This is a genomic window from Pseudomonas sp. R25(2017) (genome assembly GCF_002112565.1).
Classification (GTDB): domain Bacteria; phylum Pseudomonadota; class Gammaproteobacteria; order Pseudomonadales; family Pseudomonadaceae; genus Aquipseudomonas; species Aquipseudomonas ekonensis.
In genome coordinates, this window is the sequence record NZ_NEHZ01000001.1 from 286,176 (window position 1) to 397,195 (window position 111,020).

General features: G+C 64.6%; 113 protein-coding genes, 4 tRNA genes, 1 pseudogene and 1 riboswitch (2 of these 119 cut by a window edge). Of the genes and pseudogenes, 54 read left to right on the forward strand and 64 right to left on the reverse strand.

The genetic code is table 11. The features are described 5' to 3' along the window. From CAG31_RS01135 to CAG31_RS01175, 9 genes are all read right to left on the reverse strand, one after another. Positions 1-91, reverse strand: partial view of an alpha-E domain-containing protein gene (locus tag CAG31_RS01135; RefSeq protein ID WP_085577640.1) — the beginning only. It extends 860 nt beyond the left edge of the window; only the first 91 of its 951 coding nucleotides appear in the window; its start codon is at positions 89-91; its stop codon lies beyond the left edge, outside the window. A 12-nt stretch (positions 92-103) separates the two neighbouring features. After that, positions 104-1,513, reverse strand: a complete 1,410-nt coding sequence (locus CAG31_RS01140) for a circularly permuted type 2 ATP-grasp protein (RefSeq protein WP_085577641.1) — start codon at positions 1,511-1,513, stop codon at positions 104-106. Between the two features lie 476 nt (positions 1,514-1,989). Next, positions 1,990-2,337, reverse strand: coding sequence for a ribonuclease E inhibitor RraB (locus CAG31_RS01145; protein WP_085577642.1), 348 nt, complete (start codon positions 2,335-2,337; stop codon positions 1,990-1,992). 196 nt (positions 2,338-2,533) lie between these two features. After that, entirely contained in the window at positions 2,534-2,767 is a 234-nt protein-coding gene (locus CAG31_RS01150; RefSeq protein ID WP_085577643.1) for a hypothetical protein, read from the reverse strand. Between the two features lie 225 nt (positions 2,768-2,992). Beyond that, the gene (speE, locus tag CAG31_RS01155) at positions 2,993-3,868 is read right to left on the reverse strand and encodes a polyamine aminopropyltransferase (protein WP_085577644.1); all 876 of its coding nucleotides are present in this window, start codon (positions 3,866-3,868) and stop codon (positions 2,993-2,995) included. A gap of 317 nt (positions 3,869-4,185) precedes the next feature. Next, positions 4,186-4,377, reverse strand: a complete 192-nt coding sequence (locus CAG31_RS01160) for a PLDc N-terminal domain-containing protein (RefSeq protein WP_011062611.1) — start codon at positions 4,375-4,377, stop codon at positions 4,186-4,188. Positions 4,378-4,447: 70 nt separating this feature from the next. After that, the gene (locus CAG31_RS01165; RefSeq protein WP_085577645.1) at positions 4,448-4,978 is read right to left on the reverse strand and encodes a hypothetical protein; all 531 of its coding nucleotides are present in this window, start codon (positions 4,976-4,978) and stop codon (positions 4,448-4,450) included. 93 nt (positions 4,979-5,071) lie between these two features. Continuing rightward, a complete protein-coding gene (locus CAG31_RS01170; protein WP_085577646.1) occupies positions 5,072-5,590 on the reverse strand; it encodes an ankyrin repeat domain-containing protein in 519 nt (172 codons plus the stop codon). Between the two features lie 96 nt (positions 5,591-5,686). Continuing rightward, positions 5,687-7,525 carry a long-chain-acyl-CoA synthetase gene (locus tag CAG31_RS01175; protein ID WP_085577647.1) on the reverse strand — a complete coding sequence of 613 codons (1,839 nt, stop codon included), beginning with the start codon at positions 7,523-7,525 and terminating at the stop codon, positions 5,687-5,689. 391 nt (positions 7,526-7,916) lie between these two features. On the opposite strand from CAG31_RS01175, the gene CAG31_RS01180 reads away from it, so the two are divergent. Then, positions 7,917-8,195: a DUF3509 domain-containing protein gene (locus tag CAG31_RS01180; RefSeq protein ID WP_085577884.1), complete on the forward strand. Its 279-nt coding sequence runs from the start codon at positions 7,917-7,919 to the stop codon at positions 8,193-8,195. 70 nt (positions 8,196-8,265) lie between these two features. Here CAG31_RS01180 and mtnC read toward each other — a convergent pair whose 3' ends face one another. The 5 genes from mtnC to aroC all read right to left on the reverse strand — a co-directional run bounded on the left by mtnC (position 8,266) and on the right by aroC (position 12,481). Next, positions 8,266-8,949: an acireductone synthase gene (gene mtnC, locus CAG31_RS01185; protein ID WP_085577648.1), complete on the reverse strand. Its 684-nt coding sequence runs from the start codon at positions 8,947-8,949 to the stop codon at positions 8,266-8,268. A gap of 4 nt (positions 8,950-8,953) precedes the next feature. Then, the gene (locus CAG31_RS01190) at positions 8,954-9,499 is read right to left on the reverse strand and encodes an acireductone dioxygenase (protein ID WP_085577649.1); all 546 of its coding nucleotides are present in this window, start codon (positions 9,497-9,499) and stop codon (positions 8,954-8,956) included. 94 nt (positions 9,500-9,593) lie between these two features. Further along, positions 9,594-10,214 (reverse strand): methylthioribulose 1-phosphate dehydratase, encoded by a 621-nt coding sequence (locus tag CAG31_RS01195; RefSeq protein ID WP_085577650.1) that lies wholly within the window; start codon positions 10,212-10,214, stop codon positions 9,594-9,596. Then, complete coding sequence (locus CAG31_RS01200) at positions 10,211-11,356, reverse strand: MFS transporter (RefSeq protein WP_085577651.1); 1,146 nt, start codon at positions 11,354-11,356, stop codon at positions 10,211-10,213. Before CAG31_RS01200 ends, CAG31_RS01195 begins: the two co-directional genes overlap by 4 nt. Before the next feature lie 33 nt (positions 11,357-11,389). Next, on the reverse strand, positions 11,390-12,481 hold the full coding sequence (aroC, locus tag CAG31_RS01205; protein ID WP_085577652.1) for a chorismate synthase: 1,092 nt from the start codon (positions 12,479-12,481) through the stop codon (positions 11,390-11,392). Positions 12,482-12,611: 130 nt separating this feature from the next. On the opposite strand from aroC, the gene CAG31_RS01210 reads away from it, so the two are divergent. Together CAG31_RS01210 and CAG31_RS01215 are read left to right on the forward strand one after the other, a co-directional pair. Further along, entirely contained in the window at positions 12,612-13,562 is a 951-nt protein-coding gene (locus CAG31_RS01210) for an alpha/beta hydrolase (protein ID WP_085577653.1), read from the forward strand. A 103-nt stretch (positions 13,563-13,665) separates the two neighbouring features. After that, positions 13,666-14,457, forward strand: coding sequence for a hypothetical protein (locus tag CAG31_RS01215; protein WP_085577654.1), 792 nt, complete (start codon positions 13,666-13,668; stop codon positions 14,455-14,457). Between the two features lie 53 nt (positions 14,458-14,510). Here the strand turns inward: CAG31_RS01215 and prmB are convergent, their stop codons facing one another. Further along, entirely contained in the window at positions 14,511-15,419 is a 909-nt protein-coding gene (gene prmB, locus CAG31_RS01220) for a 50S ribosomal protein L3 N(5)-glutamine methyltransferase (RefSeq protein WP_085577655.1), read from the reverse strand. A 239-nt stretch (positions 15,420-15,658) separates the two neighbouring features. On the opposite strand from prmB, the gene CAG31_RS01225 reads away from it, so the two are divergent. The 6 genes from CAG31_RS01225 (at position 15,659) to CAG31_RS01255 (ending at position 19,897) form a co-directional block, all read left to right on the forward strand. After that, a complete protein-coding gene (locus CAG31_RS01225; protein WP_085577656.1) occupies positions 15,659-16,249 on the forward strand; it encodes a cysteine hydrolase family protein in 591 nt (196 codons plus the stop codon). A 131-nt stretch (positions 16,250-16,380) separates the two neighbouring features. Beyond that, on the forward strand, positions 16,381-16,701 hold the full coding sequence (locus CAG31_RS01230; RefSeq protein ID WP_085577657.1) for a hypothetical protein: 321 nt from the start codon (positions 16,381-16,383) through the stop codon (positions 16,699-16,701). A 74-nt stretch (positions 16,702-16,775) separates the two neighbouring features. Continuing rightward, on the forward strand, positions 16,776-17,333 hold the full coding sequence (locus CAG31_RS01235) for a Smr/MutS family protein (protein ID WP_085577658.1): 558 nt from the start codon (positions 16,776-16,778) through the stop codon (positions 17,331-17,333). Between the two features lie 599 nt (positions 17,334-17,932). Continuing rightward, positions 17,933-18,463 carry a hypothetical protein gene (locus CAG31_RS01240; RefSeq protein ID WP_085577659.1) on the forward strand — a complete coding sequence of 177 codons (531 nt, stop codon included), beginning with the start codon at positions 17,933-17,935 and terminating at the stop codon, positions 18,461-18,463. A 414-nt stretch (positions 18,464-18,877) separates the two neighbouring features. Next, on the forward strand, positions 18,878-19,423 hold the full coding sequence (gene folE / locus CAG31_RS01250) for a GTP cyclohydrolase I FolE (protein ID WP_218189694.1): 546 nt from the start codon (positions 18,878-18,880) through the stop codon (positions 19,421-19,423). A gap of 102 nt (positions 19,424-19,525) precedes the next feature. Further along, a complete protein-coding gene (locus tag CAG31_RS01255; protein WP_085577661.1) occupies positions 19,526-19,897 on the forward strand; it encodes a glutathione S-transferase N-terminal domain-containing protein in 372 nt (123 codons plus the stop codon). A gap of 99 nt (positions 19,898-19,996) precedes the next feature. Here the strand turns inward: CAG31_RS01255 and CAG31_RS01260 are convergent, their stop codons facing one another. Next, on the reverse strand, positions 19,997-21,163 hold the full coding sequence (locus CAG31_RS01260; protein WP_085577662.1) for a PLP-dependent aminotransferase family protein: 1,167 nt from the start codon (positions 21,161-21,163) through the stop codon (positions 19,997-19,999). 81 nt (positions 21,164-21,244) lie between these two features. Between CAG31_RS01260 and CAG31_RS01265 the strand changes: the two genes are divergently transcribed. The 3 genes from CAG31_RS01265 (at position 21,245) to CAG31_RS01275 (ending at position 24,109) form a co-directional block, all read left to right on the forward strand. Further along, a complete protein-coding gene (locus CAG31_RS01265; protein ID WP_085577663.1) occupies positions 21,245-21,691 on the forward strand; it encodes a MarR family winged helix-turn-helix transcriptional regulator in 447 nt (148 codons plus the stop codon). Between the two features lie 369 nt (positions 21,692-22,060). Next, positions 22,061-23,410, forward strand: coding sequence for an NCS2 family permease (locus tag CAG31_RS01270; RefSeq protein ID WP_085577664.1), 1,350 nt, complete (start codon positions 22,061-22,063; stop codon positions 23,408-23,410). A 72-nt stretch (positions 23,411-23,482) separates the two neighbouring features. Next, complete coding sequence (locus tag CAG31_RS01275) at positions 23,483-24,109, forward strand: LysE family translocator (RefSeq protein WP_085577665.1); 627 nt, start codon at positions 23,483-23,485, stop codon at positions 24,107-24,109. 209 nt (positions 24,110-24,318) lie between these two features. Here the strand turns inward: CAG31_RS01275 and uraH are convergent, their stop codons facing one another. Next, positions 24,319-24,672: a hydroxyisourate hydrolase gene (gene uraH / locus CAG31_RS01280; RefSeq protein WP_011333195.1), complete on the reverse strand. Its 354-nt coding sequence runs from the start codon at positions 24,670-24,672 to the stop codon at positions 24,319-24,321. A 429-nt stretch (positions 24,673-25,101) separates the two neighbouring features. On the opposite strand from uraH, the gene puuE reads away from it, so the two are divergent. The 8 genes from puuE (at position 25,102) to CAG31_RS01320 (ending at position 33,278) form a co-directional block, all read left to right on the forward strand. Beyond that, positions 25,102-26,028: an allantoinase PuuE gene (puuE, locus tag CAG31_RS01285; RefSeq protein ID WP_085577666.1), complete on the forward strand. Its 927-nt coding sequence runs from the start codon at positions 25,102-25,104 to the stop codon at positions 26,026-26,028. Next, the gene (uraD, locus tag CAG31_RS01290) at positions 26,025-26,540 is read left to right on the forward strand and encodes a 2-oxo-4-hydroxy-4-carboxy-5-ureidoimidazoline decarboxylase (protein ID WP_085577667.1); all 516 of its coding nucleotides are present in this window, start codon (positions 26,025-26,027) and stop codon (positions 26,538-26,540) included. Before puuE ends, uraD begins: the two co-directional genes overlap by 4 nt. Before the next feature lie 91 nt (positions 26,541-26,631). Further along, positions 26,632-27,633, forward strand: coding sequence for an allantoicase (gene alc / locus CAG31_RS01295; protein WP_085577668.1), 1,002 nt, complete (start codon positions 26,632-26,634; stop codon positions 27,631-27,633). 135 nt (positions 27,634-27,768) lie between these two features. Beyond that, positions 27,769-28,272, forward strand: coding sequence for an ureidoglycolate lyase (locus CAG31_RS01300; RefSeq protein ID WP_085577669.1), 504 nt, complete (start codon positions 27,769-27,771; stop codon positions 28,270-28,272). 51 nt (positions 28,273-28,323) lie between these two features. Beyond that, positions 28,324-29,637, forward strand: coding sequence for a urate hydroxylase PuuD (locus CAG31_RS01305; protein ID WP_085577670.1), 1,314 nt, complete (start codon positions 28,324-28,326; stop codon positions 29,635-29,637). A 166-nt stretch (positions 29,638-29,803) separates the two neighbouring features. Beyond that, positions 29,804-31,162 (forward strand): nucleobase:cation symporter-2 family protein, encoded by a 1,359-nt coding sequence (locus tag CAG31_RS01310; protein ID WP_085577671.1) that lies wholly within the window; start codon positions 29,804-29,806, stop codon positions 31,160-31,162. A gap of 159 nt (positions 31,163-31,321) precedes the next feature. Continuing rightward, the gene (locus CAG31_RS01315; protein ID WP_085577672.1) at positions 31,322-32,107 is read left to right on the forward strand and encodes an outer membrane protein OmpK; all 786 of its coding nucleotides are present in this window, start codon (positions 31,322-31,324) and stop codon (positions 32,105-32,107) included. A gap of 385 nt (positions 32,108-32,492) precedes the next feature. After that, positions 32,493-33,278 carry an outer membrane protein OmpK gene (locus CAG31_RS01320; RefSeq protein WP_085577673.1) on the forward strand — a complete coding sequence of 262 codons (786 nt, stop codon included), beginning with the start codon at positions 32,493-32,495 and terminating at the stop codon, positions 33,276-33,278. Positions 33,279-33,500: 222 nt separating this feature from the next. Here CAG31_RS01320 and CAG31_RS01325 read toward each other — a convergent pair whose 3' ends face one another. After that, positions 33,501-34,673 (reverse strand): patatin-like phospholipase family protein, encoded by a 1,173-nt coding sequence (locus CAG31_RS01325; RefSeq protein WP_085577674.1) that lies wholly within the window; start codon positions 34,671-34,673, stop codon positions 33,501-33,503. A 36-nt stretch (positions 34,674-34,709) separates the two neighbouring features. Further along, entirely contained in the window at positions 34,710-35,642 is a 933-nt protein-coding gene (locus tag CAG31_RS01330; protein WP_085577675.1) for a lipid A biosynthesis lauroyl acyltransferase, read from the reverse strand. 117 nt (positions 35,643-35,759) lie between these two features. Here CAG31_RS01330 and minC point away from each other — a divergent pair, with 117 nt between their 5' ends. From minC to CAG31_RS01365, 8 genes are all read left to right on the forward strand, one after another. Then, complete coding sequence (minC, locus tag CAG31_RS01335; RefSeq protein ID WP_085577885.1) at positions 35,760-36,497, forward strand: septum site-determining protein MinC; 738 nt, start codon at positions 35,760-35,762, stop codon at positions 36,495-36,497. Positions 36,498-36,666: 169 nt separating this feature from the next. Continuing rightward, positions 36,667-37,479: a septum site-determining protein MinD gene (gene minD, locus CAG31_RS01340; protein ID WP_085577676.1), complete on the forward strand. Its 813-nt coding sequence runs from the start codon at positions 36,667-36,669 to the stop codon at positions 37,477-37,479. After that, positions 37,479-37,733, forward strand: a complete 255-nt coding sequence (minE, locus tag CAG31_RS01345) for a cell division topological specificity factor MinE (RefSeq protein WP_007960071.1) — start codon at positions 37,479-37,481, stop codon at positions 37,731-37,733. The genes minD and minE overlap by 1 nt, the downstream gene beginning before the upstream one ends. A gap of 91 nt (positions 37,734-37,824) precedes the next feature. Continuing rightward, a complete protein-coding gene (locus tag CAG31_RS01350) occupies positions 37,825-38,460 on the forward strand; it encodes an RluA family pseudouridine synthase (protein WP_085577677.1) in 636 nt (211 codons plus the stop codon). A gap of 52 nt (positions 38,461-38,512) precedes the next feature. Then, positions 38,513-39,613 (forward strand): hypothetical protein, encoded by a 1,101-nt coding sequence (locus CAG31_RS01355; RefSeq protein WP_085577678.1) that lies wholly within the window; start codon positions 38,513-38,515, stop codon positions 39,611-39,613. A 282-nt stretch (positions 39,614-39,895) separates the two neighbouring features. Next, the gene (locus tag CAG31_RS01360) at positions 39,896-41,185 is read left to right on the forward strand and encodes a M18 family aminopeptidase (RefSeq protein ID WP_085577679.1); all 1,290 of its coding nucleotides are present in this window, start codon (positions 39,896-39,898) and stop codon (positions 41,183-41,185) included. Between the two features lie 191 nt (positions 41,186-41,376). Then, complete coding sequence (locus CAG31_RS28375; protein WP_007965354.1) at positions 41,377-41,553, forward strand: hypothetical protein; 177 nt, start codon at positions 41,377-41,379, stop codon at positions 41,551-41,553. A 75-nt stretch (positions 41,554-41,628) separates the two neighbouring features. Then, the gene (locus CAG31_RS01365) at positions 41,629-43,788 is read left to right on the forward strand and encodes a mechanosensitive ion channel family protein (RefSeq protein ID WP_085577680.1); all 2,160 of its coding nucleotides are present in this window, start codon (positions 41,629-41,631) and stop codon (positions 43,786-43,788) included. 112 nt (positions 43,789-43,900) lie between these two features. Here CAG31_RS01365 and CAG31_RS01370 read toward each other — a convergent pair whose 3' ends face one another. Next, positions 43,901-44,614: a UTRA domain-containing protein gene (locus CAG31_RS01370; protein WP_085577681.1), complete on the reverse strand. Its 714-nt coding sequence runs from the start codon at positions 44,612-44,614 to the stop codon at positions 43,901-43,903. 351 nt (positions 44,615-44,965) lie between these two features. On the opposite strand from CAG31_RS01370, the gene CAG31_RS01375 reads away from it, so the two are divergent. The 6 genes from CAG31_RS01375 (at position 44,966) to CAG31_RS01400 (ending at position 50,260) form a co-directional block, all read left to right on the forward strand. Beyond that, positions 44,966-46,030 carry an ABC transporter substrate-binding protein gene (locus tag CAG31_RS01375; RefSeq protein ID WP_085577682.1) on the forward strand — a complete coding sequence of 355 codons (1,065 nt, stop codon included), beginning with the start codon at positions 44,966-44,968 and terminating at the stop codon, positions 46,028-46,030. Between the two features lie 120 nt (positions 46,031-46,150). Then, complete coding sequence (locus tag CAG31_RS01380) at positions 46,151-46,957, forward strand: alkaline phosphatase family protein (protein ID WP_085577683.1); 807 nt, start codon at positions 46,151-46,153, stop codon at positions 46,955-46,957. Positions 46,958-46,962: 5 nt separating this feature from the next. Then, positions 46,963-47,799, forward strand: a complete 837-nt coding sequence (locus CAG31_RS01385) for an ABC transporter permease subunit (RefSeq protein ID WP_170929971.1) — start codon at positions 46,963-46,965, stop codon at positions 47,797-47,799. Continuing rightward, a complete protein-coding gene (locus CAG31_RS01390) occupies positions 47,786-48,586 on the forward strand; it encodes an ABC transporter permease (protein ID WP_085577685.1) in 801 nt (266 codons plus the stop codon). The genes CAG31_RS01385 and CAG31_RS01390 overlap by 14 nt, the downstream gene beginning before the upstream one ends. Further along, positions 48,583-49,572 carry an ABC transporter ATP-binding protein gene (locus tag CAG31_RS01395; protein WP_085577686.1) on the forward strand — a complete coding sequence of 330 codons (990 nt, stop codon included), beginning with the start codon at positions 48,583-48,585 and terminating at the stop codon, positions 49,570-49,572. The genes CAG31_RS01390 and CAG31_RS01395 overlap by 4 nt, the downstream gene beginning before the upstream one ends. A 34-nt stretch (positions 49,573-49,606) precedes the next feature. Further along, positions 49,607-50,260: an HAD family phosphatase gene (locus tag CAG31_RS01400; protein ID WP_085577687.1), complete on the forward strand. Its 654-nt coding sequence runs from the start codon at positions 49,607-49,609 to the stop codon at positions 50,258-50,260. Positions 50,261-50,316: 56 nt separating this feature from the next. Here CAG31_RS01400 and CAG31_RS01405 read toward each other — a convergent pair whose 3' ends face one another. Next, complete coding sequence (locus tag CAG31_RS01405; protein ID WP_085577688.1) at positions 50,317-51,279, reverse strand: zinc-binding dehydrogenase; 963 nt, start codon at positions 51,277-51,279, stop codon at positions 50,317-50,319. A gap of 180 nt (positions 51,280-51,459) precedes the next feature. On the opposite strand from CAG31_RS01405, the gene CAG31_RS01410 reads away from it, so the two are divergent. Both CAG31_RS01410 and CAG31_RS01415 read left to right on the forward strand, forming a co-directional pair. Further along, positions 51,460-53,544 (forward strand): carboxy terminal-processing peptidase, encoded by a 2,085-nt coding sequence (locus tag CAG31_RS01410; protein ID WP_170929972.1) that lies wholly within the window; start codon positions 51,460-51,462, stop codon positions 53,542-53,544. Positions 53,545-53,676: 132 nt separating this feature from the next. Next, positions 53,677-55,467: a bifunctional diguanylate cyclase/phosphodiesterase gene (locus tag CAG31_RS01415; RefSeq protein WP_085577690.1), complete on the forward strand. Its 1,791-nt coding sequence runs from the start codon at positions 53,677-53,679 to the stop codon at positions 55,465-55,467. A gap of 98 nt (positions 55,468-55,565) precedes the next feature. On the opposite strand, the gene CAG31_RS01420 is transcribed toward CAG31_RS01415, so the two are convergent. The 5 genes from CAG31_RS01420 to CAG31_RS01440 all read right to left on the reverse strand — a co-directional run bounded on the left by CAG31_RS01420 (position 55,566) and on the right by CAG31_RS01440 (position 58,264). Then, a complete protein-coding gene (locus CAG31_RS01420; protein ID WP_085577691.1) occupies positions 55,566-55,973 on the reverse strand; it encodes a sel1 repeat family protein in 408 nt (135 codons plus the stop codon). Continuing rightward, positions 55,974-56,345 carry a hypothetical protein gene (locus CAG31_RS01425; protein ID WP_003223109.1) on the reverse strand — a complete coding sequence of 124 codons (372 nt, stop codon included), beginning with the start codon at positions 56,343-56,345 and terminating at the stop codon, positions 55,974-55,976. It abuts the gene before it with no gap. Continuing rightward, the gene (locus CAG31_RS01430) at positions 56,342-56,683 is read right to left on the reverse strand and encodes a helix-turn-helix domain-containing protein (protein WP_085577692.1); all 342 of its coding nucleotides are present in this window, start codon (positions 56,681-56,683) and stop codon (positions 56,342-56,344) included. Before CAG31_RS01430 ends, CAG31_RS01425 begins: the two co-directional genes overlap by 4 nt. 114 nt (positions 56,684-56,797) lie before the next feature. Next, the gene (locus CAG31_RS01435) at positions 56,798-57,253 is read right to left on the reverse strand and encodes a YkvA family protein (protein WP_085577693.1); all 456 of its coding nucleotides are present in this window, start codon (positions 57,251-57,253) and stop codon (positions 56,798-56,800) included. Between the two features lie 294 nt (positions 57,254-57,547). Then, positions 57,548-58,264, reverse strand: a complete 717-nt coding sequence (locus CAG31_RS01440) for an FKBP-type peptidyl-prolyl cis-trans isomerase (RefSeq protein ID WP_085577694.1) — start codon at positions 58,262-58,264, stop codon at positions 57,548-57,550. A 270-nt stretch (positions 58,265-58,534) separates the two neighbouring features. On the opposite strand from CAG31_RS01440, the gene CAG31_RS01445 reads away from it, so the two are divergent. Then, complete coding sequence (locus CAG31_RS01445) at positions 58,535-60,343, forward strand: di-heme-cytochrome C peroxidase (RefSeq protein WP_085577695.1); 1,809 nt, start codon at positions 58,535-58,537, stop codon at positions 60,341-60,343. Then, on the forward strand, positions 60,340-61,506 hold the full coding sequence (locus tag CAG31_RS01450; protein ID WP_085577696.1) for a catalase family protein: 1,167 nt from the start codon (positions 60,340-60,342) through the stop codon (positions 61,504-61,506). Before CAG31_RS01445 ends, CAG31_RS01450 begins: the two co-directional genes overlap by 4 nt. Before the next feature lie 128 nt (positions 61,507-61,634). Here the strand turns inward: CAG31_RS01450 and CAG31_RS01455 are convergent. The 4 genes from CAG31_RS01455 to CAG31_RS01470 form a co-directional block, all read right to left on the reverse strand. Beyond that, positions 61,635-61,711, reverse strand: a tRNA-Asp gene (locus CAG31_RS01455). A gap of 19 nt (positions 61,712-61,730) precedes the next feature. Continuing rightward, a tRNA-Val gene (locus CAG31_RS01460) sits at positions 61,731-61,806 on the reverse strand. A gap of 195 nt (positions 61,807-62,001) precedes the next feature. Continuing rightward, positions 62,002-62,078, reverse strand: a tRNA-Asp gene (locus tag CAG31_RS01465). 19 nt (positions 62,079-62,097) lie between these two features. Next, positions 62,098-62,173 (reverse strand) — tRNA-Val (locus CAG31_RS01470). A 159-nt stretch (positions 62,174-62,332) separates the two neighbouring features. On the opposite strand from CAG31_RS01470, the gene rdgC reads away from it, so the two are divergent. The 3 genes from rdgC to sugE all read left to right on the forward strand — a co-directional run bounded on the left by rdgC (position 62,333) and on the right by sugE (position 64,796). After that, positions 62,333-63,253: a recombination-associated protein RdgC gene (gene rdgC, locus CAG31_RS01475; protein WP_085577697.1), complete on the forward strand. Its 921-nt coding sequence runs from the start codon at positions 62,333-62,335 to the stop codon at positions 63,251-63,253. 147 nt (positions 63,254-63,400) lie between these two features. Beyond that, positions 63,401-64,363: a bile acid:sodium symporter family protein gene (locus CAG31_RS01480; RefSeq protein ID WP_085577698.1), complete on the forward strand. Its 963-nt coding sequence runs from the start codon at positions 63,401-63,403 to the stop codon at positions 64,361-64,363. A gap of 118 nt (positions 64,364-64,481) precedes the next feature. After that, positions 64,482-64,796, forward strand: a complete 315-nt coding sequence (sugE, locus tag CAG31_RS01485) for a quaternary ammonium compound efflux SMR transporter SugE (RefSeq protein ID WP_085577699.1) — start codon at positions 64,482-64,484, stop codon at positions 64,794-64,796. 38 nt (positions 64,797-64,834) lie between these two features. Here sugE and CAG31_RS01490 read toward each other — a convergent pair whose 3' ends face one another. The 4 genes from CAG31_RS01490 to CAG31_RS01505 all read right to left on the reverse strand — a co-directional run bounded on the left by CAG31_RS01490 (position 64,835) and on the right by CAG31_RS01505 (position 69,629). Beyond that, positions 64,835-66,712 (reverse strand): MFS transporter, encoded by a 1,878-nt coding sequence (locus CAG31_RS01490; RefSeq protein ID WP_085577700.1) that lies wholly within the window; start codon positions 66,710-66,712, stop codon positions 64,835-64,837. Positions 66,713-66,820: 108 nt separating this feature from the next. Further along, positions 66,821-67,972 (reverse strand): TDT family transporter, encoded by a 1,152-nt coding sequence (locus CAG31_RS01495; RefSeq protein WP_085577701.1) that lies wholly within the window; start codon positions 67,970-67,972, stop codon positions 66,821-66,823. Between the two features lie 105 nt (positions 67,973-68,077). Beyond that, positions 68,078-68,389, reverse strand: a complete 312-nt coding sequence (locus CAG31_RS01500; protein ID WP_085577702.1) for a cupin domain-containing protein — start codon at positions 68,387-68,389, stop codon at positions 68,078-68,080. Positions 68,390-68,441: 52 nt separating this feature from the next. Beyond that, positions 68,442-69,629: an MFS transporter gene (locus CAG31_RS01505; RefSeq protein ID WP_085577703.1), complete on the reverse strand. Its 1,188-nt coding sequence runs from the start codon at positions 69,627-69,629 to the stop codon at positions 68,442-68,444. A gap of 91 nt (positions 69,630-69,720) precedes the next feature. On the opposite strand from CAG31_RS01505, the gene CAG31_RS01510 reads away from it, so the two are divergent. Both CAG31_RS01510 and CAG31_RS01515 read left to right on the forward strand, forming a co-directional pair. Beyond that, on the forward strand, positions 69,721-70,263 hold the full coding sequence (locus CAG31_RS01510) for a TetR/AcrR family transcriptional regulator (protein ID WP_085577704.1): 543 nt from the start codon (positions 69,721-69,723) through the stop codon (positions 70,261-70,263). A gap of 265 nt (positions 70,264-70,528) precedes the next feature. Continuing rightward, positions 70,529-73,999, forward strand: coding sequence for a hybrid sensor histidine kinase/response regulator (locus CAG31_RS01515; RefSeq protein ID WP_085577705.1), 3,471 nt, complete (start codon positions 70,529-70,531; stop codon positions 73,997-73,999). A gap of 148 nt (positions 74,000-74,147) precedes the next feature. Here CAG31_RS01515 and rmuC read toward each other — a convergent pair whose 3' ends face one another. Together rmuC and CAG31_RS01525 are read right to left on the reverse strand one after the other, a co-directional pair. Continuing rightward, positions 74,148-75,512, reverse strand: coding sequence for a DNA recombination protein RmuC (gene rmuC, locus CAG31_RS01520; RefSeq protein WP_170930046.1), 1,365 nt, complete (start codon positions 75,510-75,512; stop codon positions 74,148-74,150). A 175-nt stretch (positions 75,513-75,687) separates the two neighbouring features. Further along, positions 75,688-76,011, reverse strand: coding sequence for a hypothetical protein (locus CAG31_RS01525; RefSeq protein WP_085577707.1), 324 nt, complete (start codon positions 76,009-76,011; stop codon positions 75,688-75,690). Between the two features lie 959 nt (positions 76,012-76,970). On the opposite strand from CAG31_RS01525, the gene CAG31_RS01535 reads away from it, so the two are divergent. The 3 genes from CAG31_RS01535 to CAG31_RS01545 all read left to right on the forward strand — a co-directional run bounded on the left by CAG31_RS01535 (position 76,971) and on the right by CAG31_RS01545 (position 79,366). Next, positions 76,971-77,192 carry a hypothetical protein gene (locus CAG31_RS01535; RefSeq protein ID WP_085577708.1) on the forward strand — a complete coding sequence of 74 codons (222 nt, stop codon included), beginning with the start codon at positions 76,971-76,973 and terminating at the stop codon, positions 77,190-77,192. Between the two features lie 273 nt (positions 77,193-77,465). Continuing rightward, a complete protein-coding gene (locus CAG31_RS01540; protein WP_085577709.1) occupies positions 77,466-77,948 on the forward strand; it encodes a hypothetical protein in 483 nt (160 codons plus the stop codon). A gap of 146 nt (positions 77,949-78,094) precedes the next feature. After that, positions 78,095-79,366 carry an OmpP1/FadL family transporter gene (locus CAG31_RS01545; protein ID WP_085577710.1) on the forward strand — a complete coding sequence of 424 codons (1,272 nt, stop codon included), beginning with the start codon at positions 78,095-78,097 and terminating at the stop codon, positions 79,364-79,366. 248 nt (positions 79,367-79,614) lie between these two features. On the opposite strand, the gene CAG31_RS01550 is transcribed toward CAG31_RS01545, so the two are convergent. The 14 genes from CAG31_RS01550 to cobO form a co-directional block, all read right to left on the reverse strand. Next, the gene (locus CAG31_RS01550; protein WP_085577711.1) at positions 79,615-80,175 is read right to left on the reverse strand and encodes a glutathione peroxidase; all 561 of its coding nucleotides are present in this window, start codon (positions 80,173-80,175) and stop codon (positions 79,615-79,617) included. Between the two features lie 65 nt (positions 80,176-80,240). Beyond that, a complete protein-coding gene (locus CAG31_RS28630) occupies positions 80,241-80,363 on the reverse strand; it encodes a hypothetical protein (protein ID WP_256575453.1) in 123 nt (40 codons plus the stop codon). Further along, positions 80,360-81,559: an MFS transporter gene (locus CAG31_RS01555; RefSeq protein ID WP_176243855.1), complete on the reverse strand. Its 1,200-nt coding sequence runs from the start codon at positions 81,557-81,559 to the stop codon at positions 80,360-80,362. The genes CAG31_RS28630 and CAG31_RS01555 overlap by 4 nt, the downstream gene beginning before the upstream one ends. Before the next feature lie 61 nt (positions 81,560-81,620). After that, complete coding sequence (locus CAG31_RS01560; protein WP_085577713.1) at positions 81,621-82,025, reverse strand: MarR family winged helix-turn-helix transcriptional regulator; 405 nt, start codon at positions 82,023-82,025, stop codon at positions 81,621-81,623. A gap of 105 nt (positions 82,026-82,130) precedes the next feature. Beyond that, the gene (locus CAG31_RS01565; RefSeq protein ID WP_085577714.1) at positions 82,131-82,862 is read right to left on the reverse strand and encodes an adenosylcobinamide-GDP ribazoletransferase; all 732 of its coding nucleotides are present in this window, start codon (positions 82,860-82,862) and stop codon (positions 82,131-82,133) included. A gap of 1 nt (position 82,863) precedes the next feature. Beyond that, positions 82,864-83,439, reverse strand: coding sequence for an alpha-ribazole phosphatase family protein (cobC, locus tag CAG31_RS01570; RefSeq protein ID WP_085577715.1), 576 nt, complete (start codon positions 83,437-83,439; stop codon positions 82,864-82,866). Next, positions 83,436-84,491: a nicotinate-nucleotide--dimethylbenzimidazole phosphoribosyltransferase gene (gene cobT, locus CAG31_RS01575; RefSeq protein WP_085577716.1), complete on the reverse strand. Its 1,056-nt coding sequence runs from the start codon at positions 84,489-84,491 to the stop codon at positions 83,436-83,438. Before cobT ends, cobC begins: the two co-directional genes overlap by 4 nt. After that, on the reverse strand, positions 84,488-85,009 hold the full coding sequence (gene cobU / locus CAG31_RS01580; RefSeq protein WP_085577717.1) for a bifunctional adenosylcobinamide kinase/adenosylcobinamide-phosphate guanylyltransferase: 522 nt from the start codon (positions 85,007-85,009) through the stop codon (positions 84,488-84,490). The genes cobT and cobU overlap by 4 nt, the downstream gene beginning before the upstream one ends. A gap of 78 nt (positions 85,010-85,087) precedes the next feature. After that, the gene (locus CAG31_RS01585; RefSeq protein WP_085577718.1) at positions 85,088-86,539 is read right to left on the reverse strand and encodes a cobyric acid synthase; all 1,452 of its coding nucleotides are present in this window, start codon (positions 86,537-86,539) and stop codon (positions 85,088-85,090) included. Next, the gene (gene cobD / locus CAG31_RS01590) at positions 86,536-87,543 is read right to left on the reverse strand and encodes a threonine-phosphate decarboxylase CobD (RefSeq protein WP_085577719.1); all 1,008 of its coding nucleotides are present in this window, start codon (positions 87,541-87,543) and stop codon (positions 86,536-86,538) included. The genes CAG31_RS01585 and cobD overlap by 4 nt, the downstream gene beginning before the upstream one ends. Next, a complete protein-coding gene (gene cbiB / locus CAG31_RS01595; RefSeq protein ID WP_085577720.1) occupies positions 87,536-88,444 on the reverse strand; it encodes an adenosylcobinamide-phosphate synthase CbiB in 909 nt (302 codons plus the stop codon). Before cbiB ends, cobD begins: the two co-directional genes overlap by 8 nt. Beyond that, complete coding sequence (gene bluB, locus CAG31_RS01600; protein WP_085577721.1) at positions 88,441-89,091, reverse strand: 5,6-dimethylbenzimidazole synthase; 651 nt, start codon at positions 89,089-89,091, stop codon at positions 88,441-88,443. Before bluB ends, cbiB begins: the two co-directional genes overlap by 4 nt. Further along, a complete protein-coding gene (locus tag CAG31_RS01605; protein ID WP_085577722.1) occupies positions 89,088-90,455 on the reverse strand; it encodes a cobyrinate a,c-diamide synthase in 1,368 nt (455 codons plus the stop codon). The genes bluB and CAG31_RS01605 overlap by 4 nt, the downstream gene beginning before the upstream one ends. Beyond that, a complete protein-coding gene (gene cobO, locus CAG31_RS01610; protein ID WP_085577723.1) occupies positions 90,452-91,063 on the reverse strand; it encodes a cob(I)yrinic acid a,c-diamide adenosyltransferase in 612 nt (203 codons plus the stop codon). Before cobO ends, CAG31_RS01605 begins: the two co-directional genes overlap by 4 nt. 80 nt (positions 91,064-91,143) lie before the next feature. Next, positions 91,144-91,376, reverse strand: a riboswitch (cobalamin riboswitch). Positions 91,377-91,542: 166 nt separating this feature from the next. Here cobO and CAG31_RS01615 point away from each other — a divergent pair. After that, positions 91,543-92,127 carry a hypothetical protein gene (locus CAG31_RS01615; protein ID WP_085577724.1) on the forward strand — a complete coding sequence of 195 codons (585 nt, stop codon included), beginning with the start codon at positions 91,543-91,545 and terminating at the stop codon, positions 92,125-92,127. A gap of 66 nt (positions 92,128-92,193) precedes the next feature. Further along, entirely contained in the window at positions 92,194-93,507 is a 1,314-nt protein-coding gene (locus CAG31_RS01620) for a sorbosone dehydrogenase family protein (RefSeq protein WP_085577725.1), read from the forward strand. Positions 93,508-93,637: 130 nt separating this feature from the next. Here the strand turns inward: CAG31_RS01620 and CAG31_RS01625 are convergent, their stop codons facing one another. From CAG31_RS01625 to CAG31_RS01645, 5 genes are all read right to left on the reverse strand, one after another. Then, positions 93,638-94,174, reverse strand: a complete 537-nt coding sequence (locus CAG31_RS01625) for a C40 family peptidase (RefSeq protein WP_085577726.1) — start codon at positions 94,172-94,174, stop codon at positions 93,638-93,640. Between the two features lie 218 nt (positions 94,175-94,392). Then, positions 94,393-95,010, reverse strand: a complete 618-nt coding sequence (locus CAG31_RS01630; RefSeq protein WP_085577727.1) for a C40 family peptidase — start codon at positions 95,008-95,010, stop codon at positions 94,393-94,395. A gap of 223 nt (positions 95,011-95,233) precedes the next feature. Further along, positions 95,234-95,938 carry a DnaA regulatory inactivator Hda gene (gene hda / locus CAG31_RS01635; protein ID WP_085577728.1) on the reverse strand — a complete coding sequence of 235 codons (705 nt, stop codon included), beginning with the start codon at positions 95,936-95,938 and terminating at the stop codon, positions 95,234-95,236. A 209-nt stretch (positions 95,939-96,147) separates the two neighbouring features. After that, entirely contained in the window at positions 96,148-97,221 is a 1,074-nt protein-coding gene (locus CAG31_RS01640; RefSeq protein ID WP_085577729.1) for an AI-2E family transporter, read from the reverse strand. A gap of 36 nt (positions 97,222-97,257) precedes the next feature. Further along, a complete protein-coding gene (locus CAG31_RS01645; protein ID WP_085577730.1) occupies positions 97,258-98,310 on the reverse strand; it encodes a DUF2066 domain-containing protein in 1,053 nt (350 codons plus the stop codon). A gap of 375 nt (positions 98,311-98,685) precedes the next feature. Between CAG31_RS01645 and purM the strand changes: the two genes are divergently transcribed. Genes purM through CAG31_RS01660 form a run of 3 tightly spaced genes read left to right on the forward strand, consistent with a single transcriptional unit; the run spans position 98,686 to position 101,116 of the window. Next, complete coding sequence (gene purM / locus CAG31_RS01650; protein ID WP_085577731.1) at positions 98,686-99,744, forward strand: phosphoribosylformylglycinamidine cyclo-ligase; 1,059 nt, start codon at positions 98,686-98,688, stop codon at positions 99,742-99,744. Beyond that, positions 99,744-100,394, forward strand: coding sequence for a phosphoribosylglycinamide formyltransferase (purN, locus tag CAG31_RS01655; protein ID WP_085577732.1), 651 nt, complete (start codon positions 99,744-99,746; stop codon positions 100,392-100,394). The genes purM and purN overlap by 1 nt, the downstream gene beginning before the upstream one ends. Before the next feature lie 8 nt (positions 100,395-100,402). Next, positions 100,403-101,116, forward strand: coding sequence for a DUF3108 domain-containing protein (locus CAG31_RS01660; RefSeq protein ID WP_085577733.1), 714 nt, complete (start codon positions 100,403-100,405; stop codon positions 101,114-101,116). Between the two features lie 97 nt (positions 101,117-101,213). Here CAG31_RS01660 and CAG31_RS28885 read toward each other — a convergent pair whose 3' ends face one another. Further along, positions 101,214-102,077: a methyl-accepting chemotaxis protein gene (locus CAG31_RS28885; RefSeq protein ID WP_371856084.1), complete on the reverse strand. Its 864-nt coding sequence runs from the start codon at positions 102,075-102,077 to the stop codon at positions 101,214-101,216. A gap of 39 nt (positions 102,078-102,116) precedes the next feature. Further along, positions 102,117-102,839 (reverse strand): annotated as a pseudogene (locus CAG31_RS28890) (MCP four helix bundle domain-containing protein); the annotation flags it as partial. A 319-nt stretch (positions 102,840-103,158) separates the two neighbouring features. Between CAG31_RS28890 and CAG31_RS01670 the strand changes: the two are divergent. Together CAG31_RS01670 and CAG31_RS01675 are read left to right on the forward strand one after the other, a co-directional pair. Further along, positions 103,159-103,575 carry an OsmC family protein gene (locus tag CAG31_RS01670; RefSeq protein ID WP_085577735.1) on the forward strand — a complete coding sequence of 139 codons (417 nt, stop codon included), beginning with the start codon at positions 103,159-103,161 and terminating at the stop codon, positions 103,573-103,575. A 60-nt stretch (positions 103,576-103,635) separates the two neighbouring features. Then, entirely contained in the window at positions 103,636-104,499 is an 864-nt protein-coding gene (locus CAG31_RS01675; protein ID WP_085577736.1) for a pirin family protein, read from the forward strand. A 179-nt stretch (positions 104,500-104,678) separates the two neighbouring features. Here CAG31_RS01675 and CAG31_RS01680 read toward each other — a convergent pair whose 3' ends face one another. The 4 genes from CAG31_RS01680 to CAG31_RS01695 all read right to left on the reverse strand — a co-directional run bounded on the left by CAG31_RS01680 (position 104,679) and on the right by CAG31_RS01695 (position 108,380). After that, positions 104,679-105,407 (reverse strand): dienelactone hydrolase family protein, encoded by a 729-nt coding sequence (locus CAG31_RS01680; RefSeq protein WP_085577737.1) that lies wholly within the window; start codon positions 105,405-105,407, stop codon positions 104,679-104,681. 67 nt (positions 105,408-105,474) lie between these two features. After that, a complete protein-coding gene (gene htpG / locus CAG31_RS01685) occupies positions 105,475-107,376 on the reverse strand; it encodes a molecular chaperone HtpG (protein ID WP_085577886.1) in 1,902 nt (633 codons plus the stop codon). Between the two features lie 81 nt (positions 107,377-107,457). Further along, positions 107,458-107,907 (reverse strand): PaaI family thioesterase, encoded by a 450-nt coding sequence (locus CAG31_RS01690; protein WP_085577738.1) that lies wholly within the window; start codon positions 107,905-107,907, stop codon positions 107,458-107,460. Further along, positions 107,904-108,380 carry a PaaI family thioesterase gene (locus tag CAG31_RS01695; protein WP_085577739.1) on the reverse strand — a complete coding sequence of 159 codons (477 nt, stop codon included), beginning with the start codon at positions 108,378-108,380 and terminating at the stop codon, positions 107,904-107,906. The genes CAG31_RS01690 and CAG31_RS01695 overlap by 4 nt, the downstream gene beginning before the upstream one ends. Positions 108,381-108,537: 157 nt before the next feature. On the opposite strand from CAG31_RS01695, the gene CAG31_RS01700 reads away from it, so the two are divergent. Then, a complete protein-coding gene (locus CAG31_RS01700; RefSeq protein ID WP_065260459.1) occupies positions 108,538-108,774 on the forward strand; it encodes a hypothetical protein in 237 nt (78 codons plus the stop codon). An 86-nt stretch (positions 108,775-108,860) separates the two neighbouring features. On the opposite strand, the gene CAG31_RS01705 is transcribed toward CAG31_RS01700, so the two are convergent. The 3 genes from CAG31_RS01705 to brnQ all read right to left on the reverse strand — a co-directional run. Next, positions 108,861-109,262 (reverse strand): MAPEG family protein, encoded by a 402-nt coding sequence (locus CAG31_RS01705; RefSeq protein WP_085577740.1) that lies wholly within the window; start codon positions 109,260-109,262, stop codon positions 108,861-108,863. Further along, entirely contained in the window at positions 109,262-109,999 is a 738-nt protein-coding gene (locus tag CAG31_RS01710) for a DUF599 domain-containing protein (protein WP_085577741.1), read from the reverse strand. Before CAG31_RS01710 ends, CAG31_RS01705 begins: the two co-directional genes overlap by 1 nt. Before the next feature lie 207 nt (positions 110,000-110,206). Next, positions 110,207-111,020, reverse strand: partial view of a branched-chain amino acid transport system II carrier protein gene (gene brnQ / locus CAG31_RS01715; protein WP_085577742.1) — the 3' portion only. 500 nt of this gene lie beyond the right edge of the window; the window shows 814 of its 1,314 coding nt (coding positions 501-1,314); its start codon lies off the right edge, out of view; its stop codon occupies positions 110,207-110,209.

The window sequence follows — 111,020 nt, forward strand, 5'->3', positions numbered from 1 at the left end:
AATAGCTGACGTCGAGCATCCGCGCGAGGTTTTCCGCACGCTCCAGGTAACGCGACATCCAGTACAGATCCGAGGCAGTTCTACTTAACATGGCAGGTTTCCTTCAATCCTCGACCACCCAGGTGTCCTTGGTGCCGCCGCCCTGGGAGGAATTCACCACCAGGGAGCCTTCACGCAGGGCGACACGGGTCAGGCCACCGGGCACCACCCGGGTTTCCCGGCCGGACAGCACGAACGGGCGCAGGTCGATGTGGCGCGGCGCGATGCCGTTCTCGACAAAGGTCGGACAAGTCGACAGCGACAGCGTCGGCTGCGCGATGTATGCATGCGGCCTGGCCTTGATCCGCTCGCGGAACGCGTCGATCTCCGCGCCCGTCGCCGCCGGCCCCACCAGCATGCCGTAGCCGCCGGAGCCCTGGGTCTCCTTGACCACCAGATCCGGCAGATGGGCCAGCACGTGGGACAGTTCCGACGGATTGCGGCATTGCCACGTCGGCACGTTCTTGAGGATCGGCTCCTCGTCGAGGTAGAAGCGGATCATTTCAGTGACGTACGGATACACCGACTTGTCGTCGGCCACGCCGGTGCCGATCGCATTGGCGAGCACCACGTTGCCGGAGCGGTACGACGACAGCAGCCCCGGCACGCCCAGCATCGAGTCCGGGCGGAACGCCAGCGGGTCGAGGAAGGCGTCGTCGAGACGGCGGTAGATCACGTCCACGGCCTTCGGGCCGTCGGTGGTGCGCATGTAGACCTTGTCGTCGCGCACGAAAAGATCCGCGCCCTCCACCAGCTCGACGCCCATTTCCCGGGCGAGGAACGCATGCTCGAAAAACGCGCTGTTGAACCGCCCCGGCGTCAGTACCACTACGCTCGGGTCGTCCAGGGGGCTGGAGCTCTTGAGCGTGTCGAGCAGCAGGTTCGGGTAATGGTCGATGGGGGCGATGCGCTGGGCGGCGAACAGTTCGGGGAACAGGCGCATCATCATCTTGCGGTCTTCGAGCATGTAGCTCACGCCGCTGGGGGTGCGCAGGTTGTCCTCCAGCACGTAGTAGGTGCCGTCGCCGTCGCGCACCAGGTCGACGCCGGAGATGTGCGAATAGATGTCGCGGTGCAGATCCAGCCCCTGCATCGCCAACTGGTACTGTTCGTTGGCCAGCACCTGCTCGGCGGGAATGATCCCGGCCTTGATGATGCGCTGGCCGTGGTAGAGGTCGGCGAGGAACAGGTTCAGCGCCTTGACCCGCTGGATGCAGCCGCGCTCGACGGTCCGCCATTCGCTGGCGGGGATGCTGCGCGGAATGGTGTCGAAGGGGATCAGGCGCTCGGTGCCCTGCTCGTCCCCGTAGAGGGTGAAGGTGATGCCGGCACGGTGGAACAGCAGATCGGCCTCGCGTCGCCGCTGGGCCAGCAGTTCGTCGGGCGTCTCGGCCAGCCAGCGGGCGAATTCCCGGTAATGCGGGCGGACCTGGCCGCCGGCATCGTACATCTCGTCAAAACTGGTGCGGTTCATGCCGTACTCCTTGTCGCTCCGGACATCCGAACCTTCGCAAGGCCCGTGCCATCGGCAGAAACGCTTTGATTTCAATCGGTTGGATAATCGCGCCGCGAACACCGCACCATTGCTGTGCGACAAACGCCCCTACCCGATCGCCCCCGCTCCATGGCGACGCAACGCCGTCGCCTATCACCAGCATAGTCAGAGTTGATTTCACTGCCCGGCAGCGGCTGCGGATAATCCGCGCATCCGCTGCACGAGTTCCCCCGCCAAGTGTGCAGCCCAACCGATCGATGGCCGCGACCGCAGCCCGCCCAGCCGTAACCCTGACCGGTTCCCTCTCCTTCCGGTCTTCCCTTTGAGCCACCTTCGACGGTGGCTTTTTTTTGCCTCGGATTCTTGTTTCAGGGTTTTGCCACGGCGTTTCCGGGCCCCGGAAACGACAACGGCCGACCCGAAGGTCAGCCGTTGTCCGACGCTGTTGCGAAAGATCAGTGCAGGCGCCGCCGGTTGCGCAGCTCGTGTTTCACACCCCAGCCTTCGATGACGCCGCCCAACGGCTCCACCACGGCGGAGAAACGCTGCTCGAAATCGCCGATGCCACCGTAGGTCGCGTGCATGACCTTGCTCAGTTCCAGGTACCACGCGCCGTCGTCGCGCACGCTGACCTGGGCATTGAAGGATTCACCGCGAAAATGACCTGCCGCCCTGCGCGCCCGCTCCTCGTTCGGGAAAATGGCGTAGAACTCGATGGGATGGATCCTGGAGAAATCGAAACCGCCTTCTTTCATGCGGCGCAGCACGTTGCTGCTGATGTCTTCTTGATAGGCTGTGCTCATGAAACGTCCCCCTCTGACAGATGGATAGACTTTCCGTATTCCCTGCACTCAAGCGTTGCGGCAACCGGGTTGCCCACGGGAAACAAGCATGGAGCTGACAAGACCAGACCTTAGCGATCCGTTCGCTGATCTCGCCTGCAGATTAGCCCCATGACAGACCCGCTGCCAAGGCCTGGCGGTCAGCTGTCAGAAAGATTCAGACTAGGGTGATGCTGCGGATTTCGATGCTGTGCTGAGCCTTGAGGCTCTTGACGCCGGCATCGGCGGTGCGCCCCTCCAGATCGTTCAGATCCAGCTCGGCGGCCACGGGAAGGAATCGTTCCTTGATGAGACGGGCGGCGTGCTCGTGGCTCGGGCACTCCTCGCACTCGAAGACTTCGTCGACGGTTTCGCCATGATCATCCACGAAAGTGACTTTCCACTTTGACATCGGAGCCTCCTCGGTCAAGCCCGCAAATGGGCCTACACCTATCTCGACTTTTAGCCGATTTGATCGTTCCCGAGGATTGTCGCCGACGCAGATGAAAAACCTTTCATGCGGGGGCCGGTAGGCGGCGCCTTGGCGGGCGCCATCGCCAGCAGGCTGGCTCCTACAGGTTCGGAGGGCGGTCTGGCATGCGCAAGCGGCGGTGCGGCCCGCCGCTTGCGCACAGGCTCAGTCGTTGGCCGGCTTGTTCACCGCCTGCAGCACGTATTGCGGCAGGGCGAAGGCGCCGATGTGGATTTCCGGGTTGTAGTAGCGGGTGACGATGCCGCTGCCGATGAAGCGCTGCTGCAGGGTCTCGCGGCTCAGCTTGCGGTAGGCCGGGTCGGTCGAACCCCAGGCGAAGGTCATCGAGCCGCCGATGTAGGTCGGCACGGCCGCCTGATAGAAGTGCCAGTCCGGGAACAGGCTGCGCAGGCGGCCGGCGGTGGTCTTCACTTCGTCGATCTGCATGAACGGCGTGCCGTTCTGGGTCACGAGGATGCCGCCCTCGTTCAGGCAACGGTGGCAGGCCTGGTAGAAGTTTTCCGAGAACAGCACCTCGCCCGGGCCGATCGGGTCGGTGGAGTCGGAAATGATCACGTCGAACTTCTCGGTGGTGGTGGCGACGAAACGCATGCCGTCGTCGATCACCAGGTTCAGGCGCGGGTCATCGTAGGCGCCCTTGGAGTGGTTCGGCAAAAATTCCTTGCACATGTCAACCACGGTGCCGTCGATCTCGACCATGGTGATGTGCTCGACGCTGGCGTGCTTGGTCACTTCGCGCAGCATGCCGCCGTCGCCGCCGCCGATGATCAGCACGCGCTTGGCGGTGCCGTGGGCGAGGATCGGCACGTGGGTGAGCATCTCGTGGTAGATGAACTCATCCGCCTCGGTGGTCTGGATCACGCCGTCCAGCGCCATCACCCGGCCCATGCGCGGGTTCTGGAAGATCACCAGGTGCTGATGTTCGGTGCGCACTTCGTGCAGCATTTTTTCCATGCGAAAACGCTGGCCGTAGCCTTCGTAGAGGGTTTCCAGGTACTCGCTGGTCTTGGTGGTGCTCATGGGACGTGCTCCGGTGAATGCTGGGGCGACGGTCGCAGTGACGACTGCCCGGGAAAGGCGCGCATTCTACGTTGCGCAAGATGACAGGTCGAACCCCGGTTCATCGGCCGGGCGCGATCCTTGCGCGAGAGACGGCATCGATCCGGCCGGGAGGCGCCCCGGCTGACGCCATCGCCAGCAGGCTGGCTCCCACCGGGATCGCGGTCGAATGCCGAATCTGCGGTCACTGCAGTCCATTGTGGGAGCCAGCCTGCTGGCGATGGCGTCCGCCCAGGCACTTGAGGGCCGGATCAGTCAAACGCTCCCGCAGGTTCGGGTCAAAGCCGCACATTGCCCCTGGGGCCCGCGATCGCCCAGATGATCAGGCCCAGCACCGGCAGGAGGATGATCAGCAGCACCCAGAGGATCTTCATCCCGGTCTCGGCGCCGCTTTTCAGCACATTGATGATCGCCCAGATGTCCAGGGCAAGGATGATCAGCCCGACCAGGCCGTTGAACGTGGAACCCATGGCGTCGCTCCGAAGTGGTGGCATGCACCCTTAGGATAGACGGCGCCGGCCGGGGTTCCTTTTTATTGCCTCAGACGTGCACCGCGACCTTCAGGGCCTCCAGCGCCGGCGCGGCGGCGATGCCGGTTTCGGCGCACAGTTCCAGCACCCGCGGCACGTCGTTGCCGTACACCAGCACCACTTGCAGCTCGTCATCGAGCAGCTGGCTGAAGTTCATCAGCGTGTAGCCGCCGTTTTCCTTGTTCAGGCTGCTCATCTGGATCTGGATGCGGTTGAGCGCGGTCAGGGCTTCGGTCTTGGCCAGTTGCTTGGGCTTGAGGTTGAATTCCACGCCGGGGCCGAACGACGCGACGATCTGCGCGAACAGGTCCGCATAGGTGTCAGCCTGGAACAGCACGGTGTCCGGCAGGCTGCCGACCACCACCCACTCGCCCAGGGGGATCGGGAAGGTGTCGTCGTAGTTGATGTCGGTGTTGGCGGCCAGGAAGGCGTCAGCATCGGCGTAGGCCTGCGCCGCTTCATCGGCGACCTTCAGGATTTCGTCCTCGGCCATGCAGCCGGAGCTGATTTTGCTGATGAGTTCGGCGAGTGCGGCTTTCATGGGGGGCGGATCCTGTGGCGAAGGTTTTCGAGGGCGCGCAGGATAGCGCATTCTCGCCTGCGCCACAGGCCCGGTTCCGACCTGAGGCCGGTTTCAGCCCAGAAGCTTTTCCAGCAGCGCCGTGGTGTCGGCCGCGCCCATGGTGCGGGCCGCGTCGAGGGCGGTGACGCCGTTGGCGTCCTTGGCTTTCGGGTCGGCGCCCTTGCCGATCAGGTACTCGACGATTTCCACCCGGTTGAACATGGCCGCCATCATCAGCGCCGTACGGCCGTCGAACGAGGCGCCGTCGATGTCGGCGCCGCCGTCGACCAAGGCCTTGACCACCGCCAGGTCACCCTTGAACGCCGCGCCGGCGATCGGGCTCTGACCGTTGCCGTTGCGTTGCTCCGGGTCGGCCTTGTGCTTGAGCAGCACCTGCACCGCATCCAGGTGACCGTAATAGCTGGCCAGCATCAGCAGCGTGTCGCCCTTGCCGTTGCGCAGGTTCACCGGCAGCCCCGCGCCGATCAGCCGGTCGAGCATCACCGCGTCGCCCTCGCGGGCCTTGTTGAACACCTGCTCGGTGAAGGCGGCGGCCTCTTCCGGGGTCATCTGGCGGTTTTGGTCGGACATGGGAAACTCCACTTTCGGTCGATCGGAATGGCGACAGTTTCCCGAGCCGAACGATAGCTGTCACCCTCTTTTTTCCAAGCCAGCCAATAGCCAAACTCAATAACGGTATTTCCCGGCGCCGATGTCGGCCAATACCTGCCCGCTGACCTGCACATACGTCTGGCTGCCGGGCAGCCACGCGTACACCGGATCGTCCCCCGTCAGGCCCGGGTCGAAGCCCTCGCTCTTGAGGCGGGTCTTCTGGTACTTGAACGTGCCGGTGGTTTCCATCTTCACCTTCACCCGCAAGAACAGCGGCACCGCATAGGCCGGCATGCGCTGGCGGGCGAAGGCCAGCAGTTCGGCGAAATCCAGGGTGGCCAGCGATTCGGCCGGGGTGATCGCCGCCATGCCGGCACGGCCGTTGGTGTTGGGGATCTCCACGCCGTAGGCCACCGCCTCGGAAATGTTCGGGTGCTGCAGCAGCAGGTTCTCCACCTCGGTGGTCGAGACGTTCTCGCCCTTCCAGCGGTAGGTGTCGCCGAGCCGGTCGACGAACTGCGCATGGCCGAAACCGATGTTGCGCAGCAGGTCGCCGGTGTTGAAGAAGCGGTCGCCGCGGGCGAACACATCCTGCAGCACCACCTTGGCGGTCTTCTGCGGGTCGGTGTAGCCGTCCAGCGGCGCCTTGTCGTCGATCCGCGCCAGCAGCAGGCCCTGCTCGCCCTTGCCGACCTTGCGCATGAAGCCGTCGCCGCCGCGCACCGGCTGGCCGCTGTCGTGATCGTAGGCGACCAGCTCCCAGGCCATCAGCGAGAACCCGATGGTGTTGTCGAAATTGAGGATGTTGCTGAAGCCGATGTTGCCGTCGCTCGCCGCGTACAGTTCGCAGATGTGCTCCACCGCGAACCGAGTCTTGAACTCGGCCCAGGCACCGGGGCGCAAGCCGTTGCCGATCATCTTGCGCACCTCGTGGCGGCCGTCGTCGGCGCTGGCCGGCTGGTCCACCAGATAGCGGCACAGCTCGCCGACGTAGCCGATGGTGGTCGCCCGGTAGCGGCGCACGTCCCCCCAGAACTGGCTGGCGCTGAACTTGCGGCGGATGGCGAAGCCCGAGGCGCCGTTGACCGCCGACCCCCAGCACACGCACAGGCCGGTGGCGTGGTACAGCGGCAAGGTGCAGTAGACGACGTCGTCGGGGCCCATGTTCAGGGCGATCATGCCGAAGCTGGCCGAGCTGCGCATCCAGCGGCCGTGCTTGAACACCCCGGCCTTGGGCAGGCCGGTGGTGCCGGAGGTGTAGATATAGAAGCACGGGTCGTCGAAATGGATGTCGCGGCTGCTGGCCGGGTTGTCGCTGCAGGCATCGGCGCTGGCGCTGATGAGGTTGACGTAGCCGTCGGGCGCGATGCCCGGATGGCGGGAGGTGTCCTGGTCGGCCACGAACCAGGTGCGCGGCGCAGGGATCGACACCTGTTCGCGCACCGCCGCATAGGCCGGCAACAGTTCCGCGCCGACGACGATCGCCACCGGCGCCACCAGGTTCACGCTGTGGATCAGCGTGTCGCGGGTCTGGGAGGTGTTGAGCAGCGCGCTGACTGCGCCCACCTTGGCCAGCGCCAGAATGGTCACCAGCAGCTCCGGACGGTTCTCGATGAACACCGCCACCACGTCGCCCTTGCCGATGCCCTGCCCGATCAGGTAGTGGGCGATGCGGTTGGCCCAGCGGTTGGTCTGGGCATAACTGAGCACGACGTCGCCGCACAGCAGCGCGGGGCCGTCGGGGTTGCGCAGGGCCGCTTGCTCGAACGTCCAGCCCAAGCCACACGTCTGGGTCGGATCCTTGACGTTGGCCGCCTTCATGCCCTTCACCACCCGCGGGAGGGCTTTGGCGATGGCCGGCAGTTTGCGGAGCATCATGCTCCAGGTGATCGTGTCGCTTGGCGCGTGACTCATGGCAGCTCCCGTTCGGCCTTGGCGTGCAGGCCGGCTTTTTTATTGTCGGGCAATCCTGTGCGGCGACCGGCGCTTGGGCAGCGAGGGCCGAGACCGAAAATACGTCAGCGCTTCTCGGGCTGTACACGCGGTTTTTGCAATGTTTTGTATCCGTCGTCCGCCCCGGCCGGGACGCGATCACGGTGGCGGCGCAAAGGTTCCTTCCCATCGGTCGCGATCCCGCAAAATGCAGGATGCACGATGGCCATTCATGCAGATTGCACGACAACCGAATCACAGAGATTTTTTAAGTTGTTGATTTATAAGTAATTTTACAAAAAAGAAATGCTGGCACAATCGCTGCAACCCTCTGTGCATGCTTGCCATTCATGTGCATACGGAGCTGAACGACATGAGCCTGATCCAAGAAAAATTCTCCTCCCTGTTCTCCCAGTACAACGTCACCACCCAGGCACGCCCCGACGGCGGCATCCTGCTGACGCTGCGCGATGGTGAAGGCAAAGTGTTCAAACGGGCGCTCACGTATCAGCAACTGCACAACGGCGACCAACTGTCGTGGGCGATCAGCGCGATCCGCCGCGACCTGGCCGAACAGGCCAGCGAACTTCCGCAGATCTCCATGCTGCAGAGCCAGCAGCGCTTTGCCCTGCCGACGTATCACTCGCTGTAACCCGACCGCAAAAGCAAACAGGCCGTGAAGGTTCGCTTCACGGCCTGTTTGCTTATGCGCGGACTAAAGGTCAGAACGCTTCCGGTTCGATGCCGGTGAAGCTGTCGACGGTCACGTGCCCTTCCAGTTCGCCGCCGTCGCGGGCCAGGCCGCAGGTCTTGAGGCCGGCGGCCTGGGCGGCATCGAGTTCCTGGACGATGTCCGACAGGAACAGGATCTGCTCCGGCCGGGCGCCAATGGCCTGTTGAATGTTGCGGTAGGACTGTTCTTCACGCTTGGGCCCCGACGTGGTGTCGAAGTAGCCGTCGAACAGCGGCGTCAGATCCCCCGCCTCCGAGCAGCCGAAGATCAGTTTCTGCGCCTGGATCGAGCCGGAGGAATAAACGAACAGTTGATGGCCCGCCTGATGCCAGCGCTTGAGCGCCTCGACGGCATCCGGATAGACATGGCCCTTCAGTTGCCCGGCCTGATAGCCCTGCTCCCAGACCATGCCCTGCAACGCCTTGAGCGGCGTGGCCTTGCGGTCTTCGGCGATCCAGCCCAGCAGGATCGCGATGGCGCGCTCGACATCGGCCTGCGGCTCGCCGCTGTCACGGCGCACGGCGTCGAGCTGTTCGGCGACGTCCGCCCGTGCGGCGTTGCGCCGGACGAAATCCGGCAAATGTTCGGCCGCATACGGGAACAGCACGTCGAACACGAAGCTCACCGCGCTGGTGGTGCCTTCGATGTCGGTGAGGATGACCTTGATCGACATCGGCTCAGTCCTCCAGGCGCGGGAAGCGGGCGGCGATATCTTCGCCGGTGAAGTTGGCGACCCAGCCTTCGGGGTTGTTGAACAGGCGGATCGCGACGAAATGCGGGTGCTCGCCCATGTCGAACCAGTGTTTGGTGCCGGCGGGCACCGAGATCAGGTCGTTCTTTTCGCACAGCACCGCGTACACGTAGTCGTCGATGTGCAGGGTGAACAAGCCTCGGCCGGCGACGAAGAAACGCACTTCGTCCTCGCCGTGGCGGTGCTCGTCGAGGAACTTGGCGCGCAGTTCGGCCTTCTGCGGGTGGTCGCTGTTGAGGCTGACCACATCGACGGTGATGTAACCGCGTTCGGTCATCAGTTTGTCGATCTGCTCGCGGTAGGCGCCGATGACTTCGTCCTGGCTGGCGCCGGGCTCGATCTTCGTGGCGGCCTGCCAGCGGTCGAAGCGCACGCCCTGCTCGGCCAGGGTCGCGGCGATGTCTTCGAAATGGGTCAGCACCTTGTTCGGAATCTCAGGGCTGGAAACGTGGTAGACGGACAGGCTGCTCATGGGGCAATTCCTCGGTTTCGGCCACGCCGTCCGGCTTGTGGACACCGGTGGGCGCAGCGCTGCATCAGGCGGTCGGCGACGTCGGCGTCTGCCGTTAACGGTTCAATACGCTGCGGGTCTTGAGCTCGCATTCAAACAGGAATTCGAAGGCCTCGATCTGGCGCAGCGCGTCGCTCATCTGCGCGCCCCAGGTGTAGAGGCCGTGGCCGCGGATCAGATACCCGACGCAGTCGGGGTGGGCGTCCAGCCAAGGCTGCACCTTGGCGGCCAGGCGTGCAATGTCCTGGTCGTTATCGAAGATCGGCACCCGCACCCGGGACTCGTGGGTCGAAACGCCGCTGAAGGCCTTCTGCAGTTCGTAGTCTTCGAAATCGATGAAGTCGCCCGGCGTCAGGCGCGACAGCACCGTGGCGTTGACCGAATGGGTGTGCAGCACCGCGCCGACTTCGGGGCGCCAGGTGTAGAGCTGGGTGTGCAGCAAGGTTTCGGCGGACGGTTTCTTGCCCGGCTCCAGGCTATTGCCGGAAAGGTCGGTGGCGAGCACGTCGTCCTGGCCCAGTTGCCCCTTGTGCTTGCCGGACACGGTCAGCAACGCCTCGCTCGGCGACAGGCGCACCGAGTAGTTGCTGCTGGTGGCCGGCGACCAGCCGCGGCCATAAAGGAAGCGCCCGGCGTCGATGATCTGCTGGGCGAGCTGTTCACGGGTAAGGCTCATGGCCTGTCCTCTTGCATGCGAGTGGCAATGATAACGGCAGCGGCGAACGCTGCGAGGCTTGCGATACTAAAGGTCAATGTCGCGCCGAGGGCGTTCCAGCTGTACCCGGCGTACAGCGCGCCGAGCGCGCCGCCGGTGCCGGCCAGCGCCGCGTACAGCGCCTGGCCCTGGCCTTGCTGGCGGGCGCCGAAGCTACGTTGCACGAATTGGATGGCAGCGGCATGAAAGCTGCCGAACGTGGCCGCGTGCAGCACCTGGGCGAACAGCAGCGCCCCGAGGAATTCGGCGAACGAACCCAAGAGCAGCCAGCGCAGCGCCGCCAGCAGGAAACTGGCCATCAGCACCCGACGCAGGGAGAAGCGCGCCAGGATCCGGCTCATGGCCATGAACATCAGCACCTCGGCGACCACGCCCAGCGCCCACAGCATGCCGATCACGCCGCGGCTGTAGCCCAGGCGTTCCAGGTGCAGGGTCAGGAACGTGTAGTACGGCCCGTGGCTCATCTGCATCAGCGCCACGCACGCGTAGAACGCCAGCACGCCGGGGCGGCGCAATTGCTTGAGAAAGCCCTCCCCCGTCGGCCGGTCGCCCTGGGCGGGCTGCGCGTTCGGCACCCACAGGCTGCTGAGGACGATGCCCGCCATGATCAGCACCAGCGCCGCCGGATAGATGTCCAGGCTCAGCCATTCGAACAGCCGGCCCAGCGCGACCACGGTGATGATGAAGCCGATGGAGCCCCACAGGCGGATCTGGCTGTAGCGGGAGGTCTGGCCTTGCAGGTGCGCCAGGGTGATGACCTCGAACTGCGGCAGCACCGCGTGCCAGAAGAACGCATGCAGCGCCATGACCATCGCCAGCCACGCGTAGCTCTTGCTGACGAAGATCAGCGAGAACGTCAGCAGCGTGCACACCGCGCCGAAGCGCACGATGGCCAGGCGCCTGCCGGTGTGGTCGCCCAGCCAGCCCCAGAGGTTCGGCGCCACGCAGCGCATCAGCATCGGGATCGCCACCAGCTCGCCGATGCGTGCGGCGCTGAACCCCAGATGATCGAAGTACAGCGCCAGGAACGGCGCCGTCGAGCCGAGCAAGGCGAAATAGAACAGGTAGAAACTGGACAGCCGCCAGTACGGGAGCGCCGCCATGCCGTCAGGCCACGGCGGCTGTCAGGCGGCCCATCAGAGCTGGCCCAGCACCGGGGTGCTCACCTTCACGTCGGCGTTCTGCCCGCGGTGGCGCAGCAGGTGGTCCATCAGCACGATGGCCATCATCGCCTCGGCGATCGGCGTGGCGCGGATGCCGACGCACGGGTCGTGGCGGCCCTTGGTGATCACGTCCACCGGGTTGCCGTGGATGTCGATGGAGCGGCCCGGCGTGGTGATGCTCGACGTCGGCTTGAGCGCCAGGTGCGCCACGATCGGCTGGCCGGAGGAGATGCCGCCCAGGATGCCGCCGGCGTTGTTGCTCAGGAAGCCTTCCGGGGTCAGCTCGTCGCGGTGCTCGGTGCCGCGCTGGGCCACGCAGGCGAACCCGGCGCCGATCTCCACACCCTTCACCGCGTTGATGCTCATCAGCGCGTGGGCCAGTTCGGCGTCGAGGCGGTCGAAGATCGGCTCGCCCAGGCCCGGCATCACGCCTTCGGCCACGACGGTGATCTTGGCGCCGACCGAATCCTGGTCGCGACGCAGCTGGTCCATGTAGGCCTCCAGCTCAGGCACCTTGTCCGGATCCGGGCTGAAGAAGGCGTTCTGCTCCACCGAGTCCCAGGTCTTGAACGGGATTTCGATCGGGCCGAGCTGGCTCATGTAGCCGCGCACGACGATGCCCTGGCTGGCCAGGTACTTCTTGGCGATGGCGCCAGCGGCCACGCGCATCGCGGTTTCCCGCGCCGAGCTGCGGCCGCCGCCGCGGTAGTCGCGCTCGCCGTACTTGTGGTGGTAGGTGTAGTCGGCGTGGGCCGGGCGGAACAGGTCCTTGATCGCCGAGTAGTCCTTGGACTTCTGGTCGGTGTTGCGGATCAGCAGGCCGATGGCGCAACCGGTGGTGCGGCCCTCGAACACGCCGGACAGGATCTCGACCTCGTCGGCCTCCTGGCGCTGGGTGGTGTGGCGGCTGGTGCCCGGCTTGCGCCGGTCGAGGTCGCGCTGCAGGTCGTCCAGGGAGATCTCCAGGCCCGGCGGGCAGCCGTCGACAATGGCGACCAACGCCGGTCCATGGCTCTCGCCTGCGGTGGTGACAGTGAACAGCTTGCCGTAGGTATTGCCGGACATGCAGGACGCTCCGTGAAATCGAACCCAAATTCGTGATGCGCGCCAGTATACGCAGGCTAACCGACTAGTTCATCCTCGAACCTTACGGGTGATGCCGAGTCCAACCGGCACCTTTGCAAATGATGGCGTGATGATGCTGCGAGTTTTGATCTTGAGCCTGACCCTTCTGACCGGCTTTGCCCAGGCGACCGTCCTGCAACGCCCGGTCACTTTGACCACCGACAGCGGCGAACTTTTCGGCTCGCTGTTGCTGCCAAAGTCCGACAAGCCTGTGCCTGTCGTCTTGATCCTTTCTGGCTCGGGGCCTACGGACCGTGACGGAAACAACCCCGACGGCGGGCGCAACGACAGCCTCAAGCGGCTGGCGTGGGTGCTGGCCAAGCACAATGTCGCCAGCGTCCGGTTCGACAAGCGCGGCGTGGCCGCGAGCCTGGCGGCCACGCCGGACGAGCGCAACCTGACCGTGGAGGCCTACGTTTCAGATGCCGTGGCCTGGGGCCGCCAGCTCAAGGCTGACCCGCGCTTCGGCCCGTTGATCCTGCTCGGCCACAGCGAAGGCGCGCTGATCGCCAGCCTCGCTGCGCCGAAAGTCGATGCGGCGGCGGTGATTTCCCTGTCCGGCAGCGCCCGCCCCATCGATCAGGTGCTGCGCCAGCAACTGGCCCGCAGCCTGCCGCCGGCCTTGATGCTGCGCAGCAACGAACTGCTCGACAGCCTCAAGGCCGGTCACACCGACGACCGCGTGCCGGCGCCGTTGCAGGTGATTTTCCGGCCGAGCGTGCAGCCCTACCTGATTTCCCTGTTCCGCCAGGATCCGGCGGCGGCCTTCGCGGCGCTGAAGATGCCGGCGCTGATCGTCCAGGGCAGCCACGACATCCAGGTGCAGGTCGATGACGCCCGTCTGCTCAAGGCCGCCAAACCGGATGCGCAACTGGCGCTGATCGAAGGCATGAACCATGTGCTGCGCATCGTTCCCAACGACGTGAAGCGGCAATTGGCCTCCTACAAGGACCCGAATCTGCCGCTGGCGGCCGAGCTCGGCGCGCGGCTGCTCGAATTCATTGACGGGCTTCGCACCTGATTAAGCGGCGTTTGCCCTCCAGTCCTCGGAAAAACGGCCGATAAGCGTTTGTCGCCCGCGTATCGGCTGGCGGCAAGCAGCGCTTGGACAGGATCTCGCCGTTATGACTGAAACCCAGACTTCACCCGACACCACCGCTGAAAAAGACGCACCGCCAGCGGTCGAGCTGCCATGGGCGGATGTCCACGTCGAGCACCACAAGATGCTCCGCCTGGCCCCCCAGCAGACCGACCGGAACACCGGCGCAAGGCCGCTGCGCTTTGTCGAGTTCGGTTACGCCGAACGCCACGGCAAGGACAAGAGCCTGATGCGCATGGCCATCAAGCTGCCCGGCCAGCGCGTGCGCAAGGAACAGAACCATCTGGACGTGTGGGTCGACCACACGGCCAAACGCGTGCATTTCGGCCCGGACACCGGCCTGCAGATCGAGCCGGTGAACCGCGGCATCGGCCGCTTCATGGCCGCCCAGGGCATTACATGGGCGAAAAAGCGCTGGCCCGGCTACACCGTCGACGGCACCGACCTGAACAACAAGGACGCGCTGAACGAAGACACCCGCCTGCGCCGCGACCATTTCCTGCGCGGACACGGCTTTGAAGTGGCCTACGCCGACGCCCAGCACCTCAAGGGCAGCGTCAAGGACGTCGAGGTCGGCGACCTGCGCGGCGACTGGAACACGGAAAAGCTGCAGATCGTCGAGATTCTGGAGGCCGCGCAGATGCTGCAGCAGGCCGAGCAGAACCTGGCCGAGCAGGAAGTCAAACTGAAGAAACAGGAAGAAAAGGTCAGCAAGTTCAAGCGCGAAGACGCCGGGCTGCGCTTCACCATCACGTGCCTGGTGGCGTTCGCGGTGTTCCAGGCCGGCCTGCTGATCTGGATCGCCACCCACCGCTGACAGGTGTCGTGGCGAGGGCGCTCACTCCCCCCGCCACACGCTGCGCCGTCAGGTCAGACGCGCGAAGCGAACAGCGCCTGATGGGCGCGGCACTGTTCGGCGGTGAGCATGAACACACCGTGCCCGCCGCGCTCGAACTCCAGCCAGGCGAAATCGACTTCCGGGTACAGCGCCTCGACGTGCACCTGGCTGTTGCCCACCTCGACGATCAGCAAGCCTTTCTCGGTCAGATGGTCCGCCGCCTCGGCGAGCATCCGCCGCACCAGATTCAGGCCGTCGTCACCGCAGGCCAGGCCCAGTTCCGGTTCGTGCTGGTACTCGTCCGGCATGTCGGCGAAATCTTCCGCATCGACGTAGGGCGGGTTCGACACGATCAGGTCGAAGCGTTGCCCCGGCAGACCGTCGAAGCCGTCGCCCTGCACCGTGTACACGCGCTCTTCGACGCCATGGCGCTCGATGTTCTGGTTCGCCACCTCCAACGCCTCGAACGACAGATCCGCCAGCACCACTTCGGCGTCCTGGAACTCGTAGGCGCAGGCGATGCCGATGCAGCCGGAACCGGTGCACAGGTCGAGGATCCGCGCAGGCGCGTTGCCGATCCACGGCGCGAAGCGGTTTTCGATCAGCTCGCCGATCGGCGAACGCGGGATCAGCACGCGGGAATCGACGATGAACGACATCCCGCAGAACCAGGCCTCGCCCAGCAGGTAGGCGGTCGGGATGCGCTCGACGATGCGGCGCTTGAGCAGATGCTGAAGATGGACCAGCTCATCGTCTTCAAGTGCGCAGTCGAGGTAGCTGTCGGCGATTTCCCACGGCAGGTGCAGCGCACCCAACACCAGTTGCCGGGCTTCGTCCCAGGCGTTGTCGGTGCCATGGCCGAAAAACAGATCCTCCCCATGGAAGCGGCTGACGGCCCAACGGATATGGTCACGCAGGGTACGAAGTCGGGAAGTGATCACGGGGCAGAACTCCAGAAAAAACGACTGGCGATTCTACCAGCCAAAACGCGCCACGACGACGCAGGAAAAACTCTGGCTCATCGGTAGGACTTTTCTATTTTTCACGCCAGCTATTGAACAGAACGTGTCACTTGACAAGGCTGCAGCCCAGTAACGACGGTGCCTACGATGGTAGCGATTCACAGAACCGCTCAGCCAGAGGACAATGTCGCAAAAGCCCCCTCCCAAGGAGCCCCAGAATGTCCGTTCCAAAAACGATGTTTCAACTCAGCGGCCGCGGTTACGCAGCGGCCACGTTGAGCCATGCCACCGTGGTCATCATCGATGCCCAGAAGGAATACCTCAGCGGCCCGCTGGCCCTGAGCGGCATGGACGCGGCTGTCGCGAACATCAAGCAACTGGTCGCCGCCGCCCGTGCGGCCGGTCGTCCGATCGTGCATGTGCGCCACCTCGGCACCGTCGGCGGCCTGTTCGACCCGCAGGGCGAACGCGGCGAGTTCATCCCCGGCCTGGAACCCCAGGGCGATGAGACCATCATCGGCAAACTGCTGCCGAGCGCCTTCCACGGCACCGAACTCTACGATCGCCTGCAGACCCTCGGTTCGCTGGATCTGATCGTCTGCGGCTTCATGAGCCACTCCAGCGTCAGCACCACCGTGCGCGCGGCGAAGAACCTGGGCTTCCGCTGCACCCTGGTCGAAGACGCCTGCGCCACCCGCGACCTGCCGTTCAAGGGCCGCGTGCTCAGCGCCGAACAGGTGCAGGAGGCGGAAATGGCGATCATGGCCGACAACTTCGCCACCCTCGCGCTGACCCAGGACCTGATCTGAAAACCCCTTCGGTGAGCGGCCCGCCGCGCCGCTCATCCGCAAAAGCCTCGCATTCGCTTCAATTACCCTAGCCTCAGGAACAACCCGGTCAACTCCCGGTCGAAGGGCCGATACCATTGAGGAAGGTCGGAATGAAGTTATCCGATGGATTTGACGCACGCCGCTTGCGGCCCAAGGGCCAACGCAACTGGCGTTTTCGGTTCGGCGCTGCGTTCGCCGCCATCCTGGCGACGTTCGGGGTGCTGCTGGCGATGGCCGGGGCCGCCAGCCTGCTGGGGCGCCCGCCGGCGCTCGGCGACCTGAACGCCACGCCCGCCGCTTCGGCGATCGTCCTGGCGCTCGGTCTGCTGTTCCTGTACTTCGGCGTGGCCCTGTGGCGCCGCTGCCGACGCCGGGCCCGGCAATCGCGGGAACTGAACATGTCCCCGCACCTGATGAAAAAACACGACTGACCCGACGGCCCGGCTTTTTGCCGGGCCGTTTTGCGTCGACTTGGGTAAACTGGCCGCCCTTCGCGGAGGCTGACATGCAAGACGACGATTTTTCCCTGTTCAAAAGTGCGATCCAAGGCGTCAAGCCGATCAAGCACGACCGCGCCGACACCGGCAAACCCAAGGCCGACCGCGCACAGATCGCCAAGCTGCGCCAATCCGCGACCGTGCGCACCGATGCCACCACCGTCGACGGTCTGTCGGATCAGTTCGTGATCGACGTCGGCCCGGAAGACGAGCTGATGTGGGCCCGCGACGGCGTCCAGGAAAGCCAGGTGCGCAAGCTCAAGGCCGGCCAGATCCCGTTCGAGGGCAGCCTCGACCTCCATGGCATGACTGTCGAAAAGGCCCGGGAGACCCTGTGGGCGTTCCTGGCCGAAGCCACGAAGCTCGAGATCCGCTGCGTGCGCGTCACCCACGGCAAGGCCGTGCGGCTGGACGGCAAGCGGCCGATGATCAAGAGCCACGTCAACACCTGGCTGCGCCAGCATCCGCAGGTGCTCGGCTTCACCTCGTGCCAGCCCCGGCACGGCGGCGCAGGCTCGGTGTATGTGATGCTCAAACGCACCATGATGGAAGGCCGCGACGAATAGCGTCGTCCGGCCGATGCGGCGGGAGCGGTGCAAGCCGCCGCCCCGTCCATTTCGAAACAGACGATTGCCAAGGAAGTGCGGCGAACGGCTTTTCATCCATTGCTGCGCAACTCTTGGCTCTTCTGCACGCCAAACACGTCTGCGCAAACTTCATTATCTGTAGGACACTCAGTCTTTTACCTTTCCCGTCTGCGCACCAGTCAATACTTTGACCATCAATGTATTGATCTGTCGGTGGCATTAAACGCAAACACCTCTCTCGCCAAACCCACTTCTTATATATAGCCAATCGCGATATATGTTTCGCACCTACACATTGCCAAAGGCACATCCACGGGTGCCCTCTATCCACCTGGCCTGCGCGAAAGGCCCTTCCGCTCCATTCCACAAATAGCCAATAGTTAAAGAGACACACTTTTTTAGTTAACTTCGAAATATAAAACCGCAGCAACTAACCTTAAACAATAAAGACCATGGCAAACATTGACAGAGTGGAATTGTCCTACAAAAATTGCCGAGCGCGTTTCCAAGGCCGGATGCGCGCAACAGGGAGAAGTTCAACTACCGAACTTCAAGGCAAATAAAAAAAGGAAATTAAAATGTCACAAGCACTCAAGGAACAAGCGTCGGAAAAATATCAAGGACAGGTCAAGACCTTCACCATCTTCAAACAGAACGGCATTTCCCTCACGCTGGATCTGCCCGGCACCCTGCAGTTCAACCAGAACAGCCAGGAAATCTACCCTCCCCTCTCAGGCTCTGTTCTATCTGTCGCCCCGGTTCTGGTGAATGAAACGGGCTTCGACATTGTTTCGGCGACGTTCAGCGTCGTTCTCAACGACGTATTGGATGCAACCAACGTCATCGCAAACGTCCGGTGGTGGAACATGGACCTTCTGGAGGGTCAACAGACCATGGAGTTCGTGTGCGGACCGGTCAGTAACGGAAACAAGGTCACCAGTACGCCTTCCACGATCGGGTACTCGCGCATCCGTTGGGCGACCATGGCGAACAACGGCCACGGCACCGCTTCGTTCTCCAACAGCGTGAGCTTGGTGTCGCTCACCTTCGGCCCAATCAAATTGGATCCGAGCAAGACGTCTCCCGGGCCTATCGTCCAGATCGGCTGACCGACCTGCCGCCGCAGGGCCTGACGTTCCGGTTCCTGCGGCTGCACACGGCGTTCCAAACCTTTCACCCGCGCACCGCCAGCCGCCTTCACCCAGAAAGAGCACCTTCGGTCGGTCAAGGCTTCCGCCCCCTACGCAGGGTGGCCTGAACGTCGGGCACCGCCCGGCGCAGCCAATCGAATTGGGGATTCACGCCCGTCGGCCATACAAACGCCCACCCACTTACGCTACCATGTGCCGAATGGCGGGTATGAACCCTGCGTTTATCGCCACTCAGCCCGGTCACGTCCAGACGTAGCCTTTGACCTGAGCCCTGGTCGAGGAGACCCGGACGGCCCGACAGTGGCTTGAGCGGCACACAATCGGTACGGACAGATACAGTACCCCACTGAAACCCTTATGGAATCAGCCTCTGTGACACTGGAACAGAACTACACCGCGATCCTCGGCCAACTGGGCGAAGACGTGTCCCGCGAGGGCCTGCTCGACACCCCAAAACGTGCAGCCAAGGCCATGCAGTACCTCTGCCGCGGTTATCAACAGACGCTCGAAGAGGTCACCAACGGTGCCCTGTTCAGCTCCGACAACAGCGAAATGGTGCTGGTCAAGGACATCGAGCTGTACTCGTTGTGCGAACACCACCTGCTGCCGTTCATCGGCAAGGCCCACGTCGCCTACATCCCGAGCGGCAAGGTGCTGGGCCTGTCCAAGGTGGCGCGGATCGTCGACATGTACGCCCGTCGCCTGCAGATCCAGGAGAACCTCAGCCGCCAGATCGCCGACGCGGTGCAGCAAGTCACTGGCGCCCTGGGCGTGGCGGTGGTGATCGAGGCCAAGCACATGTGCATGATGATGCGCGGTGTGGAGAAGCAGAATTCGTCGATGATCACCTCGGTGATGCTGGGTGAGTTCCGCGAGAATGCGGCGACCCGCAGCGAGTTCCTCAGCCTGATCAAGTGATCCGCGATTCAGGAAAACCGGCGTTGATCGCCGGTTTTTTTTCGTGCGCGAAAAATCGGGTAAGCTGCGCGCCTTCTCCAATGTCCCTGTGAGGCTTGTAACGTGTTCGTCAAAGCGCTTCGTGTCGGCCTCGGCCAACTGATCATCTTCATCGACTTCCTGACCCGCCCAAGCAAGAAACAGCGCCCCGCCGCCGCCCAGGCCCAGGTGGATGCCGCCGCCAAAGAGCTGACCCTGTACCAGTTCCACGCCTGCCCGTTCTGCGTGAAGACCCGCCGCACCCTGCGCCGCCTGAACGTGCCTGTGGCCCTGCGCGATGCGAAGAACGACGAGCAGCACCGCCAGGCCCTGCTGGAACAGGGCGGCAAGATCAAGGTGCCGTGCCTGCGCATCGAAGAGAACGGCCAGACCACCTGGATGTATGAGTCCAAGGTGATCATCGAATATCTGGACAAGCGGTTTGCCGCAGCCTGACCGCGGTTTGGCCATCGCCAGCAGGCTGGCGATGAGGCCTGCCGGATCGCCACATGTTCCAGAAAAAACAAACCGGCCCCTGAGCCGGTTTGTTCGTTTTCAGGCCGCCTCGTCCGCCTGCGCCCGCCGAACCACCGCCGCCAATCGCTTGATCCCTTCATCCAGCCGCTGCGGATCGATGTGGCTGAAGTTCAGCCGCAAATGACCGAGGTTGCGCTCTGGCTCCGGAAAGAACGGTTCCCCCGGCATGAACGCCACGTCATCGGCCAGCGCAGCGTCGAGCAAGGTGCGGGTGTCCAGCGGTCGCTTGAGGGTCAGCCAGAAAAACAGCCCGCCCTGGGGCGCGTTCCAGTCCGCCAGGTCTGAGAAGTGCCTTTCCAGCGCCGACTGGAACGCGTCGCGGCGCTCACGGTAGAAATCGCGCAACCGGGCCAGGTGCGCCCGGTAGTGCTCGCTGCCGATCCATTGCAGGGCTTGCCACTGGCCGATGCGGTTGGTGTGCAGGTCCGCCGACTGCTTGAGCTTGAGCAGGTGGGGAAACAGGTCGGGACTCGCGATCAGGTAACCGACGCGCAAGCCCGGCAGCAGCGTCTTGGACACCGTGCCGGTGTAGATCCAGCTGGATTTCTTCAAGCGCCCGGCGATCGGCCGGGCGCTGCCGCCGTCGAAGGTCAGTTCGCGGTAGGGCTCGTCCTCGATCAGCGTGACGCCGAATTCGTCCAGCAGCGCAGCGACGGCTTCGCGCTTGGCTTCGCTGTAACGCACGGCCGACGGGTTCTGGAAGGTCGGGATCAAGTAGACGAACGCCGGACGATGCCGTTCAAGGCGCTGACGCAGTTGCCCAAGATCCGGGCCGTCCGCCTCCAGCGGAACGGTCAGGCAGTCAGCGCCGAACAGCTGGAAAATCTGCAGCGCCGCCAGGTAGGTCGGTGCTTCGAGCAGGATTGGCGTGCCCTTGTCGATGTACAGCTTGGCCGCCAGATCGAGGGTCTGCTGCGAGCCGCTGACCACCAGCACCTGGCTCGCCGCGCACGGCAGGCCCAGCGCCCTCGCCTCGGCCGCGAGCCTTTCGCGCAAGGCCGGTTCGCCTTCGCTCATGCCGTATTGGCCGAGGGTCACCGGCATGTCGCTCCATTCGACGTTCGGCAGCATGGCTTCGGCCGGCAGGCCGCCGGCGAACGACATCACTTCCGGCCGTTGGGCGGCGGCGAGGATTTCACGGATCAGAGAACTTTTGAGGCGCGAGACACGTTCGGAAAAAGCCATGGAATCACCGCTGGCGAGGGTTGAGGGAGTTGAGTCAAACTGCTTGACCGAAACTACGACAGTCCGAGCGAGTACGTCAACATGATTGACCTTAAAAGCCCCGTCAGCCAGCAACAGGCCATGGAAGCGTTTTTCTTCGGCTATCAGGCGTTCACCGCCAAGGCCGACGAAATGCTTGAACGGCGGGGTCTGTCCCGGGTGCATCAGCGCATCGTGTTTTTCATCGCCCGCTACCCCAACCTGAGCGTCAAGGAGCTGCTGGCCTTGCTCGGCGTCAGCAAGCAGGCGCTGAACATGCCGCTGCGGCAGTTGCAGGAAATGCACCTGGTGGACAGCGTGGCGTCGCAGACCGACAAGCGTAAGCGCCTGCTGGAGCTGACGGCCGAAGGCGCGAAGTTCGAACAGGCGCTGCGGCGCGAGCAAGTGAAACTGCTGGAGCGGGTGTTCGGCGAAGCCGGAGAGGCAGCGGTGAACGGCTGGCTGGCGGTGAACCTGGCATTGGGGAACAGTCAGGCTCATCCCGACTGATCCGACCGGCCCCATCGCTGGCCAGTCGAATCCTTGCACCGCAGCGCCCACAGTTTTTGTGGTGTACCTGCATCTTGCACACGGCTGGGATACCTGTGGGAGCCGGCCTGCCGGCGATGACGGTGGGCCAGACAACAAAGATGTCGGCAGCGCCCGCAGGCTCGGCAATGGCGATATAGCCCTATCGCCAGATCTTTCGTCGACAAAGCCAAAAACATTATTTGCTTTATTTGTATACAAAAGCATAATCCACTGCGTGCGAGTTCCTGACCTAACGGTCAACAAATTCGCGTAAGCCTCAAAGGGCCGCTGCCACCCCTCCTGGGTCCGGCCCTGGAAATAACAATAAAACTCTTGAGGAGTACCGCTGTGGAAAGCCGCAAATCCGAAGCATCGACGCTGGATCTCTCGCCGCCGTTACGCAACGGCCTGTTGGAGCGCATCTTCAAACTCAGCTTGCACGGCACCACGGTGAAGACCGAGCTGATTGCCGGTCTGACAACCTTCATCACCATGGCCTACATCATTTTCGTCAACCCGAACATCATGGCCGACGCCGGCATCGACCACGGTGCGGCGTTCGTCGCCACCTGCATCGCGGCGGCGCTGGGCTGCCTGCTGATGGGCCTGTACGCCAACTGGCCGGTGGGCCTGGCGCCGGGGATGGGCCTCAATGCGTTCTTCACCTACACCGTGGTCGGCACCATGGGCTACAACTGGGAGACCGCGCTCGGTGCGGTGTTCGTCTCCGGCGTGCTGTTCATGATCCTGACCTTCTCGCGCATCCGCGAATGGCTGCTCAACAGCATTCCGGTCAGCCTGCGCTTTGCGATGGGCGCCGGCGTCGGCCTGTTCCTGGGGCTGATCGGCCTGAAGACCGCCGGCATCGTGGTCGACAGCCCGGCCACCCTGATCAAGCTCGGCTCCCTGCGCGAGCCGGGCCCGCTGCTCGCCGCCCTGTGCTTCCTGATGATCGCGATCCTCAGCTACCACAAGGTGTTCGGCGCGATCCTCATCAGCATCATCACCGTGACCCTCGCCGGCTGGGGCCTGGGCCTGGTGCACTACGAAGGGATCCTGTCGGCCCCGCCGAGCCTGGCCCCGACCTGGATGGCCATGAACGTGGCCGGCGTGTTCAACGTCAGCATGATCAGCGTCGTGCTCGCTTTCCTGTTCGTGCACATGTTCGACACCGCCGGCACCCTGATGGGCGTTGCCCAGCGGGCCAACCTGGTGGGGGCTGACGGGCGCATCGAAAACCTGTCCCGCGCCATGAAAGCCGACAGCGCCTCCAGCGTGTTCGGTGCCGTGGTCGGCGTACCGCCGGTCACCAGTTACGTGGAAAGCGCCGCCGGCGTGGCCGCTGGCGGTCGGACCGGTCTTACCGCCGTCACCGTGGGTGTGCTATTTATTGCCGCCATGTTCTTCGCCCCGCTGGCCGGCATGATTCCCGCCTACGCCACCGCCGGCGCACTGATCTATGTCGCGATGCTGATGATGGGCGGCATGGCCCACATCGAATGGGACGAGGCGACCGACAGCATTCCGGCGATCGTCACCGCGATCATGATGCCGCTGACCTTCTCGGTGGCCGACGGCATCGCGCTGGGCTTCATCACCTACGTGGCGCTGAAGGCCGGCACCGGCAAGTACAAGGAAATTTCCGTCAGTCTGTGGGTGCTCTGTGCGATCTTCATCGCCAAGTTCATCTTCTTGTAAGCGTCACGCGGATCTGGCTACGAACCGGCCTCACCCCTTCGGGTGAGGCTTTTGCGCAAATGGAGGAAAGTGATGAGTCTGGAAACCTGGTTGCTGTTCAGCGGCGCTGCATTGGTGGTGATCCTCATTCCCGGGCCGCTGTCGCTGCTCATGATCAGCAACAGCCTGAACTATGGGCTGCGCCGCTCTTACCCGGCGTTTCTCGGTGGTGTGATCGCCTCGATCTGCCTGCTCAGCGCCTCGGCGCTGGGGCTCGGCGCGTTGCTGCTGGCCTCGGAGCAACTGTTCAGCGCCTTGAAGATCGTCGGTGCGCTGTACCTGTTCTACCTCGCCTGGCAGAGCTGGCAGCAATCGCGCCTGCCGTCGGTCGGCGCCGAAGTGCCCCAGGCCGCGCCGGTTCCGCGCTTTCGCACGCTGTTCGGGCGCGCTTTCGTGCTGGGCGCCAGCAACCCCAAGGACATCCTGTTCTTCGCCGCCTTCCTGCCGCAGTTCCTCAGCGCCCAGCAGCCGTTCCTGCCGCAGCTGCTGATCATGATCGCGACCTGGGTGGTGCTCGACCTGTGCTGCAAGCTGGCCTACGGCCTCGGGGCCCACGGCGCGGCGCGTTACCTGCGCAGCGGCAAGGGCCAGAGCTGGTTCAACCGGGTCAGCGCCGGGCTGTTCAGCGGCGCAGGGGCGGCGTCTCTGCTTAGCCGGTAAAAGCATCGCTGGCAAGCCAGCTCCCACAGGCTCGGGGTGTTCAGATTTATTGCGCACGACCTGGACACTGTGGGAGCTGGCTTGCCAGCGATGGCATCAGCACAGGCACAACTTTTCTGCAGGCAAAAAAAAGCCCGCAGTGTGAGCGGGCGAAAGACCAAAGAAGCTATATGCGCAGTCGCTTCCCGGCGGGGGCAGCTGCTTGGGGGTCAGCTGCCCCGATAGGTGGAATAGCTGTACGGCGAGATCAGCAGCGGCACGTGGTAATGGTCCTGCTCGGCAGAGATGCCGAAGCGCAGCACCACCACGTCCAGAAACGCCGGCTCCGGCAGCTGGACGCCACGGGCGCGGTAGTAGTCGCCGGCATGGAACTGCACCTGATAGACCCCGGTGCGGTAGTCATCGCCCTGCAGCAGCGGCGCATCGACCCGGCCGTCGCTGTTGGTGAGCGCACTGGCGACCAATTCCAGGTGCGAACCCTCAACGCGGTACAGCTCGACCTTGATCGAGCTGCCCGGGCAACCGTGTGCAGCGTCCAAAACGTGTGTCGTCAAACGTCCCATTGATTCTGCGCGCCTGCCTGCCGGAAGCAGTCAGGCCTCGCGCCTCCCGAAGTCAGTTGAAAAGGAGGCCGCACCGTTTCGGAGCCCGAAAAGCTGCGGCGAGCGACTGATTAAGACACTTTTAAGAAAAATTGTACACAATAAAAACGACATTTTTCCGTCCACCCCCGCCATCCGCCGATTTCCCGCCGATTCGCCGGCAATCCCTGCTTTCATTGAACCCCTGATCCATTAGCTGACCGGTCAGGCAGATTTCTTGCAGGCTCACGCCTTTATCAGGAAAAGATGACGGCCGGCGAAAAATGCGAAAATTCAGGCTTACAAACTGAGAATAAAGTTGTATACAATCAGCCCATCGCTGTGACGCCAGCCTGCCACCTCACGCCAGGGCGCCACACCACCTGTCAACGAATAAGAAGGAAGACTGCAGTGAGCGCTGACTATCCACGCGACCTGATCGGTTACGGCAGTAACCCTCCTCACCCACACTGGCCGGGCAATGCCCGGATCGCCCTGTCCTTCGTGCTCAACTACGAAGAAGGCGGCGAGCGCAACGTCCTGCACGGCGACAAGGAATCCGAAGCCTTCCTTTCCGAGATGGTCGCGGCGCAGCCCCTGCAGGGTGTGCGCAACATGAGCATGGAATCCCTTTACGAGTATGGCAGCCGCGCCGGCGTGTGGCGGATCCTGAAACTGTTCAAGGCATTCGACATTCCCCTGACCGTGTTCGCCGTCGCCATGGCCGCCCAGCGCCACCCGGACGTGATCCGCGCAATGGCCCAGGCCGGCCACGAGATCTGCAGCCACGGCTACCGCTGGATCGACTACCAGTACATGGACGAGGCCCAGGAGCGCGAGCACATGCTCGAAGCGATCCGCATCCTCACCGAAATTACCGGCGAACGCCCGCTGGGCTGGTACACCGGCCGCACCGGCCCGAACACCCGCCGGCTGGTGATGGAAGAAGGCGGTTTCCTCTACGACAGCGACACCTACGACGACGACCTGCCCTACTGGGAACCGAACAACCCGACCGGCAAGCCGCACCTGGTGATCCCATACACCCTCGACACCAACGACATGCGCTTCACCCAGGTGCAGGGCTTCAACAAGGGCGACGACTTCTTCGAATACCTCAAGGACGCGTTCGACGTGCTCTACGCCGAAGGCGCCGAGGCGCCGAAGATGCTCTCGATCGGCCTGCACTGCCGCCTGGTGGGCCGTCCGGCGCGCCTGGCCTCGCTCAAGCGCTTCCTCGAATACGCCAAGAGCCATGAGCAGGTGTGGTTCAGCCGCCGCGTCGACATCGCACGCCACTGGCACGCGACCCACCCGTACCAAGGGGCCGCCAAATGAGTACCTTCCAGACCGTCAAGCCGTCGGCCCTGGGCCGCGACGCCTTCGTCAAGGCCTTCGCCGACATCTACGAACATTCGCCATGGGTGGCCGAAAAGGCCTTCGACCTGGGCCAGGACGCTTCGCTCGACGAGATCGAGACCCTGCACCAGCGCATGAGCGATATCCTGTTGAGCGCCGATCACGCAAGCCAGCTTGCCCTGATCAACGCTCACCCGGACCTGGCCGGCAAAGCCGCCGTCCAGGGCCAACTGACCGAAGCCAGCACCAACGAACAAGCCGGCGCCGGTATCCACCAATGCACGGCCGAAGAGTTCCAGCGCTTCACCGAGCTGAACGACGCCTACAAGGCCAAGTTCAAGTTTCCCTTCATCATGGCGGTAAAGGGGAGCAACCGGCATCAGATCCTCGCGGCGTTCGAAACGCGCATCCACAACCCGGTGGACACCGAGTTCAAGTGCGCGCTGGCGGAGATCAACAAGATCGCCCTGTTCCGTTTACTGACTCTTTGAGCGAGCCTGGCCCGAGAAACCTCTAGAACGCTTGTGTTTCCCAGGGCCCCGCAAGCATCCCCAGCCACATATTTAAAGGCAGACAAGAAGAATGAAAGCTTACGCCGTACCTTTCGAGAAGTTCGTCAACCTGGCCGATGCCCGCCTGGGCACCAAGATCATCTCGGTCACCGATGACTGGTTCGCAGACGCCAACCGTCTGTTCCAACCGACCCCGGCCGTCTGGAAGGAGGGCGTGTTCGATGACAACGGCAAGTGGATGGACGGCTGGGAATCCCGCCGCAAGCGCTTCGAAGGCTACGACAGCGCGGTGATCCGCCTGGGCGTGCCGGGCTCGATCAAGGGCGTGGACATCGACACCTCATTCTTCACCGGCAACTTCCCGCCGTCGGCCTCCCTGGAAGCCTGCTTCCTGGCCTCCGGCGAGCCGGACGAGAACACCCAGTGGACCGAAGTGCTGTCGGCCGTCGAGCTGCAAGGCAACAGCCACCACTACCATGAAATCAGCAACGACCAGGCGTTCAGCCACCTGCGCTTCAACATCTACCCGGACGGCGGCGTGGCCCGTCTGCGCGTGTACGGCATTCCGTTCCGTGACTGGTCCGCCGTCGGCGACAACGAGCAAGTGGACCTGGCCGCCGCCCTCAACGGCGGTCGCGCCCTCGCCTGCTCCGACGAACACTTCGGCCGCATGAGCAACATCCTCAACCCGGGCCGCGGCATCAACATGGGCGACGGCTGGGAAACCGCACGCCGCCGCACGCCAGGCAACGACTGGGTCATCGTCGCCCTGGGCCATCCCGGCGAGATCGAGAAGATCGTCGTCGACACCCTGCACTTCAAGGGCAACTACCCCGACAGCTGCTCGATCCAGGGCGCCTTCGTGAAGGGCGGCACCGACAGCCAGATCGAGACCCAGTCGCTGTTCTGGCGTGAACTGTTGCCGAGCCAGAAGCTGGAGATGCACGCCGAACACACCTTCGTCGAGCAGATCAAGGCACTGGGCCCGATCACCCACATCCGCCTGAACGTGTTCCCGGACGGTGGCGTGAGCCGTCTGCGCCTGTTCGGCAAGGTCGCTAAACAAGGCTGAACCCCATCGCTGGCAAGCCAGCTCCCACAGGTCTTGTGAACGCCACAGCTCACTGTGGGAGCGGGCTTGCCCCGGGCGGCGTTCCGACGATGGCGACAGTTCTAACAACACAGAATCTTGGATAAGAAGAACAGCATGCGCACACTGACGATTGAACCGCTGACCAAAGAAGCCTTCGCCCCTTTCGGTGACGTCATCGAAACCGACGGCAGCGATCACTTCATGATCAACAACGGTTCGACCATGCGCTTTCACAAACTGGCCACGGTCGAGACCGCCACGCCAGAGGACAACGCGATCATCAGCATCTTCCGCGCCGACGCGCTGGACATGCCGCTGACCGTGAGCATGCTGGAACGCCATCCGCTGGGCAGCCAGGCTTTCATTCCGCTGCTCGGCAACCCCTTTCTGATCGTGGTCGCGCCACTTGGCGATGCACCTGTATCAGGCTTGGTCCGCGCCTTCGTCACCAACGGCAGGCAGGGCATCAATTACCATCGCGGCGTCTGGCACCACCCGGTGCTGACGATCGAAAAGCGGGATGACTTCCTGGTGGTTGATCGCAGTGGCTCAGGCAACAACTGCGATGAGCATTTCTTCAAAGAGGATGAGCGTCTGATCCTCGCCCCCCACCAATAAGAGAAGGTCCGATCACGCGACGACAAGCGTGACGGGCGAGAGGTAACGACTGTGGAAGCACATCTGTTGGAATGGCTGAACCTGAGCGTGCGCTGGGTTCACATGATCACCGGCGTGGCCTGGATCGGCGCGTCGTTCTACTTCGTCTGGCTGGAGAACAACCTCAACCGCGTCAACCCGAAAACCGGTCTTGCGGGCGATCTGTGGGCGATCCACGGCGGCGGCATCTATCACCTGGAAAAGTACAAGCTGGCCCCGCCGTCGATGCCGGAGAACCTGCACTGGTTCAAGTGGGAAGCCTACTTCACCTGGATGTCGGGGATCGCGCTGCTGTGCGTGGTGTTCTACTCCAACCCCGTGCTCTACCTCGTGGCGCCCGGCAGCGGCCTGAGCGGCCCTGAAGGCGTGGCCATCGGCGTCGGCGCGCTGATCGCAGGCTGGTTCATCTACGACTTCCTGTGCGATTCGCCGCTGGGCAAGAAACCCGCCCTGCTCGGCTTCATCCTGTTCGTGCTGATCATCGGCGCGGCCTACGGCTTCAGCAAAGTGTTCAGCGGCCGCGGCGCGTACCTGCACGTCGGCGCGATCATCGGCACCATCATGGTCGGCAACGTGTTCCGCATCATCATGCCGGCCCAGCGCGCCCTGGTGGCCGCGATCGCCGAGAACCGCACGCCGGATCCGGCCCTGCCGGCCAAAGGCCTGCTGCGCTCGCGCCACAACAACTACTTCACCCTGCCGGTGCTGTTCATCATGATCAGCAACCACTTCCCGAGCACCTACGGCAGCCAGTACAACTGGCTGATCCTGGCCGGGATCGCGGTGCTGGCGGTGCTGGTGCGCCACTACTTCAACACCCGCCACGACAGCCACAAGTTCGCCTGGACCTTGCCGGTGGCAGCGGTGGGCATGATCAGCCTGGCCTACGTGACCGGCCCCGCCACCGCCCCGACCGCCCCGGACGTGGCCAAGGCTCCGGCGAAGATCGAGTACCAGCCCCTGCCGGAAACGGCGTTGGGCGGCGGCGCCAAACCGGCCGAGGCCGCGCAGCCGGCCGCACCCGCAGCCCCTGCCGCCGCACCGGCCCAGGCGTCCAATGCCGGCCCTGCGTTCGACAAGGTGCACAGCGTGATCCAGGAACGTTGCGCGGTCTGCCACTCGGCCAAGCCGACCAGCCCGCTGTTCAGCGCAGCCCCTGCCGGCGTGATGTTCGACACCCCTGAACAGATCCGCCAGAACGCGGCGCGGATCCAGGCCCAGGCCATCACCACGCAGATCATGCCGCTGGGCAACATCACCCAGATGACCCAGCAGGAACGTGACCTGATCGGTGCATGGATCGCCCAGGGAGCCCAGACCAACTAAGCAGTAAAAGCATCGCGAGCAGGCTCGCTCCTACACAGGTCATACAAAACCTGTAGGAGCGAGCCTGCTCGCGATTGACCGCAACGCGGTCAGCCTGATGCAAATGACAGCGGTGCGCACCACCACCGCTGTTCAATCACAAGAATAAAAAGATCCGAGGTGTTGCATGTCCGAGCTGTCCAAAGCGCGCATCCCCGACGCACCCGCCATTCAGCGTTTGCCCCTTTTGCAACTGATCCTGGTCGGTCTGCAACATGTTCTGCTGATGTACGGCGGCGCCATCGCGGTTCCGCTGATCATCGGACAGGCCGCAGGCCTGAGTCGCGAGGAAATCGCCTTCCTGATCAACGCCGACCTGCTGGTCGCCGGCATCGCCACCATCGTCCAGTCCCTGGGCATCGGCCCGATGGGCATCCGCATGCCGGTGATGATGGGCGCCAGCTTCGCCGCCGTCGGCAGCATGGTCGCCATGGCCGGCATGCCCGGCATCGGCCTGCAGGGGATCTTCGGCGCGACCATCGCCGCCGGGTTCTTCGGCATGCTCATCGCGCCGTTCATGTCCAAGGTCGTGCGCTTCTTCCCGCCGCTGGTGACCGGCACGGTCATCACCTCGATCGGCCTTTCGCTGTTCCCCGTGGCCGTGAACTGGGCCGGCGGCGGTGCCGCCGCCGCGCAGTTCGGCTCACCCGTCTACCTGGCCATCGCCGCCCTGGTGCTGGCCACCATTTTGCTGATCCACCGCTTCATGCGCGGCTTCTGGGTCAACATCTCCGTGCTGATCGGCATGTGCCTGGGGTATGTGCTCTGCGGCGCCCTCGGCATGGTCGACCTGAGCGGCATGGCCAATGCGCCCTGGGTGCAGTTCGTCACCCCGCTGCATTTCGGTCTGCCGAAGTTCGAGCTGGCGCCGATCCTGTCCATGTGCCTGGTGGTGGTGATCATCTTCGTCGAGTCCACCGGCATGTTCCTGGCGCTGGGCAAGATCACCGGCGAAGACGTCTGCCCGCGCCGGCTGCGGCGCGGCCTGATGTGCGACGCCGCCGCCTCGTTCTTCGCCGGTTTCTTCAACACGTTCACCCATTCCTCGTTCGCCCAGAACATCGGCCTGGTGCAGATGACCGGCGTGCGCTGCCGCTCGGTGACCATCGTCGCCGGCGGCCTGCTGATCGTGCTGAGCCTGTTGCCCAAGGCAGCGTTCCTGGTGGCGTCGATTCCGCCGGCGGTGCTGGGCGGCGCGGCCATCGCGATGTTCGGCATGGTGGCGGCCACCGGGATCAAGATCCTGCAGGAGGCCGACATCGGCGACCGGCGCAACCAGCTGCTGGTGGCGGTGAGCATCGGCATGGGCCTGATCCCGGTGGTGCGTCCGGAGTTCTTCGCCCACCTGCCGGTGTGGATGAGCCCGATCACCCACAGCGGCATCGCCATGGCCACCCTCAGCGCCCTGGTGCTGAACCTGCTGTTCAACATCCTCGGCGGCGCCGAACGCGCAACGATCAACGACTGCCACGCTCACCCGCATTGACGGCAACACGAAGCTCCCTTGTGGGAGCGAGCCTGCTCGCGATAGCGGTGTGTCATTCAACAGTGACGGCGACTGACACGCCCTCTTCGCGAGCAGGCTCGCGCCTACAGGGGATGGGCAACCCTGCGCCTGAAAAACAATAACAAGAGGGAGCACCAGATGATTCGCACGCAATCCGGATTGCTGTTGAGCGGTGGCCTGATGGCCGCCACCCAGGCCATGGCCGGCGACCTGCTGCTGTGGCAGACCAACAGCCTGAGCTACCTGTACGGCAAGAACTTCGCGATCAACCCGTCGATCCAGCAGACGGTGACGTTCGAGCACGCCGACAAATGGAAGTACGGCGACAACTTCCTGTTCGTCGACAAGATCTTCTACAACGGCCAGGAAGACCGCAACAAAGGCCCTCACGCGTTCTACGGCGAATTCAGCCCGCGCCTGTCGCTCGGCAAGATCTTCGACAAGCGGATCGAATTCGGCCCGGTCAAGGACGTGCTGCTGGCGATGACCTACGAATACGGCGAAGGCGACAGCGAGGCCTACCTGATCGGCCCCGGCTTCGACCTCAAGGTGCCGGGCTTCAACTATTTCACCCTCAACTTCTACCGCCGCCAGACCGAAGGCCCGCGCCCCGGCGACGGCGTCTGGCAGATCACGCCGGGCTGGTCGTACAGCATTCCCGTGGGCAACTCCGACGTGCTGATCGACGGCTACCTCGACTGGGTGGTGGACAACGACGAGAACGCGCGCGGCACCTACCACGCCAACCTGCACATCAACCCGCAGATCAAGTACGACCTGGGCAAGGCCCTCGGCTGGCGCGAAAAGCAATTGTACGTGGGCACCGAGTACAGCTACTGGAAGAACAAGTACGGCGTCGAAAGCAGCCACAGTTTCGACACCAACCAGAACACCGCCAGCCTGCTGGTGAAGGTGCACTTCTGAGATGGCCCGCAACCGCGCCCCTTACCTGTCGTCGGTGCTCTGTTGCGGGGCACTTGAGGCCTGGCCGTCGAGTCAGTATTCTCCGCGGCCTCCTGAATTCGGTCTAAAAAAAAGCCCGAATTTAATTCCTGACCGAAAAGCCAACTTATCCAGGCCGCGGTCAGTGCCGAGGCATTCCGAAAACACGTTCATCCGACTGTTTTTCAGCAGCCGGACGGGCGTTTTTTTGCTTTCCGAAAGCCTTGGCGCAGCTCTTGCTGAACGCACCTGCCACAAGCGGCGGAGCTGACCGGACGGACGATTTTCGCAGTAACGAGAAAAGGCGCCACACCAGAGCGCCGACCTTAGAAAAATAACGTGGAACACCTACTTTGGGAGCAACCGAATGAAACGCACCTGCACCAGCCTGATGCTCGCGGGATCCTTGCTGGCCGGCGGCCAGGCCATGGCCGGCGACCTGCTGCAATGGCAGAACAACAGCCTGACCTACCTGTACGGCAAAGACTTCAAGGTCAACCCGGCCATTCAGCAGACCGTCACCTTCGAGCACGCCGATGCGTGGAAGTACGGGGACAACTTCCTGTTCATCGACAAGATCTTCTACAACGGCAAGCCGGATGGCGGCGTCGGCAACAACACCTACTACGGCGAGTTCAGCCCGCGCCTGTCGCTGGGCAAGATCCTCGACCAGAAGATCGAGTTCGGCCCGGTCAAGGACGTGCTGCTGGCGATGACCTACGAGTTCGGTGAAGGCGACGTCGAGTCCTACCTGATCGGCCCGGGCTTCGACCTGGCGATCCCAGGCTTCGACTACTTCCAGCTGAACTTCTACCAGCGCCACACCGAAGGCCCGCGCGCCGGTGACAACGTCTGGCAGATCACCCCGGTCTGGTCCTACACCATTCCGGTCGGCAAGTCGGACGTGCTGATCGACGGCTTCATGGACTGGGTGGTCGACAACGACTCCAATTCCAAGGGCGACTACCACGCCAACCTGCACTTCAACCCGCAGATCAAGTACGACCTGGGCAAGGCGCTGAGCTTCGGCGAGAAGCAGCTGTACGTGGGCGTCGAGTACGACTACTGGAAAGACAAGTACGGGATCGACGACACCCGTGCGTTCACCACCAATCAGAACGTGACCAGCTTCCTGGTGAAGTTCCACTTCTGATTCAGGCCTAAGCGGCGTCCTTGCGGACGCCATCGCGAGCAAGCTCGCTCCCACAGGGCATTGCAGAGACAACAGAATCTGCATTCAACCCGGATCCCCTGTGGGAGCCAGCCTGCTGGCGATGAGGCTGGCACAGCTGACAGCTTCACCGCCTGACACACTGTCATCGCTGGCAAGCCAGCTCCCACAGGGTTTGGGTTCAACCCTGCATCCGAGAACGCCTCAGGCCGGCACCACCGCCTCGCCGATCCCCAGGAACCGGCACAGCTCATCGCGCTTGGCCAACGCATCGCGCCGCCCCAGGTCGATCAGCTCGCTGCAGTACCCCGCCTCGAACAACAGATAGCTCAGCACCCCCGCCCCGCTGGTCTTGGTCGCGCCCGGCCCGCGCAGGAACACCCGCAACGCCGCCGGCAGCTCCTGACGGTGCCGCGCCGCGATTTCGTCGATCGGCTGGCTGGGCGAAATCACCAGCACCTCCACCGGCGCCGCGCCCAACGCCCGGGTCGGCGTGCCGTCGGGCAGCAGATGGCTGAACTGGTTCAGGCGCTGGAGCAGTTCGATGTCGCTTTCCAGGCTGTCGATGAACGTGCTGTTGAGCATGTGCCCGCCGATCTGCGCCAGCGTCGGCTGCTGGCCGGTGTAGGTGCGTTCCAGCGGCTGCTGCGGATCGACGCCGCGCGGGTTGCCGCTCACGCCCACCACCAGCACCCGGCTCGCCCCCAGGTGCAGCGCCGGGCTGATCGGCGCCGACTGCCGCACCGCGCCGTCGCCGAAGAACTCGGCGCCGATCTTCACTGGGGCGAACAGCAGCGGGATCGCCGAACTGGCCAGCAGATGATCCACCGACAGTTGGGTCGGCACGCCGATGCGCCGGTGACGCAGCCACGCATCGATGGCGCCGCCGCCCTGATAGAACGTGACGGCCTGGCCGGACTCGTAGCCGAACGCCGTCACCGCTACCGCATGCAGCTGTTTGCGGGCGATGGACTCGGCGATGCCGGGCATGTGCAGCTTGTCGTGCAGCAGCGAGCGCAGCGGCGAACTGTTGAGCAACGCCACCGGCACCCGCCGGCCCAGGCCCAGCAGGCTGTGGAACACGAACCGGGCGGCCTGGCGGATCACCCCCGGCCAGTCGCTGCGCAGCACCCGGTGGCTGCGGAACCCTTGCCAGAACTGGGTGAGACGCTCGACGGCGGCGCGAAAATCCGTGGCGCCGCTGGCCAGGCTGACCGCGTTGATCGCCCCGGCGGACGTGCCGACGATCACCGGGAACGGGTTGTCCGCCCCCGGCGGCAGCAATTCGGCGATGGCTGCCAGCACCCCGACCTGATAGGCCGCCCGAGCCCCGCCGCCGGAAAGAATCAAACCTGTGACCGGTTCAGCTGGGCTCATCGCAACGCTCCGTGGTGCCTTAAGGGAAAGGGAACATCAACCGCGCTTGGCGTACAGCTTCGGCTCGCCCGGCGGACGGCTCTTGAAGCGCCGGTGGGCCCACAGGTATTGCTCGGGGCAATCGCGCAGCACGCCTTCGACCCACTGGTTGATGCGGATGCAGTCGGCCTCTTCGGTCTCGCCGGGGAAATCCTCCAGCGGCGCGTGGATCACCAGCCGGTAGCCGCTGCCGTCGGCCAGGCGTTCCTGGGTGAACGGCACCACCAGCGCCTTGCCCAGCCGGGCGAATTTGGTGGTGGCGGTGACGGTCGCCGCCTGAATGCCGAACAGCGGCACGAAAATGCTTTGCTTGGCGCCGTAGTCCTGGTCCGGCGCATACCAGATCGCCCGGCCCGAACGCAGCAGTTTGAGCATGCCGCGTACGTCGTCGCGTTCCACCGCCAGCGAATCGAGGTTGTGCCGTTCGCGGCCGCGGCGCTGGACGAAATCGAACAGCGCGTTCTTGTGCTCGCGGTACATGCCGTCGATGGTGTGCTGCTGGCCGAGCAGCGCCGCGCCGATCTCAAGCGTGGTGAAGTGCGCGGCCATCAGGATCACGCCCTTGCCCTCGCGCTGGGCCTTCTGCAGATGCTCAAGCCCTTCGACATGGGCCAGCTTGGCCAGGCGCTGGCGCGACCACCACCAGCTCATCGCCATTTCAAAGAAGGCGATGCCGGTGGAGGCGAAGTTCTCCTTGAGCAGGCGCTTGCGCTCGGCGGCGGACTTCTCCGGGAAGCACAGTTCCAGGTTGCGCTTGGCGATGCGCCGCCGGTCGCCGGCCAGGCGATACATCACGGCACCGAGAAACCGACCGATGGCCAGCAAGGCGGGGTACGGCAGCTGCACGATCAGCCACAAGAGCCCCAAGCCGCACCAGAGCGGCCAGAAGCGCGGGGAAAGAAAGGCGGTTCGAAAACGCGGGCGTTCCATTAAAGCTTCCGTCAATGCAGTGGCCGCGCATTCTACATCGTTCGACCCGGCTTGCGGCTGGCCGGCGTTCTCGTTATAAGTCTCGGCACTTTTAGTGACAAGCCGTTGTATCCCGACATGAGCCAAACCGAACCGCTAGACCAGGATCCCGTGTTCCAGTTGAAGGGCAGCATGCTGGCCATCACCGTGCTGGAGCTGTCCCGCAACGACCTCGACAGCCTCGACCGGCAACTGGCGGCCAAAGTGGCCCAGGCCCCGAACTTCTTCAGCAACGCGCCGCTGGTCCTGGCCCTGGACAAACTGCCGCCGGGCGAAGGCGCGGTCGACCTGCCGGGACTGATGCGCGTGTGCCGCCAGCACGGCCTGCGCACCCTGGCGATCCGCGCCAGCCGCATCGAGGACATCGCCGCCGCCATCGCCATCGACATCCCGGTGCTGCCGCCGTCCGGCGCCCGCGAGCGGCCGCTGGAGGCACCTGAGCCCGAGGTGAAGAAACAACCGGAAAAGGCGCCGGAACCGACCGTCAAGCCGACCCGCGTCATCACCTCGCCAGTACGTGGTGGCCAGCAGATCTACGCCCAGGGCGGCGATCTGGTGGTGGTCTCCTCGGTCAGCCCCGGGGCGGAACTTCTGGCCGACGGCAACATCCATGTATACGGCCCGATGCGCGGACGTGCGCTGGCCGGCGTCAAGGGCGACACCAAGGCGAGGATTTTCTGTCAGCAATTGAGCGCTGAACTGATCTCCATCGCAGGCCATTACAAGGTTTCCGAAGATTTGCGCCGCGACCCGCTGTGGGGCGCCGGCGTGCAGGTCAGCCTGTCGGGCGACGTGTTGAACATCATTCGGCTTTAACGGATACTGCCGCATTTTCCAAGCATCTCTGAAACATAGCGAAAACGGCTCAAACGAAGTAGGAAAAAGGCCAAAAGCCGAATTCCAGCCAAGGCTGTCCGACTGCATTAGTTTTCAAGAGATGTTTTTCAGGGGCTGAACAGTCCTTCTTCCTTAGGGGTGAAACACCTTGGCCAAGATTCTCGTGGTTACATCCGGCAAGGGTGGTGTGGGTAAGACCACCACCAGCGCCGCTATCGGTACCGGCCTCGCACTGCGCGGGCACAAAACAGTCATCGTCGACTTCGACGTGGGCCTGCGTAACCTCGACCTGATCATGGGTTGCGAGCGTCGCGTGGTGTACGACTTCGTCAACGTGGTCAACGGCGAAGCCAACCTGCAGCAAGCCCTGATCAAGGACAAGCGCCTGGAGAACCTGTACGTGCTGGCCGCCAGCCAGACCCGTGACAAGGACGCGCTGACCCAGGAAGGCGTGGAAAAGGTCCTGATGGAACTCAAGGACCAATTCGACTTCGTGGTCTGCGACTCCCCGGCGGGCATCGAGAAAGGCGCGCACCTGGCCATGTACTTCGCTGACGAAGCGATCGTCGTGACCAACCCTGAGGTTTCCTCGGTGCGCGACTCCGACCGCATGCTGGGCCTGCTGGCCAGCAAGTCGCGCCGCGCCGAAAAAGGCGAAGAGCCGATCCAGGAACACCTGCTGATCACCCGCTACCACCCGGAGCGTGTCGAGAAGGGCGAAATGCTCGGCGTCGAAGACGTCAAGGAAATCCTCGCCGTCCGCCTGCTGGGCGTCATTCCGGAATCCCAGGCCGTGCTCAAGGCCTCCAACCAGGGCGTCCCGGTCATCCTCGACGACCAGAGCGATGCCGGCCAGGCCTACAGCGACACCGTCGACCGTCTGCTGGGCAAGGAAAAAGAACACCGGTTCCTCAATGTCGAGAAGAAGGGATTCTTCGAGCGTCTGTTTGGAGGTAGGTAATGAACCTTTTTGACTTCTTTCGTGCCAACAAGAAGCCCAGCACCGCCTCGGTAGCGAAAGAGCGTCTACAGATCATCGTGGCGCATGAACGCGGCCAGCGCAGCACCCCCGACTACCTGCCGTCCCTGCAGAAGGAACTGGTGGAAGTGATCCGCAAGTACGTCAACATCGGCAACGACGACGTGCACGTGGCGCTGGAAAGCCAGGGCAGCTGCTCGATCCTGGAACTCAACATCACCCTGCCAGACCGCTGATCCGGCCTGGCGGGAACGACGGCGGCTTCAGGCCCTTCCAGCGATGGAACGGCCTGAAGCCGCCGTCGGCATTTGTCACGAGACTGTTTTAATGCCGCTGTCCAACATCCGCATCATCCATCAGGACGCCGCCATTCTGGTGGTCGACAAGCCCACCCTGCTGCTCTCGGTGCCCGGCCGGGCCGAGGACAACAAGGATTGCCTGATCACCCGCCTGCAGGAAAACGGCTACCCGGAAGCGCGAATCGTCCATCGGCTGGATTGGGAAACGTCCGGCATCATCCTGCTGGCCCGCGACCCCGACACCCACCGCGAACTGTCGCGCCAGTTCCACGACCGGGAAACCGAAAAGGCCTACACCGCCTTGTGCTGGGGCCAACCGGAACTGGACAGCGGCAGCATCGACCTGCCCCTGCGCTACGACCCGCCGACCAAGCCGCGCCACGTCGTGGACCACGAGTTCGGCAAGCACGCCCTGACCTTCTGGCGCGTGCTGGAGCGTTGCGGCGACTGGTGCCGCGTCGAGCTGACGCCGATCACCGGCCGTTCGCACCAGTTGCGCGTGCACATGCTGTCCATCGGGCATCCGCTGCTGGGCGACGGGCTCTATGCCCATCCGCAGGCCCTGGCGGCCTGGCCGCGCCTGTGCCTTCACGCCAGCATGCTCAGCTTCACCCACCCCCAGTCCGGCGAACGCTTGCGCTTCGAGTGCCCGGCGCCGTTCTGAGCACTGCCCAGAGGGGCAGTCGCCTGTATTGAGACAAGGATTTTTGTTCCGGATGAGCGGTATCGATTCCCTGGCAACACCCGTCAAGAAAACCCGTCACCAGCTGCTTTACCTGATCTACGGCAACCAGGATGTGTACCGGCGCGAAGCCAAGTTCAGCATCCTCACCGCCCTGTCCCAGGCCAAGAACGGCAAGCGCCCGGCGATCCGGATCCTCACCGACCGGCCGCAGGACTATGCCGGCTGGCCGGTGGACACCATTCTGCTGGACGAACAGACCCTGACCCGCTGGCAAGGCAGCCACGGCTACCACCACCGGCGCAAGGCCTGTGCGATCGCCGCCGGCCTGCAACTGGCGCAGAAGACCCTGTTCGTCGACACCGACACGCTGTTCACCAGCGACCCCAACCGGCTGTTCCAGCACATCACCCCCGGCCAATCGGTGATGGACCGCTTCGAGTACGACTGGAAAGACGTGCACCAGCGCCAGGACTACCTCAAGCTCGCCCGCGACCTCGTTGCCCACGGCGTGACGCCCGACAACGGCTTCAAGCTCTACAACAGCGGCCTGTGCGGGGTCACCGACAGCGACTCGGCGCTGTTCGAGGAGTCGATCCGCCTGATCGACGAATGGACCGCCGGCGGCTTCGAGATCCACACCATCGAGCAGATCGCCTTGTCGTACGCCATGCGCAAGCGTCCGGTGGTGGAGGCGCGCAAGCACATCTACCACTACTTCGCGGAGAAGCGTTTCTTCCATGCGATGCAGGCGTACTTCTTCTCCCAGCACGGCGAAGCGTTCAGCCAGCGCCTGGTGGACCTGTGCACCGACGTGCCGCGGGCCAAGCCGTTCCCGTCGGCCTGGCAGCGCCTGAAGATCAAATGGAAACTGCGCAACCAGAGCGGCACCCTGCGCAAGGTCGGCCGCGACCTTTTGTACGGCAGCGCCGCGCCGGACCATCCGTACTACACCGCTTGCCGCCATGAGTGGTGGGAATGCGCCTCGCGGGAGATCCTGCGCTGGGACGAAAGCCGCCGGAAAAAGCTGCTGGACCATCCCCGCTGGCCGCAGCAACTGCCGCGTCCGGACAAGCCCGAAGACGAAAAGATCATCATGAGCTACCTGAAGAAACGGGTGTCGGCGGCCCGCTGAGGCACCTCTCCGGCTCCGCGACGCCTTGGCTGACGCCATCGCTGGCAAGCCAGCTCCCCACAGTTATCGCAGATCACCGAAGACCACTGTGGGAGCGGGCTTGCCCGCGAAAGGGCTGGCCCCGGCAACACCCTCCTGCCGGCCGCCCTTCTGTGGGAGCCAGCCTGCTGGCGATGGCGCCGGCCCAGGCACCGCAAGACCGGACCAAGACAGTAGCGCCCGCATGTCCCCAGCCTCGGACCGATGGGTTAAACTCCCGCCCATCGCTGTCTGGAGCCTCCTATGCGCGAAGAGTTGAACCAAGGCCTGATCGACTTCCTCAAGGCCTCACCTACCCCGTTCCACGCCACCGCCAGCCTTGCCCAACGCCTGGAGGCCGCCGGTTATGTGCGCCTCGACGAGCGCGAGCCGTGGCACACCGAAGCCAACGGCCGTTACTACGTCACCCGTAACGACTCCTCGATCATCGCCATCAAGATGGGCCGCCACTCGCCGCTCCACGACGGTATCCGCCTGGTCGGCGCCCACACCGACAGCCCGTGCCTGCGGGTCAAGCCGCAGCCGGAACTGCAGCGCCAGGGCTTCTGGCAACTGGGCGTCGAAGTCTACGGCGGCGCGCTGCTGGCGCCATGGTTCGACCGCGACCTGTCGCTGGCCGGCCGCGTCACCTTCCGCCGCGACGGCAAGGTCGAAAGCCAACTGATCGACTTCAAGGCACCGATCGCGATCATCCCCAACCTTGCGATCCACCTCAACCGCGAAGCCAACCAGGGCTGGGCGATCAACGCACAGACCGAGCTGCCGCCGGTGCTGGCGCAGTTCGCCGGCGACGAGCGCGTGGACTTCCGCGCCGTGCTCACCGACCAGCTGGCCCGCGAGCACGGCCTCAACGCCGATGTGGTGCTCGACTACGAGCTGAGCTTCTACGACACCCAGAGCGCCGCCGTCATCGGCCTGCACGGCGACTTCATCGCCGGCGCCCGCCTGGACAACCTGCTGTCGTGCTACGCCGGCCTGCAGGCCCTGCTCAACGCCGACACCGAAGAGACCTGCGTGCTGGTGTGCAACGACCATGAAGAGGTCGGCTCCTGCTCGGCCTGCGGCGCCGACGGCCCGATGCTGGAGCAGACCCTGCGCCGCCTGCTGCCCGAAGGCGACGAGTTCGTGCGCACCATCCAGAAATCCCTGCTGGTCTCGGCCGACAACGCCCACGGCGTGCACCCCAACTACGCCGAGAAGCACGACGGCAACCACGGCCCGAAACTCAACGCCGGCCCGGTGATCAAGGTCAACAACAACCAGCGCTACGCCACCAACAGCGAAACCGCCGGGTTCTTCCGCCACCTGTGCATGGCCGAAGAAGTGCCGGTGCAAAGCTTCGTGGTGCGCAGCGACATGGGCTGCGGCTCGACCATCGGCCCGATCACCGCCAGCCACCTGGGCGTGCGCACCGTCGACATCGGCCTGCCGACGTTCGCCATGCACTCGATCCGCGAACTGTGCGGTAGCCATGACCTGGCGCACCTGGTCAAGGTGCTGAGCGCGTTCTACGCCAGCCGCGAACTGCCGTAACCCTGCGAGAACATCGCCGGCAGACGGGCTCCCACATGGGCAATGCGTTCCAGTGTGGGAGCCAGCCTGCTGGCGATGGCTATCGAACAGACGCCGCCCCCGTCCGGAGCGGCCCGGTTCTGACCCGCATCACCCCCACCGGGCAAAATCCCACCTAGACTTGAACCATCCCCTTCGACAAGGCAGTCGCCATGATCTCGATGTCATCGTTCCACGCCATGCTCATTCCGATCCTGTCGGGCATGATCCTGCTCGCCATCGGCTTCAACTTCCGCGACAAGAACGCCGGCGTGTTCGCCATGTGGGTCGGCATGCTGATGATCCTGGCCACCGTGGTCTACAAGATCCTGGCCAAACTCAACGAATGAGCCGTGCTGCGCTCGCATTGGCTCCGGCGGGCTCGTACACTCGCCCGATCCGCCCCTTGCGAGGTTGACTGCCCCGTGTTCGCCCGTCTCTTCACCCTGCCCTGCCTGTTTCTCGTCTGCCTGATTTCCCTGATGCCGCTGGCGCCGGCCGAGGCGGTCGGCCTGCCGGGCATCCTCAACGGCGCGAACAAGGCCCAGCCCGAAGCCCAGGAACCGCTGGGCCAGTCGCTGGACGAGGTCATCAAGTCGCTGGAGAACGATCAGCAGCGCGCCCGCCTGCTGGCGGATCTGAAGAAACTGCGCGACGCCACCCAAAAGGCCCAGGCCACCCCGGAAGAAGGCGTGCTGGGCCTGATCGGCGGCACCCTGGCCAACTTCGAAAAGCAGTTTTCCGGCGCCGACAGCCCGCTCAGCCGCTGGCTCGCCGAATTCGACCAGGCCCAGGACGAACTGGCCGCCCTGATGGTGCCCGCCAGCGAGTGGGTGCCGATCGTCTTCGCCTTCGCCGTGATCCTCGCGGTCTGGAGCCTGCTCGCCGCCGCGCTGATCTGGCTCGGGCACCGGGTGCGCCTGCGCTTCGGCCTCACCGAGGAACTGCCGCAACACCCCAAGGCCCTCGACATGCTGCGCTTCGCCCTGCGCAAGCTCGGGCCATGGATGATCGCGCTGGTGATGACCGTCTACATGAGTTACGCCCTGCCGTCGTCGCTGGGCAAGAGCCTGGCGATGGTGCTGGCCTATGCCTTGGTGGTGGGCACCTGTTTCTCGGCGATCTGCGTGATCGCCTTTTCCCTGCTCGACGGGCCGCACCGCCACCGCGCGCTGTACATCCTGCGGCACCAGGCGTTCCGCCCGCTGTGGCTGATCGGCAGCTTCGCCGCGTTCGGCGAGGCCCTGAACGATCCGCGCCTGATCGCCAGCCTCGGCGTGCACCTGGCGCACACCGCCGCCACGGTCGCCAACGTACTCGCCGCCCTGTTCACCGCGCTGTTCATCCTGCGCTTCCGGCGGCCCATCGCCCATCTGATCCGCAACCAGCCGCTGTCCCGCCGCCTGACCCGCCGCGCCCTCAGCGACACCATCGAGATCCTGGGCACGTTCTGGTACGTCCCGGCGCTGGTGCTGGTCGGCATTTCGCTGTTCGCCACGTTCATTTCCGCCGGCGACACCAGCACCGCGTTGCGCCAGTCGCTGATCTGCACCGTGCTGCTGGTGCTGTGCATGGTCATCAACGGTCTGGTGCGTCGCCATGCGCTCAAGCCGCAGCGCGGGCCGAAGCGCCACGCGTTCTATTCCGAACGCCTCAAAGCCTTTTTCTACACCCTCGCCCACCTGGCGGTATGGCTGGCGTTCATCGAGCTGGGCCTGCGGGTGTGGGGCAAGTCGCTGATCGGCTTCACCGAAGGCGAAGGCCACGACGTCAGCGTCAAGCTGTTCAGCCTGATCGGCACCCTGATCTTCGCCTGGCTGATCTGGATCCTCAGCGACACCGCCGTGCACCACGCCCTCACCCGCTCGCGCAAGGGCCTGGCCAACACCCGGGCGCAGACGATGATGCCGCTGATCCGCAACGTGCTGTTCGTGGCGATCTTCATCGTGGCCCTGATCGTCGCCCTGGCCAACATGGGCATGAACGTCACGCCGCTGCTGGCCGGTGCGGGCGTGATCGGCCTGGCCATCGGCTTCGGTGCGCAGTCGCTGGTGGCGGACCTGATCACCGGGCTGTTCATCATCATCGAAGATTCGCTGGCCATCGACGACTACGTGGACGTCGGCGGCCACCTGGGCACCGTCGAAGGGCTGACCATCCGCACCGTGCGCCTGCGGGACATCGACGGCATCGTGCACACCATCCCGTTCAGCGAAATCAAGAGCATCAAGAACTACTCCCGTGAGTTCGGCTACGCGATCTTCCGGGTCGCGGTGCCGTACAACATGGACATCGACGAGGCGATGAAGCTGATGCGCGAGGTCGGCCAGAAGATGCGCACCGATCCCCTGCAGCGCCGCAACATCTGGTCGCCGCTGGAGTTTCAGGGAGTGGAGAGTTTCGAGTCCGGCAACGCGATCCTGCGGGCGCGCTTCAAGACCGCGCCGATCAAGCAGTGGGAGGTTTCGCGGGCGTTCAACCTGTCGCTCAAGCGCCACCTGGACGAAGCCGGGCTGGACCTGGCGACGCCGCGCATGAGCGTGCAGGTGGTGACGGCCGGCGGTGGAGAGCCGAAACCGGAGTGACCGTCATCGCAAGCAGGCTCACTCCCCGCACTCCCCCCGAATCCCTGTGGGAGCCAGCCTGCTGTCGATGACGTCGGCAGGCGCACCGATCCAGTCACGGCCAGCCAACAGCTCAGAACACGTCGACGCCGACATGGATCGCGTCATGCCGCCAGAACTCCAGGTCGCAGTCGATCAGCCGCTCGTGCTGATCGTAGTTGACCCGGGCGATCCGCAAGCCCGGACTGCCCACCGACACCCGCAGCGCCGCCGCGGCATCCACCGACAGCGAGGTCGGCACGATCTCGAACCGCACCCGGCCGTAGTGCAGGTCGTAGTTGCGCGCGTACAGCTCGGTGATCGACTGGTTCAGGTCGCAGTCCAGGATGCCCGGGAAATACTGCGGGTTCAGGTAGTGCTCCACATACAGCACCAGCCGCCCGTCGATGCGCCGCGACCGGCAGATCTGGATCACGCTCGACAGCGCCGGCAACTGCAGCCAGGCGCACACCGCCGCCGACGCCGGCTGCAGCCGCGCCGAAATCACCTCGGTCGACGGCACCCGCCCCTGGGCGCTGACCATCGCGTGAAAGTGGCTGCGCTGCATCAGGTTGTACGCCAGGCGCGGCGGTGACACGAACCAGCCACGGCGCTCCTCGCGGTAGATCTGCCCTTGGGCCTCCAGCTGCAGCAACGCCTCGCGCACCGTGATCCGGGTGGTGCCGAACAGCTCGCTGAGCTTGCGCTCGGCCGGCAGCTTGCTGCCGGGCGCCAGCAGGCCGTGGTTCATCTGCTCCTGAAGGATCAGGCAAATGGCTGTCACCGCTTTTGTTGCCTCATCGCGCATCAACGTTACCTATCTGGACTAGACCAGCACTGTTTCGGGGCAGAACCGCGCTGCAAAACCGGCTCATCACTGAACACAAAGCCTAGGCAGCGCAGATGACCGGGAGATGACAAAACCGCCCGACGGTCACGCTCACAGCCTGCAATACATCGGCCAAGTCCTTTACGGACCGGGCTCCGGCCATGGTCTACGCTTACCGGGCAGCCTGCGACGGCCCGCAGAAAAAAGCGCCGCCGGACAGTCGCCGACATCAAAGTGTCATCCAGCCCCCTTAGATTGGCTCAGGTATTGCTGACCTAGACCAACACACACCGCAATCGCAGCGTTGAACACGACCCAAGGAGCTTCGGAATGAAACAGTTTTTCCTGGCATCACTGTTAGGCTCGACCATTGCAATGTGCACCGCCGCCATGGCGGCCGACGACCTGAAAACCCTGGAAGCCGCTGCGAAAGCGGAAGGCGCCGTCAACAGCGTGGGCATGCCCGACGACTGGGCCAACTGGAAAGGCACCTGGGAAGACCTGGCCAAGAACTACGGCCTCAAGCACGTCGACACCGACATGAGCTCGGCCCAGGAAATCGCCAAGTTCGCCGCCGAGAAAGACAACGCCACCGCCGACATCGGCGACGTCGGCGCGGCCTTCGGCCCGATCGCGGTCAAGCAAGGCGTGGTGCAGCCGTACAAGCCGAGCACCTGGGAGCAGGTGCCTGCCTGGGCCAAGGACAAGGACGGCAACTGGGCGCTGGCCTACACCGGCACCATCGCCTTCATCGTCAACAAGAAGCTGCTGCACGGCTCCGAAGTGCCGACCAAATGGGCCGACCTCAAGGGCGGCAAGTACAAGGTCTCCATCGGTGACGTGAGCACCGCCGCGCAAGCCGCCAACGGCGTGCTGGCCGCCGCGCTGGCCAACGGCGGCGACGAGAAGAACCTGCAGCCGGCGCTGCTGCTGTTCGCCGACATCGCCAAGCAGGGTCGCCTGTCGATGTCCAACCCGACCATCTCCACCATCGAGAAGGGTGAAGTGGAAGTCGGCGTGGTCTGGGACTTCAACGGCCTGAGCTACAAGGCCAAGATGGCCAACCCGGATGACTTCGTGGTGCTGATCCCGTCCGACGGCTCGGTGATCTCCGGCTACACCACCATCATCAACAAGTACGCGAAGAACCCGAACGCGGCCAAGCTGACCCGCGAATACATCTTCAGCGACGCCGGCCAGATCAACCTGGCCCGCGGCAACGCCCGTCCGATCCGCGCCGAGCACCTGACCCTGCCGGAAGACGTGAAGGCCAAGCTGCTGCCGAACGAGCAGTACAAGAAGGTCACCCCGATCAAGGACGCCGATGCGTGGGAGAAGACCTCCAAGGCCCTGCCGCAGAAGTGGAACGAAGAAGTCATCGTCGAGATGAAGTAAGCCGATAGATCCCTACTGGGTCTGGCACAAAACCCTGTGGGAGCGGGCTTGCTCGCTCCCACAGGATCCGTGTCGATTTCGAGTTTCCCGTTCTTATTGTTTCGCGGAGTTTCTGCCCCTATGAAGCACAACGTCATCCTTGTCGTGCTCGACGGCCTCAGCCACGAGGTCGCCCGTCACGCCATGGGGCATCTGCAAGCTTATGTCGGCGCAGGACGCGCCGCGCTCCATCAACTGGAGTGCGAGCTTCCGGCCCTGTCCCGACCGCTGTACGAATGCATCCTCACCGGCGTGCCGCCGATCGACAGCGGCATCGTCCACAACAACGTCTCGCGCCTGTCCAACCAGCGCAGCATCTACCACTACGCCAGGGACGCCGGCCTGACCACCGCTGCGGCGGCCTACCACTGGGTCAGCGAGCTGTACAACCGCTCACCGTTCGTGGCGGCGCGCGACCGTCACACCGACGACCCGGCCCTGCCGATCCAGCACGGCCACTTCTACTGGAACGACCACTACCCGGACTCGCACCTGTTCGCCGACGCCGAGCACCTGCGCCTGCGCCACCGCCCGAACTTTCTGCTGATCCATCCGATGAACATCGACGACGCCGGCCACAAGCACGGCCTCGACTCGCCCCAGTACCGCAACAGCGCCCGCAGCGCCGACATCATCCTCGCCGACTACCTGCAAGGCTGGCTCGACGCCGGCTACCAGGTGCTGGTGACCGCCGACCACGGCATGAACAACGACCGCTCGCACAACGGCCTGCTGCCGGAGGAGCGCCGGGTGCCGCTGTTCGTGCTGGGCGACGCCTTCAGCCTGGATCCGGGCGCCCGGCCGAAGCAGACCGACCTGTGCGGCACCGTCTGCGAACTGCTCGGCGTGCCCCACGACAAACCCGTCTGCCGGGAGCTGCTCAAGTGAATCCGATGACCCGCAGCAAATGGCTGGCCGCCCTGTGCCTGGTGCCTTTCGCCCTGTTCTTCATGGTGTTCGAGATCGCACCGCTGGCCTGGGTGATGATCAACAGCCTGCAATCGGAGGAGTCCGGCTGGGGCCTGGCCAACTTCACCAGGATCTTCAGCTCCAAGTTCTACCTGCAGGCGATCCAGTACAGCCTGGAGATCAGTTTCTGGTCGAGCGTGTTCGGCATCCTCATTGCGGTGCTGGGCGCGTACTCGCTGCGCCGGGTCGACAGCAAACTGCGCAACTTCGTCAACGCCTTCGCCAACATGACCAGCAACTTCGCCGGCGTGCCCCTGGCCTTCGCGTTCATCATCCTGCTGGGCTTCAACGGCAGCTTCACGATCATGCTGAAGCAGGCCGGGCTCATCCAGGACTTCAACCTGTACTCCAAGACCGGGCTGATCATCCTCTACACCTACTTCCAGATCCCCCTCGGCGTGCTGCTGCTCTATCCGGCCTTCGATGCGCTGCGCGAAGACTGGCGCGAGTCCGCCGCGCTGCTCGGCGCCAGCGGCTGGCAGTTCTGGCGCCACATCGGCCTGCCGGTGCTGACCCCGGCGCTGCTGGGCACCTTCGTGATCCTGCTGGCCAACGCCCTGGGCGCCTACGCCACGGTCTACGCGCTGACCACCGGCAACTTCAACGTGCTGCCGATCCGCATCGCGGCGATGGTCTCCGGCGACATCTCGCTCGACCCGAACCTGGCCAGCGCCCTGGCCGTGGTGCTGGTCGTCCTGATGACCCTGGTGACCGTCGTGCATCAACTGCTGCTCAAGAGGAGCTACCATGTCTCGCGCTGAATCCGGCCCGGCCGGCCTCTACCACCGCGTCGTGGTCTGCCTGCTGTTCGCCATTCTGCTGCTGCCGCTGGCGGGCACGCTGGTCTACTCGATCGCCAGCAGTTGGTCGGCCACCGTGCTGCCCAGCGGCTTCACCTTCAAGTGGTACATCCAGCTGTGGAGCGATCCGCGCTTCCTGCACGCCTTCGGCCAGTCGCTGCTGGTGTGCGTGGGCGCGCTGGCGCTGTCGGTGGTGCTGATCCTGCCGCTGCTGTTCGTGGTGCACTACCACTTCCCCAAGCTCGACGCGCTGATGAACATCCTGATCCTGCTGCCCTTCGCGGTGCCGCCGGTGGTGTCGTCGGTGGGGCTGCTGCAGCTCTACGGCTCCGGGCCGCTGGCGATGGTCGGCACGCCGTGGATCCTGATCGGCTGCTACTTCACCGTGGCGCTGCCGTTCATGTACCGGGCGATCACCAACAACCTGCAGGCGATCAACCTGCGCGACCTGATGGACGCCGCCCAACTGCTCGGCGCCAGCACCTGGCAGGCGGCGTTCCTGGTGGTGCTGCCGAACCTGCGCAAGGGCTTGATGGTGGCGTTGCTGCTGTCGTTCTCGTTCCTGTTCGGCGAGTTCGTGTTCGCCAACATCCTGGTCGGCACCCGCTACGAAACCCTGCAGGTGTACCTGAACAACATGCGCAACAGCAGCGGCCACTTCACCAGTGCGCTGGTGATCTCCTACTTCTTTTTCGTGCTGGTCCTGACCTGGGTCGCCAACATCTTGAACAAGGACAAAAGCCAATGAGCTATGTCAGCGTCCAACATCTGCAGAAGCACTACGCGGGCACCACGGTGTTCAGCGACATCAACTGCGGAATCAACAAGGGCGAGTTCGTCACCTTGCTCGGCCCGTCCGGCTGCGGCAAGTCCACCCTGCTGCGCTGCATCGCCGGCCTGACGCCGGTGGACGGCGGCAAGATCCTGCTCGACGGCGTCGACATCGTGCCGCTGAGCCCGCAGAAGCGCGGGATCGGCATGGTGTTCCAGAGCTACGCGCTGTTCCCCAACATGACCGTGGAGCAGAACGTGGCGTTCGGCCTGCGCATGCAGAAGGTCAACGCCGACGACAGCCACAAGCGCGTGGCCGAAGCGCTGAAGCTGGTGGAGCTCAATGACTTCGCCGGCCGCTATCCCCATCAGTTGTCCGGCGGCCAGTGCCAGCGCGTGGCCCTCGCCCGCTCCCTGGTCACCCGGCCCCGCCTGCTGTTGCTGGACGAACCGCTGTCAGCCCTCGATGCGCGGATCCGCAAGCACCTGCGCGAGCAGATCCGGCAGATCCAGCGCGAACTCGGCCTGACCACGATCTTCGTCACCCACGACCAGGAAGAAGCGCTGACCATGTCCGACCGGATTTTCCTGATGAACCAGGGAAAGATCGTACAGAGCGGCGATGCCGAAACCCTGTACACCGCCCCGGTGGACGTGTTCGCCGCCGGCTTCATCGGCAACTACAACCTGCTGGACGCCGACAGCGCCTCGAAGCTGCTGCAGCGCCCGGTCCACCACCGCATCGCCATCCGCCCGGAAGCCATCGAACTGCGCGTGGACGGCGAGCCCGACGCGCAGATCCGCAGCCACAGCCTGCTGGGCAACGTGATCCGCTACCGGGTCGAGGCCCGGGGCGTGGAACTGGTGGTGGACGTGCTCAACCGTTCGGCGGCGGATCTGCACCCCGACGGCCGCCGCCTCAAGCTTTCCATCGATCCGGCGGCCCTGCGTGAGGTAGCCTGATGACTTTGCTGACGTTGAAGAGAGAACCGCACTGATGGCCCTGGCAATTTTTGATCTGGACGAAACCCTGATCCACGGCGACTGCGCCTCCCTCTGGAGCGAGCAGATGGGACGGCTGGGCTGGGTCGATCCCGAGTCGTTCATGCGCAGGAACAACGAACTGATGGACGCCTACAGCCATGGCAAGCTGCGCATGGAGGACTACATGGCGTTCAGCCTTGAGCCGCTGATCGGCCGCACCCCGGCGGAGGTGGAACACCTGGTCGAACCGTGGGTGGAAGACTTCATCGAACCGATCATCTTCAGCGACGCGACCAAGGCCATCGCCGCCCACCGCAAGGCCGGCGACCGGATCCTGGTGATCTCGGCCTCGGGCACGCACCTGGTAAAGCCGATCGCCGAACGCCTGGGCATCGACGAAATCCTCGGCATCGAGCTGGAGGTCGCCCATGGCGTGTACAGCGGCCAGACCACCGGCATCCTGACCTACCGCGAAGGCAAGATCACCCGTCTGCTGGAGTGGCTGGACGCCGAAGAAGAGAACCTGGAGGGCGCAAGCTTCTATTCCGACTCGCGCAACGACCTGCCGCTGCTGCTGAAGGTGGACTACCCGCACATCGTGAACCCGGATCCGGTGCTGCGCGAACACGCCGAACAGGCCGGCTGGCCGATCCACCTCTGGACCTGACCGCCTCCTGCGGGAGCGTCGGTCCGCACCGCCGCTCCCGCAGAATGTGCGGGCCGTCAGGCCAGGCTTTCGTCGATCAGCAGCACCACCTTCCCCGCCACCGTGTTGCTCGCCAGCTCCGCAAACGCCGCTTCGGCGTCCTTGGCCGCGAACGTCTTCGCCAACTGCGGGCTCAACCGTCCTTCGGCGAAGAGCGGCCAGACATGCTGGTTCAGGTCGGCGAACAGATCGGCCTTGAACCCGTCGTCGCGGCTGCGCAGGGTCGAGCCCAGCAACTGCACGCGCTTGCTCAGCACCTGGGCCAGATCCAGCTTCGCCTCGCGCCCGCCCATCAGGCCGATCAGCACCCAGCGGCCATCCTGCGCCAGCAGCTTGAGGTTCAGCGCCGAGTAATGGCCGCCCACCGGATCCAGGATCACATCGAACGGGCCGAAGTCCCGCAGGCTCTCCAGGTCATCGGTGCGCACCGCGCCGCCCTGGGCCCCCAGCGCTTCACAGTAGGCCAGGCGCTCGGCCGAGCCGACGCTGACCCAGCACGGGTTGCCGAACGCCTTGCACAGCTGGATGGCGGCCGAACCGATGCCGCTGGCGCCGGCATGCAGCAAGACCTTCTCGCCCGGCTTGAGCGCCGCCAGCCGGAACACGTTCAGCCAGACAGTGGCGTAGACCTCGGGCAGCGCGGCGGCTTCGGCCAGCGACAGGCCCTCCGGCACCGCCAGCACGTGCCGCCCGTCGACGACCACTTCTTCGGCCATCCCGCCGCCGGCCAGCAGCGCGCACACCCGGTCGCCGACCTGCCAGGACGACCCCGCGCCGACTTCGCTGATCACCCCCGAACACTCAAGGCCGAGCGCCTGGCTCACCCCCGGCGGCGGCGGATAGAGCCCGGCTTTCTGCAACAGATCGGCGCGGTTGAGCCCCGCCGCCGCCACCCGGATGCGCACTTGCCCCGCATCGCACGCAGGACTCGGCTCATCTACCCATGCCACTTGACCGTCAACGCCTTGCAATGCCTTCACACTGCCTCCATAGTGAGTCTGGACTGAGCCCGAAGCTGTAGCGCCGGGCTTTTTGCATTATGCGACCGGCCCTGGGTCTGAACGAACACTGAACGATTGTGTTCGGGCAGAGCGCAGAGGTACCGGCGACTTCAAAGACGGCCTAATATGCGTTATCAATTGTCCCCGCGTCGAATCAGCATGAAGCATCTGCTCCCCAGCTCCGCCCTCGCCCTCATCATCGGTATCGGTCTGTTGCCGGTCTCGGGCAGCTCATTCGCAGCCAACAGCTGGGACAAGCTGCAGCCCGACCGTGACGAAGTGATCGCCAGCCTGAACGTCGTCGAACTGCTCAAGCGCCACCACTACAGCAAGCCGCCGCTGGACGACGCCCGTTCGGTGATCATCTACGACAGCTACATCAAGCTGCTGGATCCGTCGCGCAGCTACTTCATGGCCAGCGACATCGCCGAATTCGACAAGTGGAAGACCCAGTTCGACGACTTCCTCAAGAGCGGCGACCTCAACGCCGGGTTCACCATCTACAAGCGCTACCTGGACCGCGTGAAGGCGCGCCTGGACTTCGCCCTCGGCGAACTGGGCAAGGGCGTCGACAAGATGGACTTCACCACCAAGGAAACCTTGCTGATCGACCGCAAGGACGCGCCTTGGCTCAAATCCACCGCCGAGCTCGACGACCTGTGGCGCAAGCGCGTCAAGGACGAAGTGCTGCGGATGAAGATCGCCGGCAAAGAGCCCAAGCAGATCCAGGAAACCCTGACCAAGCGCTACAAGAACCAGCTGGCGCGCCTGGACCAGACCCGCCCGGAAGACATCTTCCAGGCGTACATCAACACCTTCGCGATGTCTTACGATCCGCACACCAACTACCTGTCGCCGGACAACGCGGAAAACTTCGACATCAACATGAGCCTGTCCCTGGAGGGCATCGGCGCCGTGCTGCAGAGCGACAACGACCAGGTGAAAGTCGTGCGCCTGGTGCCGGCCGGCCCTGCCGACAAGACCAAGCAGGTCGCCCCGGCGGACAAGATCATCGGCGTCGCCCAGGGCAACAAGGAAATGGTCGACGTGGTCGGCTGGCGCCTGGACGAAGTGGTCAAGCTGATCCGCGGCCCGAAAGGCACCGTGGTGCGCCTGGAAGTGATTCCGGCCAGCAATGCGCCTAACGACCAGACCAGCAAGATCGTGCCGATCACCCGCGAAGCGGTGAAGCTCGAAGACCAGGCCGTGAAGAAGTCCGTGCTCAGCCTGAAACAGGACGGCAAGGACTACAAGCTCGGCGTGATCGAGATCCCGGCCTTCTACCTCGACTTCAAGGCATTCCGCGCCGGCGACCCGGACTACAAGAGCACCACCCGCGACGTCAAGAAACTGCTGACCGAACTGCAGAAAGAGAAAGTCGACGGCGTGGTCATCGACCTGCGCAACAACGGCGGCGGCTCCCTGCAGGAAGCCACCGAGCTGACCAGCCTGTTCATCGACAAGGGCCCGACCGTGCTTGTGCGCAACGCCGACGGCCGTGTCGACGTGCTCGAAGACGAAAACCCGGGCGCCTTCTACAAAGGGCCGATGGCGCTGCTGGTCAACCGCCTGTCCGCGTCGGCCTCGGAGATCTTCGCCGGCGCCATGCAGGACTACCACCGTGCGCTGATCATCGGCGGCCAGACCTTCGGCAAAGGCACCGTGCAGACCATCCAGCCGCTGAACCACGGCGAGCTGAAACTGACCCTGGCCAAGTTCTACCGCGTCTCCGGCCAGAGCACCCAGCACCAGGGCGTACTGCCGGACATCGACTACCCGTCGCTGATCGACACCAAGGAAATCGGCGAAAGCGCCCTGCCGGAAGCCATGCCGTGGGACACCATCCGCGCGGCGATCAAGCCGGCGGTGGATCCGTTCAAGCCGTTCCTGGCGCAGCTCAAGTCCGAGCATGACACCCGCACCGCCAAGGATGCGGAGTTCGTGTTCATCCGCGACAAGCTGGCCCTGGCGCAGAAGCTGCTGGAAGAGAAGACCGTCAGCCTCAACGAAGCCGACCGCCGCGCCCAGCACGCCGACATCGACGCCAAGCAGTTGGCGATGGAAAACATCCGCCGCAAGGCCAAGGGCGAAGAACCGCTCAAGGAACTGAAGAAAGAAGACGACGACGCCCTGGCCGCCGCCGAGCCGGACAAGGTCAAGCCGGAAGACGACGCCTACCTGAGCGAGACCGGGCGGGTGCTGCTGGATTACCTGAAGCTGAGCAACCAGGTCGCCAAGAAGTAAGGTGATGGCAATTTAATGGTGACGATCCCCGGATCGTCATCAAACAGTCATCATTCTGTCGTGCAATAAAGGACTGGGAGCGACTCTTGAACAAGAGCGCTCCCAGTCCTTTTTTTATCGCCCGAGAATGCCATGACCACGACCGAACAGCTGAGTGCCTTGAGCTCGATCCTGACTCAAAGCGGTTTGCACAGCCTGTTCCAGCCGATCATCTGCCTCTCGCAACGGCGCATCCTCGGCTACGAGGCCCTCACCCGGGGCCCGTCCAACAGCCCGCTGCACTCCCCCATCGCCCTGTTCGCCGTGGCCCGCCAGGCCGGCCGCCTGAGCGAACTGGAGATCGCCTGCCGGCAAAGCGCTTGCCGGCGCTTCAACGAACAGCGGCTGCCGGGCAAGCTGTTCCTCAACGTCTCGCCGGAGTCGCTGCTTGAGGCCGCACACCAACCGGGGCGCACGCTGCAACTGCTTCAGGACTTCGGCATCCCGCCCAGCCAAGTGGTGATCGAACTGACCGAGCAGACGCCGACCGACGACTTCCAGTTGCTGCAAACGGCGCTGCACCACTACCGGGCCATGGGCTTCTCGATTGCGCTGGACGACCTCGGCGCCGGCTATTCGAGCCTGCGGCTCTGGTCCGAGCTGCGTCCGGACTACGTGAAGATCGACCGCCACTTCATCGACGGCATCCATCAGGATGCGCTCAAGCGCGAGTTCGTCGGCTCGATCCTGCAGATCGCCAAGGCCTCCAGGGCCCAGGTGATCGCCGAGGGCATCGAACTGCCGGAAGAGCTCGCCGTGCTCACGGAGATGGGCATCGACCTGGTGCAGGGCTACCTGCTGGGCCGTCCCCAGGAACATCCGCCCCGGGACGCCCGGGCCCTGATGCCCAAGCACGACAGCAGCGCCGTCGCCCTGAACGACGAAGGCAGCGACCTCAGCGCCCTGCTCAACGACCAGCCGGCGGTCAACCGCGACACCCCGACCGCCAACGTGCTGGAAGCCTTCCGCCGCCAGGCCAACCTCAATTCGCTGGCGGTGCTCGACGCCCAGGACCAGCCCTGCGGCATCGTCCACCGGCATTCCTTGTCCGATGCGCTGCTCAAGCCGTTCGCCACCGACCTGTTCGCCCGCAAGCCGATCAGCCGCCTGATGAGCGAAGATTTCCTGGCCGTGGAAATGAACCAGTCGCTGCAGCAGGTCAGCCGCCTGATCACCAGCCGCGCCCGGCAACGCATCGAAGAGGATTTCATCATCACCCTCAACGGCAGCTACCTGGGCCTGGGCCGGGTGATCGACGTGCTCAAGCTGATCACCGAGCTGAAGATCCAGCAGGCCCGCTACGCCAACCCCCTGACCCTGCTGCCCGGCAACGTGCCGATCCAGCAGTGCCTGACCCGCCTGCTGCTGCAGGGCCGCGAGTCGATCATCTGTTACGTCGACATCGACAGCTTCAAGCCCTTCAATGACATCTACGGCTACGGCCGGGGCGACGAAGTGCTGCTGTGCCTGGCCCAATGCCTGAACGAGCGCGTCGACCCCACCCGCGACTTCGTCGGCCACATCGGCGGCGACGACTTCCTGCTGGTGCTGGGACCTGAAGACTGGCGCAAGCGCCTCAACCAGTTGCTCGACGACTTCCAGAGCCAGTGCCGGCGCTTCTACCGCCCCGAACACCTCGACGCCGGCTGCTTCACCGCACCGAACCGTCAGGGGGTGCGCCAGGAATTCCCGCTGCTGTCGCTGTCCATCGGCGTGGTGCACCTGCACCCCGAGGCGTGCGGGCAACTGGACGCCAGCCAGCTCGCGGAAATGGCGTCGCAGGCCAAGCACCACGCCAAGAATGTGCCGGGCTACAGCGTGCACGTCATCGACTGCGGGGCCGTGCCTGACGCAGGGCCGGCGTTGCTGATGGGGCAACGCTGAGACCGTCTCCTGTGGGTGCGGGCAGGCTCGAACGACAGGCGCAAAAAACGGGGCGGGAGGTTGCCCTCACGCCCCGCTCATTCGTTGAGACAGGCCTGTCACTCGGATCGTCCGCGCGCCGCCAGTTCCTTGAGCTTGACCTCCGCCAACGGATGCCCGGCCTTGGCGGCGATCCCCCACCAGCGCTCGGCCTCCGCCGGATCCGGCGCCTTGGACGGCGTGCCGGCCAGGCTGATGGCCCCGACCTGGTAGGCCGCCTTGCCGTCACCGGCCAATGCGGCCAGGCGCAGCAACCGCACGCCCTCTTCACGCGCCCCCAGCCCCACGCCGCGAAACGTCAGGATGTGCCCGTAGAAGCTCTGCGCGCCGACATCGCCCAGGTTCGCCATCCGGGCGAACTGCCCTTCGAGCCAATGCCAGCCTCGGGGCTGGCGGACGAACCATGACCAGTGGAACAACCTGCGCGCCAGCCAGTAACCGGCGTGCGCCTTGAACTTGAGAAACACTCAGGCCTCCGCCGATTCGGGGTATTCGTACTCGAACACCCGCACCACTTCGGAGGCGTGCCAGGAAGCGGCGGCAACGCCGTCGGACGGCCCGGAGAAACGCCCCAGCCGCTCGACGCATTCAAAGAAACCGGTGCGCGGCAGGCGGCTGGCGCCCTGGCTGATCACCAGCGAACTGCGCAACGGTTGTTCGGCCTTGGCGTCCAGGGCGGCGAGGTGCTCCAGTGCCGCAGTCAGCGTCTGCATGGCCGGCGTGGGCAGTTGCAGTCGTTCGAGCAAGGCCCGATAGGTCAAAAGGTGGCGCTGCCTGCGCGCCTGATCCAACTCCCCCAGCAATCCGTCCCAATGTTGACGGCTGATGCGTACGCTCACGATTGTTCCCTCCACCCTGGCACCGTCAGTTCCCAGGCCAGGCTGCGGCGAATCGCGGCGTCGGGCTGACGCTCGCCGTTTTCGATCATGGCCAGGTAAGACGGGCTGATGCCTACCGTGCGGGCGAGCGCCTCGATGGCGATGCCCTTCCCTTCGCGCAAACTGCGTAATTGGTCCAGACCTGGAAGAATCGGGTCCGGGGTGGCCGCGACCGGCGCCGGTGCCGGCCGCGACGGTGTTTCGTTGATGCCTGCTGCTTTCAGTAGAGCCTGATACTGAGCCCATGGCAGAACCGCATACTCGGGCTCGCCTTCGCGTGTAATGATCTGAATATCCATGACTACCCCGTAGGACTACACCACTTAGCGAGTCAGCACTTTTCCCTTGAAGTGTAATCCTAACAGCGGCCAAGGTCGTGGGGGGCATCTATCTGAATGAGCGACCGTCGCCGATCAATTTTTTTTCGGGCCTTGAAGCTGAAGCTGCTCGGGGGTATCGGGCAGGCGCTCGACCACACGAAGCTTCTCCGGAGCCTGTTGGTTGCGCCACCGGCGGAACGCATCGAGTTCGTCACCGAGGGTCTTCATCAGCCAGGCGAGCACGGCGATGTCATCCAGCATGCCGAACACCGGAATGAAGTCAGGGATGGCGTCGACAGGACTGAGGAAGTACATCAGCCCGGCCACCACCGATACGATCGCCTTGGGACTGATCGCCCGGTATTCGCCGCGCCACCACGCCAGGCACAACGCCTGAAGCAGGCGCAGGTCATCCTTGAGCTTGCCCAGCCGGTCGCCTTGGGCGGCACCCTTGCTGGCCACGGCGAACAGCAACGTCGGCAAACGCCCGCGGGCGAGCAGGCGTCCGGCCAGGGGCAGGAATCGGGCGAAGTTCCACGGCGTTTTCATCTGATTTTTCCCGTTGAAATGTTATCCACACAAATTGTGGATAACCTTGTGAACAGAGCTGCATTTCGACGCTGAGAGCCCCGTTTCACAAGGGCTGCGCTCAGATCGGGCGTTTTTTACTCACCTAAAAAACCCCAATATTTCATTGACTTGGCGAGCCAGGACAGTTACTGCCGGTGGCTCAATGTCTGGGACTGCCGGCACCGGCAGGGGTTCGTTCTGTTTACGCTTGCCGCCGTCCAGATGCAACAACGCCCCGCATGAGCGAGGCGTTGTGGGCGAAACCGACGCTGCTTACTTGGCAGCGGCGTCTTCTTTGGCCGGATCCTTGATGGCCAGCAGTTCCAGGTCGAACACCAGCACCGAGTTGGCCGGGATCGCCGGGCTCGGGCTCTGCGCGCCGTAGGCCAGGTCGCTCGGGATGTACAGCTTGTACTTCTCGCCGACGTGCATCAGTTGCAGGCCTTCGACCCAACCCGGGATCACGCCGCTGACCGGCAGGTCGATCGGGCTGCCGCGCTCCACGGAGCTGTCGAACACGGTACCGTTGGTCAGCTTGCCGGTGTAGTGAACGGTCACCACGTCGGTCGGCTTAGGCTGCGGGCCGTCGGCCTTCTTGACCACTTCGTACTGCAGACCGGATGCGGTGGTGACCACGCCGGCCTTCTTGCCGTTCTCTTCGAGGAATTTCTTGCCGGCGGCCGCCGACTCTTCGCTCATCTTGGCCATGCGCTCTTCGGCACGCTTCTGCAGCGCCGCGAAGGCTTCGACCAGTTCTTCGTCTTTCAGCTTCTGTTCTTTCTTGCCGACGGCGTCTTCGATGCCTTGGGCCACCGCTTTGGAGTCCAGGTCATCCATGCCTTCCTGGGCAAGGCTCTTGCCCATGTTCAGGCCGATGCCGTAGGAAGCTTTTTGCGCCGGGGTTTTCAGCTCCACGCTGGTCTGCGAATCGCAACCTGCGAGTACCAGGCTAACCAGGGCAACCGCCGCCGCCAACCGATGCTGTTTCATGCTATTTCCTTGTTCATGCGCCGAATGGGCAATCGAGTAAAGCCGCGAGCTTATCAGGCCGCCACGACCAATGGCTACCGGCATGAGAGCAGGAAACCTGCGATAAGTTCAGGGATTAAAACGCATTTGATCCAGAGCGGGATGAAGCTTCTGTCATCTTGGCCTGACGATCACTGCCGACGCTTCTCACAATGCTTGTCGTAATGGCCACTTGCCCCACCCTGCCCGGCTCAGGCATAACAGCGCAACAATTCGACAAGGATGTACATCTTGCGCCTCTTTTACCGACTGTTGATCCTGATCGCCGTGCTGGCAGCTCTTGCCCTCGCGTTAGTGCTGTACTACGTCGCCAACCCGAAACTGCCCTTCTACACCCCCGTGCAGCAAGTGCATTACCTGAAGCAGTGGACGGAGGAAGAACGCCAGGCCTATTACTTCACGCCCCAAGGCACGCAAGTCAAAGGCCTGCGCTACACGTGGTTCCAGGCGCTGGAACTGCCGTTCTCCCAGCAGCGCTTCGCGTCACCGGAATACCTGGCGCGTTTCGGTTTCCTGGTGGATCCCCAGCAGAAGGCCACGCCGCAGAACCCCGGCAACCTGCCCGTGGGCTTTGCCCGGCACCAGAACCCCGGCAGTTCCGAGCAATACCTCGACATCACCTGCTCCGCCTGCCACACCGGCGAGCTGCGCTTCAACGGCCAGGCCGTGCGCATCGACGGCGGATCCGCCCAACACGTGCTGCCTTCCAGCGTTCCTACATTGCGTGGCGGCAGTTTCGGACAGGCGCTGGTGGCAAGTCTGGCGTCCACCTATTACAACCCGTGGAAATTCGAACGCTTCGCCCGCACCGTGCTGGGCGACGACTACGACAGCCGCCACGGGCAGCTGAGAAAGGATTTCAAGCAATCGCTGGACACCTTCCTCAGCGTCGCCTGGAACGACACCCACCGCGGCCTCTACCCCACCGAAGAAGGCCCGGGCCGTACCGATGCGTTCGGCCGGATCGCCAACGCCACCTTCGGCGATGCCATCACGCCCGACAACTACCGCGTGGCCGACGCCCCCGTCGATTACCCGCAACTGTGGGACATGTGGACGTTCGACTGGGTGCAGTGGAACGGCTCGGCGCAGCAGCCGATGGCACGCAACGTCGGTGAGGCGCTGGGCGTCGGCGCCACGCTGAACTTCTTCGATGCCGACGGCCAGCCGCTGCAAGGCGACGCGCGCTACCCCTCCAGCGTCCGCGTGCGCGACCTGCACACGATCGAACAGACGCTGCAGAAGCTGCAGCCGCCGACCTGGCCCGAAGATCTGCTGGGTGCCGTCGACAAGCCGCTGGCCGCCAAGGGCCGGGCCCTGTTCGCCGAAAACTGCGCAGGCTGCCACGTGCCGCGCCAGACCCAGGAAGGCGGACGCTGGGTGCAGCACCTGCCCATGCTGCCGGTGGAGGTCATCGGCACCGATCCCGGCGCCGCCACCAACATCGCCAACCACCGCTTCGATCTGACCGCCCTGCAATGGGATCCGGCGGAACTGGCCAAGATGGACGTCAAACTGCACCCCGATCCCACCGAGCCGCTGGACTTGAGCCGGCTGTCGGTGGCCAAGGGGTTGGCCTACGTGACGGCCTTCGTGGAAAACCGCGCCTATCGCGAGGCCGGCGTCACCCCGGCCGAAAAACCGCAACTCGACGGTTTCGGCCTGCCTATCGGCGTACGCGAGAAAGTCGCCTACAAGGCCCGCCCGCTGGCCGGCGTCTGGGCCACACCGCCGTTCCTGCACAACGGCTCGGTGCCCAGCCTCTTTCAGCTGCTGTCGCCGCAGGACGAACGCGCCACCACCTTCTACAAAGGCACGTTCGAGTACGACCCGCGGCATCTGGGCTACCGCACCGAGGCCTTCACCAACGGCTTCCTGTTCGACACCCGAATCACCGGCAACCACAACAGCGGCCACGAATTCCGCGCCGGCGAACGGGGCAACGGCGTGATCGGCCGGCTGCTCCAGCCCGAGGAACGCTGGGCCCTGCTGGAATACCTGAAAGTGCTGGGCGGCCCGCTGGAGGCGCAACTGCCATGATCTTCAAGACCGACAAAAAACCGTCCGCGCTGGCGCGCCTCTGGCTGTGGCTGGGGCGGATCCTGGGCAAGACCCTGCTGCTCTTGCTGGCGCTCGGCCTGATTGGCTGGGCCTTGGCCACCGCCTGGTTCGCCTGGCAGCACCGTGGCCCGGTCTCGGCGCTGGAACAGATTCCGCCGGGTGAAGCGGCCATGACCCAGGACGTCATCCAGACCGCCGTGCGCATCGTCGATCAGCACCGGGAAAGCACCCGGTATCTGCGTGATGCCCACGCCAAGGCCCACGGCTGCGTGAAGGCGCAGGTGCAGGTGTTGCCGGATCTGGCCGAGAACCTGCGCCGCGGCGTATTCAGCGAGCCGGGCAAGGTCTGGCAGGCGACGGTGCGCCTGTCCAACGGCAACGCCTACCCGCAGTTCGACAGCATCCGCGACGCCCGGGGCATGGCGATCAAGCTGCACGATGTGCCGGGCAAGCAGTTGCTGGACGACCGCCGGGATCTGCATGAACAGGATTTCGTGATGTTCAGCCACCCGAACTTCTTTGTCAGCGATGTCGCCGAATACCGTCAGAACGTGGCGGCGCAGGCGGACGGCAAGCGGGTCATGGCGTTCTTTCCGGGCTGGGATCCGCGTAACTGGCAGGTCCGTCATTTGTTCATCGCCCTGGCGACGCTGTCTGCGCCGCCGGAAAGCCCGACGCGCACGACGTACTTTTCGGTGTCGCCGTACCGGTTCGGGGACGCCAACGCCAAGTTCCGGGTAACGCCGGATCCGGACAACTGCCCCGCCTACACCTTGCCCAAGCAGAACCGGGACTTGCCGAACTTCCTGCGCAGCGCGTTGAACCAGCAGTTGTCGACGGATCGCGTGCCCGCCTGCTTCGCGCTGCAGATCCAGCGCCAGGACGCCCGGGCGTTCATGCCCATCGAGGACACCAGCATCGAATGGCGCGAGCAGGATGCACCGTTCGAGACCGTGGCGCGCATTACCCTGCCGCCCCAGGATTTCGACACCCCGGCGCAGAACCTGCAATGCGACAACCTGTCCTTCAACCCGTGGTTCGGCATCGAGGCCCATCGGCCGATCGGCGGGATCAACCGTTTGCGCAAGGCGGTGTATGAGGCGGTGAGCGACTACCGGCACAGCCGCAACGCCAACCAATGAAACGCACTGTGGCGAGTTCCCTCGCCACAGGGGATGTGCAAAAAAGTAAATCGCAGACAGCAAAAAGCCCGCACTAGGCGGGCTTTCCGTGTGGTGACCTGGCGTTCAGTGTTCCAGGCTACCGAATATGGCGCAGCGGACGGGACTCGAACCCGCGACCCCCGGCGTGACAGGCCGGTATTCTAACCGACTGAACTACCGCTGCGCGAAACGCTTGAAACGAATGGTGGGTGATGACGGGATCGAACCGCCGACATTCTGCTTGTAAGGCAGACGCTCTCCCAGCTGAGCTAATCACCCTTGCTTCGTTACGGGGCGCATTATGCCACAAGTTTTCGTAAAGTGTTGATTTAATTGAAGTTTTTTTCAAAAAAACCTGAAAACCCGTGAAACGATGCAACCCGAGGAACAACGTACAAACTTGAGACAGAAAAAAACCCGCCTCAGCGGGTTTTCCGTGGTGACCTGGCGTTCAGTGTTCCAGGTTACCGAATATGGCGCAGCGGACGGGACTCGAACCCGCGACCCCCGGCGTGACAGGCCGGTATTCTAACCGACTGAACTACCGCTGCGCTAAACACTTGAAACGAATGGTGGGTGATGACGGGATCGAACCGCCGACATTCTGCTTGTAAGGCAGACGCTCTCCCAGCTGAGCTAATCACCCTTCGCTTCGGTGTGGCGCGCATTCTACGGAGCGACCCAACCTCTGGCAAGCACTTTTTCAATTAATTTTTTCAGGCCTTCCAAAGGCTTAGAGAAGGGTTGGCCTATGGCACGGCGAAGACAATAATGCCCTCCTTTGTATAAAGGAGAGATTCACCCCATGTGGTTCAAGAACCTGCTTATCTATCGCCTGACCCAAGACCTGCCTGTCGATGCCGAGGCGCTGGAAACCGCACTGGCCACCAAACTGGCGCGTCCATGTGCAAGCCAGGAGTTGACCACCTACGGTTTCGTCGCACCGTTCGGCAAGGGCGAGGATGCGCCGCTGGTGCACGTCAGCGGTGATTTCATGCTGGTCGCCGCCCGCAAGGAAGAACGCATCCTGCCGGGCAGCGTCGTGCGCGACGCAGTGAAGGAGAAGGTCGAAGAGATCGAAGCGGCGCAGATGCGCAAGGTCTATAAGAAGGAACGCGACCAGATCAAGGACGAGATCATCCAGGCGTTCCTGCCGCGCGCCTTCATCCGCCGCTCGTCGACCTTCGCCGCCATCGCGCCGAAGCAAGGCCTGATCCTGGTCAATTCCGCCAGCCCGAAACGCGCCGAAGACCTGCTGTCCACCCTGCGTGAAGTGCTGGGCACCCTGCCGGTCCGCCCGCTGACCGTGAAAACCGCACCGACCGCCGTGATGACCCAATGGGTCACCACCCAAGAGGCCGCCCCGGACTTCTTCGTCCTCGACGAATGCGAACTGCGCGACACCCACGAAGACGGCGGCATCGTGCGCTGCAAGCGTCAGGACCTGACCAGCGAAGAGATCCAGCTGCACCTGAGCACCGGCAAGGTGGTCACCCAACTGTCGCTGGCCTGGCAGGACAAGCTGTCGTTCATGCTCGACGACAAGATGACCGTCAAGCGCCTGAAGTTCGAAGACCTGCTGCAGGATCAGGCGGAAAAGGACGGCGGCGACGAGGCCCTGGGCCAACTGGACGCCAGCTTCACCCTGATGATGCTGACCTTCGGCGACTTCCTGCCGGCGCTGGTCGAGGCGTTGGGCGGTGAAGAGACGCCGCAGGGCATCTGAGGCCGGACGATGTACAACCTGTAGGAGCGAGCCTGCTCGCGATCGGCGATCGACATTCAACGAAAGGGTTGACTGAACGTCCGCCATCGCGGGCAGGCTCGCTCCTGCAGTCGTTTTGTGGTGCACATAAACAATAAGGATCAGGCCATGCGCGCACTGGCAGCACTGAGTCGTTTCGTCGGCAACACCTTCGCCTACTGGGTACTGGCTTTCGCGGTGCTCGCCTTCCTGCAGCCGGCCTGGTTCCTGGGCCTCAAGGGCGCGATCGTGCCGCTGCTGGGCCTGGTGATGTTCGGCATGGGCCTGACCCTCAAGCTCGACGACTTCGCCGCCGTGGCCCGCCATCCGTGGCGGGTGGCGCTGGGCGTGGTGGCGCATTTCGTGATCATGCCAGGCATGGCGTGGCTGCTGTGCCAGGTGTTCCGCCTGCCGCCGGAAATCGCCGTCGGCGTGATCCTGGTGGGCTGCTGCCCGAGCGGCACGGCCTCCAACGTGATGACCTGGCTGGCCCGCGGCGACCTGGCGCTGTCGGTGGCCATCGCCGCCGTGACCACCCTCCTCGCCCCGCTGCTGACCCCGGCCCTGATCTGGCTGCTGGCGTCGGCCTGGCTGCCGGTGTCGTTCATGGAGCTGTTCTGGTCGATCCTGCAGGTGGTGCTGCTGCCGATTGTGCTGGGCGTGGTTGCCCAACGCCTGCTGGGCAACAAGGTCCGTCATGCGGTGGAGGTGCTGCCGCTGGTGTCGGTGGTGAGCATCGTGGTCATCGTGGCCGCGGTGGTGGCCGCCAGCCAGGCGAAGATCGCCGAATCCGGCCTGCTGATCATGGCGGTGGTGATGCTGCACAACAGCTTCGGTTACCTGCTGGGCTATTTCACCGGGCGCCTGTTCAACCTGCCGCTGGCCCAGCGCAAATCGCTGGCGCTGGAGGTCGGCATGCAGAACTCCGGCCTCGGCGCCGCCCTGGCCAGCGCGCACTTCTCGCCGCTGGCGGCGGTGCCGAGCGCGTTGTTCAGTGTGTGGCACAACATTTCCGGGGCGCTGCTGGCCACCTGGTTCCGGCGGATGGACGAGAAGGACGGGCGCGAGACACTCGTTCAGCAGCCCGACTGAGCGCGAACTTGATCCCCCCGTCGATGCTGGGCACTATAGCGCCCAACGCAGGGACGACCCTGCGGCTCGCACGAGTCATCATTCTGGGGACGACCCCGTCAATCGATGGAGGTCCCGCATGTCCTGGATCATTCTGTTTTTCGCCGGCCTGTTCGAGGTCGGCTGGGCCGTCGGCCTGAAGTACACCGACGGCTTCAGCCGCCCGCTCCCCACCGCCCTCACCGTCGCCGCCATGGCCATCAGCCTGGGCCTGCTCGGCCTTGCGATGAAGGAACTGCCGCTGGGCACGGCCTATGCGATCTGGACCGGGGTCGGCGCCGTGGGCACGGTGATCGCGGGCATCATCCTGTTCGGCGAGTCGATGGCCTTGGTGCGCCTGATCAGCGTTGCGCTGATCGTGGCCGGGCTGATCGGGCTCAAGGCCAGCGCTTAAAGCACTGGCCCCTTCCCGGCGCATGACGGGCGCGGGCGTCACTTCCTGACCGTCCCGCGCAACTCCCCGACCAACGCCTGCAACTGCGCCGGCTGCGCCGCCTCCACGGCCACCGGCGCCCCCGCCACCAGCGTCACCCGCGACCACAAACGGTGGAAGAACCCTTTGTCCGGATCCCGGCTGAAGAAACTCCCCCACAGCCCCTGCAACGCCATCGGGATCACCGGCACCGGCGTCTCTTCGAGAATCCGCGTCAGCCCGCCCTTGAACTCGTTGATTTCGCCGTCCGCCGTCAGCTTGCCTTCCGGGAAGATGCACACCAGTTCACCGTCCTTCAGATACCGGGCGATGCGGGTGAAGGCCTTTTCGTAGATCTGGATGTCTTCCTGGCGGCCGGCGATGGGAATCGCCCCCGCCGTGCGGAAGATGAAGTTCAGCACCGGCAGGTTGTAGATCTTGTAGTACATGACGAAGCGAATCGGCCGACGCACCGCGCCTCCGATCAGCAAGGCATCGACGAACGACACGTGGTTGCACACCAGCAGCGCCGCGCCTTCATCGGGGATCGCTTCAAGGTTGCGGTGCTCGACGCGGTACATGGAGTGGCTGAGCAGCCAGATCATGAAACGCATGCTGAACTCGGGCACGATCTTGAAGATGTAGGCGTTGACGCCGATGTTCAGCAGCGACACCGCCAGAAACAGCTGCGGGATCGACAGTTTCACCAGGCTCAGCAGGACGATGGACACGATGGCCGAAATCACCATGAACAGCGCATTGAGGATGTTGTTGGCGGCGATCACTCGCGCCCGCTCGTTCTCGGCGGTGCGCGACTGTATCAGTGCGTACAGCGGCACGATGTAGAAACCGCCGAAGATGCCGAGGCCGAGGATGTCGATCAGCACGGCCCAGGCGTGGCCGAAGCCGAGCACTTGCGTCCAGCTGTGCCCGCTCGCGCTGTCCGGGATCCCGCCGGAGTGCCACCACAGCAGCAGGCCGAACACGGTCAGCCCGAACGAGCCGAACGGCACCAGGCCGATCTCGACCTTGCGCCCGGAAAGCCGCTCGCACAGCATCGAACCGACGGCGATGCCGACCGAGAACACCGTGAGGATCAGGGTCACCACGGTTTCGTCGCCGTGCATCCACTCCTTGGCGTAGGCCGGGATCTGCGTCAGGTAGATCGCCCCGACGAACCAGAACCACGAGTTGCCGACGATGGAGCGCGACACCGCCGGCGTCTGGCCCAGCCCCAGCTTGAGGGTGGCCCAGGACTGGCTGAAGATGTTCCAGTTCAGGCGCAGCTGCGGGTCGGCGGCCGCCGCCCTGGGGATGCTGCGGCTGGCCAGATAGCCCAGCACGGCGATGCCGACGATCGCGGCCGACACCACCGGCGCATAGTGCGCCGACGACATCATGATCCCGGCGCCGATGGTGCCGGCCAGGATCGCCAGGAACGTGCCCATCTCCACCAGGCCGTTGCCGCCCACCAGCTCGTCCTCGTGCAGGGCCTGGGGCAGGATCGAGTACTTCACCGGCCCGAACAGCGCCGAGTGGGTGCCCATGGCAAACAGCGCCACCAGCATCAGCGACAGGTGATCGAACAGGAAGCCGACCGATCCCACAGCCATGATGGCGATTTCCGCGAGTTTGATCAGACGGATCAGCGAATCCTTAGCGAACTTCTCCCCGAACTGCCCGGCCAGCGCCGAAAACAGGAAAAACGGCAGGATGAACAGCAGCGCGCACAGGTTGACCCAGATCGAGCGGTCGCCTTCGATGGTGAGCCGATAGAGGATCGCCAGGATCAGCGATTGCTTGAACACGTTGTCGTTGAAGGCCCCCAACGACTGGGTGATGAAGAACGGCAGGAAGCGCCGGGTTCGCAGCAGGTTGAACTGTGAGGGGTGACTCATCTTCCGTGTGACCTGTTTTTTTGTAGGGAGTAGGTAGAGAACGGCCTGGATACGGTTATTGGAGTCTCGAACCGCGATCCAGGCCACACCTTACCTAAACTTTGCCGGTCATTTCTTCAAACCTGCAATGCAGGGCGACACGAACAGCTCGCCGCGCCAGGCGCCCTGCAGGGTGCGTTTGCCGACGATCAGCCACATCACCGCCAGCAGCGCCACCAGCAGGCAGCCCGCCACGCTGAAAAAGCCCAGGTGCAGCGTGCCGGCCAGTTTCAGGGTCGCCAGCGAGTACACACCTAGCGGGAAGGTGAAACCCCACCAGCCGAGGTTGAACGGGATGCCGTCGCGCAGGTAACGCACGGTGATCAGCAGCGCCATCAGCATCCACCACAGGCCGAAGCCCCATAGGGTGATGCCGGCCACCAAGCCCAGCCCCGAGGCGACCTCGCCGACGCCCGGCAGGCCGTTGGCGGCGAAGATCGCCGGCGCATCGCCGCCCAACAGCAGCATGCCCAAGGCGCCGGTGCCGATCGGACCGAGGGCGAGCCAGCTCGACGCGGCCATGCTTTCGTGGGGCAGTTTGTGCAAAGCCATGCGCAGCAGCAGGATGGTGAGGATGCTGAACGCCACCGGCAGGGAAAACGCCCACAGCACGTAGCTCGTCGCCAGCACCACCAGTTGCGCGTGGGCGTCGGCCAGATGCGGCGCGAGCAGGCCGCCGCTGGCCGCCGCCACTTCCGCCGCCACCACCGGCAGCAGCCAGACGGCGGTCATCTGATCGATACTGTGTTCCTGGCGGGTGAACATCATGTACGGGATCAGCACACCGCAGGCCAGCGACATCGCCACGTCCAGCCACCACAGCGCCTCGGCCAGGTGGATCACCCCCTCGCCCCAGCGCGGCAGGCCGAACGCCAGGAAACCGTTGATGATCGTCGCCAGCCCCATGGGAATCGTGCCGAAGAACATCGAAACCGTGGAGTGCCCGAAGATCCGCCGTGCCTCGTCGAAGAACAGCACCCAGCGCGCGGCGTAGGCAACGGTAAACAAGGTGAACAACAGGATGTTGAACAGCCACAGCCCTTCGGCCACGGCGTGCAGGCCGGGAACGGACACCGGCAGTTGCGCCAGCGCCAGGGCGAGCACGCCGGTGCCCATGGTGGCGGCGAACCAGTTCGGGGTGAACTGGCGGATCGCCTCACGCGGGTGCTGCAGGTGGCTGAAGGGTTTGATGCCGGGTTTGGCGGTGTTGGGGCAAGTCATCATGAACTCCTGTCCTCTGGTGAGGTTGGAACCATGATAGATCCGGATCGAATATCTATATAACGGGTAATTTCTCTATCTGTTATCTGTTCTACAGATAAGCAATCAGACGCTGCCTTCCGTTTCGATCACCAGAATCCGCGCTTCGCCCTGAGGATGGGCGACATGCTCGGTGCCGACCGAGGCGTAGAAAATGTCGCCCGCCTCCAGCAGCACCTGCTGCTCCTGGCCCTGTTCGCGGTAGCGCATCTGCACGCGGCCATCGAGCACCACGAACACTTCCTCGCCATCGTTGACGTGCCATTTGTAGGGCTGATCCGTCCAGTGCAGGCGCGTGGTGATGCCGTTCATGCTGGCGATGTCCAGGGCGCCCCAGGCGCGTTCGGCGGTGAACGCCTTGCTGCGGATGATCTTCATGGGTCGTTCCGTGAGAGAAGTGGCCGGCCAAGGCTAACCGAATCCGCCGCGCTTATGGAACGCCGCACGCCTTCACCGCCTGGGGACGGAAGCTGACCAGCAGCGCGCCCACCGCCAGCACGATCAGCACCGCGCCGTAACCGTCGGTGGTGGCCAGCAGGCCCAGGCTGCGGGTGAAGTGCCCCGCCAACAGCGCCGGCAGGCAGAACGCCAAATAGCTGAGCACATAAAAGGACGACATCAGCCCGGCCCGCTCGTGGGGCAACGCCAGCGGCACCAGGCTGCGCACTGCGCCGAGGAAACCTGCGCCGAATCCGCAGCCGGCCACCAGCGTGCCGAAGAAGAACAGCGACAGGCTGGCGCTGTGCACCCCCAGCAGCATCAGCACCACACCGCTCGGCAACAGGCTGGCGCCCAGCTGCAGCGCCCGGCCTGCGGGCCGGTTGCGCAGGGTGAAGATCATCAGGGCGCCGGTCACGGTCAACGCGGCCACGGTTGCCCCGCCGATCAGGTTGGAGGTGGAACCGGTCGCCGTGCGCACCAGCGACGGGGCCAAGGAAGCGTAGAAGCCGCCCAGCGCCCAGGTGGCGGTGTTCAGCGGCAGCACCCGCCACAAGGTCGACCGGGCCTGGACCGGCACATGCAGGGTCGGCCGCAACGAAGCCCAGGCCCCGGCCTGCGGGGTGACGCTCTCAGGCAGGCGCCAGACGTACGCGGCCTGCAACACAAACAGCGCCAGCAGCAGCCAGTAGGTCAGCTGCAACGGCGCCGGGGCGAACTCCACCAGCACGCCGCAGCCCATGGCGCCTGCCGCCATGCCCAGCAACGGCGCCACGCTGTTGATCAGCGGCCCCTGCACGCGGTCGGTGTCCAGCAACGTGGCGCTCAACACCGCCGTGGCCATGCCCGTGGCGAAGCCTTGCAAGACCCGCGCACCGATCAGCCAGGCCACACTGTCGGCATAGATGAACGCCAGCATCGCCAGGGCGTTGAGCACGGCGGCGGCGAAGATCACCGGCTTGCGTCCCAAGTGGTCCGACAGCGAGCCGACGGTCAGCAGCGCCGCCAGCAGGCTCAAGGCGTACACGCCGAAGATCAGGGTCAGCACCGCCGCCGAGAAGTGCAGGTGATCCTGGTACAGGTGGTACAGCGGCGTCGGCGCCGTGGAAGCGGCGAGAAAACTGAGCAGGGTGATCGCCAGAAACCACAGGCTGGAACGGTTCGAAACAGGGCTGGTCATGGGCACGCTCCTTAAAAGCTAATTTTTTGCTTTTGCGGAGTGTGCGCCCGGTTTTCGCTTAAAGCAAATTCTTTGTGTTAAGGTCGCCGCCATGCCTATCAAAGAAAGCAGCCGCCCCGGCGGCCGAAGCGCCCGGGTGCAGGAATCGATCCACTGCGCCGTGCGCGCGCTCCTCCAGGAACAGGAGCGCTCCACCGTGACCGTCCCGCAGATCGCTGCGCGGGCCGGGGTCACGCCCTCCACCATCTACCGGCGCTGGGGCGACCTGGCGGCCCTGCTGGCCGACGTCGCCCTCGCCCGCCTGCGCCCCGAAAGCGATCCGCTGGACACCGGCAGCCTGCGCGGCGACCTCCGCGCGTGGGCCGAGCAGTATCTGGACGAGATGAGCTCCGAGCCGGGGCGCAACGTCATGCGCGACGTGCAGGCCAGCGCCACGCCGGGGTTCTGCATCGCAATCATCGCCGACCAGTTGCAGACCATCGTCGACCGCTATCCGGACGACTCGCCGCCCTCGGTGGATCACCTGATCAACCTGGTGGTGTCGCCGACGGTGTTCCGCATCCTGTTCGCGGCCCAGCCGCTGGAAGTGGAAGCGCTGCACCGGCTGATCGACATCGCGCTGCGCCAGGACTGACACCGCAGAATCTGTGGGAGCCAGCCTGCTGGCGATGACGGCCTGCCTGACACATCGATGCCGGATGGGCCGCCGCCATCGCGAGCAGGCTCGCTCCCACATTGAAATGCGGCGCACGTGTCGATGCGCTCACCGCAGAACCGCCCGGTTCCCCGCCTGCGACACCCCGCCGCGCCACGACCTTGGTCGACACTGACTAACCGCGGCACTCGTGCCAGACTGTCTGACCGGGCACAGGTCCGGGCGTGTTCTGTCGGGAGTGCTCATGTCGTTGTCCACCGGGCTGATTGCCATCGTCGCCCTGGCCTATATGGCCATCATGTTCGCCATCGCGTTCTACGGCGACCGCCGCAGCGCGCCGCTGCCGCCGCGGATGCGGGCCTGGGTGTACAGCCTGTCGCTGGCGGTCTATTGCACCAGCTGGACGTTCTTCGGCGCGGTCGGCCAGGCCGCCGAACAGCTGTGGTCGTTCCTGCCGATCTACCTGGGGCCGATCCTGCTGTTGCTGGGCGCCCCGTGGGTGCTGCAAAAAATGGTGATGATCAGCAAACAGGAGAACATCACCTCCATCGCCGACTTCATCGCCGCCCGCTACGGCAAATCCCAATCCCTGGCGGTGGTCGTGGCGCTGATCTGTCTGGTCGGCGTCCTCCCCTACATCGCCCTGCAACTCAAAGGCATCGTGCTGGGCGTCAACCTGCTGATCGGCGCCGGTGCCGACGCCATGGGCACCCGCGCCCAGGACACCGCGCTGATCGTGTCGCTGGTGCTGGCGCTGTTCACCATCGTGTTCGGCACGCGCAACCTCGATGCCACCGAGCACCACCGCGGCATGGTGCTGGCGATCGCGTTCGAGTCGCTGGTCAAGCTGTTCGCGTTCCTGGCGGTGGGCGCGTTCGTCACGTTCGGCCTGTACGACGGCTTCGACGACCTGTTCAACCAGGCCATGCTCGCCCCGCGCCTGGAGGAATACTGGAAGGAAACCATCAACTGGCCGTCGATGGTGGTGCAGACCGGCGTGGCGATGATGGCGATCATCTGCCTGCCCCGGCAGTTCCACGTCACGGTGGTGGAGAACATCGACCCGCAGGACCTGCGCCTGGCCAAATGGGTGTTTCCCGCCTACCTCGCCCTGGCGGCGCTGTTTGTGGTGCCGATCGCCCTGGCCGGTCAGATGATGCTGCCGAACTCGGTCATTCCCGACTCGTTCGTCATCAGCCTGCCGCTGGCCGAGGCGCACCCGGCGCTGGCGCTGCTGGCGTTCATCGGCGGCGCGTCGGCGGCCACCGGCATGGTGATCGTCGCCAGCGTCGCGCTGTCGACCATGGTCTCCAACGACATGCTGCTGCCCTGGCTGCTGCGCCGCAATAACGCCGAGCGGCCGTTCGAAGTGTTCCGCCAATGGATGCTGTCGGTGCGGCGGGTCAGCATCGTGGCGATCCTGCTGCTGGCCTACGTCAGCTACCGCTTGCTCGGCTCCACCGCGAGCCTGGCCACCATCGGCCAGATCGCCTTCGCCGCCGTCACCCAACTGGCCCCGGCCATGCTCGGCGCGCTGTACTGGAAGCAGGCCAACCGCCGCGGCGTGTTCGCCGGCCTCGCCGCCGGCACATTCCTGTGGTTCTACACCTTGATCCTGCCCATCGCCGCCCGCAGCCTGGGCTGGTCGCTGGACAGCTTTCCGGGCCTTGCATGGCTGGCCAGCAACCCGCTGAACCTGCCGATCACCCCGCTCACCCAAGGCGTGGTGCTGTCGCTGGCGGGCAACTTCACCCTATTCGCCTGGGTCTCGGTGCTGTCCCGCACGCGGGTGTCGGAACACTGGCAGGCCGGACGCTTCATCGGCCAGGAAATCAGCGCACGGCAGAGCGCCCGCTCGATGCTGGCGGTGCAGATCGACGACCTCTTGAAACTGGCGGCGCGGTTCGTCGGCGAAGAGCGGGCGCGGCAGAGCTTCATCCGTTTCGCCTATCGCCAGGGCAAGGGCTTCAACCCGAACCAGAACGCCGACGGCGAATGGATCGCCCACACCGAGCGCCTGCTGGCCGGTGTGCTGGGCGCCTCATCGACCCGGGCGGTGGTGAAGGCGGCCATCGAAGGCCGGGAGATGCAGTTGGAGGACGTCGTGCGTATCGCCGACGAAGCCTCTGAAGTCCTGCAGTTCAACCGTGCGCTGCTGCAAGGCGCCATCGAGAACATCACCCAGGGCATCAGCGTGGTCGACCAGTCCCTGAAACTGGTGGCCTGGAACCGTCGCTACCTTGAACTGTTCAACTACCCGGACGGGCTGATCAGCGTCGGCCGGCCGATCGCCGACATCATCCGCTACAACGCCGAGCGCGGCCTGTGCGGCCCAGGCGAGGCGGAAGTCCACGTCGCCCGGCGCCTGCACTGGATGCGCCAGGGCCGCGCCCACACCTCCGAGCGCCTGTTCCCCAACGGCCGGGTGATCGAACTGATCGGCAACCCGATGCCCGGTGGCGGGTTCGTGATGAGTTTCACCGACATCACCGCGTTCCGCGAAGCCGAACAGTCCCTGACCAAATCCAACGAATGGCTGGAGCAGCGGGTCAGCGAGCGCACCCAGGAGCTGTCGCAGCTCAACGTGGCGCTGACCGAAGCCAAGGGCACCGCCGAGGCGGCCAACCAGTCGAAAACCCGTTTCCTGGCCGCCGTCAGCCACGACCTGATGCAGCCGCTGAACGCCGCACGGCTGTTCTCCGCCGCTCTCTCCCACCAGGACGACGGCCTGAGCCCGGAGGCGCAGAAACTGGTGCAGCACCTGGACAGCTCCTTGCGCTCGGCCGAGGACCTGATCAGCGACCTGCTGGACATTTCCCGCCTGGAGAACGGCAAGATCAATCCGGACCGCAAGCCGTTTGCGGTCAACGAACTGTTCGACACCCTCGGCGCCGAGTTCAAGGCGCTGGCCCAGGAACAAGGCCTGAATTTCCGCGTGCGCGGCAGCCGCCTGCGCATCGACAGCGACAGCAAGCTGCTGCGGCGGATCCTGCAGAACTTCCTCACCAACGCCTTCCGCTACGCCAAGGGCCCGGTGCTGCTGGGCGTGCGCCGCCAGGCGGACGAAGTATGCCTGGAGGTGTGGGATCGCGGGCCGGGCATTCCGCTGGACAAGCAGCAAGTGATCTTCGAGGAATTCAAGCGCCTCGACAGCCACCAGACCCGCGCCGAAAAGGGCCTGGGCCTGGGCCTGGCGATCGCCGACGGCCTGTGCCGGGTGCTCGGCCACACGCTGCGCGTGCGCTCCTGGCCTGGACGCGGCAGCGTGTTCAGCGTCAGCGTGCCGCTGGCCCGCACGCAAGCGGCGCAACCGGGCGTCGTGCCCGAGCTCAACGGCAAGCCGCTCGGCGGCGCGCAGGTGCTGTGCATCGACAACGAGGACAGCATCCTGATCGGCATGAACAGCCTGCTGACCCGCTGGGGCTGCCAGGTGTGGACGGCGCGCAACCGCGATGAGTGCGCAGCGCTGCTGCGCGAGGGCATCCGCCCGCAATTGGCGTTGGTGGATTACCACTTGGATCACGGCGACACCGGCACCGACCTGATGGCGTGGCTGCGCACGAACCTGGGCGAACCGGTGCCCGGCGTGGTGATCAGCGCCGACGGCCATCCGGAGACGGTGGCGCAGGTGCATGCGGCGGGACTGGATTACCTGGCCAAACCGGTGAAGCCGGCGGCGCTGCGGGCGTTGTTGAGTCGGTACCTGCCGCTGTAGCGGTCAGCCGGGTTAGGTGGCGGCAGTACGGACGCCATCGCCAGCAGGCTGGCTCCCACAAGGGACCGCGGGTGGCCGCAGGGTTCCTGCACACCCCTAATCCCTGTGGGAACTGGCTTGCCAGCGATGGCGGCGAAGGCCTGTGGGCCTATTCCGGCAATTCGACCAGGCCGTCCGCGTCGGTCATGGCGCGTTCCAGCAGGTCCGCCGGCAGGCTCTTGCTGGCCCGGGCGCCGAGCAGCTTGAGCTGTTCGCTGCGGCTGACCAGGTTGCCCCGGCCCTCGGTCAGTTTGTTGCGCGCGGCGCTGTAGGCCTTGTCCAGTTGCTGCAGGCGGTTGCCGACCTCGTCCAGGTCCTGGATGAACAGCACGAACTTGTCGTACAACCACCCGGCGCGCTCGGCGATTTCCCGGGCGTTCTGGCTCTGGCGCTCCTGCTTCCACAGGCTGTCGATCACCCGCAGGGTGGCCAGCAGCGTGGTCGGGCTGACGATCACGATGTTGCGGTCGAAGGCCTCCTGGAACAGCGTAGGCTCGGCCTGCAACGCAGCGGAGAACGCCGCTTCGATCGGCACGAACAGCAAAACGAAATCGAGGCTGTGCAGGCCCTCCAGACGCTTGTAGTCCTTGCCGGCCAGGCCTTTGACATGGCTGCGCAGGGACAGGACGTGCTGTTTCATGGCGGCCTGGCGCAGGCCCTCATCGTCGGCGGCGACGGACTGCTGATAGGCGGTCAGGCTGACTTTGGAGTCGACCACCACCTGCTTGTCGCCCGGCAGGTAGATGATCACGTCCGGCTGGAACCGTTCACCGTCGGGGCCCTTGAGGTTGACCTGGGTCTGGTACTCGCGGCCCTTCTCCAGCCCAGCGTGCTCCAGCACCCGCTCCAGGATCAGCTCGCCCCAGTTGCCCTGGGTCTTCTGGCCCTTGAGGGCGCGGGTCAGGTTGGTGGCTTCGTCGCTCAGGCGCAGGTTCAGCTGCTGCAGCCGCTCCAGTTCCTTGGCCAGCGAGAAACGCTCGCGGGCCTCGGCCTGATAGCTTTCCTCGACGCGCTTCTCAAAGGACTGGATGCGCTCCTTCAAAGGATCGAGCAGTTGGCCCAGGCGCTGCTGGCTGGTTTCGGCGAAGCGCTGCTCGCGCTCATCGAAGATCTTGCCCGCCAGTTCGGCGAACTGCGCCCGCAGCTCGTCGCGGGAACCCTGCAGGTCATTGAGGCGTTGCTGGTGGCTGTCCTGCTGTTCGCGCAGCTCGGCGCCCAGCGAGGCGGCCTGGGCGTCCAGGCGGCGCAGCTCGGCGTCCTTGCCGGCGCGTTCGAGGTTCCAGGCATGGGCGGCGTCACGAGCGTCGTCGCGGTCGATCTGCAACAGTTCGACTTCCCGGCGCAGCGCGGCCAGTTCCACCTGCTTGGCGGTGTTGGCCTGGCCGAGGTCGACGATTTCGTCACGGCAGGCATCGAGCTGCGCGTTGAGGCCGTCCTGGGCCATCTGCGCCATCGCCAACCGTTCCTCGAGCAGCGCGATATCCGCCTGACCGACACTGGCCCGGCGCTGCAGCCGCCAGGCCAGCGCCAGCAGCGGCAGGCCTGCGCCCGCAAGGCCCAGCAGCAGGCTGGTCACGTCCATCGCCATCGTCATTCCCGCCGATCAGATAAAGCCTGAAGGTTAACCAAGGCGTCCGGTCTTGGACAGCTCAGTCTTCGAGCAAGCCAAGCTCGCGCTGCGCGCGGCGATCCCCGGCGCGGGCAGCCTGGCGCAACAGGTCCTGGCCGATGCGACGGTCCCGGGCATTGCCGCACTCGCGGCACATCAACTGGCCGAGCCGGCTCTGCGCGGCCACCACCCCTTCGCGCGCCGGCTGCTTGAGCAAGCGGCCGGCCAGGTGCTTGGCGTTGCGGCTGTCGCTCAGGCGCGGGCTGTCCAGCAGCCATTCGGCCACACGGACGGAAAATCGCTTGGGAGCGGTGACACGGGGTGATGGGGAAGGAACGGCGTCTGATACTGAGCGAAACTTCATAAAGCACTGTGGGACGAATCGGAAGGCGCGCCACTCTACTCTTTTTTTCGCACAGGTAAAGCCGAAAAAATCCCGGCACGCCCGTGCTAGAGCAAGCGCTAGGGACAATCCACAGAAGCTGTGGATAACTCAGTGGACAACCGCCCTCCAACCCCCGCAAAGCCTTGTGGAACGGGGCTCGCAGTCAAACTGACGATTTTTTCACCAGCAAAAAAAAGCGATGTTTTTCATTGACTTAAACTTTCGACGCAGGCAGCCACCGGGGTCAGGATCGTTGTGACAGCGCGGTGACAGTCTGCGCAACTAATGTGCACAAGTACCGGTTGGGCGGTTATATGGATGCGCCGTTTCGGGTCGTTTCGGCAGCCGGGCCTTCGCGACCGCTCTGGCCCGCTCGTTCGCGCGACGCCTTTGCGCGACCGCCGGTCGGAAGGCGGGCGATTTCGGGGCGAGCCTTTCCGGAATGGGCGCTGGCTGACCTGCGCAAGGACTTTTTTGTGTCTTTCGGTTTGCATTGCGCGACCGGTTCGGTTAGCATCCGCGCCGTTAGTACCAAGCTGAAAGTCAATTCCGGTCGAACACATCCTCGCGGTCAGCCTTCTCCCAAAGAAGCCTCCACCGAAAAAACAGGATCGACCCCTCGATGGTTTCCAGGTAAATCCTGCGCCGGCACAGCCTCGAACGAAGGCCAAGCGTGTCGCGACACAGCGTTACTCTGACCGAACCAACCTGCAGATTGATCAGGATCTTCACCCTGGGCCATGGACCTCTGCCCTTGCTGTGTTGCCTGTCCTCCTAAGTACCTACCTGCCAGCCCGAGCGCGCCAAACCTTATAGCGCTTCAAACTGGCTGCCTTGTTCCAGCCGGGTTCTTCGTTCGACCGATGGCGGTCGTCGTTACTGGAACGTTTTAACGTTGCACGGATCTGATCCGTGTCATATGCAGGAACACCCATAACATGTCTCATATCCAGACTCAGGATGCCATTCGCACCCTCACCAACGCTTTTGCACCGATGAACTGCCTGATCCTGGCCGCCCGCAAAGGCTGCTTCAGTTTCACCCTGGTCAACGAACACGGGATCGCCCGCCACAGCGAGCGTCTGTACCCCGATCAATACTCCAGCGCCGAACCGCTGCAGGCCGTGATCGACCGCACCCGCCAGGCGCTGACCGCCTGAACGGCCGCAACGCCGCAAAAGCCAAGGCCCCGCCGATAACGCGGGGCTTTTTATTGCCCGATGTTTCCCGATGGGGCCGAACCGGTTAAGTCCGATCCGGCATAACGGTTATAACGGCCGTTCGGAAATATTGTAAAAACAGGCCTTTACGCCCTGAATATGACACTACACTTCAACTCAAGCGGCATGAACCGCTTCCGGCGGGCCTGATTCGTTCCACAGCTGCCAAGCACCCGGTCAGGCCCGCCGCCACTCCAACGATCCGAGGGCTTTATGGGTATCGCCGCAAGCGAACTGTGCCGTTTCGTGATCCGTCCCACGCTGATCTACCTGGGACGCCACTGCGCCACCGCCGAATCCCTGCTGCTGGGCATCGCCGCCAGCCAGTCCGCCCTCGGCTCCGCCCTGCATGACCGCCGGGGCCACGGGCTCTACCGGATCGCCGAGCACCGTCACCAGGCCCTCTGGGATCATTACCTGGCGCTGGATCCGGAACGCGCCAGCCTGGTGCGCGGCCTGGCCAGCCAGCATGCCTTCCTCAGCGGGCCGCACCTGGAACTGACCGTCAACCTGCGCTATGCCACCGCCATCGCCTGGCTGCTGGTGGAAGAACAGAACCCTACCCTCCCCGACCCGGACGACCTGCTGGGCATGGCGCGCATCTGGCGCCAGACCTTCCAGCCCCAGGGTCGCCTGCGGGATTTCACCTGCGCCTGGCAGGCCTGTGTTTCACCGCTGAATCAAGTCGCTTGCTGACCCGCCGGTTCCGGAAGATCGTCCATCACGACGCCAATCTGGTCGGATTGTCCTACAAAACCGCTCTAACTCAAGGTATACGGGCTCTGGCGCCCGGACGAAAATGTTGGTAATTTTCGCCCCGGTGATCACCAGGAGTTCTAATAATGAAAAAAGTCATGCTCAAAACCACCCTTAGCCTTGCCGTTTCCTTGGCATCCACCCAGCTTTTCGCAAGTGGCTTCGCCATCAACGAACACAGCATCAGCGGGATGGGGACTGGGTACGCCGGGCGATCTTCTTCTGCCGACGACGCAAGCACCGTTTACGGCAACCCTGCCGGCATGTCGCGCATCAAGCGCGAACAGGTCACCGGCGGCGTTGCGTTCCTCGACGCCTCGACCGACATCAGCCACGGCAGCTCCAGCCCGAACAGCGGGAGCAACAAAGGCGACATGGTGCCCTTCACCTCCGTACCTATGGGCTACTACGTCAAGCCGATCGACGAGCATTGGGCCTTCGGCCTTGGCATGTACGTGCCGTTCGGCCTGATCACCGACTACGAAAACGGCTTCGCCGGCCGCTACTTCGGCAGCAAGTCGGAAGTGAAGGTCATCACCCTGCAGCCGACCGTCAGCTACGCCTTCAACGACAAGGTGTCGATCGGTTTCGGCCCGACCATCAACCGCATCGACGGCTCGCTGGAATCCAACCTGTCGATCACCCAGGCTGCGCCGGACGGCAAGGTCAAGATCAAGGGCGACGACACCGCGCTGGGCTACAACATCGGCGTGCTGGTGCAGGCCACCGACAGCACCCGCGTCGGCCTGACCTACCACTCCAAGGTCGACTACAAGCTCGAAGGCGACACCAAGGTCAACTACGGCGTGCTGGGCGCAATCGGCCTGGGCGCCAGCCAGAAGTACGACGCTTCGCTGAAGATCACCACCCCTGAGTCCGCCGACCTCTCGGTCACCCAGGCGATCAACGATCAGTGGAACGTCTACGCCGGCACCACCTGGACCCGCTGGAGCCAGCTGGAGAAGATCACCGTCAAGAACTCCGGCGTGCAGCCGCTGCTGGCCGGCCAGTTCGGCGAAATCACCGAAGAGCAGAACTGGCACGACACCTGGGCCTACGCCATCGGTACTTCGTACCAACTGAACAAGGAATGGGTGCTGCGCACCGGCTTGACCTTCGACCAGTCGCCGACCAACAACGTCGACCGTTCGCCACGCATCCCGACCGGCGACCGGACCATCTTCAGCATCGGCGCCGGCTGGAGCCCGACCGACGACCTGACCATCGACGTCGCGTACTCCTACCTGAAGGAAGAGACCGTCAAGATCAACAACAGCAACGACCGTGGCCAGTCCTACAGCTCCAAGTACGACAACTCGGCCAACGGCTTCGGCATCGGCGCGACCTACCGCTTCTGATGGCCTGCGGCGAGGCTCACCCCTCGCCCACAAAAAAGCCCCGCTGTCCTGTGGACGCGGGGCTTTTTCATGCCTGCGATGTTTGGCCTGCTCGCGCTGGAGGCGGTGGATCCGGCCTCGATCCGCGACCGACCGCCATCGCCAGCAGGCTGGCTCCCACAGGGTTCTGCGGTGACCACAGCCCCCGCATTCACCCGAAATTCCAGGAGCCAGCCTGCTGGCGATGGCGTCAGTCAGGGCGTCGCCGCTCACTGCCCAAGCGGCTTGGACGCAATCGCCTTCTCGATCGCCGCCAGGAACTCAGGATCATCCGGTTTGGTCAGGCTGGAGAAATTGGCGATCACCTTGCCCTGGCGGTCGACGACGTACTTGTAGAAATTCCACTTCGGCGCACTGCTCTGCTTGGCCAGCACCTGGAATAGGTGGGTGGCGCCGTCGCCGCGGACCTTCTGCGGTTCGGTCATGGTGAAGGTCACGCCGTAGTTGGCGTAGCAGACCTTGGCGGTCTCGGCGCTGTCCTTGGACTCCTGCTTGAAGTCGTTGGACGGCACGCCGAGCATCTCCAGGCCCTGCGCCTTGTAGCGTTGATTGAGGGCCTCAAGGCCTTCGAACTGCGGGGCAAACCCGCAGAAGCTGGCGGTGTTGATCACCACCAGCGGTTTGTCGGCATAGCGTTGGCACAGGTCGACGGACTCCTTGGCCCGCAGCTTGGGCAAGGAGCCTTGCAGCAGATCCGGGCAATCCGCCGCCCGGACCACTCCGGTCAACGCCATCAGCAACGCAGGAACAGCACACCAGCGCATCAGCATGTCGGGCTTCCTCGGGCAGTCGTCAGACCCCGACGTTACTCGCCCACCAAGCCTCCCCGCAAGCGCTAGCAGACGCTCATGCCCAGCTGCATCAGCGCCAGGCCGCCCCGCAGCCAGCCCCACCACACCAGCGCCAGCAGCGCGGCGCCGAGCGCGATGATGGCGACCTGCGGCCACAGGCGCCTCATGCGGCGCTCATGCCCGCTTGCAGGCGCGCCACAGGGCGCTCGCGCACAGGCCAGTTCAGGGCCGCCGCCAGCAGACTCAAGAGGATCGCCACCTGCCAGATCAAGTCATAGCTCCCGGTACGGTCATACACCACCCCGCCCAGCCAGCCGCCGAGGAACGAGCCGAGCTGGTGGAACAGGAACACGATGCCGCCCAGCATGGACAGGTTGCGCACGCCGAACAAGGTCGCCACCGTACCGTTGGTCAACGGCACCGTCGACAGCCACAGGAAGCCCATCGCCATGCCGAACAGGTAGGCCGACGTGGTGGTGACCGGCAGCCACAGGAACAGCACGATCACCACCGCGCGCAACAGATAGAGCACGGTGAGCAGGCGCGGCTTGGACATGCGCCCGCCGAGCCAACCGGCGGTGTAAGTGCCGAAGATGTTGAACAAGCCGATCAGCGCCAGCACCGTGGTGCCGACGGTGGCCGGCAAATGCTGATCCACCAGGTAGGCCGGCAGGTGCACACCGATGAACACCACCTGGAAACCGCAGACGAAGAAGCCGAACGCCAGCAACCAGAACCCAGAGTGCGAACAGGCTTCGCGCAGGGCTTCGGACAGCGTCTGCTCATGGCCGTGAACCGGCAGCGGCTTGTCCTTGAGCATGGCCACCAGCGGCACGATCATCGCCACCAGCAGGCCCAGCGCCAGCAAGGCCATCGACCAGCCCAGCCAGCCGATCAGCCCGAGGGTGCCGGGCAGCATGGCGAACTGGCCGAAAGAGCCTGCGGCACTGGCGATGCCCATGCCCATGCTGCGTTTTTCCGGCGGCACGGCCCGGCCGACCACGCCGAGGATCACCGAGAACGAGGTGCCGGACAGGCCGATGCCGATCAGCAGCCCCGCGCTCAGCGACAGGCTCAGCGCCGAGTCGGACAGCCCCATGCACACCAGACCGACCGCGTAGAGCACGCCGCCGACCAGCACCACCTTCGCCGCACCGAAGCGGTCGGCCAGCGCACCGGTGAACGGTTGCGTCAGGCCCCAGATCAGGTTCTGCAAGGCGATGGCGAAGGCGAACACCTCACGCCCCCAGCCGAACTGGGCGCTCATCGGCGACAGGAACAGGCCGAAGCCATGCCGCACGCCCAACGACAACGCCAGAATCAGCGCACTCCCCAGCAACACCCAACCGCACGCACGCCACATCGAACTCATTGTTGTTCTCCAGTCACGGGTATATACCCGCTTAAAGTCGGAAAAACCGGCGTCACGCCAGTTCGTCCAGCAGTCTCAGCAAGGTTTCACGCTTCTCGGCGCCCAGTCGGTCGATCAACCGCTGCTGCGCCGCTTCCCAGGCCGGCAGCGCCGCCGCCAGCCGCTGCGCACCGGTGTCGGTGAGCTTGACGATACGGTTGCGCATGTCTTCGCCCTCGGTGAGCGCCACCAGGCCCTCGCCCTCCAGCACCCGCAGGTTGCGGCCCAGGGTGCTGCGGTCCAGGCCCATGGCCTCGGCCAGTTCGGAGATGCTCGGTTGATCCAGCCGCTGCAGGTTGCAGAGCAGAGAATACTGGGCAACGTTGATCCCGAAGCCGTCGAGGGCGCCGTCGTAATGCCTGCTGACGCCACGGGCGGCGCGACGCAGGTTGGTGCACAAACATTGGGAAGGAAGCATGATGCGTGTATATACCCGCGACTCTGTTAAATCAAGTTACATGTGGTTTTGTTCAACAACATTTCCGATGGCCGCGAAGGGGCCGATCGATCCGGTGCGGGGCCTTCAGACCAGCGCCAACCCCACCAGCACCGCCATCTCCGTCAATTCCAGCAACGCCCCGGCCGTATCGCCCGTGGTGCCGCCCAGCCGCCGCACCATCAAGCGCCGCACCCAGACGAACACCCCGACCGCCACCAGCAGCGCCACAGCGCCCTCAAGCCCGGCCACTGCCACGCACGCCAGCGCGCAGGCCGCCAACACCCACCACCCGGCCCTGCGCGGCAGGTAATCGGCCAACGCCTGACCCAGGCCGCCGGCACGCACATAAGGCGTGGTCAGAAACAGCCCCAGCAACGCAGCACGCCCGATCAGCGGGACGATGATCAGCACCAAGCCCTGCTCCTGCCCGATCACCGCCAGCAGCGCAGCGAACTTGAGCAGCAACACCAGCACCAGCGTCACCACGGCGATGGGCCCGCTGCGCGGATCCTTCATGATCGTCAGCGTGCGCTCCCGGTCGCCGAAACCGCCCAGCCAGGCATCGGCGCTGTCCGCCAGCCCGTCGAGGTGCAAGGCGCCGCTGAGCAGCACCCACGCCGTCAGCAGCAGCGCACCGTGCAACAGCGGCGGCGCACCGGCCAGCGCCAGGTCCAGCGCCCACAGGATCACGCCGAACAGCAAGCCCACCAACGGATAGAACAGCAGCGAACGGCCCAGCGCCTGAGGCGCCGGCATGCCCGGCAAGCGCACCGGCAGGCTGCTGAGGAATTGCAGGGCGATCCAGAACGGCAGCATGTCAGTCCACTTCCCGAAGCGATCCGTCGGCCTCGACGATCAACGAAAACAAGCCGCCATGACCGACCTCGACGGTAAGCAGTTGTTCACGCGGCAAGCCACGGGCCCTGGCCAGCAGCAAGCGCATGACGCCGCCATGGGTGACCAGCAGCAGCCGCTCGCCGGCGTGGGCCGCCTGCAACCGCGCCACCGCCGCCAGCACCCGCGCCGAAAAATCGCTCACCGGCTCGCCCTGCGGCGGCGTGAATGCGTACGGATCGGCCCAGAACCGCTCCAGCGCCTGGGCATCGGTTTCCATCAGGGCTGCGGCGCTCTGCCCTTCCCAGGCGCCGAAGTGCAGTTCCTGCACAGCCCCGTCCAACGTCAGCGGCAGATCCAGTTGCCCACGCAGCTCTTGCGCGAACCGCGCGCAGCGCTGCAACGGCGAGCTCACCAGGCGATCCCACGGCCCGCGCCCGACCACCGCCGCGCGCATCTGCGCCCAGCCCTTGTCGGTCAGCGCGTCATCCAGGCTGCCGCGCAAGCCGCCGCCCAGCTCGGTTTCACCGTGGCGCAGCAGATCCAGACGCAAGGTCATGCGGGGCGATCCGCCACAGCCGCTTCGGCGAACGTCGCCATCTGCCCGTGCAGGTCGCAAGCCAGGCGCAGCAACGGCACCGCCAGCGCGGCACCGCTGCCCTCGCCCAGACGAAGGCCGAGTTCCAGCAGCGGTTCGGCCTGAAGGGCTTCCAGCACGTGCCGGTGGCCCGGCTCGGCGCCGCGATGACCGAACAGCAGCCACTCGCGGCAGGCCGGGTTCACACGGACGGCGACCAGCGCGGCGACGGTGCAGATGAAACCGTCCACCAGCACCGCGACGCCTTCCTGGGCACACGCCAGGTACGCACCGACGAGCGCGGCGATCTCAAAGCCGCCCAGGTTGAACAAGGTCTGCAGCGCATCGCCGCGCTGGGCCTTGTGCAAGGCCAACGCCCGCTCGATCACCTGCGCCTTGTGGCTGACGCCCTCGGCGTTCAACCCGGTGCCGGGCCCGGTCAGGTGCGCCACCGGGCAATCGAGCAAGGCGCAGGCCAGCGCACTGGCCGCCGTGGTGTTGCCGATGCCCATTTCGCCGCCGATGAACAGTTGCGTCCCTGCGGCTTTGGCCCGCAGCACGCTGTCGCGGCCGGCCTGCAAGGCCTGCTCGCCCTGGGCACGGGTGATCGCCGAAGTTTCGACAAAGTTCGCGGTGCCTAGGCCCAGGTTCAAATGACGCACGCCCGGCAGCTCCAGGGCCGGCGTCACCGTCCCCAGGTCCACCACTTCCAACTGCGCATCGAGCCTTCGTGCCAGCACGCTGATCGCCGCACCGCCGCTGACGAAGTTCAGCAGCATCTGCCCGGTGACCTCCTGCGGATAGGCGGAAACCCCTTCGGCCACCACCCCGTGGTCACCGGCGAAGATCGCGATCCACAACCGGTCGAGGCACGGCTTGACCTGCCCCTGCAGCCCGGCCAGCTGCACCGCCACCGCTTCGAGACGGCCGAGGGAACCGGCGGGCTTGGTCAGTTGCTGTTGTCGCGCCGCCGCCTCGGCAACGGTGTCGGCATTCACGGGTCGGCACGGGGCGCACCACCAGGCTTGGGTCATAGGGCAGGTCCTTTCAGAGTCAGGGGCAGGCCGGCGACCGTCAGCACCACACGCTGACAACGTTCGGCCAGGGCTTGATGCAGCCAACCGGCTTCATCGACATAGCGGCGAGTCAATTCGCCCAGCGGCACGACACCCATTCCGGTCTCGTTGCTGACAAAAACGATGTCGCCCGGCAACGTCGCCAGGCAGTCCAGCAGGGCTTCGCGCTCGGCGGCCAGGCGTTCGGCGTCGTCGAGCATCAAAAGGTTGGTGAGCCACAGCGTGAGGCAGTCCACCAGCAGGCAGCGCCCGACGCCGGCGTTCTCGCGCAGCACGCGGGCCAGCGCCAGCGGCTCTTCGATCAGGCCCCATTCGGCGGGACGGCGGGCGCGGTGATGGGCCACCCGCTCGCTCATTTCACCGTCCAGCGGTTGGCTGGTGGCGATGTAGGTGACGGCCAGGCCGCTGTCGGTGGCGAGTTTTTCCGCCAGGCGGCTTTTGCCGGAGCGGGCGCCGCCGAGGATCAGTTGGAGCATGAGGACATCCTGAACAATGTACGGTGAGGCAACCGGGCCTTTCGCAGGCTCACCCGCGAAAGGCCCGGCACGGGCGAATCAGATCCCACAGAGCTGGCGCACCAACGCGGTATCCAGATGCTTGTCCACCAGGTCCGCCAGCCGTTCGATGTCCCGCTCGCGCAAGCCGTGGTAATCCACCGCCTGCACCTCGCACAGGCCCGCCCAGCGCAGCAGCGCCGCACTGGCCGCCGGCGACTCGAACAGGCCGTGCAGGTAGGTGCCGAACACCTGCCCGTCGGCACTTTGCGCGCCGTCGCAACGGCCATCGTCCAGGTGCACGGCGGCCTGTTCCAGGGCCGGCCCCGTCGTCACGCCCGCATGGATCTCGTAGCCGCTGACCTCGGCGTCTTCCAGCGCCAGGCGTCCACGGACATTGCGCAACTGCTTCTGGGCTTCGAGTTGCGTCTCGAACGCCAGCAACCCCAGCCCGGCGCTGGAGCCCGGCGCGCCTTCCAGGCCCAGCGGATCATGCACCTGCTCGCCGAGCATCTGCAGGCCGCCGCAGATGCCCAGGAGTTTGCCGCCGTAACGCAGGTGCCGACAGATAGCCGCTTCCCAGCCGTTGGCACGCAGATAAGCCAGGTCGCTGCGCACGCTCTTCGAGCCCGGCAGGATGATCAGATCCGCCGGCGGGATCGCCTGGCCGGGGCCGATGAATTGCAGATCCACCTGCGGATGCAGGCGCAGCGGATCGAAATCGGTGTGGTTGCTGATCCGCGGCAACACCGGCACCACCACTTTCAGCACCTGTTCGGCCTTGTCGGCCTGGCGCCGGTCGATGCCGTCTTCGGCTTCCAGGTGCAGGTCCATCACGTAGGGCAACACGCCGACCACCGGTTTGCCGGTGCGCTGCTCCAGCCAGTCAAGGCCCGGCTGCAGCAAGGCCAGGTCGCCCCTGAAGCGGTTGATGATGAAGCCCTTGACCCGCGCCTGCTCGCTGGGCGAGAGCAGCTCCAGCGTGCCGACCAGGTGGGCGAACACGCCGCCGCGGTTGATGTCGGCGATCAGCAGCACCGGGCAGTCCACCGCCTCGGCGAAGCCCATGTTGGCGATGTCGCCGGCCCGCAGGTTGATCTCCGCCGGAGAGCCGGCGCCTTCGACCATCACCAGCGGATACGCAGCGCTGAGCCGTTCGTGGGAGGCCAGCACCGCTTGCATCGCGATGGCTTTGTAGTCGTGGTAGGCCACGGCATTCATGGTGGTGACGGCGCGCCCGTGGATGATCACCTGGGCGCCGGTGTCGCTGTTGGGCTTGAGCAGCACCGGGTTCATGTCAGTGTGCGGCTCAAGGTTCGAAGCCTGCGCCTGCACCGCCTGGGCGCGGCCGATCTCGCCGCCGTCGGCGGTCACTGCGCTGTTGAGCGCCATGTTCTGCGGCTTGAACGGCACCACCGCCACGCCCTGGCGGGTCGCCCAGCGGCACAGCGCGGTCACCAGCGTGCTTTTGCCGGCATCGGAAGTGGTGCCTTGCACCATGAGCGTGGTCATGCCGGTGTATCCATGGGGCGATCCTTGGCGAACGCCTGCAACGCCTGTTCGAGCCGCGCCTCGTCGGCGGCGTCGGCGGGCAGTCCGAATCGCAGGCTGCTGTTGTGGGTGAAGAGGCGCAGCAGGATGCCGCGCCGGGCCATGAACTCATGCAGCGCGGCCGCGTGTTCGGTGATCAGCCACTGGAACAGGGCACAACCGCCCTGCGGCCTGAAGCCGTAGCGCTCCAGCAGCGCGGCCAGCCGTTCGCTGGCCTCGTCGCTGCGGATGCGCTGGCGGGTGTGGCCTTCGGTGTCCAGCAGGCAGGCCTGGCCCAGCACCCGGGTCGGGCCGCTGACCGCCCACGGGCCGACCTGTTCGGCCAACAGCCTGAGCAGCTTGCGCTCAGCCAAGACAAACCCCAGTCGTACCCCGGCGAGGCCGAAGAACTTGCCGAACGAGCGCAGCACGATCAGGCCGACCTGGTGGGCATGGGGCGCCAGGCTCAGCTGGGGGGTGTTGTCCATGAACGCTTCATCGACCACCAGCCAGCCGCCCCGCTGGGCCAGCCTGGCGTGCCAGTCGAGCAAGCGCGCCGGGGTCAGGCTCAACCCGGTGGGGTTGTTCGGGTTGACCACCACCAGCACATCGAGGCTGTCGAGAAAGAAATCGACTTCCTGCTCCAGCACCTCCCGCACGATGTAGCCGCTGCGGCGCCAGGCTTCGGCGTGCTCGGCGTAGCAAGGCGACAGCACGCCGACCTTGCCGGCCCGGCGCAGGCGCGGCAGCAACTGGATGGCCATCTGCGAGCCGGCCACCGGCAGCACGTGCGCGGCGCCGTAGTAATCGCAGGCGGCCTGCTCCAGGCCGTCGTCGGTTTCCGGCAACCGGGCCCAGGCCCGCAGCGGAATGTCCGGCACCGCAAACGGCCACGGCGCAAGGCCGGTGGACAGGTCGAGCCACTCCGGCTCGGCGATGCCGTACTCGATCGCCGCCCTGCGCAACCGGCCGCCGTGCTCAAGCATAGAATTCAGCCCCCACGCAAAGGATCAGCAGCCACAACCATACCCCGCGCTGCACCAATTGCCAGCCACGGTCGATGGAATCGGCATCCGCCGGCACGCCCTCGCCCAACTGCGGGCGCTCGTGCAGTTCGCCGTGATAGACCGCAGGGCCGCCCAGCTCCACGCCCAGCGCACCGGCGCCGGCGGCCATGACGGGGCCGGCGTTGGGGCTGTCCCACTTCGGCCCCTGGGTGCGCCAGCACTTGAGGGCCAACCGGGTCTTGCCCAGCAGCGCGTAAGTCAGCGCCACCAACCGCGCGGGAATGTAGTTGAGCACATCGTCGATTTTCGCCGCCGCCCAGCCGAAGCGCTCGAAGCGTTCGTTGCGGTAGCCCCACATCGCGTCGAGGGTGTTGCTCAAGCGATAGAGCACCACCCCCGGCGCGCCAGCCACGGCAAACCAGAACAGCGCGGCGAACACGGCATCGCTGCCGTTCTCCAGCACCGATTCGGTGGCGGCGCGGGCGACGGCGGTGCTGTCCAGCTCGCTGGTCTGGCGGCTGACCAGATACCCCACGCGCTTGCGCGCCTCCTCCAGGTCATCGCTGCGCAAGGCCTTGGCCACCGGCTCGACGTGCTCGCCGAGGCTGCGCATGCCGAGGGCGCAATACAGCGCGAGGATCTCCACGATCCAGCCCACGTAAGGCGCCCACGACAGTGCCGTGGCCAGCAGGGTCAACGGCAGCACCACGATCACCCACGCGGTCACGCCATGGCTGCGCCAGCCGCGGCCTGCGGCATTGAAGCGTTGTTCGACGCGCCCGGCGAAACGGCCGAACGCCACCAGCGGATGCCAGCGCTTCGGTTCACCCAGCAGCGCATCCAGCGCCACGGCGGCGACACTCAACAACGCCACACTCATTGATTCACTCCCCATTGGTTTTCGTACAGCAGCTCATCGAGCGGACGCGCCTGCGCCCACCCTTCGAGCACCAGCATCGGCGCCGGATAGAATGTCTTGACCGGCCCCAGGCACAGCACCGCCAACGGCTTGGCCCCCGCCGGCAGGTTGAGCAGGTCGGCCAGGGCCTGGGGCTCGAACAGCGACACCCAGCCCATGCCCAGGCCTTCGGCGCGGGCGGCCAGCCACAGGTTCTGGATCGCACAGGACAGCGACGCCAGGTCCATTTCCGGCAGCGTGCGGCGGCCGAAGATGTGCCGCTCGCGGTCATCCCCCAACGCGGCCACCAGCACTTCGGCGCAGTCGCCGATGCCTTCGACCTTGAGCTTCATGAACTCGTCGCTGCGCTCGCCCAGGGCTTCGGCGGTGCGCACCCGCTCCTCTTCCACCAGCGCCTGGATCCGGCCACGCAACGTGCGGTCGCTGATGCGGATGAAGCGCCACGGCTGCATCAGGCCGACGCTGGGCGCCTGATGGGCGGCCTCCAGCAGGCGGCGCAGCAGTTCGGGCTCGATCGTGCCGCCCGTGAAGTGGCGCATGTCGCGGCGTTCGGCGATGGCGCGGTAGACGGCGTCGCGTTCGGCCGGGGTGTAGGCGTTGTCGCTCATGGCCGCTGCACGAGCAGGCTCGCTCCCACTGCGGATCGCGGCTCGCCGGGGACGGCCGCGGCCTGGCGGTCGGGCGCCAGCAACGCGGCGATCGCCGACGGATTGGACGGGAAATAAAAGTGCACGTAGGACGCGGTCATCCGCCCTTCCCGGTACACCGCCTCGGCACCGCGCCCGCCGTTGGGGCTTTGGCCGCGAGCGATGGGCGCAAGCCCGGTGGTGGTCAGGGAATGGTGGTAGGTGTGGCCGCGCAGCGTGCCTTCCGGCAGGTCGACGGCCTGCAGGGCCAACGCCGCCAGACGCTTCTGCATCACCGCATCGCCGCTGAGCAGGCCGGCCAGTTCGGCACGGGTGCCGCTGACGTCGGTCAGCGAATCGAGCAGATAAAGCATGCCGCCGCATTCGGCGAGCAACGGTTTGCCGGCGGCATGATGGGCGCGGATCGCCGCCAGCATCGGCGTGTTCTGCGCCAGCGCCTCATGGTGCAGTTCGGGGTAGCCGCCCGGCAGATAGAGGCTGTCGGCATCCGGCAGCGCCGCATCGCGGATCGGCGAGAAGAAGCGCAGCTCGGCCCCCATCGCCCGCAGCAGATCGAGGCTGGCGCCGTAGGTGAAGGCAAACGCCTCGTCCCGGGCGACGGCGATCCGCACGCCTTGCAGCAGGGGTTCGACCTCCAGCGGCTCGGGGGCGGCAAATTCGACCGGCGGCGGCAGCGCGACCTCGCAGCTGTCCGCCAGGGCCTGCGCAGCGGCGTCGAGGCGCAAGTCCAGGTCATTGAGCTCGCTGGCCTGCACCAGGCCGAGGTGACGGCTCGGCAGCTCGATCCCGGTTTCCCGGGACAGCGCGCCGTACCAGCGCAGGCCTTCGGTGAGGCTGCCTTCCAGCAGTTGCGCATGGCGCACGGTGCCGACGCGGTTGGCCAGCACCCCGGCGAACGGCAGGTCCGGCTGATAGCGCGCCAGGCCCAGGGCCAGCGCACCGAAGGTCTGGGCCATGGCGGTGCCGTCGATCACGCCGAGCACCGGCACGCCGAAATGCCGCGCCAGGTCGGCGCTGGACGGCGTGCCGTCGAACAGGCCCATCACGCCTTCGATCAGGATCAGGTCGGCTTCGGCGGCGGCTTCCCACAACAGGCGGCGGCTCTCCTGCTCGCCGACCATCCACATGTCCAACTGATAGACCGGCGCACCGCTGGCGCGCTCGAGGATCATCGGGTCGAGAAAGTCCGGGCCGCACTTGAACACCCGCACCTTGCGCCCGTGATTGCGGTGCAGGCGGGCCAGCGCGGCGGTGACGGTGGTCTTGCCCTGGCCCGAGGCCGGCGCGGCGATCAGCACCGCCGGGCAGTGACGAGGCTGATTCAAAGTTCGACGCCTTTCTGGGCTTTGATGCCGGCCTGGAAGGCGTGCTTGACCATGCCCATTTCGGTGACGGTGTCGGCCATCTCGATCATTTCCGGCTTGGCCGCGCGCCCCGTGACCACCACGTGCTGCATCGGCGGACGGGCCTGCAAGTCGCTGAGCACCTGATCGAGGTCGAGATAGCCGTGCTTGAGGGCGATGTTCAGTTCGTCGAGCACCACCAGCCCGATGGACGGATCGCGCAGCAACTGACGGGAGACTTCCCACGCGGCTTCGGCGGCGGCGATGTCGCGCTGACGGTCCTGGGTCTCCCAGGTGAAGCCTTCGCCCATCACGTGAAAACGCACCTGCTCGGGGAAGCGGCGCAAGAACAGTTCCTCACCGGTGCTGTTGCGGCCCTTGATGAACTGCACCACGCCGCACTGCATGCCGTGGCCCATGGCGCGGGCGAGCATGCCGAACGCCGAGCTGCTCTTGCCTTTGCCGTTGCCGGTGAGCACCAGCAGCAGGCCGCACTCGTTCGGCGAATTGGCGATGCGTTCGTCGATCACGGCTTTTTTGCGCTGCATGCGCGCCAGGTGGCGCTCGTCACGCTCGGTGGTATCAGTCATGGGGGAGCTCTCCGTTGAGGCTGGGTAACGGCGGGCGGGCACAAGAATAGACGGCGACAAGCCTGGCATCGCCCACCGTGATGCCGTTGGATGGATCAGGCCGGTCTCCGGGCTCATGAGCGGCGCAAGGCCAGGCTGCGCGCCTTCCCGCGTCGTCGGACGCAGTGGCATCAGGCACAGCTTTCACTCATCTACCGTTGCGGGGGCAGCGCCGGGATCGCGGTCGCTCCACTGTGGACATGCGACCCTCACCGGCTTCCCTGTTTCACTCTGTCGACAGCCGCCACAGAGCACCTGAAACAAGCCGCGAAGGTTAGAGGGTTGGGGGTGGAGCGTCAAATGAAGCGGGGCTGCGGCGACGAAAAAATGCCGCCGATCAATTAACTGACGCCAATCTTGTGCCACACTGCCATGAGTGATATCAAAGAGCCATGCTTTTTGACTGCAGAGAGCACATCACAATAACAAGGGAGAGCACCATGCAAGGCATGATCATCAGCAATCCGCGGCTGGAATTCCTGCGCCCGGTGCTGGAACGCTGGTTTGACTGTATCGACCGCTACAACGCCGTGCGCGGCGACAACGACACCCCCTATTGGCACGACGAAAAGGCCAATCTGGGCCTGCTCTCCGCCGCCGCGTGGATGGCCGAGCTGGTGACGCTGCGCGACACCGCCACCCGCAAGCAGAACGAGGACGGCGAACGCAACGCCCGCGCCGACCTGTTCCTGGCCGGCACCGACGACCGCGCCTTCATCCAGGCCACCCAGCGCTGGCCTCGGGTCAACAGCCTCAACCTGACCCAGGCACTGCACGACATCACCAGCGACGCCAAGCGCATCAGCTACGCCAGCGACCTCAAGCTCGGCTGCCTGTTCGTCTCGCCGCAAAAGGCCCAGCACAGCGCCAGCCCCGAAGAACTGCAGGACATGGTCGACGACCTGCAGAAGGAACACACCTGCGCCGTGGCCTGGTACTTCCCTTACGCCTACCGCAAATTGCGCAGCGAAGCGGGCAACTACCATCCGGGCATCGCCGTGCTGTTCAAGGAGGCGCGCGGCTGAGCGCTTGAACCATCGGGGTCGCCCATGCCTCTATGATTGGGAATGCATTCATAGGGAAGACAAGCAATGCGCAAGCCCCCGTTCGTTTTCGTCATCGCGGTTGCCGCAGGCCTCGCTGCCTGCGGCGAAACCTCAAGCCTGCAAGTCTCCGACGGCACCGGCCCGTCGCCCAAACTGCCCGAACCGAACAAGACCCTGATCCCGACGGTGCACATCGCCCCGGCGGTGGGCTGGCCGAGCGGTGCCAAACCGACGCCGGCGGCGGGCACCCAAGTGGCGGCGTTCGCCGAAAACCTCGACCATCCGCGCTGGCTTTACGTGCTGCCCAACGGCGACGTGCTGGTGGCGGAGACCAACGCTCCGCCCAAACCCGATGACGGCAGCGGCCTGAAGGGCTGGGTCACCAAAAAGGTCATGGGCCGCGCCGGCGCCGGCGTGCCGAGCGCGAACCGCATCACCCTGCTGCGTGACGCCGATCATGACGGCGTGGCGGAAACCCGCACGGTCTTCCTGCAAAACCTCAACTCACCGTTCGGCATGACCCTGGTCGGCAACGACCTGTATGTCGCCGACACCGATCGCCTGCTGCGCTTTCACTACGAGCCGGGCGCGACCGAAATCAAGTCGCAACCGATCAAGGTCGCGGACCTGCCCGGCGGCACGCTGAACCACCACTGGACGAAGAACGTCATCGCCAGCCAGGACGGCAGCAGGCTCTACGTCACCGTGGGTTCGAACAGCAACGTCGGCGAAAACGGTCTGGACCAGGAACAAGGCCGGGCCGCCATCTGGGAGGTGGACCGCGCCACCGGCAACCACCGTATCTTTGCCTCCGGCATCCGCAACCCCAACGGCCTGGCCTGGGAACCACGGACCGGCGCCCTGTGGACGGCCGTCAACGAGCGCGACGAGATCGGCAGCGACCTGGTGCCGGACTACATCACCTCGGTCAAGGACGGCGGCTTCTATGGCTGGCCGTTCAGCTACTACGGCCAACACGTCGATGTGCGCGTGCAGCCGCAGAACCCGGATCTGGTGGCCAAGGCCATCGCCCCGGACTACGCCGTCGGCCCGCACACCGCCTCGCTGGGCCTGGCCTTCGCCGAAGGCAACCGCCTGCCGGCGGCGTTCAAGGAAGGCGCGTTCATCGGCCAGCACGGCTCGTGGAACCGCAAGCCGCTCAGCGGCTACAAGGTGATCTTCGTACCGTTCGCGAACGGCAAGCCGAACGGCACGCCGGTGGATGTACTGACCGGGTTCCTCGACAAGGACGAGAACGCCATGGGCCGCCCGGTGGGCGTGGCGGTCGACCGACAAGGCGGGCTACTGGTGGCCGACGACGTGGGGAACAAGGTGTGGCGGGTGTCTGCGGCCCAGTGACCCTCTGAGGCCACCCCAAAAACCACTGTAGGAGCGAGCCTGCTCGCGATGGCCTCCGTCCAGCCGACTTCAAGGTCAGCTGACAGACCGCCATCGCGAGCAGGCTCGCTCCTACAGGTCGTCTTGACGACTAAGGGTTGTGCGCCAGGTGCTCCGGCTGCAGGACGCGCTTGGCGCTCAGGTAAGCCTTCTGCCAATAGGCCTTGGACAGGCTGTCCAGCTTCACGGTGCCGCCGGTGGCCGGCGCATGGACGAAGCGCCCTTCCCCGACATAGATCCCGGCATGGCTGACCTGGGAGCCGCCGTTGGTGGCGAAGAAAATCAGGTCGCCGGTCTGCAGCCCTTCCTTCCCGACGTTCGGCGCCTGCATCACGATCATCTCCCGCGTGGAGCGCGGCAAGGTGATGCCGGCGGCGTCGCGGTAGACGAAGCCGATCAGGCCGCTGCAATCGAAGCCCGAGTCCGGTGTGTTGCCGCCCCAGCGATAGGGCGTGCCGACCAGGCCGAGCGCGCGGAACAGCACGTCTTCGGCAGCCGGAGAAAAGCTTTGGGAGGAGCCGAACACGATCGGCGCGCGCACCGCCGGCGCGGGTGGCGGTGTGCGACTGGCGCAGCCGCTGAGCAGCGCTGCGAACATCATCAAGGCGAGGCGGGCCGACATCGTCATAAGCAGAACATCCTGATCTGGCTGCGGCTTTCACTGCCGATTCGACAGAAAACAAAACCGCCTGCGTCGGGACGCAGGCGGTTTGCCATCAAAGTAGATCAGAATTCTAGCGGCTACGCGGCAAACTTCAAGTAAGACTTTAACTTCACCTTGTAAAGTTTACGTCTACTGACTGACCGCGACCGTTTGTCGCCACGGACGTGGCGACAAGGAAGGCATCACTTGCGGGCGGTGACCACGGTCGGCGCCATCGCCAAGGCGCGCTTGGCCTCGATGAAGGACTTGCTCCAGTAGCTGTCACCCAGGCTGTCGATGCGCACACCGCCGCTGCGGCGGCTGCTGGAGTGGATGAACTGGTTGTCGCCCAGGTAGATGCCCGCGTGGCTCACACGACCGCGACGGCCGTTGGTGGCGAAGAACAGCAGGTCGCCCGGTTCGAGGTTGCCGCGCGAGACTTGCGGGGCATCAACATTGATCATTTCACGGGTGGAACGGGGCAGGTTCATGCCGGCCTCTTCGCGGAAGAGGTAGCCGATGAAACCGCTGCAATCGAAGCCGGCTTCGGAGGTGCCGCCGAAACGGTAACGGGTACCGATCAGGGACATGCCGCGCTCAAGGATGCTGTCGGCCAGAACCGGCAGCTGATAAGGCTTCTTGCCGTTGAAGTCGGCCAGTTCCTTTTCGGTGTCCAGCTCTTCCTGGTAAATGACGGAAGACTGGGCGGTAGCGGAATTCTTGTACTGCTGTTGCTGCTCTTGAACAGGTGAATGAGCAGCGCAACCGAACAGCAGGGTGACGAGTGCGAGAGGCACGAGGGGTGCGAAGCGCTTTAGCATGGGCACGACCGTGGCTGAAGTTGTAAAGAAGCCGAGACTATGCCCGCTATCGGCCTCATTTGCAAATTCAATCGATCTTTTTGTGACTTCCCGGTTTCTCGTTTACATCTAAGCGCTTAAGCCTATTTGAATCGATACGCAGCCTGAGCAGCGCTCAGGAAAGCGGGTTTTCTGGCGCCTGAAATCTGCCGACCCAGGCTGAAAGCCGCGGCCTTGAAGGCTTTCACCAGCCCAGGGTTTCTTTCAGGAAAGGGATCGTCAGCTTGCGTTGGGCCTGCAGCGAAGCCTGGTCGAGCTGTTCGAGCAGATCGAACAGCGCGCTCATGCTGCGGGTGCCCCGGGTCAGGATGAAATGGCCGACTTCGTCGGTCAGGTGCAGGCCGCGACGGGATGCGCGCAGTTGCAACGCCCGCAGCTTGTCTTCATCGGAAAGGGGGCGCATCTGGAACACCAGCGCCAGGGTCAGGCGGGATTTCAGGTCAGCCAGCTTCACCGGCAGTTCGCGAGGCGAGGTCGAAGCGGCGATCAGCAGGCGCCGGCCGCTGTCGCGCAGGCGGTTGAACAGGTGAAACAACGCCTCTTCCCAGTCCGCCTTGCCCGCCACCGCTTGCAGGTCGTCCAGGCAAACCAGTTCGTACTGCTCAAGGTGGTCGAGAATTTCGATGCCGCGATCCATCAGCTCCGCCAGCGGCAGGTAGACCGCCGGCTCCCCCATCTGCTCGAAACGCAGGCAGGCGGCCTGCAACAGATGCGTACGCCCTACCCCGTGCTTGCCCCACAGATAGATCAGGCTTTCGGTCCAACCGGCGTCGGCTTCGCAGAGGCGCTCGACATAGCCGAGTGCAGCGGCATTGGCGCCTGGGTAGTAGTTGATGAAGGTGGCATCGTCACGCAGACGCACACCTAGGGGCAGCTGAATCGGTTTCATGCTGACTGAACGGTTCCCGGGGAACCATTAGTGACCTCTGTGTAAAGTGTGCGAAGTTTATACCCGTGAAGCGGAGCGCACAATCCGACAGACCCCAAGCAAAATCAAAGGTTTGCGTTAACACCTTGGTTTCATGGCAGTTTCTCTGGCGGCTGCGCCTGCATGAGCCGGGCCAACCCGGCGATCCGCCGGGCAGCCCGCCGCCTGCGTCACAATTCAGGCTCGTCCACGCCGCTGTAGATCTCGGAGTCCTTGTACAGGTCATGGACATGCCGCACCAGCACCATGATCACCGCCGCCACCGGCAACGCCAGGAGCACGCCGGTGAAGCCGAACAACTCACCGCCGGCCAGGATCGCAAAAATCACCGCCACCGGATGCAGGCCGATCCGGTCGCCCACCAGCAGCGGCGTCAGCACCATCCCCTCCAGCGCCTGGCCGACCATGAACACCGCAACGATGCCGATCATCGGATACAGATCGCCGCCGAACTGGAACAGCCCGGCGATCAGCGCCGAACCGATGCCGATCACGAAGCCCATGTACGGCACGATCGCCGCCAGCCCCGCAATCAGGCCGATCAACAGGCCCAACTCCAGGCCGACGATCATCAGGCCCGCCGCGTAGATCACGCCCAACGCCACCATCACCAGCAACTGACCGCGCACGAACGCGCCCAGCACCTCGTGACACTCGCCAGCCAGCGCCACCATGCGCTCCTCCCGGTCTCGGGGCAGCAGGCTGCGGATCTTGGCCATCATCACGTCCCAGTCCCGCAGCAGGTAGAAGCTCACCACCGGAATCAGCACCAGGTTCGCCAGCCAGCCGATCAACGCCAGACTCGACGCCGTCGCCTGCGTCAGCACCGCACCGACGATGTCGGTGGTCTGCCCGACGTGCTCGCTGATCGCCGCCTTGACCTTGTCGAACTTCCAGAACCCTTCCGCCAGCCCCAGCTTCGCCTGGGCCCACGGCAACGCGGTGTGCTGCAGCCAGTCGAGCATCTGCGGCGCCAGCTCGTACAGTCGCAGCAACTGCCGGGCCAGCATCGGCACCAACACCAGCAACAGCGTGGTCACGATCAGGGTAAAGAGCGCGAACACCGCGATCACGCCCCAGGTGCGGGACAGCCCGATCCGCTCCAGGCGGTCCACCAGCGGGTCGAACAGGTACGCGAGCAGCAACGCCACCAGAAACGGCGTGAGGATGGGGTGCAGCAACCAGACGAACGCACACAACAGGGCCACCCCGCCCAACCAGAACCAACGCCGCGTATCGGCCATGTAAAACTCCATTGCTTTTATATAGGAAAGAACGACTTACCAACGAAACCGCAGGGCCGGAGCCGCCGGGGTCGCCGCCGGAACGGGCGCCGCGCCCGGCGCCGTCGGCTGGGGAACCGCGGCAGGCGCCGGCGCCTCGGCCGGCAGCTCCTGCAGCTTCGCCAGCGCCAGTTGCGCACGCAACTGATCGGCGCTGCCGTTGACCCGGTACACGATGCGATCGGCATCGACGCTCTGCAGACGCACGCCAAACGGTTCGAGCAAGCGCATCAGGGCGGCGTAATGCTCAAGGTTCATGCCCTGCACATCCACGGTCTGTTGCCCGGCGGCTCCCGGTTTTGCGACGAAGCGCGGCGCCAGCCGCCCGGCGACCGCCAGCATGACCGCATCGGCCACCGCCGCCTGATCGGCGCCCTGCACGCTGCCCGCCTCCTTCTGGTCGCCGAGCCACAGGTGCCATTTGGCTTGCCACTGGCCGCCCTCCTCGCGGGCATGCACCGCCAGCAAGGCGTCGGCGCCGTAGCGCTCCGATGCGCCGCGCAACGGCGCCGGGTCGGTGCCCTCCAGGGTCGGCGCGGTGGCCACCAGCTGTTCGCTCAGGTCCGCCAGCGGCAAGCGCAGCGGCAGGCCACGGTGCTGGGCCGCCCGGCGCAACGGCGCGGCACTGGTCTGGCCGTCGCCCACCAGGCTCGAACCTTCAGCGGAATCGTTCAGCCACCAGCCCAGGATCGAAGGACGGTTGGCGCCCCACAACGAAAGCCCCGCACGGCGCAACGCCTGCTCGGTGGTGCCCGGGTCGAAATCGACTTTCAGCACCTCCGGCGGGCCGGCATCGAAACCGTACTGGCTGATGATCTGCTGCGGATCCTTGCGGATCGCCGCCAGCCCCGGATTCTGCGGCGCCTTCGGATCCCCCGTCAGGCGCAGCACGAGGGTGTCCAGCGCCGCCTGCGTGGCGCGGTCGCGCTCCTCGGGCGCCTGACCGTTGACCGGCTCGCGCACCTGATACAGGCCTTTGAGGTTTTCGGCGTGACTCGCCAGGCTGACCAGAGACAGACAGCCCACAAACAGCAATTTGCAAAGACGCATGGAGAATTCCCGTCGACAAGAGCGGCTGGAACAGGCCGCGTGAACCGGCCAGAGCAAGCCTGTGACCACAGGCCGCCGCAAAACATTCACACGCTGGCGGTAAGTTTTTGCACAGCCCTAACGATAGACGGTTCCCTTATACAGGCAGCGGCGCGCTCACCGACCATTCAATTGCAATTTTTTTCAGGCGATATGCCCCTGCCCGTCGGCGCGAGGATGGCCGCTGCCCCTCAAGCCTGATAAAATCGCGCGCCTTCGCAGACCGGCAACCGCCGGGCCACCCGAATGACGCGTGAGGCATCCGCCCCACCGGTTTCGGTGTCCCGCAGAAATCGGTCGTTACCCAGAAATCCCTCCCTTACAAAGGCCTGGATCATGAGCAAGCAACCCTCCCTGAGCTACAAGGACGCCGGTGTAGACATCGACGCCGGTGAAGCATTGGTCGAACGCATCAAGAGCGTCGCCAAGCGCACGGCGCGCCCGGAAGTCATGGGAGGCCTGGGCGGCTTCGGCGCCCTCTGCGAAATCCCGGCCGGCTACAAGCAGCCCGTGCTGGTTTCCGGCACCGACGGCGTCGGCACCAAGCTGCGCCTGGCGCTGAACCTGAACAAGCACGACAGCATCGGCATCGACCTGGTCGCCATGTGCGTCAACGACCTGGTGGTGTGCGGCGCCGAGCCGCTGTTCTTCCTCGACTACTACGCCACCGGCAAGCTCAACGTCGACACCGCCGCCCAGGTGGTGACCGGCATCGGCGCCGGCTGCGAACTGTCCGGCTGCTCCCTGGTCGGCGGCGAAACCGCTGAAATGCCGGGCATGTACGAAGGCGAAGACTACGACCTGGCCGGCTTCTGCGTCGGCGTGGTGGAAAAGTCGGAAATCATCGACGGCTCGAAGGTCGCCACCGGCGACGCCCTGATCGCCCTGCCGTCCTCCGGCCCGCACTCCAACGGCTACTCGCTGATCCGCAAGATCATCGAAGTGTCCGGCGCCGACATCGAAAACACCCAGCTCGACGGCAAACCGCTGACCGACCTGCTGATGGCCCCGACCCGCATCTACGTCAAGCCGCTGCTCAAGCTGATCAAGGACACCGGCGCCGTCAAGGCCATGGCCCACATCACCGGCGGCGGCCTGCTGGACAACATCCCGCGCGTACTGCCAAAAGGCGCCCAGGCCGTGGTCGACGTGGCGAGCTGGACCCGCCCTGCGGTGTTCGACTGGCTGCAAGAGAAAGGCAACGTCGACGAGACCGAAATGCACCGCGTGCTGAACTGCGGCGTGGGCATGGTGATCTGCGTGGCCCAGGAACACGTCGAGTCGGCCCTGAACGTCCTGCGCGAAGCCGGCGAGCAGCCTTGGGTCATCGGCCAGATCGCCGCGGCCGCCGAAGGCGCCGCCCAGGTCGAACTGAAGAACCTCAAGGCTCACTGATGCCGAGCACCTGTGATGTCGTGGTGCTGCTGTCCGGCACCGGCAGTAACTTGCAGGCCCTGATCGACAGCACGCGGACCGGCGACAGCCCGGTCCGCATCGCTGCGGTGATCTCCAACCGCGCCGACGCCTACGGCCTGCAACGCGCCAGGGACGCGGGCATCGAAACCCGCTCCCTGGACCACAAGGCCTTCGAAGGCCGCGAAGCCTTCGATGCCGCCCTGATCGAACTGATCGACGAATTCAATCCCGGACTCGTGGTGCTGGCCGGCTTCATGCGCATCCTCAGCGCAGGGTTCGTGCGCCACTACCAGGGTCGCCTGCTCAACATCCATCCGTCGCTGCTGCCCAAGTACAAGGGGCTGCACACCCATCAGCGCGCGCTGGAGGCCGGCGACGCCGAACACGGCTGCTCCGTGCACTTCGTCACCGAGGAACTCGATGGCGGGCCTCTGGTCGTACAGGCAGTGATACCGGTAGAGTTGCACGATTCGCCGCAGAGCCTGGCGCAGCGGGTCCACGTTCAGGAACACCTGATCTACCCGATGGCCGTGCGCTGGTTTGCCGAAGGACGGCTGGCCCTTGGCGAACAAGGTGCTTTACTGGATGGCCAGGCACTCGCGGCCACCGGCCACTTGATTCGAAACTAGGAGATTCTATGCGTCGCGCCCTGCTCTTCGCTTGCGCCCTGCTCGCCCTGCCTTTCGCGCAGGCTGCAGACCTTCAACCGTTCTCCGCCAGCTACACCGCCGACTGGAAGCAGTTGCCCATGAGCGGCACCGCCGAACGCAGCCTGACCAAGGAAGCCAACGGCGCCTGGAAACTCAGCTTCAAGGCGTCGATGATGATCGCCAGCCTGTCCGAGGAAAGCACCCTGACCCTGGACAAGGACACGCTGCTGCCTCAGTCCTACCACTTCGAGCGCGGCGGGTTGGGCAAGGCGAAAAAGGCTGACCTGGACTTCGACTGGGCCAACAAGCTCGTCACCGGCACCGATCGTGGCGACGCGGTGAAGATCCCGCTGAACCGCGGCATGGTCGACAAGTCGACCTACCAGCTGGCGCTGCAGCATGACGTGGCCGCCGGCAAGAAGACCATGAGTTATCAGGTGGTCGACGGCGGCGAAGTCGACACCTACGATTTCCGCGTGTTGGGCTCGGAGAAGGTCGAGACCAAGGCCGGCCAGATCGATGCGATCAAGGTCGAACGCGTGCGCGATCCGACGCAGAGCAAGCGCATCACCGTGCTCTGGTTCGCCAAGGACTGGGATTACCTGCTGGTTCGCCTCCAACAGGTCGAAACCGACGGCAAGGAGTACAACATCATGCTCCAGGACGGCACCGTCAACGGCAAGACCGTCAAAGGCAGCTGACCCGCCGCACCATCGCAAAGCCCCGCAAATGCGGGGCTTTTCTTTGCCTGGCGTTCCACCTGTGGCGAGGGCGCTTGCTCCCGCCGGGCCGGGCGAATCACACCGAGAACTTGGCCACCATGTTGTTCAGGTCCACCGCCAGCCGCGACAGCTCCTGACTGGCGGCACTGGTCTGGTTGGCCCCGGCCGAGGTCTGCATCGCCAGGTCGCGGATGTTCATCAGGTTGCGGTCGACCTCCCGCGCCACCGCCGCCTGCTGCTCCGACGCGCTGGCGATCACCAGATTGCGCTCGTTGATCCGGGTGAACGCCGAGGCGATCTCCTCCAGCGCCGTGCCGGCGGCCTTGGCCAGCTCCAGGGTCGAGCGGGCGCGCAGGTTGCTTTGCTGCATCGAACTGACCGCCGCATCCGTGCCCTGCTGAATGCCGCCGATCATCTGCTCGATCTCCTGGGTCGACTGCTGGGTGCGATGGGCCAGCGCCCGCACCTCATCCGCCACCACCGCGAAACCGCGCCCGGCATCGCCTGCGCGGGCTGCCTCGATGGCCGCGTTCAGCGCCAGCAGGTTGGTCTGCTCGGCGATCGAGCGGATCACATCCAGCACCTTGCTGATGCTGTAGACCTGCTGGGCCAGGTCTTCGACCTGTGTCGCATTGGCCGTGACGTCCTCGGCCAGGGATTCGATGGAGGACACCGTCTGTTGCACCTGCTCGCGGCCGTGCTGGGCGATCCGGTCGGACTCCCGCGACGCCTCGGACGTGGCCACGGCGTTGCTGGCCACCTCCTCGACGGCCGCCGTCATCTGGTTCACCGCCGTGGCGGCCTGCTCGATCTCCAGGCTTTGCTGATGCAGGCCGCGGGTGGCGTCTTCGGTCACGCAACTCAATTCTTCCGAGGCCGACGCCAGCTGACTGGAGGATTCGGAGATGCGCCGGATCGTATCGCGCAGGCTGTGCTGCATGCTGCGCAGCGCGTGCAGCAGCCGTGCCGGCTCGTCCTTGCCGGACACGCTGATGTCGCCGGTCAGGTCGCCCCCGGCCACCACCTCCGCGACGTTCAGCGATTGCGAGAGCGGCAGCACGATACTGCGGGTCAGCAACAGCGCGAGCGCAACGGTGATCAGCGCGGTGATGCCGATCATCACGCCGACCCATACCCGCGAATTGATGAACACCAGCCGCGCCGCCTCGGTGGCGAGGTTGGCGTTGTGCTTGTTCAGCTCGACCAGTTCCCTGAGGGTGACGGCGATGTCGTCCGCCAACGGGCTCATCTGGCCATTGAGGATGGCCGCCGCCTCTTCCACCTTGTCCTGGGCGGACAGCGCCATCACCTGCGCCTGGAACTCCAGGTACTTGTGCTCGGCGACCTTGAACCGGTCGAACAGCGCCCGCTCCTCCCGCAGGACGATCAAGGCGTCGTAGCGCTGCTGGGCTTCGCTCAGCACGCCGCGCAGCTCGTTGAGCTTGGCGACGTTCTGCGCCAGCGCCTGCGGGTCGCGGTTGAGCAGCAGACGCATGGTCAGCGCCCGCAGGCGCAGCATGTCCTGGCTCATCTCGCCGACCGCCATCACGCTGGGCAGCCAATTGTTGTCGACCTCGTCGGACTGGGCGCGCATGTTCGACATCTGCAGCAGGGCGAACGCCCCGAGCGCAAACACCATCAGCGCCAGCACCCCGAAACCGAGGCCGGCCCGGGGGGCGATATTGAGGCTACGGATACTCATTGCTCTGGTTCCTTCCAAAAGCGCTGCATCAACCCTGCAGCTGGCTGCTTTAGAAGGTATCGGCCCGGCGGAAATTTGCGTAAGACGAAAAAGTGATATCAAAAGGCCTTGATACTTCGAACCCTCGGCATGAACGATTCAGCGACGGTTACCCGGACTTCAGCGCCGTTCGCCGCACGTTCACTATAGGAAGGTTCATGCGATGTCGTCGCCAACTTACGCGACGACAATAAAGTGGAACGCCGACTCAGCACACATGTTCTATACCTGCGAGGTTCTTTTTGATCGAATGGCTTTTCCCACCGCTTGCGAGGTTCCCATGACTGTCACCGTCAATACCGTCTCCGCCGAAGGTTTTCGCCACACCGTCCAGATCGATGACCACGAATTGTTCACCGATGCGCCCGCAAGCGTCGGCGGCGAAGGCTCCGCTCCCGAGCCGCACGATTACTTCGACGCCGCCCTCGGCGCCTGCAAGGCCCTGACCCTGAAGCTGTACGCCAAGAAAAAGGACATTCCGCTGACCGGCGTCGGCGTCGAAGTCAAACGCGACAACAGCCAGGAGCAGAAAGGCAAGTACGCCCTGCATGTCACCCTCACCCTCAAGGGCGTGCTCACCGATGCCCAGCGCGAGGAACTGCTGCGGGTCGCCGACCGCTGCCCGATCCACAAACTGATGACCACCAGCGAAGTCAGCATCGAAACCCACGCGCCTCAAGGCTTCGACAGCCAATGATCCTCCCGGGTGCGCGGCGGGTTATGCTCCTCGCGTCACCCGCCCAGCCTGGAACGCACCATGGACAAGCAACCCCTGATCATCCGCCCGCGCGCCGAAGACGTCGAAGGGCAGCCGATCCTGCGCCCGCTGCCGTCGGCCAAATGCCGCAGCGTCGGGCCTTTCGTGTTTTTCGACCACATGCTCGAGACCGTCTACCCGGCCGGCAAAGGCATGAACATCCGCCAGCATCCGCACATCGGCCTGTCGACCCTCACCTATCTGTTTGAAGGCCAGATCCAGCACAAGGACAGCCTGGGTTCCGATCAGGTGGTCAGCGCCGGCGACGTCAGCTGGATGACCGCCGGCAGCGCCATCGCCCATGTCGAGCGCACGCCTGCGCCGCTGTGGGAGCAAAGCTTCAAGATGCATGGTCTGCAGATCTGGCTGGCCTCGCCCAAGGACCGCGAACACGGGCCGGGGCACTACAGCCATCATCCGGCGGCGACGCTGCCGGTCAGCGACAGCCTGGGCGTGCAGATCCGCATGATCGCCGGCTCAGGCTTCTGCCTTGAATCGCCGGTGCCGGTGCTGTCGCCGACGCTGTACGCGGAACTGAAGATGCAGACCGCGACCACGCTGCTGATCCCCACCGAACACGAAGAGCGGGCGGTGTACGTGTTGAGCGGCGATGTGCAGCTCAATGGCGAGAGTCTGGAGCCCCATGCCTTGGCGGTGCTGCCGCCCGGCGAGGAAATGAGCCTGTTCGCCGACAGCGACACCCATGCCGTGCTGTTCGGCGGCGCACCGCTGGACGGGCCTCGGCGGATCAACTGGAACTTCGTCGCCAGCGATCCGGCGGCGATCGACGAGGCACGGCGCAAGTGGGCGGCCGGGGATTGGCCGACGGTGCAGGGGGAAACCGAGCGGATCGAATTGCCGTAGGTCTTGAGCGCTTGCAGGCAAGGCCCCTGGGGGAGCCGGCCTGCCGGCGATGGCGGTGGGACAGGCGCCGAAGCATCGACGGTACTGGCCTCATCGCCAGCAGGCTGGCTCCCACAGTACTTTGCGATGCGAACCTGCAATTCCCTGCGAAAGCCGGTCTACCGGTTTTGAAGGCCAGGTCAGGCCTTGAACACTTCGTCCAGCAAGTCATGCATCGACTTGAACGCCCGCGCAGCGGTCTTCGCGTCGTACATCATCTTGCCCGGCACATTGGCGTGCGGGTCGGTGAACGAGTGCACCGCGCCGCCATAGCTGAGCAACTGCCAGTCCACGCCCGCCGCGTTCATCTCCTCCTCGAACGCCGGCAACTGCTCCTTCGGCACCAGCGGGTCGGACGCCCCGTGCAGCACCAGCACCGAGCCCTTGATGTTGTTCGCGTCCGCCGGGTTCGGCGAATCCAGCGTGCCGTGGAACGACACCGCCGCCTTCACCGGCGCGCCGGTGCGGGCCAGGTCCAGGGCGCAGCAACCGCCGAAGCAGAAGCCGAACACCGCCAGTTTCGCGGTGTCCACCGCCGCCTCGCCCTGCTTCTGCAATTGTTCGAAGGCCACCTGCAGACGCTTGCGCAGCAAGGCCCGGTCATTCTTCAGCGGCATCATCGCCGCGCCCGCCTGATCGGCGTTCTGCGGACGCACGGCCTGCCCGTACACGTCGGCGATCAGCACCACATAGCCCTTGGCCGCCACTGACTTGGCGATCTCTTCGGCCCCGGCACTGACACCCATCCAATTCGGTGCCATCAACAGGCCCGGACGGGTGCCCTTGTGTTCTGCGTCGAACGCCAACCGGCCTTCATAGGCCTGGCCGTCAATCTGATAGACCACGGAACGCACAGTGATTTGGCTCATTTCTGACTCCTGATGATTAAACGCCGGAATGAAAAAACCCGCCGAAGCGGGTTTATTCAGGTTGGGGTCAAGCCGACAGCTCGACCAGCAGCTTGTTCAGACGGCGCACGTAGGCGGCCGGGTCTTTCAGGCTGTCGCCGGCGGCCAGGGCCGCCTGGTCGAAGAGGATGTGCGACAGGTCGCCGAAACGTTCCTCGCTGGCCTCGCTGTCGAGCTTCTCGATCAACGGGTGGTTCGGGTTGAATTCGAAGATCGGCTTGGAATCCGGCACCTTCTGCCCGCTCGCCTCGAGGATCTGGCGCATCTGCAGGCCCAGGTCCTGTTCGCCGATGGCCAGGATCGCCGGCGAATCGGTCAGGCGGTGGGAAACGCGGACTTCGGCCACGGACTCGCCCAGGGCGGTCTTGAGGCGCTCGACCAGGCCTTCCTTCGACTTGGCGACTTCTTCCGCGGCCTTCTTGTCCTCTTCCGAGTCCAGGCTGCCCAGGTCCAGGTCACCCCGAGCCACGTCGACGAAGCCCTTGCCGTCGAATTCGCTGAGGTAGCTCATCAGCCACTCGTCGATGCGGTCGGTCAGCAGCAGCACTTCGATGCCTTTCTTGCGGAAGACTTCCAGGTGCGGGCTGTTCTTGACCTGCGCGTAGGACTCGCCGGTGAGGTAGTAGATCTTGTCCTGACCTTCCTTGGCGCGGGCCAGGTAGTCGGCCAGGCCGACGATCTGCTCGTCGTCGCCGTTGGTCGAAGCGAAGCGCAGCAGGCCGGCGATCTTTTCCTTGTTGGCGAAGTCTTCGGCCGGGCCTTCTTTCATGACCTGACCGAAGTTCTTCCAGAAGCCTTTGTATTGCTCAGGCTCGTTCTTCGCCAGTTTCTCCAGCATGTCCAGCACGCGCTTGGTCAGCGCAGACTTCATCGAATCGATGATCGGGTCTTTCTGCAGGATTTCCCGCGACACGTTCAGCGACAGGTCGTTGGAGTCGACCACGCCCTTGATGAAGCGCAGGTACAGCGGCAGGAACGATTCGGCCTGATCCATCACGAACACGCGCTGGACGTACAGCTTCAGGCCCTTGGGCGCTTCACGCTGGTACAGGTCGAACGGCGCGCGGGCCGGCACGTACAGCAGCGAGCTGTATTCCAGCTTGCCTTCGACCTTGTTGTGGCTCCAGCTCAGCGGATTTTCGAAGTCGTGGGCGATGTGCTTGTAGAACTCCTGGTATTCCTCGTCCTTGATCTCGGTACGGGGACGGGTCCACAGGGCGCTCGCGCGGTTGACGGTTTCCCACTCCAGCGCCGGCTTCTCTTCGCCTTCGGCGGCGGCAGCCTCTTTCGGCAGCTCGATCGGCAGCGCGATGTGGTCGGAGTACTTCTTGATGATGTTGCGCAGGCGCCAGCCGTCGGCGAACTCGTCTTCACCGGACTTCAGGTGCAGGACGATGCGGGTGCCGCGCTCGGCCTTGTCGAGGGTGGCGACTTCGAAGTCACCCTCGCCCTTCGACGACCAGTGCACGCCTTCGCTGGCGGCGGTGCCGGCACGGCGGCTGTACACGTCGACCTTGTCGGCGACGATGAACGCCGAGTAGAAACCGACGCCGAACTGACCGATCAGGTGCGAGTCCTTCTTCTGGTCGCCGGTGAGGTTCTTCATGAAATCGGCGGTGCCAGACTTGGCGATGGTGCCCAGGTGGGTGATCACGTCGTCGCGGTTCATGCCGATGCCGTTGTCTTCGAGGGTGACGGTCTTGGCGTCCTTGTCGAAGCTCACACGGATTTTCAGGTCGGCGTCGCCTTCGAGCAGCTCAGGCTTGGCCAGCGCTTCGAAGCGCAGCTTGTCCACGGCGTCGGAGGCGTTCGAGATCAATTCGCGCAGGAAGATTTCCTTGTTGGAATACAGCGAATGGATCATGAGGTGCAGCAGCTGCTTTACCTCGGTCTGGAAGCCCAGGGTTTCCTTTTGAGTTTCCACACTCATGGTCATCAAACTCCAATCAGATGGCATTGGCCGCGACCTTGCCGGTCGGCGGCGGGTTGTTCTCTGAGTTGGGGACGCGCGTCAGGATTTCAAGGGGTCATCGATCTTGAAGTGTGCGCGGGCCGTGGCGATCGGTTCGCCTTCGGTGGTCTGCCAGGCCGTGACGGCTACGTTCGCCACCCGCCGGCCCTGGCGGCAGACCTGACATTTGGCCCAGGTGTCGCGAAACTGCCCGGCGCGCAGATAGTCGAGCGAGAAGTCGATGATCTTCGGCACGCCGGGCGCCCCGGTGAAGATCAGCAGGTGCAGGGCCGCGGCCAGTTCCATGAACCCGGCGATCACCCCGCCGTGGATCGCCGGCAGCAGCGGGTTGCCGATGTTGTCCTTGTTGGCCGGCAGCCGGAACAGCAGTTCGTCGCCGACCCGGGAACATTCGATGCCGATCAGCCCGGCATACGGGATCAGCTTCAGCAAGGGCGCGTAGTCGCCCTGCGCGTGGGCCTGCTCCAGTTGTTGCTTGAGGTCGCTCATTGCCCCTCCCCCTTGATCTTGCCGCCGAAGCCCTGGGTGCCCTTGAGCCCCTTGCCCATGCGCATGAACGTGCCGACGACGTGGGCGATCGGCTGCTGCGGGTCGTCCTGGTAGGCGAAGCCCCGGGCGAAGATCACGTCCGTGGTGACCCGGTAGCATTGCGCAAAACCATAGACATCCTTGTGCGGCTGCGCGGCGTGCATGTAGTCGATCCGCAGGTCGAGGGTCGGACACACTTCGAATTCCGGCAGCACGCACAGCGTGGCCATGCCGCACGCGGTGTCCATCAGCGATGTCAGGGCACCGCCATGGATGACGCCGGTCTGCGGGTTGCCGACGATGCTTGCGCTGTACGGCAAGACCACGGTCAGGCCTTCGCTGTCGGCGCTGTGCACGCGCAGCCCCAATACCTGGCAGTGGCGCAGCGCCGAGAGAAATCTTGTCGCTCGCTCGAAAACGGGGTTTTCGCCCATGGATAAATGCTCTCGTCAGTGCCTGTCGCCAGTATTGGAAAGAACAGGAAAAGTTCCTTCTCATAACAAACTTATATATCTGTGAGAAATGAGGAACTTAACCATGGGCAGCGCGTTCTTAAGGCCAGTAGTTCTTTTCCACCAGGAGAAACACCCCATGCGTAAGACTTTAGCTATTGCCTTGATGTTGACCGCTTCCCTCGGTCTCGCCGCCTGCGATAAAAAATCCGAGGACAAAGCTCAAGATGCCAACCAACACGCTGAACAAGCTCAGCAGAAAATGAATGAAGCTCAGGATAAAGTGAACGAAGCGGCAAAAGAAAACGCCGAAGCCGCCAAAGATCAGGCTGAATCGAACGCAGCCGCCGCAGACGAAGCCGCCAAGAAGCAATGACCTGCTCTTCGCCGCAATAAAGAAAACCCGCCAAGTGCGGGTTTTCTTTTGCCTGTCATGTTCCGGCCATACGCCGAAGTGCCTTGTTAGAGCAAAACTGTCCTGAATGTCGGACTGATCATCAGCAACAAGGAACACACTAAACCGATCACCCAGACCAGACTGCGCTGCCAGGCCAGATCGGCCCAATAACACAACAAGTAAACCACTCGGGCGATCACGAAGACGATCGCCAGCGTATCGATCAGCCATCCGGCCGTTTGCGTGGTGTGCGCCATCAGCACCCCCACCGCAAACAGCATGAATGCCTCGATGCTGTTCTGGTGGGCCGCCAGCGCCCGGGCGCCGAGCCCGGTCAACTGCGCCTGCTGACGGCGCGGCTGGTGGTTGTCGTAGCCGCCCTGCTCCTTCATGGCCTTGGCCACCGGCATGCGCGCCACATAAATCAGCAGCGCACTGATAAACACACACCAGAACGGAATACTCATCAAGCGGCCTCTTTGGTTGCCTCGGGCGATGGTGCCTCTGTAGGGGTATAGACCATCACGTCGAGGACGTCCGAGTGAAACTCCCGGCGATACAGCACCAGCACCACACCGGCGCTCATCAACATGAACAGCCATGGGCTGACGAACCAGGCCAGCATGCTCATGCCGAAGTAGTAAGAGCGCAGCCCGAAGTTGAACTGGTTCGCCGCCATCGAAATCACCCGCGCCGCCCGCGAGGCGAACGCCTTGCGCTCCTGCTCCGACACCTGCCGCTCGCCGATCATCGGCGCCGAGCCGACCAGCACCGCGGCGAAGTTGTACTGGCGCATGCACCAGCTGAAGGTGAAGAAGGCATAGACGAACACCAGCGCCAGGCACAGCAGCTTGATTTCCGACATGCCCTGGGACGCCTGCTGCACCATCGGGATGTCCGCCAACAGCGACACCGCACGCTCGGACGCGCCGAGCACGGTGAGGATGCCGGCCAAGATGATCAGGGTGCTGGAGGCGAAGAACGACGCGTTGCGCTCCAGGTTGCCGATCACGCTGGCGTCGGCGATGCGGTTGTCGCGCAGCAGCATGCGGCGCATCCAGTCTTCGCGGTAAAGATGCAGGACGCTGGCCAGGCACGCGGTGTCGCGGCCCTTCCAGGTGGCGTAGCGGGTATAGCCGCCCCAGCAGATGACGAACCAGAGCGCGGCGAGCAGGTGGATCAGGTTGGCTTGGATGAACGACATGCAATTCCCTGTGGAGTATGAGCGCAGTACCGGTTTCCGGCGGGAGCCGGCCTGCCGGCAGGTTCCCGCAGGAATGCGTTGCAGTGCTTCGACGTTAGCTCAAGGAAAAAGACACGGCCTCACGCCCATAAAAAATGCCCCGCATCTTTTGATGCGGGGCATTTCTGTTTAATCGCTCAAGGCCCGCTTTTGGCGGGCCGGTCAGCGTCAGGCGATCGCTTCGCTGCGCTTGCCCAGCAGACGGTCGCACACCACGGCGACCACCAGCGTCATCACGCACGGCACCAGCCACGCCAGGCCTTGCTCGCTCAGCGGCAGGTGCGCCAGCTGCGACGGCATCCAGTCGGCCAGGCCGGCGCCCTTGAGCGCGTCGATGGTGCCGAACAGGAACGACACCAGCATCACAGGACCCAGGATGCGGCCGTGCTCATGCCAGAAATCTTTGCAGAAGCTCAGGGCCACCAGCACGATGCACGGCGGGTAGATGGCGGTCAGCACCGGGATCGAGAACGCGATCAGCTTGGTCAGGCCCAGGTTGGACACCAGCAGCGAGAACGCCGCCAGGATAATCACCAGGGTCTTGTAGGACAGCGGCACGACGCGGCTGAAGTACTCGGCGCAGGCGCAGGTCAGGCCCACGGCGGTCACCAGGCACGCCAGGGAGATCAGCACCGCGAGGAAGCCGCTGCCCAGCGAACCGAAGGTGTGTTGCACATAGGCATGCAGCACCGCCGCGCCGTTGGTGGCGCCAGCCGCGACTTCATGGCTGCCGGAACCGAGGCGGAACAGGCTGACGTACACCAGCGCCAAACCGACGCCGGCGATCAGACCGGCGATCACCGCGTAGCGGGTGATCAGCGCCGGCGACTCGACGCCGCGCGAACGGATCGCATTGACGATGACGATGCCGAACACCAGCGCGCCGAGGGTATCCATGGTCAGGTAACCGTTGATGAACCCTTGGGAGAACGGCGCCGCGACGTATTCAGGCGTCGCCTGGCCGATGTCGCCGGCCGGCAGC

What these genes read in the sequence shown, in the direction of transcription:
- CAG31_RS01180 (WP_085577884.1), top strand. Translation starts at nt 7,917, where the DNA reads ATGAGCCTGATCCAAGAAAAATTCTCCTCCCTGTTCTCCCAGTACAAC.
- CAG31_RS01440 (WP_085577694.1), bottom strand. Translation starts at nt 58,264, where the DNA reads ATGAAACAGCATCGGTTGGCGGCGGCGGTTGCCCTGGTTAGCCTGGTA.
- CAG31_RS01385 (WP_170929971.1), top strand. Translation starts at nt 46,963, where the DNA reads ATGACCCGCAGCAAATGGCTGGCCGCCCTGTGCCTGGTGCCTTTCGCC.
- CAG31_RS01585 (WP_085577718.1), bottom strand. Translation starts at nt 86,539, where the DNA reads ATGACCACGCTCATGGTGCAAGGCACCACTTCCGATGCCGGCAAAAGC.
- bluB (WP_085577721.1), bottom strand. Translation starts at nt 89,091, where the DNA reads ATGAGCGACAACGCCTACACCCCGGCCGAACGCGACGCCGTCTACCGC.
- minC (WP_085577885.1), top strand. Translation starts at nt 35,760, where the DNA reads ATGAGCCAAACCGAACCGCTAGACCAGGATCCCGTGTTCCAGTTGAAG.
- CAG31_RS01510 (WP_085577704.1), top strand. Translation starts at nt 69,721, where the DNA reads ATGCCTATCAAAGAAAGCAGCCGCCCCGGCGGCCGAAGCGCCCGGGTG.
- CAG31_RS01150 (WP_085577643.1), bottom strand. Translation starts at nt 2,767, where the DNA reads ATGTCAAAGTGGAAAGTCACTTTCGTGGATGATCATGGCGAAACCGTC.
- CAG31_RS01620 (WP_085577725.1), top strand. Translation starts at nt 92,194, where the DNA reads ATGCGCAAGCCCCCGTTCGTTTTCGTCATCGCGGTTGCCGCAGGCCTC.
- CAG31_RS01415 (WP_085577690.1), top strand. Translation starts at nt 53,677, where the DNA reads ATGACCACGACCGAACAGCTGAGTGCCTTGAGCTCGATCCTGACTCAA.
- CAG31_RS01555 (WP_176243855.1), bottom strand. Translation starts at nt 81,559, where the DNA reads ATGTGGCGTGCGTGCGGTTGGGTGTTGCTGGGGAGTGCGCTGATTCTG.
- CAG31_RS01380 (WP_085577683.1), top strand. Translation starts at nt 46,151, where the DNA reads ATGAAGCACAACGTCATCCTTGTCGTGCTCGACGGCCTCAGCCACGAG.
- CAG31_RS01435 (WP_085577693.1), bottom strand. Translation starts at nt 57,253, where the DNA reads ATGAAAACGCCGTGGAACTTCGCCCGATTCCTGCCCCTGGCCGGACGC.
- CAG31_RS01550 (WP_085577711.1), bottom strand. Translation starts at nt 80,175, where the DNA reads ATGCTGATGCGCTGGTGTGCTGTTCCTGCGTTGCTGATGGCGTTGACC.
- CAG31_RS01480 (WP_085577698.1), top strand. Translation starts at nt 63,401, where the DNA reads ATGCGCGCACTGGCAGCACTGAGTCGTTTCGTCGGCAACACCTTCGCC.
- CAG31_RS01560 (WP_085577713.1), bottom strand. Translation starts at nt 82,025, where the DNA reads ATGCTTCCTTCCCAATGTTTGTGCACCAACCTGCGTCGCGCCGCCCGT.
- cbiB (WP_085577720.1), bottom strand. Translation starts at nt 88,444, where the DNA reads ATGAGTGTGGCGTTGTTGAGTGTCGCCGCCGTGGCGCTGGATGCGCTG.
- CAG31_RS01670 (WP_085577735.1), top strand. Translation starts at nt 103,159, where the DNA reads ATGACTGTCACCGTCAATACCGTCTCCGCCGAAGGTTTTCGCCACACC.
- CAG31_RS01300 (WP_085577669.1), top strand. Translation starts at nt 27,769, where the DNA reads ATGCGCACACTGACGATTGAACCGCTGACCAAAGAAGCCTTCGCCCCT.
- CAG31_RS01615 (WP_085577724.1), top strand. Translation starts at nt 91,543, where the DNA reads ATGCAAGGCATGATCATCAGCAATCCGCGGCTGGAATTCCTGCGCCCG.
- CAG31_RS28885 (WP_371856084.1), bottom strand. Translation starts at nt 102,077, where the DNA reads ATGCAGCACAGCCTGCGCGATACGATCCGGCGCATCTCCGAATCCTCC.
- CAG31_RS01700 (WP_065260459.1), top strand. Translation starts at nt 108,538, where the DNA reads ATGCGTAAGACTTTAGCTATTGCCTTGATGTTGACCGCTTCCCTCGGT.
- CAG31_RS01375 (WP_085577682.1), top strand. Translation starts at nt 44,966, where the DNA reads ATGAAACAGTTTTTCCTGGCATCACTGTTAGGCTCGACCATTGCAATG.
- CAG31_RS01275 (WP_085577665.1), top strand. Translation starts at nt 23,483, where the DNA reads ATGAGTCTGGAAACCTGGTTGCTGTTCAGCGGCGCTGCATTGGTGGTG.
- CAG31_RS01175 (WP_085577647.1), bottom strand. Translation starts at nt 7,525, where the DNA reads ATGAGTCACGCGCCAAGCGACACGATCACCTGGAGCATGATGCTCCGC.
- CAG31_RS01145 (WP_085577642.1), bottom strand. Translation starts at nt 2,337, where the DNA reads ATGAGCACAGCCTATCAAGAAGACATCAGCAGCAACGTGCTGCGCCGC.
- CAG31_RS01660 (WP_085577733.1), top strand. Translation starts at nt 100,403, where the DNA reads ATGCGTCGCGCCCTGCTCTTCGCTTGCGCCCTGCTCGCCCTGCCTTTC.
- CAG31_RS01390 (WP_085577685.1), top strand. Translation starts at nt 47,786, where the DNA reads ATGTCTCGCGCTGAATCCGGCCCGGCCGGCCTCTACCACCGCGTCGTG.
- CAG31_RS01675 (WP_085577736.1), top strand. Translation starts at nt 103,636, where the DNA reads ATGGACAAGCAACCCCTGATCATCCGCCCGCGCGCCGAAGACGTCGAA.
- CAG31_RS01410 (WP_170929972.1), top strand. Translation starts at nt 51,460, where the DNA reads ATGAAGCATCTGCTCCCCAGCTCCGCCCTCGCCCTCATCATCGGTATC.
- CAG31_RS01210 (WP_085577653.1), top strand. Translation starts at nt 12,612, where the DNA reads ATGATGCTGCGAGTTTTGATCTTGAGCCTGACCCTTCTGACCGGCTTT.
- minE (WP_007960071.1), top strand. Translation starts at nt 37,479, where the DNA reads ATGAACCTTTTTGACTTCTTTCGTGCCAACAAGAAGCCCAGCACCGCC.
- cobO (WP_085577723.1), bottom strand. Translation starts at nt 91,063, where the DNA reads ATGACTGATACCACCGAGCGTGACGAGCGCCACCTGGCGCGCATGCAG.
- mtnC (WP_085577648.1), bottom strand. Translation starts at nt 8,949, where the DNA reads ATGTCGATCAAGGTCATCCTCACCGACATCGAAGGCACCACCAGCGCG.
- CAG31_RS01195 (WP_085577650.1), bottom strand. Translation starts at nt 10,214, where the DNA reads ATGAGCCTTACCCGTGAACAGCTCGCCCAGCAGATCATCGACGCCGGG.
- CAG31_RS01215 (WP_085577654.1), top strand. Translation starts at nt 13,666, where the DNA reads ATGACTGAAACCCAGACTTCACCCGACACCACCGCTGAAAAAGACGCA.
- rdgC (WP_085577697.1), top strand. Translation starts at nt 62,333, where the DNA reads ATGTGGTTCAAGAACCTGCTTATCTATCGCCTGACCCAAGACCTGCCT.
- uraD (WP_085577667.1), top strand. Translation starts at nt 26,025, where the DNA reads ATGAGTACCTTCCAGACCGTCAAGCCGTCGGCCCTGGGCCGCGACGCC.
- CAG31_RS01565 (WP_085577714.1), bottom strand. Translation starts at nt 82,862, where the DNA reads ATGCTGCCGTTCTGGATCGCCCTGCAATTCCTCAGCAGCCTGCCGGTG.
- sugE (WP_085577699.1), top strand. Translation starts at nt 64,482, where the DNA reads ATGTCCTGGATCATTCTGTTTTTCGCCGGCCTGTTCGAGGTCGGCTGG.
- CAG31_RS01310 (WP_085577671.1), top strand. Translation starts at nt 29,804, where the DNA reads ATGTCCGAGCTGTCCAAAGCGCGCATCCCCGACGCACCCGCCATTCAG.
- aroC (WP_085577652.1), bottom strand. Translation starts at nt 12,481, where the DNA reads ATGTCCGGCAATACCTACGGCAAGCTGTTCACTGTCACCACCGCAGGC.
- CAG31_RS01395 (WP_085577686.1), top strand. Translation starts at nt 48,583, where the DNA reads ATGAGCTATGTCAGCGTCCAACATCTGCAGAAGCACTACGCGGGCACC.
- hda (WP_085577728.1), bottom strand. Translation starts at nt 95,938, where the DNA reads ATGAAACCGATTCAGCTGCCCCTAGGTGTGCGTCTGCGTGACGATGCC.
- speE (WP_085577644.1), bottom strand. Translation starts at nt 3,868, where the DNA reads ATGAGCACCACCAAGACCAGCGAGTACCTGGAAACCCTCTACGAAGGC.
- CAG31_RS01225 (WP_085577656.1), top strand. Translation starts at nt 15,659, where the DNA reads ATGTCCGTTCCAAAAACGATGTTTCAACTCAGCGGCCGCGGTTACGCA.
- cobC (WP_085577715.1), bottom strand. Translation starts at nt 83,439, where the DNA reads ATGACCTTGCGTCTGGATCTGCTGCGCCACGGTGAAACCGAGCTGGGC.
- CAG31_RS01370 (WP_085577681.1), bottom strand. Translation starts at nt 44,614, where the DNA reads ATGCGCGATGAGGCAACAAAAGCGGTGACAGCCATTTGCCTGATCCTT.
- CAG31_RS01235 (WP_085577658.1), top strand. Translation starts at nt 16,776, where the DNA reads ATGCAAGACGACGATTTTTCCCTGTTCAAAAGTGCGATCCAAGGCGTC.
- CAG31_RS01170 (WP_085577646.1), bottom strand. Translation starts at nt 5,590, where the DNA reads ATGTCCGACCAAAACCGCCAGATGACCCCGGAAGAGGCCGCCGCCTTC.
- CAG31_RS01645 (WP_085577730.1), bottom strand. Translation starts at nt 98,310, where the DNA reads ATGCGTCTTTGCAAATTGCTGTTTGTGGGCTGTCTGTCTCTGGTCAGC.
- CAG31_RS01400 (WP_085577687.1), top strand. Translation starts at nt 49,607, where the DNA reads ATGGCCCTGGCAATTTTTGATCTGGACGAAACCCTGATCCACGGCGAC.
- CAG31_RS01200 (WP_085577651.1), bottom strand. Translation starts at nt 11,356, where the DNA reads ATGGCGGCGCTCCCGTACTGGCGGCTGTCCAGTTTCTACCTGTTCTAT.
- CAG31_RS01355 (WP_085577678.1), top strand. Translation starts at nt 38,513, where the DNA reads ATGAGCGGTATCGATTCCCTGGCAACACCCGTCAAGAAAACCCGTCAC.
- alc (WP_085577668.1), top strand. Translation starts at nt 26,632, where the DNA reads ATGAAAGCTTACGCCGTACCTTTCGAGAAGTTCGTCAACCTGGCCGAT.
- CAG31_RS01515 (WP_085577705.1), top strand. Translation starts at nt 70,529, where the DNA reads ATGTCGTTGTCCACCGGGCTGATTGCCATCGTCGCCCTGGCCTATATG.
- CAG31_RS01710 (WP_085577741.1), bottom strand. Translation starts at nt 109,999, where the DNA reads ATGTCGTTCATCCAAGCCAACCTGATCCACCTGCTCGCCGCGCTCTGG.
- cobT (WP_085577716.1), bottom strand. Translation starts at nt 84,491, where the DNA reads ATGACCCAAGCCTGGTGGTGCGCCCCGTGCCGACCCGTGAATGCCGAC.
- CAG31_RS01260 (WP_085577662.1), bottom strand. Translation starts at nt 21,163, where the DNA reads ATGGCTTTTTCCGAACGTGTCTCGCGCCTCAAAAGTTCTCTGATCCGT.
- CAG31_RS01315 (WP_085577672.1), top strand. Translation starts at nt 31,322, where the DNA reads ATGATTCGCACGCAATCCGGATTGCTGTTGAGCGGTGGCCTGATGGCC.
- htpG (WP_085577886.1), bottom strand. Translation starts at nt 107,376, where the DNA reads ATGAGTGTGGAAACTCAAAAGGAAACCCTGGGCTTCCAGACCGAGGTA.
- CAG31_RS01495 (WP_085577701.1), bottom strand. Translation starts at nt 67,972, where the DNA reads ATGACTTGCCCCAACACCGCCAAACCCGGCATCAAACCCTTCAGCCAC.
- CAG31_RS01640 (WP_085577729.1), bottom strand. Translation starts at nt 97,221, where the DNA reads ATGGCCGATACGCGGCGTTGGTTCTGGTTGGGCGGGGTGGCCCTGTTG.
- CAG31_RS01190 (WP_085577649.1), bottom strand. Translation starts at nt 9,499, where the DNA reads ATGAGCAGCCTGTCCGTCTACCACGTTTCCAGCCCTGAGATTCCGAAC.
- CAG31_RS01140 (WP_085577641.1), bottom strand. Translation starts at nt 1,513, where the DNA reads ATGAACCGCACCAGTTTTGACGAGATGTACGATGCCGGCGGCCAGGTC.
- CAG31_RS01680 (WP_085577737.1), bottom strand. Translation starts at nt 105,407, where the DNA reads ATGAGCCAAATCACTGTGCGTTCCGTGGTCTATCAGATTGACGGCCAG.
- CAG31_RS01540 (WP_085577709.1), top strand. Translation starts at nt 77,466, where the DNA reads ATGGGTATCGCCGCAAGCGAACTGTGCCGTTTCGTGATCCGTCCCACG.
- CAG31_RS01505 (WP_085577703.1), bottom strand. Translation starts at nt 69,629, where the DNA reads ATGACCAGCCCTGTTTCGAACCGTTCCAGCCTGTGGTTTCTGGCGATC.
- CAG31_RS28375 (WP_007965354.1), top strand. Translation starts at nt 41,377, where the DNA reads ATGATCTCGATGTCATCGTTCCACGCCATGCTCATTCCGATCCTGTCG.
- CAG31_RS01360 (WP_085577679.1), top strand. Translation starts at nt 39,896, where the DNA reads ATGCGCGAAGAGTTGAACCAAGGCCTGATCGACTTCCTCAAGGCCTCA.
- CAG31_RS01430 (WP_085577692.1), bottom strand. Translation starts at nt 56,683, where the DNA reads ATGGATATTCAGATCATTACACGCGAAGGCGAGCCCGAGTATGCGGTT.
- CAG31_RS01265 (WP_085577663.1), top strand. Translation starts at nt 21,245, where the DNA reads ATGATTGACCTTAAAAGCCCCGTCAGCCAGCAACAGGCCATGGAAGCG.
- CAG31_RS01625 (WP_085577726.1), bottom strand. Translation starts at nt 94,174, where the DNA reads ATGACGATGTCGGCCCGCCTCGCCTTGATGATGTTCGCAGCGCTGCTC.
- cobD (WP_085577719.1), bottom strand. Translation starts at nt 87,543, where the DNA reads ATGCTTGAGCACGGCGGCCGGTTGCGCAGGGCGGCGATCGAGTACGGC.
- purN (WP_085577732.1), top strand. Translation starts at nt 99,744, where the DNA reads ATGCCGAGCACCTGTGATGTCGTGGTGCTGCTGTCCGGCACCGGCAGT.
- CAG31_RS01240 (WP_085577659.1), top strand. Translation starts at nt 17,933, where the DNA reads ATGTCACAAGCACTCAAGGAACAAGCGTCGGAAAAATATCAAGGACAG.
- CAG31_RS01545 (WP_085577710.1), top strand. Translation starts at nt 78,095, where the DNA reads ATGAAAAAAGTCATGCTCAAAACCACCCTTAGCCTTGCCGTTTCCTTG.
- CAG31_RS01500 (WP_085577702.1), bottom strand. Translation starts at nt 68,389, where the DNA reads ATGAAGATCATCCGCAGCAAGGCGTTCACCGCCGAACGCGCCTGGGGC.
- CAG31_RS01450 (WP_085577696.1), top strand. Translation starts at nt 60,340, where the DNA reads ATGATCTTCAAGACCGACAAAAAACCGTCCGCGCTGGCGCGCCTCTGG.
- CAG31_RS01230 (WP_085577657.1), top strand. Translation starts at nt 16,381, where the DNA reads ATGAAGTTATCCGATGGATTTGACGCACGCCGCTTGCGGCCCAAGGGC.
- CAG31_RS01630 (WP_085577727.1), bottom strand. Translation starts at nt 95,010, where the DNA reads ATGCTAAAGCGCTTCGCACCCCTCGTGCCTCTCGCACTCGTCACCCTG.
- CAG31_RS01690 (WP_085577738.1), bottom strand. Translation starts at nt 107,907, where the DNA reads ATGAGCGACCTCAAGCAACAACTGGAGCAGGCCCACGCGCAGGGCGAC.
- CAG31_RS01525 (WP_085577707.1), bottom strand. Translation starts at nt 76,011, where the DNA reads ATGAAGTTTCGCTCAGTATCAGACGCCGTTCCTTCCCCATCACCCCGT.
- CAG31_RS01350 (WP_085577677.1), top strand. Translation starts at nt 37,825, where the DNA reads ATGCCGCTGTCCAACATCCGCATCATCCATCAGGACGCCGCCATTCTG.
- CAG31_RS01535 (WP_085577708.1), top strand. Translation starts at nt 76,971, where the DNA reads ATGTCTCATATCCAGACTCAGGATGCCATTCGCACCCTCACCAACGCT.
- CAG31_RS01160 (WP_011062611.1), bottom strand. Translation starts at nt 4,377, where the DNA reads ATGGGTTCCACGTTCAACGGCCTGGTCGGGCTGATCATCCTTGCCCTG.
- cobU (WP_085577717.1), bottom strand. Translation starts at nt 85,009, where the DNA reads ATGCTCCAACTGATCCTCGGCGGCGCCCGCTCCGGCAAAAGCCGCCTG.
- CAG31_RS01330 (WP_085577675.1), bottom strand. Translation starts at nt 35,642, where the DNA reads ATGGAACGCCCGCGTTTTCGAACCGCCTTTCTTTCCCCGCGCTTCTGG.
- CAG31_RS01695 (WP_085577739.1), bottom strand. Translation starts at nt 108,380, where the DNA reads ATGGGCGAAAACCCCGTTTTCGAGCGAGCGACAAGATTTCTCTCGGCG.
- purM (WP_085577731.1), top strand. Translation starts at nt 98,686, where the DNA reads ATGAGCAAGCAACCCTCCCTGAGCTACAAGGACGCCGGTGTAGACATC.
- CAG31_RS01705 (WP_085577740.1), bottom strand. Translation starts at nt 109,262, where the DNA reads ATGAGTATTCCGTTCTGGTGTGTGTTTATCAGTGCGCTGCTGATTTAT.
- CAG31_RS28630 (WP_256575453.1), bottom strand. Translation starts at nt 80,363, where the DNA reads ATGAGGCGCCTGTGGCCGCAGGTCGCCATCATCGCGCTCGGCGCCGCG.
- CAG31_RS01165 (WP_085577645.1), bottom strand. Translation starts at nt 4,978, where the DNA reads ATGAAAGCCGCACTCGCCGAACTCATCAGCAAAATCAGCTCCGGCTGC.
- CAG31_RS01325 (WP_085577674.1), bottom strand. Translation starts at nt 34,673, where the DNA reads ATGAGCCCAGCTGAACCGGTCACAGGTTTGATTCTTTCCGGCGGCGGG.
- CAG31_RS01490 (WP_085577700.1), bottom strand. Translation starts at nt 66,712, where the DNA reads ATGAGTCACCCCTCACAGTTCAACCTGCTGCGAACCCGGCGCTTCCTG.
- uraH (WP_011333195.1), bottom strand. Translation starts at nt 24,672, where the DNA reads ATGGGACGTTTGACGACACACGTTTTGGACGCTGCACACGGTTGCCCG.
- CAG31_RS01320 (WP_085577673.1), top strand. Translation starts at nt 32,493, where the DNA reads ATGAAACGCACCTGCACCAGCCTGATGCTCGCGGGATCCTTGCTGGCC.